This is a genomic window from Streptomyces sp. NPDC057137 (assembly GCF_042670825.1).
In the GTDB taxonomy this organism is placed as follows: Bacteria; Actinomycetota; Actinomycetes; order Streptomycetales; family Streptomycetaceae; genus Streptomyces.
This window is the reverse complement of record NZ_JBHUUW010000002.1, coordinates 171283-282215: the sequence shown is the minus strand read 5'-3', so window position 1 is coordinate 282215 and position 110933 is coordinate 171283. Positions and strand designations below refer to the sequence as shown.

The 110933-nt window shown below is 71.1% G+C and carries 109 protein-coding genes, 1 tRNA gene, 1 other RNA gene and 1 riboswitch (2 of these 112 only partly in view); of the genes, 50 read left to right on the top strand and 61 right to left on the bottom strand.

Translation table 11 applies throughout. The features are described from left to right. The 4 genes from ACFT9I_RS03870 to ACFT9I_RS03855 form a co-directional block, all read right to left on the bottom strand. Positions 1-95 carry the 5' end (the start) of an acyl carrier protein gene (locus ACFT9I_RS03870; protein WP_078077492.1) on the bottom strand. 154 nt of this gene lie to the left of the window's left edge, so only the first 95 of its 249 coding nucleotides appear in the window; it begins with the start codon at positions 93-95; its stop codon lies off the left edge, out of view. A gap of 72 nt (positions 96-167) precedes the next feature. Further along, on the bottom strand, positions 168-1169 hold the full coding sequence (locus ACFT9I_RS03865) for a ketoacyl-ACP synthase III (protein ID WP_382560225.1): 1002 nt from the start codon (positions 1167-1169) through the stop codon (positions 168-170). Between the two features lie 15 nt (positions 1170-1184). Beyond that, positions 1185-2111 (bottom strand): ACP S-malonyltransferase, encoded by a 927-nt coding sequence (locus ACFT9I_RS03860; RefSeq protein WP_382560224.1) that lies wholly within the window; start codon positions 2109-2111, stop codon positions 1185-1187. A gap of 89 nt (positions 2112-2200) precedes the next feature. Beyond that, the gene (locus ACFT9I_RS03855) at positions 2201-3382 is read right to left on the bottom strand and encodes a PucR family transcriptional regulator (protein WP_382560221.1); all 1182 of its coding nucleotides are present in this window, start codon (positions 3380-3382) and stop codon (positions 2201-2203) included. 61 nt (positions 3383-3443) lie between these two features. Between ACFT9I_RS03855 and ACFT9I_RS03850 the strand changes: the two genes are divergently transcribed. Continuing rightward, positions 3444-4115 carry a pirin family protein gene (locus tag ACFT9I_RS03850; RefSeq protein ID WP_382560275.1) on the top strand — a complete coding sequence of 224 codons (672 nt, stop codon included), beginning with the start codon at positions 3444-3446 and terminating at the stop codon, positions 4113-4115. On the opposite strand, the gene ACFT9I_RS03845 is transcribed toward ACFT9I_RS03850, so the two are convergent. After that, the gene (locus ACFT9I_RS03845; protein WP_382560218.1) at positions 4112-4927 is read right to left on the bottom strand and encodes a serine hydrolase domain-containing protein; all 816 of its coding nucleotides are present in this window, start codon (positions 4925-4927) and stop codon (positions 4112-4114) included. The genes ACFT9I_RS03850 and ACFT9I_RS03845 overlap by 4 nt on opposite strands. A gap of 112 nt (positions 4928-5039) precedes the next feature. Here ACFT9I_RS03845 and ACFT9I_RS03840 point away from each other — a divergent pair, with 112 nt between their 5' ends. Together ACFT9I_RS03840 and ACFT9I_RS03835 are read left to right on the top strand one after the other, a co-directional pair. Beyond that, positions 5040-5516: a MerR family transcriptional regulator gene (locus ACFT9I_RS03840; RefSeq protein ID WP_382560215.1), complete on the top strand. Its 477-nt coding sequence runs from the start codon at positions 5040-5042 to the stop codon at positions 5514-5516. Continuing rightward, the gene (locus ACFT9I_RS03835; RefSeq protein WP_382560212.1) at positions 5516-6532 is read left to right on the top strand and encodes an aldo/keto reductase; all 1017 of its coding nucleotides are present in this window, start codon (positions 5516-5518) and stop codon (positions 6530-6532) included. Before ACFT9I_RS03840 ends, ACFT9I_RS03835 begins: the two co-directional genes overlap by 1 nt. A 17-nt stretch (positions 6533-6549) precedes the next feature. On the opposite strand, the gene ACFT9I_RS03830 is transcribed toward ACFT9I_RS03835, so the two are convergent. The 8 genes from ACFT9I_RS03830 to ACFT9I_RS03795 form a co-directional block, all read right to left on the bottom strand. Continuing rightward, the gene (locus ACFT9I_RS03830) at positions 6550-6690 is read right to left on the bottom strand and encodes a hypothetical protein (RefSeq protein WP_382560210.1); all 141 of its coding nucleotides are present in this window, start codon (positions 6688-6690) and stop codon (positions 6550-6552) included. 79 nt (positions 6691-6769) lie between these two features. Beyond that, entirely contained in the window at positions 6770-7927 is a 1158-nt protein-coding gene (locus tag ACFT9I_RS03825; RefSeq protein WP_382560207.1) for an acyltransferase, read from the bottom strand. Then, on the bottom strand, positions 7924-8961 hold the full coding sequence (locus tag ACFT9I_RS03820; RefSeq protein WP_382560206.1) for an alpha/beta hydrolase: 1038 nt from the start codon (positions 8959-8961) through the stop codon (positions 7924-7926). The genes ACFT9I_RS03825 and ACFT9I_RS03820 overlap by 4 nt, the downstream gene beginning before the upstream one ends. Positions 8962-9586: 625 nt before the next feature. After that, positions 9587-10261 carry a response regulator gene (locus ACFT9I_RS03815; RefSeq protein WP_382560204.1) on the bottom strand — a complete coding sequence of 225 codons (675 nt, stop codon included), beginning with the start codon at positions 10259-10261 and terminating at the stop codon, positions 9587-9589. Continuing rightward, positions 10258-11580 carry a sensor histidine kinase gene (locus ACFT9I_RS03810; RefSeq protein ID WP_382560201.1) on the bottom strand — a complete coding sequence of 441 codons (1323 nt, stop codon included), beginning with the start codon at positions 11578-11580 and terminating at the stop codon, positions 10258-10260. The genes ACFT9I_RS03815 and ACFT9I_RS03810 overlap by 4 nt, the downstream gene beginning before the upstream one ends. A gap of 85 nt (positions 11581-11665) precedes the next feature. Then, complete coding sequence (locus tag ACFT9I_RS03805) at positions 11666-12562, bottom strand: DUF4429 domain-containing protein (RefSeq protein WP_382560199.1); 897 nt, start codon at positions 12560-12562, stop codon at positions 11666-11668. Between the two features lie 64 nt (positions 12563-12626). Continuing rightward, positions 12627-13838: an alpha/beta hydrolase gene (locus ACFT9I_RS03800; RefSeq protein WP_382560198.1), complete on the bottom strand. Its 1212-nt coding sequence runs from the start codon at positions 13836-13838 to the stop codon at positions 12627-12629. 232 nt (positions 13839-14070) lie between these two features. Further along, on the bottom strand, positions 14071-14763 hold the full coding sequence (locus ACFT9I_RS03795; protein WP_382560196.1) for a TetR family transcriptional regulator: 693 nt from the start codon (positions 14761-14763) through the stop codon (positions 14071-14073). 257 nt (positions 14764-15020) lie between these two features. Here ACFT9I_RS03795 and ACFT9I_RS03790 point away from each other — a divergent pair, with 257 nt between their 5' ends. From ACFT9I_RS03790 to ACFT9I_RS03780, 3 genes are all read left to right on the top strand, one after another. Continuing rightward, a complete protein-coding gene (locus ACFT9I_RS03790) occupies positions 15021-16514 on the top strand; it encodes an MFS transporter (protein ID WP_382560272.1) in 1494 nt (497 codons plus the stop codon). A gap of 223 nt (positions 16515-16737) precedes the next feature. Then, positions 16738-17124: a peptidase inhibitor family I36 protein gene (locus tag ACFT9I_RS03785; RefSeq protein ID WP_382560193.1), complete on the top strand. Its 387-nt coding sequence runs from the start codon at positions 16738-16740 to the stop codon at positions 17122-17124. Between the two features lie 135 nt (positions 17125-17259). Then, the gene (locus tag ACFT9I_RS03780) at positions 17260-17454 is read left to right on the top strand and encodes a hypothetical protein (RefSeq protein WP_382560190.1); all 195 of its coding nucleotides are present in this window, start codon (positions 17260-17262) and stop codon (positions 17452-17454) included. Between the two features lie 40 nt (positions 17455-17494). On the opposite strand, the gene ACFT9I_RS03775 is transcribed toward ACFT9I_RS03780, so the two are convergent. Together ACFT9I_RS03775 and aceE are read right to left on the bottom strand one after the other, a co-directional pair. After that, on the bottom strand, positions 17495-18277 hold the full coding sequence (locus ACFT9I_RS03775; protein ID WP_382560189.1) for a potassium channel family protein: 783 nt from the start codon (positions 18275-18277) through the stop codon (positions 17495-17497). Positions 18278-18399: 122 nt separating this feature from the next. Further along, a complete protein-coding gene (gene aceE / locus ACFT9I_RS03770) occupies positions 18400-21144 on the bottom strand; it encodes a pyruvate dehydrogenase (acetyl-transferring), homodimeric type (RefSeq protein ID WP_382560186.1) in 2745 nt (914 codons plus the stop codon). A 618-nt stretch (positions 21145-21762) separates the two neighbouring features. Here aceE and ACFT9I_RS03765 point away from each other — a divergent pair. From ACFT9I_RS03765 to ACFT9I_RS03740, 6 genes are all read left to right on the top strand, one after another. Next, positions 21763-22200: a DUF3052 domain-containing protein gene (locus ACFT9I_RS03765; RefSeq protein WP_382560183.1), complete on the top strand. Its 438-nt coding sequence runs from the start codon at positions 21763-21765 to the stop codon at positions 22198-22200. Positions 22201-22356: 156 nt separating this feature from the next. Further along, the gene (locus ACFT9I_RS03760; protein ID WP_382560181.1) at positions 22357-22911 is read left to right on the top strand and encodes a peroxiredoxin; all 555 of its coding nucleotides are present in this window, start codon (positions 22357-22359) and stop codon (positions 22909-22911) included. 219 nt (positions 22912-23130) lie between these two features. Further along, positions 23131-23706 carry a TerD family protein gene (locus ACFT9I_RS03755; protein ID WP_023542053.1) on the top strand — a complete coding sequence of 192 codons (576 nt, stop codon included), beginning with the start codon at positions 23131-23133 and terminating at the stop codon, positions 23704-23706. 188 nt (positions 23707-23894) lie between these two features. Beyond that, positions 23895-24470 (top strand): TerD family protein, encoded by a 576-nt coding sequence (locus tag ACFT9I_RS03750; RefSeq protein WP_382560178.1) that lies wholly within the window; start codon positions 23895-23897, stop codon positions 24468-24470. Positions 24471-24521: 51 nt separating this feature from the next. Then, the gene (locus ACFT9I_RS03745; RefSeq protein WP_382560176.1) at positions 24522-25655 is read left to right on the top strand and encodes a DUF475 domain-containing protein; all 1134 of its coding nucleotides are present in this window, start codon (positions 24522-24524) and stop codon (positions 25653-25655) included. A gap of 185 nt (positions 25656-25840) precedes the next feature. Then, entirely contained in the window at positions 25841-26578 is a 738-nt protein-coding gene (locus tag ACFT9I_RS03740) for a Tellurium resistance (protein WP_382560174.1), read from the top strand. A 135-nt stretch (positions 26579-26713) separates the two neighbouring features. On the opposite strand, the gene ACFT9I_RS03735 is transcribed toward ACFT9I_RS03740, so the two are convergent. Next, complete coding sequence (locus ACFT9I_RS03735; protein WP_382560172.1) at positions 26714-27670, bottom strand: TerD family protein; 957 nt, start codon at positions 27668-27670, stop codon at positions 26714-26716. 190 nt (positions 27671-27860) lie between these two features. On the opposite strand from ACFT9I_RS03735, the gene ACFT9I_RS03730 reads away from it, so the two are divergent. From ACFT9I_RS03730 to ACFT9I_RS03720, 3 genes are all read left to right on the top strand, one after another. After that, on the top strand, positions 27861-29024 hold the full coding sequence (locus ACFT9I_RS03730; RefSeq protein WP_382560169.1) for an HpcH/HpaI aldolase/citrate lyase family protein: 1164 nt from the start codon (positions 27861-27863) through the stop codon (positions 29022-29024). Between the two features lie 83 nt (positions 29025-29107). After that, positions 29108-31672: a phosphoribosyltransferase gene (locus tag ACFT9I_RS03725; protein WP_382560269.1), complete on the top strand. Its 2565-nt coding sequence runs from the start codon at positions 29108-29110 to the stop codon at positions 31670-31672. Beyond that, positions 31669-32502 (top strand): HAD family hydrolase, encoded by an 834-nt coding sequence (locus ACFT9I_RS03720; RefSeq protein WP_382560167.1) that lies wholly within the window; start codon positions 31669-31671, stop codon positions 32500-32502. Before ACFT9I_RS03725 ends, ACFT9I_RS03720 begins: the two co-directional genes overlap by 4 nt. On the opposite strand, the gene ACFT9I_RS03715 is transcribed toward ACFT9I_RS03720, so the two are convergent. After that, positions 32471-33100 carry a DedA family protein gene (locus tag ACFT9I_RS03715; protein WP_382560165.1) on the bottom strand — a complete coding sequence of 210 codons (630 nt, stop codon included), beginning with the start codon at positions 33098-33100 and terminating at the stop codon, positions 32471-32473. The two genes, ACFT9I_RS03720 and ACFT9I_RS03715, sit on opposite strands and share 32 nt — an antisense overlap. A gap of 109 nt (positions 33101-33209) precedes the next feature. Between ACFT9I_RS03715 and ACFT9I_RS03710 the strand changes: the two genes are divergently transcribed. Together ACFT9I_RS03710 and ACFT9I_RS03705 are read left to right on the top strand one after the other, a co-directional pair. Beyond that, positions 33210-34349: a histidine kinase gene (locus ACFT9I_RS03710; RefSeq protein WP_382560162.1), complete on the top strand. Its 1140-nt coding sequence runs from the start codon at positions 33210-33212 to the stop codon at positions 34347-34349. Beyond that, entirely contained in the window at positions 34340-34984 is a 645-nt protein-coding gene (locus ACFT9I_RS03705) for a response regulator (protein ID WP_382560159.1), read from the top strand. The genes ACFT9I_RS03710 and ACFT9I_RS03705 overlap by 10 nt, the downstream gene beginning before the upstream one ends. Positions 34985-35006: 22 nt before the next feature. On the opposite strand, the gene ACFT9I_RS03700 is transcribed toward ACFT9I_RS03705, so the two are convergent. The 4 genes from ACFT9I_RS03700 to ACFT9I_RS03685 all read right to left on the bottom strand — a co-directional run bounded on the left by ACFT9I_RS03700 (position 35007) and on the right by ACFT9I_RS03685 (position 38260). Next, positions 35007-35231, bottom strand: a complete 225-nt coding sequence (locus ACFT9I_RS03700) for a zinc ribbon domain-containing protein (protein WP_382560158.1) — start codon at positions 35229-35231, stop codon at positions 35007-35009. A 9-nt stretch (positions 35232-35240) separates the two neighbouring features. Next, complete coding sequence (locus ACFT9I_RS03695) at positions 35241-35864, bottom strand: DUF4383 domain-containing protein (RefSeq protein ID WP_382560155.1); 624 nt, start codon at positions 35862-35864, stop codon at positions 35241-35243. Between the two features lie 169 nt (positions 35865-36033). Beyond that, positions 36034-37398, bottom strand: coding sequence for a hypothetical protein (locus tag ACFT9I_RS03690; RefSeq protein WP_382560152.1), 1365 nt, complete (start codon positions 37396-37398; stop codon positions 36034-36036). A 73-nt stretch (positions 37399-37471) separates the two neighbouring features. Continuing rightward, on the bottom strand, positions 37472-38260 hold the full coding sequence (locus ACFT9I_RS03685; RefSeq protein ID WP_382560267.1) for a DUF4097 family beta strand repeat-containing protein: 789 nt from the start codon (positions 38258-38260) through the stop codon (positions 37472-37474). Between the two features lie 208 nt (positions 38261-38468). Here ACFT9I_RS03685 and ACFT9I_RS03680 point away from each other — a divergent pair. The 3 genes from ACFT9I_RS03680 to ACFT9I_RS03670 all read left to right on the top strand — a co-directional run bounded on the left by ACFT9I_RS03680 (position 38469) and on the right by ACFT9I_RS03670 (position 40952). Next, positions 38469-38543: transfer RNA gene (locus tag ACFT9I_RS03680), tRNA-Val, on the top strand. A 537-nt stretch (positions 38544-39080) separates the two neighbouring features. Further along, positions 39081-40415: a hypothetical protein gene (locus ACFT9I_RS03675; protein ID WP_382560149.1), complete on the top strand. Its 1335-nt coding sequence runs from the start codon at positions 39081-39083 to the stop codon at positions 40413-40415. A gap of 63 nt (positions 40416-40478) precedes the next feature. Further along, positions 40479-40952, top strand: coding sequence for a winged helix-turn-helix transcriptional regulator (locus ACFT9I_RS03670; RefSeq protein ID WP_382560147.1), 474 nt, complete (start codon positions 40479-40481; stop codon positions 40950-40952). Here ACFT9I_RS03670 and ACFT9I_RS03665 read toward each other — a convergent pair. Continuing rightward, positions 40949-41416 carry a PaaI family thioesterase gene (locus tag ACFT9I_RS03665; protein ID WP_382560144.1) on the bottom strand — a complete coding sequence of 156 codons (468 nt, stop codon included), beginning with the start codon at positions 41414-41416 and terminating at the stop codon, positions 40949-40951. The two genes, ACFT9I_RS03670 and ACFT9I_RS03665, sit on opposite strands and share 4 nt — an antisense overlap. Positions 41417-41480: 64 nt before the next feature. On the opposite strand from ACFT9I_RS03665, the gene ACFT9I_RS03660 reads away from it, so the two are divergent. Beyond that, on the top strand, positions 41481-41702 hold the full coding sequence (locus tag ACFT9I_RS03660) for a DUF2277 domain-containing protein (RefSeq protein ID WP_382560141.1): 222 nt from the start codon (positions 41481-41483) through the stop codon (positions 41700-41702). A gap of 56 nt (positions 41703-41758) precedes the next feature. Here the strand turns inward: ACFT9I_RS03660 and ACFT9I_RS03655 are convergent, their stop codons facing one another. From ACFT9I_RS03655 to ACFT9I_RS03640, 4 genes are all read right to left on the bottom strand, one after another. Beyond that, on the bottom strand, positions 41759-42442 hold the full coding sequence (locus tag ACFT9I_RS03655; RefSeq protein ID WP_382560139.1) for a DedA family protein: 684 nt from the start codon (positions 42440-42442) through the stop codon (positions 41759-41761). 351 nt (positions 42443-42793) lie between these two features. Then, positions 42794-43231, bottom strand: coding sequence for a DoxX family protein (locus ACFT9I_RS03650; protein WP_382560136.1), 438 nt, complete (start codon positions 43229-43231; stop codon positions 42794-42796). 325 nt (positions 43232-43556) lie between these two features. Beyond that, entirely contained in the window at positions 43557-45251 is a 1695-nt protein-coding gene (locus ACFT9I_RS03645) for an alkaline phosphatase D family protein (protein WP_382560133.1), read from the bottom strand. Between the two features lie 120 nt (positions 45252-45371). Next, a complete protein-coding gene (locus ACFT9I_RS03640) occupies positions 45372-46037 on the bottom strand; it encodes an HNH endonuclease family protein (protein WP_382560130.1) in 666 nt (221 codons plus the stop codon). 249 nt (positions 46038-46286) lie between these two features. Between ACFT9I_RS03640 and ACFT9I_RS03635 the strand changes: the two genes are divergently transcribed. Then, complete coding sequence (locus tag ACFT9I_RS03635; RefSeq protein ID WP_382560127.1) at positions 46287-47021, top strand: ABC transporter permease; 735 nt, start codon at positions 46287-46289, stop codon at positions 47019-47021. A gap of 693 nt (positions 47022-47714) precedes the next feature. On the opposite strand, the gene ACFT9I_RS03630 is transcribed toward ACFT9I_RS03635, so the two are convergent. From ACFT9I_RS03630 to ACFT9I_RS03620, 3 genes are all read right to left on the bottom strand, one after another. Further along, the gene (locus ACFT9I_RS03630) at positions 47715-48194 is read right to left on the bottom strand and encodes a nuclear transport factor 2 family protein (RefSeq protein WP_382560125.1); all 480 of its coding nucleotides are present in this window, start codon (positions 48192-48194) and stop codon (positions 47715-47717) included. 90 nt (positions 48195-48284) lie between these two features. Continuing rightward, entirely contained in the window at positions 48285-48965 is a 681-nt protein-coding gene (locus tag ACFT9I_RS03625) for an HAD-IA family hydrolase (protein ID WP_382560122.1), read from the bottom strand. A 140-nt stretch (positions 48966-49105) separates the two neighbouring features. Then, positions 49106-50080 (bottom strand): peptidoglycan-binding protein, encoded by a 975-nt coding sequence (locus ACFT9I_RS03620; RefSeq protein ID WP_382560120.1) that lies wholly within the window; start codon positions 50078-50080, stop codon positions 49106-49108. 161 nt (positions 50081-50241) lie between these two features. Between ACFT9I_RS03620 and ACFT9I_RS03615 the strand changes: the two genes are divergently transcribed. Continuing rightward, positions 50242-52308, top strand: a complete 2067-nt coding sequence (locus tag ACFT9I_RS03615) for a DHA2 family efflux MFS transporter permease subunit (protein ID WP_382560118.1) — start codon at positions 50242-50244, stop codon at positions 52306-52308. A gap of 13 nt (positions 52309-52321) precedes the next feature. Here the strand turns inward: ACFT9I_RS03615 and ACFT9I_RS03610 are convergent, their stop codons facing one another. Then, a complete protein-coding gene (locus tag ACFT9I_RS03610; RefSeq protein WP_382560115.1) occupies positions 52322-52837 on the bottom strand; it encodes a GNAT family N-acetyltransferase in 516 nt (171 codons plus the stop codon). A gap of 116 nt (positions 52838-52953) precedes the next feature. On the opposite strand from ACFT9I_RS03610, the gene ACFT9I_RS03605 reads away from it, so the two are divergent. The 3 genes from ACFT9I_RS03605 to ACFT9I_RS03595 all read left to right on the top strand — a co-directional run bounded on the left by ACFT9I_RS03605 (position 52954) and on the right by ACFT9I_RS03595 (position 55588). Then, positions 52954-53568, top strand: coding sequence for a hypothetical protein (locus tag ACFT9I_RS03605; RefSeq protein ID WP_382560114.1), 615 nt, complete (start codon positions 52954-52956; stop codon positions 53566-53568). After that, on the top strand, positions 53568-54377 hold the full coding sequence (locus tag ACFT9I_RS03600) for a hypothetical protein (RefSeq protein WP_382560112.1): 810 nt from the start codon (positions 53568-53570) through the stop codon (positions 54375-54377). Before ACFT9I_RS03605 ends, ACFT9I_RS03600 begins: the two co-directional genes overlap by 1 nt. Positions 54378-54472: 95 nt before the next feature. Further along, positions 54473-55588, top strand: coding sequence for a serpin family protein (locus ACFT9I_RS03595; protein ID WP_382560110.1), 1116 nt, complete (start codon positions 54473-54475; stop codon positions 55586-55588). 59 nt (positions 55589-55647) lie between these two features. On the opposite strand, the gene ACFT9I_RS03590 is transcribed toward ACFT9I_RS03595, so the two are convergent. Beyond that, positions 55648-56382, bottom strand: a complete 735-nt coding sequence (locus tag ACFT9I_RS03590) for an SDR family NAD(P)-dependent oxidoreductase (RefSeq protein WP_382560107.1) — start codon at positions 56380-56382, stop codon at positions 55648-55650. A gap of 109 nt (positions 56383-56491) precedes the next feature. Between ACFT9I_RS03590 and ACFT9I_RS03585 the strand changes: the two genes are divergently transcribed. The 4 genes from ACFT9I_RS03585 to ACFT9I_RS03570 all read left to right on the top strand — a co-directional run bounded on the left by ACFT9I_RS03585 (position 56492) and on the right by ACFT9I_RS03570 (position 58964). Continuing rightward, positions 56492-57121, top strand: a complete 630-nt coding sequence (locus tag ACFT9I_RS03585; RefSeq protein WP_382560104.1) for a TetR/AcrR family transcriptional regulator — start codon at positions 56492-56494, stop codon at positions 57119-57121. 654 nt (positions 57122-57775) lie between these two features. Continuing rightward, positions 57776-58579: a Scr1 family TA system antitoxin-like transcriptional regulator gene (locus ACFT9I_RS03580; protein WP_382560101.1), complete on the top strand. Its 804-nt coding sequence runs from the start codon at positions 57776-57778 to the stop codon at positions 58577-58579. Then, entirely contained in the window at positions 58576-58773 is a 198-nt protein-coding gene (locus ACFT9I_RS03575) for a DUF397 domain-containing protein (RefSeq protein ID WP_382560099.1), read from the top strand. Before ACFT9I_RS03580 ends, ACFT9I_RS03575 begins: the two co-directional genes overlap by 4 nt. Next, a complete protein-coding gene (locus ACFT9I_RS03570; RefSeq protein ID WP_382560096.1) occupies positions 58770-58964 on the top strand; it encodes a DUF397 domain-containing protein in 195 nt (64 codons plus the stop codon). Before ACFT9I_RS03575 ends, ACFT9I_RS03570 begins: the two co-directional genes overlap by 4 nt. Positions 58965-59009: 45 nt before the next feature. On the opposite strand, the gene ACFT9I_RS03565 is transcribed toward ACFT9I_RS03570, so the two are convergent. Continuing rightward, positions 59010-59600, bottom strand: a complete 591-nt coding sequence (locus ACFT9I_RS03565) for a dihydrofolate reductase family protein (RefSeq protein WP_382560094.1) — start codon at positions 59598-59600, stop codon at positions 59010-59012. Positions 59601-59727: 127 nt separating this feature from the next. Between ACFT9I_RS03565 and ACFT9I_RS03560 the strand changes: the two genes are divergently transcribed. Beyond that, a complete protein-coding gene (locus tag ACFT9I_RS03560) occupies positions 59728-60189 on the top strand; it encodes a pyridoxamine 5'-phosphate oxidase family protein (protein ID WP_382560092.1) in 462 nt (153 codons plus the stop codon). Positions 60190-60264: 75 nt separating this feature from the next. On the opposite strand, the gene ACFT9I_RS03555 is transcribed toward ACFT9I_RS03560, so the two are convergent. After that, a complete protein-coding gene (locus tag ACFT9I_RS03555) occupies positions 60265-61299 on the bottom strand; it encodes a GlxA family transcriptional regulator (RefSeq protein WP_382560089.1) in 1035 nt (344 codons plus the stop codon). 71 nt (positions 61300-61370) lie between these two features. On the opposite strand from ACFT9I_RS03555, the gene ACFT9I_RS03550 reads away from it, so the two are divergent. Together ACFT9I_RS03550 and ACFT9I_RS03545 are read left to right on the top strand one after the other, a co-directional pair. After that, positions 61371-62699, top strand: a complete 1329-nt coding sequence (locus tag ACFT9I_RS03550; RefSeq protein ID WP_382560087.1) for an MFS transporter — start codon at positions 61371-61373, stop codon at positions 62697-62699. A gap of 99 nt (positions 62700-62798) precedes the next feature. Beyond that, complete coding sequence (locus ACFT9I_RS03545) at positions 62799-63254, top strand: hypothetical protein (protein ID WP_382560085.1); 456 nt, start codon at positions 62799-62801, stop codon at positions 63252-63254. 55 nt (positions 63255-63309) lie between these two features. Here the strand turns inward: ACFT9I_RS03545 and cpt are convergent, their stop codons facing one another. Beyond that, on the bottom strand, positions 63310-63831 hold the full coding sequence (gene cpt / locus ACFT9I_RS03540) for a chloramphenicol phosphotransferase CPT (protein WP_382560265.1): 522 nt from the start codon (positions 63829-63831) through the stop codon (positions 63310-63312). A 64-nt stretch (positions 63832-63895) separates the two neighbouring features. Beyond that, entirely contained in the window at positions 63896-65002 is a 1107-nt protein-coding gene (locus ACFT9I_RS03535) for a DUF2330 domain-containing protein (RefSeq protein WP_382560083.1), read from the bottom strand. A 259-nt stretch (positions 65003-65261) separates the two neighbouring features. Between ACFT9I_RS03535 and ACFT9I_RS03530 the strand changes: the two genes are divergently transcribed. Then, on the top strand, positions 65262-67397 hold the full coding sequence (locus tag ACFT9I_RS03530; protein ID WP_382560080.1) for a bifunctional glycosyltransferase 87/phosphatase PAP2 family protein: 2136 nt from the start codon (positions 65262-65264) through the stop codon (positions 67395-67397). A gap of 36 nt (positions 67398-67433) precedes the next feature. Then, positions 67434-67916 (top strand): GNAT family N-acetyltransferase, encoded by a 483-nt coding sequence (locus ACFT9I_RS03525; protein WP_382560078.1) that lies wholly within the window; start codon positions 67434-67436, stop codon positions 67914-67916. A 65-nt stretch (positions 67917-67981) separates the two neighbouring features. Here the strand turns inward: ACFT9I_RS03525 and ACFT9I_RS03520 are convergent, their stop codons facing one another. The 5 genes from ACFT9I_RS03520 to ACFT9I_RS03500 form a co-directional block, all read right to left on the bottom strand. Then, on the bottom strand, positions 67982-68917 hold the full coding sequence (locus tag ACFT9I_RS03520; RefSeq protein WP_382560075.1) for an ECF transporter S component: 936 nt from the start codon (positions 68915-68917) through the stop codon (positions 67982-67984). Next, positions 68914-70623: an ABC transporter ATP-binding protein gene (locus ACFT9I_RS03515; RefSeq protein ID WP_382560072.1), complete on the bottom strand. Its 1710-nt coding sequence runs from the start codon at positions 70621-70623 to the stop codon at positions 68914-68916. The genes ACFT9I_RS03520 and ACFT9I_RS03515 overlap by 4 nt, the downstream gene beginning before the upstream one ends. Then, the gene (locus ACFT9I_RS03510; protein ID WP_382560069.1) at positions 70620-71951 is read right to left on the bottom strand and encodes an energy-coupling factor transporter transmembrane protein EcfT; all 1332 of its coding nucleotides are present in this window, start codon (positions 71949-71951) and stop codon (positions 70620-70622) included. Before ACFT9I_RS03510 ends, ACFT9I_RS03515 begins: the two co-directional genes overlap by 4 nt. A gap of 172 nt (positions 71952-72123) precedes the next feature. Beyond that, positions 72124-72798, bottom strand: a complete 675-nt coding sequence (locus tag ACFT9I_RS03505) for an SCO2322 family protein (RefSeq protein WP_382560067.1) — start codon at positions 72796-72798, stop codon at positions 72124-72126. Continuing rightward, positions 72795-74126: a prenyltransferase/squalene oxidase repeat-containing protein gene (locus ACFT9I_RS03500; RefSeq protein ID WP_382560262.1), complete on the bottom strand. Its 1332-nt coding sequence runs from the start codon at positions 74124-74126 to the stop codon at positions 72795-72797. Before ACFT9I_RS03500 ends, ACFT9I_RS03505 begins: the two co-directional genes overlap by 4 nt. Positions 74127-74277: 151 nt before the next feature. Then, positions 74278-74350, bottom strand: a riboswitch (cobalamin riboswitch). A 388-nt stretch (positions 74351-74738) separates the two neighbouring features. On the opposite strand from ACFT9I_RS03500, the gene ACFT9I_RS03495 reads away from it, so the two are divergent. The 3 genes from ACFT9I_RS03495 to ACFT9I_RS03485 all read left to right on the top strand — a co-directional run bounded on the left by ACFT9I_RS03495 (position 74739) and on the right by ACFT9I_RS03485 (position 78010). Beyond that, complete coding sequence (locus ACFT9I_RS03495) at positions 74739-76055, top strand: glycosyltransferase family 4 protein (RefSeq protein WP_382560065.1); 1317 nt, start codon at positions 74739-74741, stop codon at positions 76053-76055. A 129-nt stretch (positions 76056-76184) separates the two neighbouring features. Next, positions 76185-76919, top strand: coding sequence for a methyltransferase domain-containing protein (locus tag ACFT9I_RS03490; RefSeq protein WP_382560063.1), 735 nt, complete (start codon positions 76185-76187; stop codon positions 76917-76919). Between the two features lie 2 nt (positions 76920-76921). Next, positions 76922-78010, top strand: a complete 1089-nt coding sequence (locus tag ACFT9I_RS03485) for a prenyltransferase (RefSeq protein WP_382560259.1) — start codon at positions 76922-76924, stop codon at positions 78008-78010. A 43-nt stretch (positions 78011-78053) separates the two neighbouring features. Here the strand turns inward: ACFT9I_RS03485 and ACFT9I_RS03480 are convergent, their stop codons facing one another. The 5 genes from ACFT9I_RS03480 to ACFT9I_RS03460 form a co-directional block, all read right to left on the bottom strand. Further along, the gene (locus tag ACFT9I_RS03480; RefSeq protein WP_382560060.1) at positions 78054-78347 is read right to left on the bottom strand and encodes a hypothetical protein; all 294 of its coding nucleotides are present in this window, start codon (positions 78345-78347) and stop codon (positions 78054-78056) included. A gap of 125 nt (positions 78348-78472) precedes the next feature. Further along, entirely contained in the window at positions 78473-79312 is an 840-nt protein-coding gene (locus ACFT9I_RS03475) for a hypothetical protein (protein WP_382560057.1), read from the bottom strand. 350 nt (positions 79313-79662) lie between these two features. After that, complete coding sequence (locus ACFT9I_RS03470) at positions 79663-80640, bottom strand: N-acetylmuramoyl-L-alanine amidase (protein ID WP_382560054.1); 978 nt, start codon at positions 80638-80640, stop codon at positions 79663-79665. A 31-nt stretch (positions 80641-80671) separates the two neighbouring features. Then, positions 80672-81364 carry a class I SAM-dependent methyltransferase gene (locus tag ACFT9I_RS03465; protein ID WP_382560052.1) on the bottom strand — a complete coding sequence of 231 codons (693 nt, stop codon included), beginning with the start codon at positions 81362-81364 and terminating at the stop codon, positions 80672-80674. 72 nt (positions 81365-81436) lie between these two features. Then, positions 81437-83209, bottom strand: a complete 1773-nt coding sequence (locus ACFT9I_RS03460) for an MFS transporter (protein ID WP_382560049.1) — start codon at positions 83207-83209, stop codon at positions 81437-81439. A 221-nt stretch (positions 83210-83430) separates the two neighbouring features. Here ACFT9I_RS03460 and ACFT9I_RS03455 point away from each other — a divergent pair, with 221 nt between their 5' ends. Beyond that, positions 83431-84987 carry a DHA2 family efflux MFS transporter permease subunit gene (locus tag ACFT9I_RS03455; RefSeq protein ID WP_382560047.1) on the top strand — a complete coding sequence of 519 codons (1557 nt, stop codon included), beginning with the start codon at positions 83431-83433 and terminating at the stop codon, positions 84985-84987. A gap of 22 nt (positions 84988-85009) precedes the next feature. Here ACFT9I_RS03455 and ACFT9I_RS03450 read toward each other — a convergent pair whose 3' ends face one another. From ACFT9I_RS03450 to ACFT9I_RS03425, 6 genes are all read right to left on the bottom strand, one after another. Next, a complete protein-coding gene (locus ACFT9I_RS03450) occupies positions 85010-85615 on the bottom strand; it encodes a response regulator (protein ID WP_382560044.1) in 606 nt (201 codons plus the stop codon). Next, positions 85612-86832: a sensor histidine kinase gene (locus ACFT9I_RS03445; protein WP_382560041.1), complete on the bottom strand. Its 1221-nt coding sequence runs from the start codon at positions 86830-86832 to the stop codon at positions 85612-85614. Before ACFT9I_RS03445 ends, ACFT9I_RS03450 begins: the two co-directional genes overlap by 4 nt. Beyond that, complete coding sequence (locus ACFT9I_RS03440) at positions 86829-87554, bottom strand: ABC transporter permease (RefSeq protein ID WP_382560039.1); 726 nt, start codon at positions 87552-87554, stop codon at positions 86829-86831. Before ACFT9I_RS03440 ends, ACFT9I_RS03445 begins: the two co-directional genes overlap by 4 nt. After that, positions 87554-88531, bottom strand: coding sequence for an ABC transporter ATP-binding protein (locus tag ACFT9I_RS03435; protein WP_382560036.1), 978 nt, complete (start codon positions 88529-88531; stop codon positions 87554-87556). The genes ACFT9I_RS03440 and ACFT9I_RS03435 overlap by 1 nt, the downstream gene beginning before the upstream one ends. Before the next feature lie 139 nt (positions 88532-88670). Next, positions 88671-88841 carry a hypothetical protein gene (locus ACFT9I_RS03430; protein ID WP_382560034.1) on the bottom strand — a complete coding sequence of 57 codons (171 nt, stop codon included), beginning with the start codon at positions 88839-88841 and terminating at the stop codon, positions 88671-88673. A gap of 115 nt (positions 88842-88956) precedes the next feature. Continuing rightward, positions 88957-90168, bottom strand: a complete 1212-nt coding sequence (locus ACFT9I_RS03425) for a hypothetical protein (protein ID WP_382560032.1) — start codon at positions 90166-90168, stop codon at positions 88957-88959. 293 nt (positions 90169-90461) lie between these two features. Here ACFT9I_RS03425 and ACFT9I_RS03420 point away from each other — a divergent pair, with 293 nt between their 5' ends. The 5 genes from ACFT9I_RS03420 (at position 90462) to ACFT9I_RS03400 (ending at position 95287) form a co-directional block, all read left to right on the top strand. Continuing rightward, complete coding sequence (locus ACFT9I_RS03420; RefSeq protein ID WP_382560030.1) at positions 90462-91496, top strand: ABC transporter substrate-binding protein; 1035 nt, start codon at positions 90462-90464, stop codon at positions 91494-91496. Positions 91497-91571: 75 nt separating this feature from the next. After that, complete coding sequence (locus ACFT9I_RS03415) at positions 91572-92408, top strand: Nif3-like dinuclear metal center hexameric protein (RefSeq protein ID WP_382560027.1); 837 nt, start codon at positions 91572-91574, stop codon at positions 92406-92408. Continuing rightward, positions 92405-93148, top strand: a complete 744-nt coding sequence (locus ACFT9I_RS03410; RefSeq protein ID WP_382560256.1) for a zinc ribbon domain-containing protein — start codon at positions 92405-92407, stop codon at positions 93146-93148. The genes ACFT9I_RS03415 and ACFT9I_RS03410 overlap by 4 nt, the downstream gene beginning before the upstream one ends. Further along, positions 93149-94405: a bifunctional RNase H/acid phosphatase gene (locus ACFT9I_RS03405; RefSeq protein WP_382560026.1), complete on the top strand. Its 1257-nt coding sequence runs from the start codon at positions 93149-93151 to the stop codon at positions 94403-94405. A gap of 48 nt (positions 94406-94453) precedes the next feature. Next, the gene (locus tag ACFT9I_RS03400) at positions 94454-95287 is read left to right on the top strand and encodes a GNAT family N-acetyltransferase (RefSeq protein WP_382560023.1); all 834 of its coding nucleotides are present in this window, start codon (positions 94454-94456) and stop codon (positions 95285-95287) included. A gap of 297 nt (positions 95288-95584) precedes the next feature. Here the strand turns inward: ACFT9I_RS03400 and eda are convergent, their stop codons facing one another. From eda to ACFT9I_RS03380, 4 genes are all read right to left on the bottom strand, one after another. After that, complete coding sequence (gene eda, locus ACFT9I_RS03395) at positions 95585-96199, bottom strand: bifunctional 4-hydroxy-2-oxoglutarate aldolase/2-dehydro-3-deoxy-phosphogluconate aldolase (protein ID WP_382560021.1); 615 nt, start codon at positions 96197-96199, stop codon at positions 95585-95587. Between the two features lie 77 nt (positions 96200-96276). Further along, positions 96277-97077, bottom strand: a complete 801-nt coding sequence (yaaA, locus tag ACFT9I_RS03390; RefSeq protein ID WP_382560018.1) for a peroxide stress protein YaaA — start codon at positions 97075-97077, stop codon at positions 96277-96279. Positions 97078-97131: 54 nt separating this feature from the next. After that, positions 97132-97992, bottom strand: a complete 861-nt coding sequence (locus ACFT9I_RS03385) for a hypothetical protein (protein ID WP_382560015.1) — start codon at positions 97990-97992, stop codon at positions 97132-97134. Beyond that, a complete protein-coding gene (locus tag ACFT9I_RS03380; protein ID WP_382560012.1) occupies positions 97989-98738 on the bottom strand; it encodes a MerR family transcriptional regulator in 750 nt (249 codons plus the stop codon). Before ACFT9I_RS03380 ends, ACFT9I_RS03385 begins: the two co-directional genes overlap by 4 nt. A gap of 95 nt (positions 98739-98833) precedes the next feature. Here ACFT9I_RS03380 and rnpB point away from each other — a divergent pair. Continuing rightward, an RNA gene (rnpB, locus tag ACFT9I_RS03375) (RNase P RNA component class A) lies at positions 98834-99235 on the top strand. A 110-nt stretch (positions 99236-99345) separates the two neighbouring features. Continuing rightward, positions 99346-99570: a hypothetical protein gene (locus ACFT9I_RS03370; protein ID WP_382560009.1), complete on the top strand. Its 225-nt coding sequence runs from the start codon at positions 99346-99348 to the stop codon at positions 99568-99570. A gap of 12 nt (positions 99571-99582) precedes the next feature. On the opposite strand, the gene ACFT9I_RS03365 is transcribed toward ACFT9I_RS03370, so the two are convergent. Continuing rightward, a complete protein-coding gene (locus ACFT9I_RS03365) occupies positions 99583-99933 on the bottom strand; it encodes a hypothetical protein (RefSeq protein WP_382560007.1) in 351 nt (116 codons plus the stop codon). A gap of 616 nt (positions 99934-100549) precedes the next feature. Here ACFT9I_RS03365 and ACFT9I_RS03360 point away from each other — a divergent pair. Next, positions 100550-101569, top strand: a complete 1020-nt coding sequence (locus ACFT9I_RS03360) for a hypothetical protein (RefSeq protein ID WP_382560005.1) — start codon at positions 100550-100552, stop codon at positions 101567-101569. Positions 101570-101607: 38 nt separating this feature from the next. Here ACFT9I_RS03360 and ACFT9I_RS03355 read toward each other — a convergent pair whose 3' ends face one another. Then, entirely contained in the window at positions 101608-102501 is an 894-nt protein-coding gene (locus tag ACFT9I_RS03355) for a PhzF family phenazine biosynthesis protein (RefSeq protein ID WP_382560002.1), read from the bottom strand. A 66-nt stretch (positions 102502-102567) separates the two neighbouring features. Then, on the bottom strand, positions 102568-103347 hold the full coding sequence (locus tag ACFT9I_RS03350; protein WP_382559999.1) for an SDR family oxidoreductase: 780 nt from the start codon (positions 103345-103347) through the stop codon (positions 102568-102570). A gap of 224 nt (positions 103348-103571) precedes the next feature. Between ACFT9I_RS03350 and ACFT9I_RS03345 the strand changes: the two genes are divergently transcribed. After that, positions 103572-105218 carry an alkaline phosphatase D family protein gene (locus ACFT9I_RS03345; protein WP_382559997.1) on the top strand — a complete coding sequence of 549 codons (1647 nt, stop codon included), beginning with the start codon at positions 103572-103574 and terminating at the stop codon, positions 105216-105218. Between the two features lie 37 nt (positions 105219-105255). On the opposite strand, the gene ACFT9I_RS03340 is transcribed toward ACFT9I_RS03345, so the two are convergent. Then, positions 105256-106287: a Gfo/Idh/MocA family protein gene (locus ACFT9I_RS03340; protein WP_382559994.1), complete on the bottom strand. Its 1032-nt coding sequence runs from the start codon at positions 106285-106287 to the stop codon at positions 105256-105258. An 83-nt stretch (positions 106288-106370) separates the two neighbouring features. Between ACFT9I_RS03340 and ACFT9I_RS03335 the strand changes: the two genes are divergently transcribed. Beyond that, positions 106371-107690 carry a Bcr/CflA family multidrug efflux MFS transporter gene (locus ACFT9I_RS03335; RefSeq protein WP_382560253.1) on the top strand — a complete coding sequence of 440 codons (1320 nt, stop codon included), beginning with the start codon at positions 106371-106373 and terminating at the stop codon, positions 107688-107690. 82 nt (positions 107691-107772) lie between these two features. On the opposite strand, the gene ACFT9I_RS03330 is transcribed toward ACFT9I_RS03335, so the two are convergent. Continuing rightward, the gene (locus ACFT9I_RS03330) at positions 107773-109086 is read right to left on the bottom strand and encodes a hypothetical protein (RefSeq protein WP_382559992.1); all 1314 of its coding nucleotides are present in this window, start codon (positions 109084-109086) and stop codon (positions 107773-107775) included. A gap of 214 nt (positions 109087-109300) precedes the next feature. Between ACFT9I_RS03330 and ACFT9I_RS03325 the strand changes: the two genes are divergently transcribed. Further along, positions 109301-110377 (top strand): small ribosomal subunit Rsm22 family protein, encoded by a 1077-nt coding sequence (locus ACFT9I_RS03325; RefSeq protein WP_382559990.1) that lies wholly within the window; start codon positions 109301-109303, stop codon positions 110375-110377. Here the strand turns inward: ACFT9I_RS03325 and ddaH are convergent. Then, positions 110369-110933, bottom strand: the 3' portion of a protein-coding gene (ddaH, locus tag ACFT9I_RS03320; protein ID WP_382559987.1) for a dimethylargininase. 293 nt of this gene lie beyond the right edge of the window; the window shows 565 of its 858 coding nt (coding positions 294-858); its start codon lies beyond the right edge, outside the window; it ends in the stop codon at positions 110369-110371. The two genes, ACFT9I_RS03325 and ddaH, sit on opposite strands and share 9 nt — an antisense overlap.

Below are 110933 nucleotides of genomic sequence, written 5' to 3'. Positions count from 1 at the left end.
GACTTGTCCAGCTGGACGTCCTCGACCGGGATACCGGCGATCTCGTTCACGATCTCGGCGAGACCGGTGACGATCTCTTCCTGAGTGGCGGCCATGTGGGCGCTCCTTCGATATTCCGCGTGAGCAGAGGGATTTGTACGAGCACGGTCCGGAAAGCTCCGGTGTGCCTAGGGGAGGGTAACGACCGTAGCGGCGTACACGAGACCCGCCCCGAAGCCGATGACGAGCGCGGTGTCGCCGCTCTTCGCCTGACCGGTCGCCAGAAGCCGCTCCATCGCGAGCGGGATCGAGGCGGCCGAGGTGTTTCCGGTGGTCTCCACGTCACGGGCGACCGTGACGTGTTCGGGCAGCTTCAGAGTCTTCACCATCGAGTCGATGATCCGCATGTTGGCCTGGTGCGGAATGAAGACGTCCAGGTCCGCCGAGGTGATCCCGGCCGCGTCGAGAGCCTGTTGGGCGATCTTCGCCATCTCGAAGACGGCCCAGCGGAACACCGCCTGGCCCTCCTGTGTGAGGGCGGGGAACTTCTCGACCTTCTTGTCGCGGTAGTCGTCCCACGGCACGGTCTGCATGATCGTGTTGGACTTGTCACCCTCGGAACCCCAGACCGTGGGGCCGATCTGCGGCTCGTCCGACGGGCCGACGACGACCGCGCCCGCTCCGTCGCCGAACAGGAAGGCCGTGGCACGGTCTTCGAGGTCGGTGAGGTCCGACAGCCGCTCCACCCCGATGACCAGGACGTACTCCGCCGAGCCTTCGACGACCATGCCCTTGGCGAGCGTCAGCCCGTAACCGAAGCCGGCGCAGCCCGCCGAGATGTCGAACGCGGCGGGCCTGCCCGCGCCGATCTTGTCGGCGATCTCCGTCGCGATGGCCGGCGTCTGCTTGAAGTGCGAGACGGTCGACACGATCACGCCGCCGATCTGCTCGGGCGTGATCCCGGCGTCGGCGATGGCCTTGCCGGACGCCTCGATCGACATCATCGCCACGGTCTCCTCGTCCGAGGCCCAGTGACGGGTCGCGATACCGGAGCGCGAGCGGATCCACTCGTCGGACGAGTCGATCGTCTCCAGGATCACCTCGTTGGGCACCACGCGCGTCGGACGGTAGCCGCCGACACCCATGATGCGGGCGTACGGCGCGCCCTGGCTGGGCCTGATCTTCGCCATGCTCTCTCGGGCTCCTTAGGAAGCGTGCTCTGCGACGATCTCGCGAGCCGCGTCGAGGTCGGCGGGGGTCTTGAGTGCCAGGGTCCGTACTCCGGGCAGGGCGCGCTTGGCGATGCCGGTCAGTGTGCCACCGGGGCACAGTTCGATCAGCGCCGTCACACCCTGCGCCGTGAATGTCTCCATGCACAGGTCCCAGCGGACCGGGTTGGCGACCTGGCCGACCAGACGCGCGACGACCTCGGCCCCCGTGGCCACAGTCTGCCCGTCCTTGTTGGACACGTACGGCAGGGCCGGGTCGGACACGTCGAGCTTTCCGGCCGCGTCCGCCAGCACCGCCACCGCCGGAGCCATGTGCTCGGTGTGGAAGGCGCCGGCGACCTTGAGCGGCACCACGCGGCGTACGCCCTCGGGCTTGTCCTCCGTCAGCGCGGTGATCTGCTCCAGCGTGCCCGCGGCCACGATCTGGCCGGCCCCGTTCACGTTCGCCGGGGTCAGACCGAGCTTCTCCAGATGCGGCAGGGTCACCTCGGGGTCGCCCCCGAGCAGCGCCGCCATGCCGGTCGGTGTGAGGGCCGCCGCCTCGGCCATGGCCAGACCGCGCGTACGGACGAAGCCCAGCGCGGCCTCCTCGCTCAGCACACCCGCGTACACGGCGGCGGTGATCTCGCCGACGCTGTGCCCCGCGACCGCGCCCACACCGCTGTCACTCAGCAGCCCGCGCAGCGCGTCGGCGGACAGCAGCCCGGCTGCGACGAGCAGCGGCTGGGCCACCGCGGTGTCACGGATCTCGTCCGCGTCGGCCTTCGTGCCGTAGTGGACCAGATCGAGGTCGATGGCGGCCGACCACGCCCGCAGCCGGTCTTCGGCACCGGGAAGGTCGAGCCAGGGAGTCAGGAAGCCGGGCGTCTGAGCGCCTTGGCCGGGAGCGACGAGTACGAGCACCCTCTTACTCTCTCGTGCGGACGGCCTCCGCCGCCCGTGGGGACAAGGACGAAGAACCGTCGGGGGAATTGTTGAAGTCCCACAAAAGGTTACGAAGGCGATTCCCCGTCTGCCAGCCTTCCCAAGATCAAAGCGATCCGCAGAGTGAAAGCGGAACGGACGTCCGAAGGTGACCATCCGGTGACGTCGGTCACACGTCGAAGCCGGTAGCGCACGGTGTTGGGGTGCACGAACAGCATCCGGGCGGCACCTTCGAGACTGCTCGCCTGCTCCAGATACACACTCAGAGTTTCCAGCAGCGCCGAGCCCGCTTCTTCAAGCGGTCTGTAGATCTCCTCCACCAGTTGCTCACGCGCGGCCGGATCCGACGCGATCGCCCGCTCCGGCAGCAGATCGTCGGAGAGTACGGGACGCGGCGCGTCCTGCCACGCCGAACACGCCTTCAGACCGGCCGCCGCCGCCTGTGCCGACCGCGTGGCCGCCAGCAGGTCGGGCACCACCGGCCCCGCCACCACCGGCCCCGCCGCGTACGGTCCGATCAGCGCCTTCGCGACCTGGAGCGGATTGTCGCTGCCGCCCGCGATGACGACCAGCCGGTTGCCGAGCACCCCCGTCAGGACCTGGAGCTTGGCGTGCCGCGCGGCCCGGCGGATCGCCTCCACCGTCAGCTCGCTGTCCCCGTCCGGCGCGGTGCCCAGCAGCACACACACATGCTCGGGCGAGTTCCAGCCCAGCGCCGACGCGCGCGACACCGCGCCCTCGTCGGCCTCGCCGGAGAGCACCGCGTTCACCACCAGCGACTCCAGCCGCGCGTCCCAGGCACCCCGGGCCTCGGCGGCCTGCGCGTACACCTGGGCCGTCGCGAAGGCGATCTCCCGCGCGTACACGAGCAGCGCCTCACGCAGCACCGACACATCACCGGGCGCCGCGACCTCCTCGATCGCCGACTCCATGACCTCGATGGTGGTCCGCACCATCTCGACGGTCTGGCGCAGCGTGATGGCCCGCGTCAACTCGCGCGGAGCCGTGCCGAACACGTCGGTGGAGATGGCCTGCGGGGTCTCGGGGTGCCGGAACCACTCGGTGAAGGCCGCGATCCCGGCCTGGGCCACCAGACCGATCCACGAACGGTTCTCCGGCGGCATCGCGCGGTACCACGGCAGCTTCTCGTCCATGCGGGCGATCGCGTTCGCGGCCAGCCGGCCGGCGGACTTCTCCAGTCGGCGCAGGGTCGCGGGATGCGGGTGGGCTTCGTTCGCGGGTTCAGGCACGGGACAAGACTGCCTTATCGGGACGGGCGAGTGCCGGGCCGGGTCTACCGTGGGGACCGTGATTTCCGTTCGGTACGCCGACGACCGCTATCCCGGCGGTGACCCGTCCGCCGGGATCGAGTCCTTCCACGCCTTCTCCTTCGGGCAGTTCTACGAACCCGACAACCTCCGGTTCGGCGCGGTGATCGCCTGCAACGAGGAACGGCTGGCGCCCGGCGCCGGCTTCGACGAACACCCGCACAGCCACACCGAGATCGTCACCTGGGTCGTCGAGGGGGAACTCACCCACCGCGACTCCGCCGGGAACGCCACGCTGGTACGCCCCGGCGACGTCCAGCGGCTCGGCGCGGGCGGCGGCGTACGGCACGTGGAGCGCAACGACGGGCCGGGGCCGCTGGTCTTCGTCCAGATGTGGCTGGCGCCGCTCACGCCCGGCGGCGACCCCCGCTACGAGATCGTGCACGGCATCGCCGACTCCACGCCGTACGCCCTCCCCGAGGCGGGCGCGATGCTGCACGTACGCCGGCTCCAGGAGGGGGAGCGGGCCGCGATCCCCGACGCCGTGTACGCGTATCTGCACGTCGTGCGGGGCCTGGTGGTCCTGGCGGGCGTGGAGCTGGGCCCCGGCGACTCGGCGCGCATCACGGACTCCGACGGCCTCGAACTGACCGCGGAGGCCCCGTCCGAGGCCCTGATCTGGCAGCTGGGCCCCGATCCCCGGGACCGGGCCTAGCCGCGCAGCTCCGCCAGCACAGCGTCCGTGAACGGCGGCCACGCCTCGACCGCCCACGGGCCGAAGTCCCGGTCGGTGAGCGCGACACACGCGGCGCCCGCGTCCGGGTCGACCCACAGGAACGTACCGGACTGGCCGAAGTGGCCGAACGTCCGCGGCGACGACGAACCGCCCGTCCAGTGCGGTGACTTGGAGTCGCGGATCTCGAAGCCCAGACCCCAGTCGTTGGGCTTCTGATGCCCGTAGCCCGGCAGGATCCCCGACAGCCCCGGGTGGACCACCGTCATCGCGTCGAGCACCGTACGGGGGTCGAGCAGCCGCGGCGCCTGAAGTTCCGCCGCGAAACGGACGAGGTCGTCCACCGTCGAGACACCGTCCCTGGCGGGCGAGCCGTCCAGGGTGGTCGACACCATGCCCAGCGGTTCGAGGACCGCCTGGCGCAGATACTCCGGGAACGGGATGTCCGTGGCCTTCGCGATGTGCTCCCCGAGCGCCTCGAACCCCGCGTTCGAGTACAGCCGCCGGGTGCCGGGCGGGGCCGTCACCCGGTGCTCGTCGTAGGCCAGACCGCTGGTGTGCGAGAGGAGATGGCGGACCGTCGAGCCCTCGGGCCCGGCCGGTTCGTCCAGCTCGACCGCCCCCTCCTCGTACGCCACGAGCGCCGCGTACGCGGCGAGCGGCTTGGTCACGGACGCCAGCGGGAAACGGTGCGACGTCGGGCCGTGCGACCCTGCCACCGTGCCGTCCGCCCGTACGACGGCTGCGGCGGCCGTCGGAACCGGCCAGTTCTCGATCATCGCCAGGCTCTGCATGGCCCCGAGCGTAGACGGACCCGCCCCGGCCCCTCACCCCGGGACGCCCCGAGCAAAATCGCCCCCCGTTTCGCTTGCTTCGAGTGCACTCCAAGGTTCTACGTTTGAAGGCATGACGCTGATCGAGAGCACCCCCGTCCGGACGGCGACCGAGGACATCTGCGTAACGGCCCCACCGACGCATCCCCGCCCCGAGGGCGAGGACCACTACACGATCAGCGAAGTGGTCACCTTCACCGGCCTCACCGCGCACACCCTGCGCTGGTACGAGCGCATCGGACTCATGCCGCACGTCGACCGGTCCCACACCGGGCAGCGACGCTTCACCAACCGCGACCTCGACTGGCTCACCTTCGTCGGCAAACTGCGTCTCACCGGCATGCCGGTCGCCGACATGGTCCGCTACGCCGAGCTGGTGCGGGAGGGTGAGCACACCTTCGAACAGCGGCAGGAGCTGCTGGAGCAGACCCGGCGCGACGTACGCAGCCGGATCGCCGAGCTGCAGGACACCCTCGCCGTACTCGACTTCAAGATCGACTTCTACGCCGGCGCGCACGGTGCGCACCGTGCGTCGGAAAGGGCCTCATGATGAGCACCACCCAGCAGATCACCACAGTGACGCTCGGCGCCACCGGACCCACGGTCGGCGTCCAGGGCTTCGGCGCCATGGGCATCAGCGAGTTCTACGGCGACACCGACGAGACGGCCGCCCGCGACACCCTCGAAGCGACCCTCGAAGCCGGCGTCACCCTCATCGACACCGCCGACTCCTACGGTCACGGGGCCAACGAGACGTTCCTCGCGCCGTTCGTCGCCGCACACCGCGACGAGATCACCCTCGCCACCAAGTTCGGCATCGAACGCAGCGACGACCCGGCGTACCGGGGCATCCGCAACGACCCCGCGTACATCAGGAAGGCCGTCGAGGGCTCCCTGCGGCGCCTGGACGTCGACGTCATCGACCTCTACTACATGCACCGCCACGACCCCGCTGTGCCGTTCGCCGAGTCCATCGGGGTGATGGCCGAACTCGTCGCCGAGGGCAAGGTCAAACACCTCGGCCTCAGCGAGGTCACCGGCGCGGAACTGCGCGAGGCGCACTCCCTGCACCCCATCACCGCGCTCCAGTCCGAATGGTCGCTGTTCTCCCGCGACGTCGAGACGAGCGCCGTGGGCGCCGCCGCCGAACTGGGCGTCGCCCTCGTGCCGTACTCCCCGCTCGGACGCGGCTTCCTGACCGGCTCGTTCACCCAGGCGGACAAGGAACTGGGGGGCGCCGACATCCGGCTCACCCAGCCCCGCTTCAACGGCGACAACGCGGCCAGGAACGCCGCGCTCCTCGAACCCGTCCGCGCCGTCGCCGCCGCACACGGCGCGACCGCCGGGCAGATCGCGCTGGCCTGGGTGCAGCAGCGGGCCCAGGTGCACGGCCTGACCGTCGTACCGATCCCCGGCACCCGCAAGCGCACACGCCTCATGGAGAACTCCGCCGCCACCCGCATCACCCTCACCCCCGAGGAACTGGCGCTCCTGGAGCCGATCGCCGGGCAGGTCTCGGGCGACCGCTACCCGGACATGTCGTTCACGGCCGCCGGGCGCGAATAGCCCCACGCCGTGGTGTCTCACGACGCCAGCGCGTACACCGCGAAGCCCGCCGCGAGCAGCCCCGCCGCTGCCCGGCGGGCCTTAGGGCCTGTCGTGTGGATCTTGCCGGGCTCGCGGTCCCTGGCACGCACGCCCGCCGCGTTGTCGTCGGTCGGCATGGCTCCGCCATGCCTCCCTCCTCCGCCTTGCGATCGCACGCACCAACGAGACATCAGCCGCTGCGCGGCGGGCGCTCCCTCATCCGGCCTGATCCACACGACAGGCCCTCGCCGTCCGCGTGCCCGACTGCCACGGCGCCTCGAAAACCCGCGCGTACCGGGCGATCACCACCAGCAGCACCGCGAACAACGGCATCCACAGCACCCGGCCGAGAATCCAGCCGACCGAGTCCGGCGCCGTCGTCAGCCCCGGCACCGCCCCCAGATACGACCCCGGCACCGCCGCCGCCAGCATTGCCGTCTGGTGCCAGCACAGGATCGTCATCGCCGACAGATTGATCACCACGACCGGCGCCCACAGCGCGGGCCTGCGCAGCACCCGCGCGATCCGGTCCCGCAACAGGATCGCCGCACCGCTCTGCACGGCGGCGAGCGCCAGCACCAGCAGCGACGGCGGATGCGAATTGGTCCGCGCCTCACCGGGCACCCCCACCATCGACGCCGGGTAGTGGAAGACCACCAGCAGTACGGCGAACAGCACCCCGCCGCCCACCAGCAGCACCCGCGCGCCCCGCCGGCCGATCCTGCCCTCGCCCCACGACACACCGAGCTGATACGCGAACAGCCAGCCCGGCAGGATGTTCACCACGCTCAGCCACCCGGGCATCGCCTCGCCCCACGGGCCGTACCGCAGCACGTCCACGACGGCCACCACCCCCAGCAACGGCGCGGCGGCCCACGCGCCGAGGCGCCGCGCCGCCCGCACGCAGTACGGCGTCAACGCCGTCACCAGGACGTACACCCCCACGAACCACAGCGGCTGCACCACCAGCGTCGAGCCCGTACGCAACGTCGTCCCCGGCACACCGGCCGCGTACAGCACCGGAATCAGCACCGCCCACACCGCCGTCACACCCAGCACGGGCCGCCCCAGCCGGGCGACGCGCTGCCGGAGCCACGCCCCCGTGGAACCCTGCCTCCGCCGGTACGACAGCACCGACGCGTACCCGCCGACCAGGAAGAAGATGCCCAGCATCTGCAGCACCCAGCTCACCGGCGCGAGGAATCCGAACGTGCCCAGCGGGCTCGCGTTGCGCAACGCCCCCTCGTCCAGGGTGAATCCACCCAGCAGCCAGTGCCCCGTCGGCACCGCGAGCAGGGCCAGCGCGCGCAGACCGTCGATCGCGCGGTCCCGGGACGCGGGCGTCCGCGCCTCGATCTTCTCGACGAGCCTCATCGCACGTCACCATCCGTACCACCCGTGGCGATCGCGGCGAAGGCGCGCAGCGAGTCCGTGCCGGGGGCGAAGTAGCCGGTGTGCCCGTGCGCGGTCCGCGCGGGGACCCGGCGCGCCCCGAAGTCCTTCCCCGCCGGGTCCGCGCCATGGCCCAGGCCCAGGAACTCGACGTTCGGCACCTTGGAGATCCAGTCCGACGGGTCCTTCGCGGCCCACACTCTCGCGTCCGTGCGCAGGGCGCCCACGCTGTCGGCGCGCATGCCGGGGGAGCCGAGGACCACGATGTCGCGCGCCGCCACCTCGCTCGCGGCGAGCCCGCAGACGACGGAGCCGTAGCTGTGGCAGAACAGCGCCGGCGCCGCGACGCCGACGGCGGTCAGCCCCCCGGTGAACCGGGCCAGCCGCGCCGCCCCCGCCTCGGCCAGCTCCCCGGTCGCGGCGTCCAGCCCCACACCGACGGGCGTCGTGTAACCGGCCCACGCCACCACGGCGGTACGGCCGTGCGTCGCGGTCCGCAACGACGTGGCCATCCCGGCGGGGGTGCCGTAGGGGTCCTTCGACCGGTCGTACGTCCTCGCGTCGATGTCCGAACCCGGTACCACGACGGACACATGACGGGCCGTCAGCAGATCCCCGTACACCTCGGCGACGGTGCCGCGGCCCCTCGGGTCGAAGGCGATGATCTGCCGATCGCCCGTCGCGAGGCGTTGATAGCGGGGGTCCTTGGCGATGGCCAACCTGTTGGCCCGGTAACGGAGTTGCACGGGGGCGCCGTCGAGGTTGCCCACGACGCCGGAGTGCCGTTCGGCCAGCTCCCGCTGCCGCTCGGCGCTCAACGTACGGAAGAACGCGGCGACTTGGGTGGGTGTCGCGCTCTCCGGGTCGGGCAGTGACCCGTCGTGCCGCCAGGCCGCGGTGCCGGGCGGCGGTCCGCCGACCGGCCGCTGCCCACTGCCTGCGGCCCATCCGGCGGTGCCGGACACCAGGGTGGCCATCAGCGCGGCGGCGACCAAGGTCCTTCTGTAGCGGCGCATTTCGCGTCTCCCTCGTCGTGGCCACGGGGTGTGGCGGGAGGAAGGTAGGAAGACGACGGGTGGCGTGGCGTCACACCGGGGGGCCGGGTCGCGCGTGCTACTTGGGTAGGGGGTGGGTCGGTTCTTGGCCGCCGTTGCCGCGCGTGCGGGCCGGTGGTGGGGTTGTCCTCAAGCGCCGGACGGGCTGGGTGGTTGCGGCCGGTGTCCGGGTGCCGCTCCGGGGTCATGCCCGGACGGCATGACTTACGCCGCGTGCAACGCTCATTGGACCCGACGACCCAACCTGTCCACGCGGCACAAGTCAGCCTGAGTGTCCGACCACGACCCCTGCGCGTCCCCCTTCCAACCCGCGGCGGAAGTGGGGCTTGAACAGCCCGCGGTGCCGGCGTGAGGGGGGCGGGGCCGCAGGAGGGGTGTGTCCGGACACTCAGGCTGATTTGTGGCGCGTGAGCAACCCGGCTCCCTCGGGTCCAACGAGCCCTGCACGCGCCGTAAATCATGCCGTCCGGACATATCCCTCCGGAGGCACCGAACCCCGACCACGACCGACCACCGCAACTCACCCAGCCCGTCCGGCGCTTGAGGACAACGACCACCGCCCCGCACGCGCGAACCCCGCAACCGCTCAACCGCCAGGGGCAACCAGCCCGGACTCGTACGCGAAAATCACCGCCTGCGCCCTGTCCCGCAGCCCCAACTTCGCCAGCACCCGCCCGATATGCGTCTTCACCGTCTGTTCCGCGAGGATCAGGTGATCCGCGATCTCCCGGTTCGACAGTCCCCGCGCGATCAGCTCCAGGACCTCCGTCTCGCGCGGCGTCAGCCCCTTCAGCCGCAGCGAGGGGTCCTTGCGCGGGGCCGGCCGCTGCTGGGCGAAGTCCGCGATCAGGCGGCGCGTCACGGACGGCGCCAGCAGCGCCTCGCCCGCAGCGACCACGCGGACCGCCGAGATCAGGTCCGCCGGCGGCGCGTCCTTGAGGAGGAACCCGGAGGCGCCCGCGCGCAGCGCCTCGTACACGTAGTCGTCCACGTCGAACGTCGTCAGCATCAGCACCTTCGGCCGGTGCACCACCCCCACCGGCGGATCCAGCAGCGCCCGCGCCGCCGCCAGGCCGTCCATCTCCGGCATCCGGACGTCCATCAGGACGACGTCGGGGTGGGTGCTACGGCTCACCTCGATGCCCTGGCGCCCGTCCGGCGCCTCGCCGACCACGTCGATGTCGGCCTGCGCCGACAGCAGCGCGGCGAACCCCGCCCGCACCATGGCCTGGTCGTCGACGATGATCACGCGGATGGTCAAGACGGGTCCTTCGCGGTCGGGTCGAGGAGGGTGGCCGCCAGCGGCAGCCTCGCGGCGACCCGGAACCCGCCGTCCGGCAGTGGTCCGGTGTCCAGCGTGCCGCCGGTCAACCGTACGCGTTCGCGCATACCGATCAGCCCGTGACCGGTGCCGGAGCTCTCCAGCGGTGAGGTGCGGGCGGTCGCGGGGCCGTTGACGACCAGGACGGTCAGCCAGTCCGCGGTCCCGGTCACCGAGACGCGGGTCGGTGCGTCGGGCGCGTGCCGTACGACGTTGGACAGGGCCTCCTGGATGATGCGGTACGCGGAGAGGTCCACGGACGGCGGGACGGGGCCGAGGTCCGCCGCGAGGGACAGCTCCGCGGGGACCCCGGCCCGTACGGTCGCCTCGACGAGTTGCTGGACCCGGTCGAGCCCCGGCTGCGGTGTCCGCTCGCTCGTCGAGCCGTCGCTGCGCAGCACCGCCAGCAGCCGCCGCATCTCGGTCAGCGACTCCCGCGCGCCGGCGGCGATCGTGGAGAATTCCTCGCGCGCCGCGTCGGGCAGCCCGTCGATCCGGTACGGCGCCGAGTCGGCCTGCACCGTGATCACGGACATGTGGTGGGCGACGACGTCGTGCAACTCGCGTGCGATACGGGCCCGTTCCTCCAGCAGCGTGCGCTGCGCGCGTTCGACCTCGCTGATCGTCTCCTGCTCCACCAGCCTGCGCTGGGCGTCACCGCGCTCGCGCAGGGAGCCCGTGACGAGCAGGACGATGCCGGCGAGCACGAAGAGCAGGAGATGGACGCCGTCGCTGTGTTCCTGGGAGACCAGCTCGAAGACCAGCCCCGCCGCCCCGGTCGTGAGCCAGACGGCGAGGAGGGTGCGGCGCGGCTCGCGCAGCCCCAGGCAGACCATCAGCAGCAGGTAGCCGACGACGACCGTGGGCGTCCACGGCCAGGACCGGCCGTCGAGGTCGTTCGCCGTGGTCAGGAGCAGTACCGCGCCGGCGATGTCGGCGGTGAGGACGATCCACCACGCCTGGAGCGGCCGGGTCACGGCGAGCAGCAGCGGCGCGGCCTGCGCGGTGGCGAGCGCGCCCGCCCAGCCGCCTTCCAGTCCGTAGTCCTGGACGAGCACGGTCACCGTGCTGGGCAGCAGCGCGACGGCGAAGCCGAAGGCGATGACGTACGGGGCGAAGCGCTGCCACCGCTTGGACGCGTGGGCCAGGAGCGGTTCGGTGGACACGGCCGGGGTGCGCAGGGCGCTGCCGAGCGAGCGCAGCGACTCGCGGGCACGGCCGGCGCGCGGCGCGGGGGGAGGTGGTTCTTCGGTACTCATGGCCGGTCCAGCGTATGCAGCGCGCGTACCGGCGGCGTCATACCCAGGAGCCACCACCGGCCTCATACCCCAGTAGGGGATCAGGTCACAGCTCGGCGAGCAGCTCCGCCTTCTTCGCGCTGAACTCGTCGTCCGTCACCAGCCCCGCCTCGTGCAGGTCCCCGAGATGCCGGATCCGTTCGGCGATGTCGGCGGGGTCGGGGCGGGCCGCCGCCAGTACCGGCACCGGGACGGAACCGGGCCCGGCGGACGCGGCGGGGCCGGCGCCCGAGGTCCGTACGGCGGCCAGCACCGCCGCCGCGAACGGCAGCGATTCGTGGACCGGCCCGTAGCCGAGGCCGAAGACGACCGCCGCCGGGTCGTGGTCGGCCTGGGTGGGCTGCTGCCGGCCGCCGCGGCGCAGCAGCCGCAGGTAGCCGTCGAAGACCTCGGGGGAGCGCCACTCGACCCCGCACAGCTCCGAGACGTCGAGCCGCTGGTCGCCCGCCTTCCACTTCGCGGACGACGCGCCGGTCCAGAACCAGCGGAAGGCCACCTTGGACCCGTCGAAGGACGCCTTGCCGTCGTACGCCTTGAAGTTCAGGGGCGCCGGGGGAGCGGCCACCAGGAAGCGGTCGGCGGGTTCCTTCTCGTCCTGCGGCGCGGTCGCGGCGAGGGCGGCGCGCAACTCGTCCGCGTAGTACTCCGCGAGCGTCTCGCGCTCCGCGGGCAGTACCAGCCGGTACGGATCGCCGGATTCCTTGAGCTGGCCCGCCGCCGCTTCCATCAACGGGTCGGCGCCCGGTCTGGGTACGGCGTGCAGCACCACTGTCCCGCGCTTGCCCGGCGAGAGCGTCACCGCCGCCAACGCCTCGTGCGGTACGCGCCGTTCGCGCAGTGCCTGGAAGAGCTTTGGCGTGCGTATCCCCCGTTCGAAGCGGATGAGCACGGAGTCGCTTTCGAACTCCCAGGTGGCATGAATTCCGGCCAGCACATCACCCATGTGCCTCATCGTATGCGGCGAATGCCCACACGTCGCCACCTCGGCCCGCCAAGTTCTACGCGCGTCAGATCACTTCGTCGCCGGAGATTCCGCTCCGGCAGGCGTCACCGGTGTCCGCACAACTGGTGTTCCGGTACGAACCGACCCCGATGTCCGCGAAGTTCTCCAGGCTCTCCGTGCCCGGCTCGAAATAGCCGCCGTGGCCGACCGCGCCCCGCGCGGACAGCACCCGCGCGCCGAAGTCCGGCGTCACGGGATCGGCGCCGTGGCCGAGTCCGCCGACCTCCAGATAGGGCAGGATCTGGATCCAGTCGTCCTGGTCCCGCATCGCCCAGACGCGGGCGTGGGTGTCCAGCTGTCCCGCCGACTCGACCCGCATGCCGGGGCTGCCCGCGACCGCCACGTCCGTGACACGGGCGGGCAGTCGGCGCGCGGCGATGCCGCACACCACGGAGCCGTAGCTGTGACAGATCAGCGAGACCCGGGAGTCGCCGGGCAGCGCGGCGGTGAGCGCGTTGAGCCGTACGGCGCCGTCCGAGGCCAACTTGCCGATCGCCGCGTCCATGCCGATACCGGAGGGCGCGGTGTAGTCGGCCCACGCGATGACGGCGGTACGGGTACCGGGCGCGGCGGCCCGCTCCGCGTCGTACAGCGACTCGGCCATGCCGGCCGGCGCGGTGTAGTGGCGTTCGGTCCGCTCGAACGTCAGCAGGTTCGTGTCGACGCCCGGGACGACCACCGATACGCGCTCGGCGCCGCCGAGATCGCCGAAGACCTCGGCGGCGCGGCCGTTGCCGGTCGGGTCGAAGGCGAGGAGGTGGCGTCCGGCGCCGGCCAGCGACTGGAAGCGGTGCATCCGCCGGGTCGCCTGGTGCCGGCCCTCGGCGGACAGCCTGTCGTCGTCCATCCGTTCGCGCTCGGCGTCACGTGCCTGGAGCACGGCCAGCCGGTTGGCCCGGTAGCGAAGCGTCAGGGGCGCGCCGTTGAGATTGCCCACCACGAGGGGGTAGCTGTCGGCGAGCCGGACCCGCTGCGCGGCGCTGAGTGAGGCGAAGAACGCGGCCAGCCGTCCCGGTGACGCCCCGGGGTCCGGCAGGTGGCGGACGCCGACGCGGCCCTTCTCCCAGGCCGAGAGCGCTCTTTCGCGCGCCGTGCCCTGCTCGCCGTGCTGCTGGAGCGCGGTCCAGCCGCCACTCGCCAGCATCACGAAGACCACAGCGAGTGCCAGCAGGGTGCGCCACGCGGTGAGGGACGGGGAGGAGTCGAGGGAAGTCACTGCCCGACACACTAGGAGACGTGACCAGGCGCTCGACACGAGCGTGAGCCAGATCACCCCCTGTCGAGGGGCGAACTGGCGTTTGTTCACGCTCTGTCGGGGTAGCGCGCACGGATCGGAGCGCCCATGTGGCGTGCGTAACAGGGCGTTAGGGGTGAATCGCCTCGCGGGGAGGGGCGCCGAGTGCCTTTGGCAGCCCTCGGTGAATGGTGCAACTGACGGTCATAACAGGTCAAATCGCCCGTCCGGTCTCGGTTGCCGGCGGCTGTTCCCGGGCGCTCCAGTCGCCCGCGAGCGTGGGCACCAGCTCGCCCAGATACGACGCCGTCAGTTCGAGCAGCCCGTCCACACCGGTCTCCTGCCCCTGCCCCCACAGCCGTCCCGTCACCCGCATCACCCCGGAGAACGCGGCGACGGCCACCCGCGGCCGCGGATCCGCCTCCACGTCGAGCCCCTCGCGCTCCGCGATCACCCGCGCGACCTCCTCCTCCATCTCGGTGGCGCGCCGCAGATGCGCGGCCAGCAACGAGGGGGTGGATTCGATCATCCGGTAGGTGCGCAGATGCAGTTCGACCGGGATCAGGGCCTCGATCGCCTCGTTGATACGGCCCCAGGAACCCAGCACCGCGTGATGCATCGCCTCGAACGGGGTCTCGTGGGACGGGCGTTGACGCAGCTCCGCCAGGAAGCGCGACTCCACCATGTGCTGGACGGTGAAGGCCGCCTCCTCCTTGCTGGCGAAGTAGCGGAAGAAGGTGCGCTGGGAGACCTCGACGGCGTCGGCGATCTCGTCGACGGTCGTCTCCTCGTACCCCCGCGTCGTGAACAGATCGAGAGCCGCCCGCAACAGGGCGTCCCGCGTACGCCGCTTCTTCAGCTCGCGCAGTCCGGCCGGATGCCGTGCCGCCCGCTGCCCGTCCACCACTCGCCGGTCCTCTTTCCTGTCACTTCCGGTCCACTTCGTACGTCCACGTCGGCCCGAAATGAGATGTGAGCCACATGACAGTTACAGACAGGTGAAATGGTTTGTCAACTGTCAGAGGCTGTCATTAGCCTCGGTTCATGACTAGTCAGACCACCGTGAAATCGGCGCCGAGAGACCCGCAGGACGCGGATCCGGGAGCCACCAAGGGCCTGCGCGGCCACCCCTGGCTGACCCTCTTCTCCGTCGCCATCGGCGTGATGATGGTCGCACTCGACGGCACGATCGTCGCGATCGCCAACCCGGTGATCAAGGAAGACCTCGGCGCGACCTTCGCCCAGGTCCAGTGGATAACCAACGGCTACCTTCTCGCCCTCGCCGTGGCACTCATCACCGCGGGCAAGCTCGGAGACCGTTTCGGCCACCGCCAGACCTTCCTGATCGGCATCGCGGGCTTCGCCGCGGCCTCCGCCATCATCGGCTTCTCCGACAGCGTGGCGTTCGTCGTCGCCTTCCGCGTACTCCAGGGCGTCTTCGGCGCCCTGCTGATGCCCGCCGCCCTCGGTCTGCTGCGCGCCACCTTCCCCGCCGAGAAGCTGAACATGGCCATCGGTATCTGGGGCATGGTCATCGGCGCCTCCACCGCGGGCGGCCCGATCGTCGGTGGTCTGCTCGTCGAACACGTCAGCTGGCAGTCGGTGTTCTTCATCAACGTGCCCGTCGGCATCGTCGCCCTGATCCTCGGCCTGGTGATCCTCAAGGACCACCGCGCGGCGAACGCGCCCAAGTCCTTCGACATCGTCGGGATCCTGCTGCTCTCGGCCGCGATGTTCTCCCTGATCTGGGCGATCATCAAGGCGGGCGAGTCCTGGGGCTGGACCTCGGGCGGCACCTGGGGATTCCTCGGCGCCGCCGTCCTGTGCTTCGTCCTGTTCGCCGTCTGGGAGACGAAGGTCAAGGAACCCCTCGTACCGCTGAGCATGTTCCGGTCCGTCCCGCTCAGCGCCGGCGCCATCCTGATGGTGCTGATGGCCTTCGCCTTCATGGGCGGCCTCTTCTTCGTGACGTTCTACCTCCAGGGCGTCCATGGCATGAGCCCCGTCGACAGCGGTCTGCACCTGCTGCCGCTGACCGCCATGATGATCGTCGCCTCGCCCGTCGCGGGCATGCTGATCACCAGGTTCGGACCACGGGTCCCGCTGGTCGGCGGCATGGTCGCCACGGCCGTCGCCATGTTCGGCATGTCCACCCTGTCGTCCGGGTCCGGCACGTTCGTGATGTCGGTCTGGTTCGCGCTGCTCGGCATGGGCCTGGCGCCGGTCATGGTCGGCGCCACCGAGGTCATCGTCGGCAACGCGCCGCTGGAACTCTCCGGCGTCGCGGGCGGTCTCCAGCAGGCCGCGATGCAGGTCGGTGGCGCGCTCGGTACGGCGGTGCTCGGCGCCGTCATGTCCGCCAAGGTCAGCTCCGACCTCGCGGGCAACTGGGAGGACGCCGGCATCCCGATGCCGCTGGACCCGTCCCTGGAACAGGCGGCGGAGATCGGTGTCGCCCCGCCCGAACTGGCGAAGGCGCCCGGCGTGACGCCGGACATCTTCGACAAAATTGCCGGGGTCATGCAGGACACCTTCGTGTCCGGGATGAGCCTGGCGTTCCTGGTCGCGGGTGCGGTCGCCGTGGTCGCGGCCTTCGTCGCCACCCGCACCAAGCGCGGCGACAACGCGGACGCGGCCGGGGGCGGCGTCCACATCTGACGCGACCGGTGACCGGCGCCCGGCGCCCGGCGTCAACACGGTGCGATTATGCGCGACGGCCCCGCCCGGACATCCCGGCGGGGCCGTCGCCTGTTCGGGTGGAGTCAGGCAAGATCCTCTTCCCGTGGAGCGGGCCGCCGGGTCAGAGTGCGGACAACTGATCAGCACCACACGGGGGTTCACCATCATGCGTACAAGCACGCCTACAACCACGCGCACAGCCATGCGTACGACCACACCTGTCACCCTGCTCACCGCGGCCACCCTCGCCGCCGCCACGGCCCTGCTGCCGGCCGCGACCCCGACCGCCGCGGCCGTCGCCGTCCCGCGCGACGCGTGCGGGCCCGGCGAACTCTGTCTGTGGGGGAAACCGGATTTCCGGGGAGCCCGGCAGACACACGAACTGTTCCGCACCGAGATCCAGAACTGCGTCCCCCTGCCGCCCGGCACCGACGCCCAGTCCCTGGTCAACCGCATCGGACGGCCCGTGACCACGTACCAGTCGCACGAGTGCGAGGAGACGGGCGAGTTCGAGACGTACCCCGGCGACGGCACCTGGGTGCCCCAGTCGCCCTACCGCGTCCGCGCCTTCAAGGTCTGGGAGCGCTGAGCGGGGGTACCCGAGGTTTCAGACAGCCCACATCCACCGACACAGGGAGTGATGATGACGGGCTTCGGAAACACCCGGACACGCAAGCACCCTCGTTCACGCGGCCGGATGGGGTCGCGGAACGGGACGGACCGCGTGACCATCGGAATAGTCGGTCTGGTCTTCGCCGTCGCGGGACTGTTCGTACTGTCGATCGTCCTCGGCCCACTGGCCATCGTGCTCGGCTGGCTGGGCATGGGCCGGCGGTGGAGCACCGCGTACGTTCCGGCGGTGATCGCCTTCGCGCTCGGTATCGTCGACACCGTACTGGCGCTCATGTGGCTGCTCTGACGGGCCACTTCGGTACCCACCACAGGAACGGACAGCGCGATCAGACCGGTGTGCGGCCGGCTGTCGTACCGTCGCTCTCCCGCGCTTGACCGGGCAGGGCGGCCCCCGACAGCCGGCCCACCTCTGTGCGCAGCGCCCGCACCTCCTCCGTCAGCAGCTCGATCGCGGCCGTCTGACGCTTCTCGCCCGCGCTCTCCTGCTCGAAGCGCGAGATGAACCAGGTCGCGATGTTCGCCGTGATCAGCCCGAGCAGCGCGATCCCGCTCAGCATCAGACCGATGGCGAGCAGCCGCCCGAGCCCGGTCGTCGGCGAAAGATCCCCGTACCCCACCGTGGTCATCGTCGTGAACGACCACCACACCGCGTCACCCAGCGTCTTGATGTTCCCCTCGGGGGAGTCGCGTTCGACCTCCAGGACGGCCAGCGAACCGAACATCATCAGACCGGCGACCGACCCCACCACATACGTCGTGAGCCTGATCTGGCTCGCGATCCTCGCCCGCTGCCCGACCAGCAGCAGCGTCGCGACGACCCGCAGCAGCCGCAGCGGCGCCACCATCGGCAGCAGTACGGCGAGCAGATCCAGCGGATGACGGCGTACGAACTGCCAACGGGCGCGCGCCAGCACGAGCCGCACCGTGTAGTCCGTCGCGAACAGACCCCACACCACCCACTCGACGACCGCGCAGGCGCGGGTGACGGTGCCGTGCGCGCCGGGCATGACGATGGGCAGGGCGTACGCGACGCCGAAGAGCAGCGCGAACGCCAGCAACGGCCGCTGCGTGCGGCGCTCCCAGCGGACGCGCGCGGGTATTTCCTTCATGGCCGGAAAGAGTAGGGAACGCGACGACGGGCCGGAACCGCGACACCCCCACCGCCGCTACGAGCGGTGGCCGGCCCCGTACCCACGGGACCGGCCACCAGCCGCGTACTGCTCACCACTTGTTACGCGTCGCCGCCCTCAGGGCCCGGGTCCGCCGCCGTCACGTCCAGCAGCTGGTAGCGGTCCACCGCCTGCTTCAGCACCGAGCGGTCCACCTTGCCCTCCCGGGCCAGCTCCGTGAGCACCCCGAGAGCGATCGACTCCGCGTCGATGTGGAAGAACCGGCGGGCCGCGCCACGCGTGTCCGCGAAGCCGAAACCGTCCGCGCCCAGCGACTGGTACGTCCCCGGCACCCAGCGCGAGATCTGGTCGGGCACGGCCCGCATCCAGTCCGAGACCGCGACGAACGGGCCCTCGGCGTCGGAGAGTTTGCTCGTCACGTACGGCACGCGCTGCTCCTCCTCCGGGTGGAGCAGATTGTGCCGCTCCACGTCGACCGCCTCACGGCGCAGCTCGTTCCACGACGTCGCCGACCAGACGTCCGCGCGCACGTCCCACTGCTCGGCGAGGAGCCGCTGCGCCTCGACGGCCCACGGCACGGCCACGCCGGACGCCAGGATCTGCGCCGGGATCGAGCCGCTCTCGCCCCGCTTGAAGCGGTGGATGCCCTTGAGGATGCCCTCGACGTCCACGTTCTCGGGCTCGGCCGGGTGCTGGATCGGCTCGTTGTAGACCGTCAGGTAGTAGAAGACGTTCGGGTCCTCACCCGGGTGCGGCTGCCCGTACATCCGGCGCAGCCCGTCCTCCATGATGTGCGCGATCTCGAAGCCGAACGCCGGGTCGTAAGAGACACAGCCCGGGTTCGTCGAGGCGAGCAACTGCGAGTGCCCGTCCGCGTGCTGAAGACCCTCACCGGTCAGAGTCGTACGACCCGCGGTCGCGCCCAGAACGAAACCGCGCGCCAACTGGTCGGCCATCTGCCAGAACTGGTCGCCGGTCCGCTGGAAACCGAACATCGAGTAGAAGACGTACACCGGGATCAGCGGCTCGCCGTGCGTCGCGTACGCGGAGCCCGCGGCGATCAGCGACGCCGTACAGCCCGCCTCCGAGATGCCGTCGTGCAGCATCTGGCCGGTCGGCGACTCCTTGTAGGCCAGGAGCAGTTCCCGGTCGACCGACTCGTACTGCTGGCCCAGCGGGTTGTAGATCTTCGCGCTCGGGAAGAACGCGTCCATGCCGAACGTGCGGTACTCGTCCGGCGCGATCAGCACGAAACGCTTGCCGATCTCCTTGTCCCGCATGAGGTCCTTCAGCACCCGCACGAACGCCATGGTCGTGGCGATCGACTGCTGACCCGACCCCTTCTTCGCCGCCGCGTACGTCTTGTCGCCGGGCAGCGTCAGCGCCTTCGACCGCACCACACGGGTCGGCACATAACCGTCCAGGCTCTTGCGGCGGTCGTGCATGTACTGGATCTCTTCCGAGTCCTTGCCCGGGTGGTAGTACGGCGGCTGCCCGTCCTCCAGCTGCTTGTCCGTGATCGGCAGATGCAGCCGGTCACGGAAGCCCTTCAGGTCGGCGACCGTCAGCTTCTTCATCTGGTGGGTCGCGTTGCGGCCCTCGAAGTTCGGACCCAGCGTCCAGCCCTTCACGGTCTGCGCGAGGATCACCGTCGGCTGACCCTTGTGCGCCTTCGCCGCCGCGTACGCCGCGTACACCTTCTTGTGGTCGTGGCCGCCGCGCCCCAGATGCAGGATCTGCTCGTCCGACATGCCCTCGACCATGGCGCGCAGCCGCTGGTCGTCACCGAAGAAGTGCTCACGGATGTACGCGCCGGTCTCCGTCGCGTACGTCTGGAACTGACCGTCCGGCGTGGTGTTCAGCCGGTTCACCAGCACACCGTCGCGGTCCTGCGCCAGCAGCGGGTCCCAGGAACGGTCCCAGACCAGCTTGATGACATTCCAGCCGGCCCCGCGGAACTGCGACTCCAGCTCCTGGATGATCTTGCCGTTGCCGCGCACCGGGCCGTCGAGCCGCTGCAGATTGCAGTTGACGACGAAGGTGAGATTGTCCAGATTCTCACGGGCCGCGATCGACAGCTGACCCAGCGACTCCGGCTCGTCCATCTCGCCGTCGCCCAGATACGCCCACACATGCGACCGGGAGGTGTCGGCGATGCCACGCGCCTCCATGTAGCGGTTCATCCGCGCCTGGTAGATCGCACCGAGCGGACCGAGGCCCATCGAGACGGTCGGGAACTCCCAGAAGTCCGGCATCAGCCGCGGATGCGGATAGCTGGACAGCCCGTCCGGGGCCTTCGACTTCTCCTGGCGGAACGCGTCGAGCTGCGCCTCGCTGAGCCGGTCCAGCAGGAAGGCGCGGGCGTAGATGCCCGGGGACGCGTGCCCCTGGAAGAAGATCTGGTCGCCGCCGTCACCGCCGTCCTTGCCCCGGAAGAAGTGGTTGAAGCCCACGTCGTACAGGGAGGCGGAGGACGCGAAGGTGGCGATATGACCGCCGACGCCGATCCCGGGGCGCTGCGCGCGGGAGACCATCACCGCGGCGTTCCAGCGGGTCGCGTTGAGGACCTTCCGCTCGATCTCCTCGTTGCCGGGGAAGAACGGCTCGTCCTTGGTGGCGATCGTGTTGACGTAGTCGGTGCTGCGCATCTCGGGCACCGCCACGCGCTTCTCGCGTGCGCGCTCGATCAGCCGGAGCATGAGGTAGCGGGCGCGCTCACGCCCCCGTTCGTCGACGGCGGCATCGAGCGAGTCGAGCCACTCCTGGGTCTCCTCGGGATCAAAGTCCGGGACCTGGCTGGGAAGGCCGCCAATGATGATCGGGTTGCGATCGGATCCGGAAGCCACACTTTTCCTTCGCTGTTCGGGTCGTGTCGCGCCTCGCGTCCGGGCCGGGCCGGCCGTCCGACCGGTCACGTCATCACGCTGGGCACGCCTGTGGGTCCTGCGAGTACATCTGCTGTCGGGTGGAGCTTGCCTCTTCTGCCGCCAAGGAACAGTTCTGCCGCCAGGGAACAGGCACGGGGAGCGGGCCGTACGGCGTATCCATCGTGTACCGCGGCGACGGAAACGTCACCTCTACCGAGGGGTAACCCTCACACTGCGACGAATTCCGCGCGATCACTTCGCCCGCTTGGTCGTCCGCTTGGTCGTCCGCCGTGTTCCGGGTCCGGCCAAATCGCAATCTTACGCCCAAGGCGACTATGCGTTTCGTTCGGCCGTTCGGACCCGATTGGCGTACCGAAGCCGCGTAGGATGACAAACGGGGCGGAAACTCTCCACAGGCATCACGACCGGTGTTATCGGGGTGTCAGGAGATGCGACGAAGCGGCCGGAACGTACCCGTTTCGGCGGTCTCGGCCGTCGGGTACTTGCGCGATCCGCCCGGCCCGTGTGGACTACGGCCAGCGCCCCGCGTACGCGCGTGGCTGAAGCATTTTCCGAAACATGATCAGGAGGCAATCCGTGAGCGCGACCGCGGACCACGCGGAGGAACGAACCAACATTGCCGCGAGGCTTGGGTTCGAACCCGGACAGGTGGTCCAGGAGATCGGCTACGACGACGACGTCGAGCAGGAGCTCCGTGAGTCCATCGAGGCCGTCATCGGCCAGGAGCTCGTCGACGAGGACTACGAGGACGTGGCCGACGCCGTCGTGCTGTGGTTCCGCGACGACGACGGCGACCTGACGGACGCGCTGGTGGACGCCATCGGCCTCATCGAGGAGGGCGGAGCGGTCTGGCTGCTGACGCCCAAGACAGGCCGTGACAACTACGTCGAGCCCAGCGACATCAACGAGGCCGCCCAGACCGCCGGCCTGGCGCAGACCAAGAGCATCAACGCCGGCAAGGACTGGACGGGCAGCCGGCTGGTCACGCCCAAGGCGGCGAAGTCCAAGCGCTGAGAACGGGCGCCGCATCCGAGCGCGAAAGCCGAAGCGGCAGCCTGGCGGACACGCCTCGCAAGCCTCGCACGCATTGACGGCCCCCGTCGGCATCCGCCGCCGGGGGCCCTTGCGTAGGGTGGTGCGGACCGGAGAGAACGAGGGGGCGTGCGGCATATGACGGGAACGGGACGGACGGGGACCGGGGACGGCGAGGGCATCGGAGCCCCTGGGGCCATCGGGGCCGGTGCGTCCGGTGGGGGCCTTGGGGTCGGCACCGAGGCGCCGGACTTCACCCTGAAGGACAACCACGGGCGGACCGTACGGCTCTCCGACTTCCGGGACGGCCCCGACGGCGACGGCAAGAACGTGGTGCTGCTCTTCTACCCGTTCGCCTTCACCGGTGTCTGCACCGGCGAGCTGTGCGCGCTCCGCGACGAACTGCCCACCTTCGTCAACGACGACACCCAGCTGCTCGCCGTCTCCACCGACTCCATCCACACCCTGCGGATCTTCGCCGAGCAGGAGGGCCTGGAGTACCCGCTGCTCTCGGACTTCTGGCCGCACGGCCGGACCTCACGGGAGTACGGGATCTTCGACGAGGACAAGGGCTGCGCGCTGCGCGGCACCTTCATCATCGACAAGGCGGGCGTCGTGCGCTGGTCGGTCGTCAACGCCCTGCCGGACGCGCGTGACCTTGACGACTACGTCAAGGCCCTCGCCACTCTGTGACGACAACTCGCCACTCGTAGGCGCGGTCTCGCACGAAAACCCTTGTGGGAGCGGGGTTGTCCCCCGTAAACCGCACAAGGGGCGGGAACCGGTCACTAGGATCCACTCGTTGATCCGATGCCAATTGCACCAGGGGGCGCGCGACGCACGGCGACGGCCGCCGAATGCGGCCGGAGGCCGAGGCCGCCCGCCCCTGTGAAACTCATCAAGGGAGGACTCGTGGGAGTCAGCCTCAGCAAGGGCGGCAACGTCTCGCTGACCAAGGCCGCGCCCAACCTGACCGCGGTCACCGTGGGTCTGGGCTGGGACGTCCGCACGACCACCGGTAACGACTTCGACCTCGACGCCAGCGCCCTGCTGACGAACGCCGAGGGCAAGGTCACGGGCGACGGAAACTTCGTCTTCTTCAACAACCTCAAGAGCCCCGACGGCTCGGTCGAGCACACCGGCGACAACACCACCGGTGAGGGCGAGGGCGACGACGAGGCGATCAAGGTCAACCTCGCCGGCGTCCCCGCGGACGTCGACAAGATCGTGTTCCCGGTCTCGATCTACGAGGCAGAGAGCCGCCAGCAGTCCTTCGGCCAGGTGCGCAACGCGTTCATCCGCGTCGTCAACCAGGCGGACAACAACGAACTGGCGCGGTACGACCTGACGGAGGACGCGTCGACCGAGACCGCGATGGTCTTCGGAGAGCTTTACCGAAATGGCGCCGAGTGGAAGTTCCGCGCCATCGGACAGGGGTATGCCTCTGGCCTGCGTGGCATCGCGCAGGACTTCGGCGTCAACGTCTGAGCCGCTTGTCCGTCCGTCCGGCGCCGCACTCCGTGTGCGGCGCCGGACGCGCCTCACCGTGCGGGTCCCGACCCGCACACGCACCGCGAGCACCACGTACACGCACCACACGCGCAACCCGCACCACGAGCACGGCGTCAGGCGCGCCGTGCCCGGCATCACGTCACCTCTGGGGAGGACTCACCATCATGGGCGTCACACTCGCCAAGGGAGGCAACGTCTCCCTCTCCAAGGCCGCACCGAACCTCACCCAGGTGTTGATCGGTCTCGGCTGGGACGCGCGCTCCACCACCGGAGCGCCGTTCGACCTCGACGCCAGCGCACTGCTCTGCCAGTCAGGGCGCGTGCTCGGCGACGAGTGGTTCATCTTCTACAACAACCTCACCAGCCCCGACGGCTCCGTCGAGCACACGGGCGACAACCTGACCGGTGAGGGCGACGGCGACGACGAGTCCCTGCTGGTCAACCTCCCCTCCGTCCCCGCGAATGTCGACAAGATCATCTTCTCGGTGTCGATCCATGACGCCGACGCCCGCGGCCAGACCTTCGGCCAGGTCAGCAACGCGTTCATCCGTGTCGTCAACCAGGCGGACGGCCAGGAGCTCGCCCGCTACGACCTGACGGAGGACGCCTCGACGGAGACCGCGATGATCTTCGGCGAGCTCTACCGGTACGGCGGCGAGTGGAAGTTCCGAGCCGTGGGACAGGGGTACGCGTCGGGTCTGCGCGGCATCGCTCTAGACTTCGGGGTCAACGTTTCGTAAAGCAGTGCTCTGCGCGGGGGAAAACCCGTTAAACACCAGATGGGGTAGCCAGTGATCCTGAAAACCTTCGGCTGGTCGTTCGCCATCACGGCGGCCGGCCTTGCCTTCGCGGCCTGGCAGTGGGGGTGGGAGGCGTTCGGGATCGTACTGATCCTGTCGATCCTTGAGATCTCCCTGTCGTTCGACAACGCCGTTGTCAATGCCGGGATCTTGAAGAAGATGAATGCCTTCTGGCAGAAGATCTTCCTCACCATCGGCATCCTGATCGCCGTGTTCGGAATGCGGCTGGTGTTTCCCGTCGCCATCGTGGCCATCAGCGCCAAGGTCGGCCCCATCGACGCCGTCCAGTTGGCGTTGGACAAGCCCGAACAGTACGAGGCACTCGTCACCGACGCGCACCCGGCCATCGCCGCCTTCGGTGGCATGTTCCTGTTGATGATCTTCCTGGACTTCATCCTCGAAGACCGTGACATCAAGTGGCTCGCCTGGCTGGAGCGCCCGCTGGCCAAGCTCGGCAAGGTCGACATGCTGTCGGTCTGCGTCGCGCTCGTCATCCTGCTCATCACGGCCATGACGTTCGCCACCAACGCGCACACCAGCACCGGTTACTCGGACAAGTCGGCCACCGTACTGCTCTCCGGTGTCGCGGGTCTGATCACCTACCTCGTCGTCAACGGGCTCTCCAGCTTCTTCGAGAACAAACTCGAAGAGGAAGAGGAGCGCGAACACGAGGAGGAGGAGAAAGCCAAGGCCGAAGGCAAGCAGGTCTCGGCCGTCGGCCTCGCCGGCAAGGCCGCGTTCTTCCTCTTCCTCTACCTCGAAGTCCTCGACGCCTCCTTCTCCTTCGACGGAGTCATCGGCGCCTTCGCCATCACGAACCACATCTTCTGGATGGCGCTCGGCCTCGGTATCGGCGCGATGTACGTCAGGTCGCTCACCGTCTACCTCGTCCGCCAGGGCACCCTCGACGACTACGTCTACCTTGAGCACGGCGCGCACTACGCGATCGGCGCGCTCGCCGCGATCCTGCTCATCACCATCGAGCACGAGATCCACGAGATCATCACCGGTCTCGTCGGCATCGTGCTGATCGCCGCGTCCTTCTGGTCATCCGTGGTCCGCAACAAGCGAGTTGAGGCTGAAGGTGGCGAGGATTCGGAGGACAAAACAACAGTCCATGTCTGAGTCCGCCTCCTGGGTGTGACCAGGCGGGGATAGCGGGAACGCTCTGAGCGGGGCGGCCTGAGGCGGAAGCCTTCCGGCCGCCCCGCTGTTCACGTTCTGTACGGCTTCGACATGGCGCTCGTGCGGCGCCGTACGGCGTCCCGTTGGGCGTCCGACGAGTAGGAAACAGTGGGGGTGGGGTGGGGATGGCCTTCTGGGACAATCTATGGCGAAGCAAAGCCTCGCAATTCGATTCGGGAAGCTCCTCGACGAACTCGATCGAGCTGACCAAGCGCAATCCGTCCGTCTCGCTCACCAAGCAGGGCGCGGCCACGGGGAACCTACGGGTCAACCTGTCGTGGCGGATGCGCACTTCGGACATCGAGGGACGGTCGAAGCAGGGGAGCGGACTGCTGCGGCACCCGTTCAAACTCTTCAAGCCCGACGTGGTGCAGGCGCACACGCTGGGTGTGGTCAACGTCGACCTCGACATCGGGTGCATGTACGAACTGGCCGACGGCAGCAAGGGTGTTGTGCAGCCGCTGGGCGGATTCTTCGGCAGTCTGAATGAACCGCCGTATGTGAAACTCAGCGGCGACGACCGCTTCGGCGCCCCGTCCGGCGAGACGATATTCATCAACCTCGACCACCGGGAAGAGATCAAACGGCTGCTCGTCTTCGTCTACATCTACGACCGCACGCCGGCCTTCGACCGCACCCACGCCAACGTCACGCTCTACCCGAGCAACGGCCCGCGCGTCGAGATCGAACTGGACGAGCGGGCACCGCAGGCCCGGTCCTGCGCGGTGTTCTCGCTGGAGACCGTCAAGGGCGATCTTGTGGTGCGGCGCGAGGTGAAATTCGTGTACGGCTTCCAGGCGGAGCTGGACCGGCTGTACGGGTGGGGCCTGCAGTGGGGGCGGGGCTACAAGACGAAGACGTGAGCGGTTGCCGTGTGACGGTGGCGTTGAGCGGCTGCCGTGTGGACGGTGGTGCTGTCCGCGGTGCGGACAGTGGTGCCGTTCGCGGTGCCGCCTGTGGTGCGGGCCGCCGCGGCGGCCACCGGCCGGACGGACCGGCTACGGCCGTACGAACTGCGGTCCCATCGGCGGCAGCCGGAAATTCGGGTCCGGCGCGGGAGCCGCCGCCGCGGCCGGCTGCGGATAGCCGTACGCCGGAGCCCCCTGCGGCACCGGCGGCGCCGACGGCGGCTGAGGACCCGGCCCCGGGGCGGGCGCGTGCGGATAGCCGTAAGCGGGCTGCGCCGACGCGGGCTGCGGATACCCGTAGGCCGGCTGGGCGGCCGCGGGCTGCGGATAGCCGTAGCCGGACTGCCCCTGCGGCTGGCCCGGGAAATGCGGCTGCGGCACGGGCGCCACGGGCGGTGCCTGCGGCCCGCCACGTACCGGAACGGGCTGTCCGGGCCCGCCGGGAATCTGAGTGGTCACGCCTTCCGAGCCCGGCGTCGCCCCGTCGACCCCTTCTGTTTCGTCGACCGAGATGCCGAAAGCCGTCGCCAGCCCGATCAGACCGGTCGGATAGCCCTGGCCGACGGCCCGGAACTTCCAGTGGTTCCCGCGCCGGTACAGCTCGCCGCAGATGATCGCGGTCTCCTCGCCGGTCTCCGGGCGCACGTCGAAGACGGCCAGCGGGTCGCCGTCGGCCTGGCCCGCGTCGTACAGCAGGACCCGCAGGTCGTGCACGTGCTGGAAACTCGCCCCGTCCGACGACGCCGCGAGCACCACCTGGTCGACGCTCGGGTCGAGTGCGGCCAGATCGGCCTCGACGGTGTCGGTGAGCCCTTCGGGCACCTGCTTCTTCGGCAGCCGCCTGACCAGGCCCGACGGGTGACGAGGCTGGTTGTAGAAGACAAAGTCCTCATCTGAGCGCACACGTCCCTCAGGCCCCAGCAGAAGCGCCGACGCGTCCACGTCGGGGACCCCCGCCCCCGGGGTCCAGCGCAACACAGCCCTTACGGCCATGGCGTCGAGGGGGACGTTCGAGCCCTTCACCATCGCGTGCGTCATACCGGTCATCCTGCCTTCCCGCAGGCCGCGCGGACAACGTGGGGGCATGGTGGAAGGAGGTCGGGCGGGGGTGAGAGAGGGGCGAGAAGTGGACGAGTTACCTGAAATTCATGCGGGTGTGGAACTCTTGACTCCCGTCCATACGTACTATTACCGGCCACATGTCAACGCGACCACCGTGGCAGTACGGGGGATGTAAATGCGTCACTTCGGGCATATTCCGTCCACTGCTCGGCAAGTGTTGTTCCACCGGGAGCCGGGTGAGTTCACCTCGGCCTCCCCGGCCCGCATGCTGTCGGCAGCCCTCGGGGCCACCCTCTACAGCCCCGCGACCAGGCCACGGCTGGCGGACGACGTGGTCAAGCTGGCCGGTCGGGGCGTCGTGTCGATGGTGCTGTGCCTGGAGGACTCCATCGACGACTCCGAAGTCGAGTGGGCCGAGGAGAACCTGGTCCGGCAGTTCGCCGACCTCGACCGGCGTGGCGTGGAGCTGCCGCTGCTGTTCGTCCGGGTCCGTGAACCGGACCAGATACCCGACCTCGTACGCCGGCTCGGCACCGCCGCCCACATCTTGTCCGGATTCGTACTGCCGAAGTTCACCGAGGAGCGTGGAGTCCCCTTCCTTGAGGCACTAATTTCGGCCGAACATGAGAGCGGACAGCGGCTCTTCGCCATGCCCGTACTCGAATCGCCCGAGCTGCTGCATCTGGAGACGCGGACCGAGACCCTCACCGGCATCGCCCGCACCGTCGACAAATACCGGGAGCGGGTACTGGCGCTGCGGCTCGGCGTCACCGACTTCTGCTCCGCGTACGGGCTCCGCCGCTCGCCCGATATGACCGCGTACGACGTACGCATCGTCTCCGCCGTCATCGCCGACGTCGTGAACGTCCTCGGCCGCGCCGACGGCACCGGCTTCACCATCACCGGCCCCGTGTGGGAGTACTTCCGACTCCACGAGCGGATGTTCAAACCGCAGCTGCGCCGCAGCCCCTTCCTCGAAGGACGGGCCGAGGAACTGCGCACCGCCCTCATCGAGCACGACCTCGACGGACTGCTGCGCGAGATCCAGCTCGACCAGACCAACGGACTGGTCGGCAAGACCTGCATCCACCCCTCGCACGTCATGCCCGTGCACGCGCTGTCGGTGGTCAGCCACGAGGAGTTCAGCGACGCCCAGGACATCCTGCGGCCGGAGCGGGGCGGAGGAGGCGTGCTGCGCTCGTCGTACACGAACAAGATGAACGAGGTGAAGCCCCACCGCGCCTGGGCCGAACGCACCATGCAGCGCGCCGAGGTCTTCGGTGTCGCCAAGGAAGACATCGGCTTCGTGGAGCTGCTGGCCGCCGGGCTGGTGGAGTGAGCGGGACGGGCGCGAAGGGCGGCGGCCCGGACAACGCCGACAGAAACTACGAGTACAGCGAGACGGCAGAGGAGAACGGCAACGTGGTGTGGTCGGGGTCATGGGTCGCCGAACGGCTGGGCATAGAGCTCGTCGGCGGGGACGAACTGCGCGAGCTGCTGGGCCTGGCCCTGCGCCGCAACCCCAAGCGCGCCCACCTCCTGGTCTCGAACGTTCTCGGCAAACACGTCCCGCAGCGGCCCTCCGTTGTGCACGGCGCGGGCGTGGCCCTCGGCGAGCGCGTACGGGATCTGCTGGGCGACGCCGTCGAGCAGACCGTGATCCTCGGTTACGCGGAGACCGCGACCGGCCTCGGCCACTCGGTGGCCGACGGCGTGGTGCGCGCCCCGTACCTGCACTCCACCCGCCGTCCGGTGGCCGGTGTCGCCACCGCGGGCGGTTTCGAGGAGTCCCACTCGCACGCCACCTCGCATCTGCTGCTCCCGGAGGACCCGGACCTGCTGGCGGGCGACGGTCCGCTGGTCCTCGTGGACGACGAGTTCTCGACGGGGAACACGGTTCTCAACACGATTCGCGCTCTGCACGCCCGCTACCCGCGCCGGTGGTACGTGATCGTGGCTCTCGTCGACATGCGCTCGGCCGCCGACCGGGGTCGGCTCGCGGAATTCGCCCAGGAGATCGGCGCGCGCGTCGACCTGGTGGCCATGGCCTCGGGCACGGTCGCCCTCCCGGAGGACGTACTGGCACGAGGCCAGGCACTGGTCGCGGAGTACGAGGACGGTTCGGATACGGGACTCGGGCCGGGGGTGGGGGCCCCCTCCCCCTCCCCCCACCCCCTCCCCACCACCCCCGCACCCACCTCCACCTCCACCTCCACCTCCACCTCCAGCCCGGACTCGACCGGTGGCGACATCGTGCGTGTGTCGGTCGGCTGGCCCGACGGGCTGCCCGACGGGGGGCGGCACGGCTTCACGCCGGCCCACCGCGCCCGCCTGGAGGCCGCCGCGCCCGCCATGGCCGCCGCGCTCGCCCAGGAGCTCGGCGACGCCCGACGCGTCCTTGTCCTCGGCTTCGAGGAGCTGATGTACGCGCCTCTGCGCCTCGCAATCGAACTGGAGCGCTCCGTCACCGGCATCGAGGTCCGCTACTCGACCACGACCCGCTCGCCCGTTCTGGCCGTGGACGACCCCGGCTATGCGATACGCAGCCGTCTCGTCTTCCCGGCCCACGACACCGCGGCCTTCCCCGAAGGCGACGGCATCGGCGACCGGTACGCCTACAACGTCGCCGGCGGCGGCTTCGACGCCGTCGTCGCGGTCGTCGACTCCCTGGCGGACTCCCCGGACCTGCACGCCCCGGGCGGCCTGCTCGCCCAGCTCGCCGCTCATGTCCCGCGTGTCGTGCTCGCTGTCGTCCCCTCGTACCTCCCTGTTCCCTCGCACGTCCCCGACCGGCAGGAACCCCCCATGCTGCCCGCCCCTCTCCGTGGCCCCGCATTCTCCTCGTACGCCGCCGACGACGTCGGCTGGCTCCTCCAGGACCTGTCAGCCGTGGAACTGGAAGCCCCGACGGAGGAGCGCGAAGAGGCGATACAGAGCGGCGGTGCCCACTACGCGGAGTCACTGCCCGTCGAGTACCAGCCGAGCGTCGAATACCAGGAACTCTTCCGATCCGCCCTCGCCACCTCCGCCGCCCGCATCGCCCGTGCCGTCGGCACCGTCACGGATACCGTGCTGGCCGAGCACCCGCAGCGCTACGACGACCCCGCCTCCCCGGAAGCCACGCAGGCGCGGCCCGTCCTCGTCTCACTCGCCCGAGCCGGCACACCCGTGGGTGTCCTGATGCGCCGCTGGGCCCAACACCGGCACGGCCTGGATCTGCCGCACTACGCCATCTCCATCGTGCGCGGCCGCGGCATCGACACCAACGCCATCCGCTGGCTCGCGGCCCACCACAACCCCGCCGACATCGTCTTCGTCGACGGCTGGACCGGCAAGGGCGCCATCACCCGCGAACTGGCCGACGCACTGGCCGAGTTCGCCGACTTCCACCCCGAGATCGCGGTACTCGCCGACCCCGGTGGCTGCGTACGGACCTACGGCACCCGAGAGGACTTCCTCATCCCTTCCGCCTGCCTCAACTCCACCGTCTCCGGGCTCATCTCCCGTACCGTCCTGCGCGCCGACCTCGTCGGCCCCGACGACTTCCACGGAGCGAAGTACTACCGCGAACTCGCCGACGCCGATGTGTCCGGCTACTTCCTGGACACCGTCGCCGCCCGCTTCGACGACGTCACGGACGCGGTGGACACCGAGGTCAAGGAACTTCTCTCCACCGACCGCGCACCCACCTGGGAAGGCTGGGCCGCCGTCGAGCGGATCAGCGAGGAGTACGGAATCCACGACGTGAACCTCGTCAAGCCCGGTGTCGGCGAGACCACCCGTGTCCTGCTGCGCCGCGTCCCCTGGAAGATCCTGGCCAAGCGCGGCGCGGGAACCGACCTCGATCACGTCCGGCTGCTCGCCGAGCAGCGCGGCGTACCTGTGGAGGAAGTCGACGGACTTCCCTACACCTGCGTCGGGTTGATCCACCCCCGCTACACCCGTGGCGCCACGGGTGCGGACGGCACGGCGGTGGCCACCTCGTGAACGCGTCCACCTCCTCGGCGGCGCTGGTCGCCAGCGACCTCGACCGCACCCTCATCTATTCGGCCGCCGCGCTCCAGCTCGCCATGCCGGACGCCGAGGCCCCCCGCCTGCTCTGCGTCGAGATCTACGAGAGCCGGCCCCTGTCGTACATGACGGAGACGGCCGCCGGGCTGCTCGAAGACCTCGCCGGCGGCACGGTGTTCGTGCCCACCACGACCCGCACCCGTGAGCAGTACTTCCGTATCCATCTGCCGGGCCCCGCCCCTCGGTTCGCGATCTGTGCCAACGGTGGTCATCTCCTCGTCGACGGCGAGTCCGACCCCGCCTGGCAGACCCGGGTGAGGGACCGCCTCGCCGAGAGCTGCGCCCCGCTCAAGGAAGTCAGGGAGCACCTTCTCGCCGCGGCCGACTCCGCGTGGCTGCTCAAGGAGCGGATCGCCGAGGACCTGTTCGCGTATCTCGTGGTCGACCGCGCGCTGCTGCCCGAGGGCTGGGTGAAGGAACTTGCCGAGTGGGCCGACGGCCGCGGCTGGACGGTCTCCCTCCAGGGCCGGAAGATCTACGCCGTACCGCGGCCGCTGACCAAGAGCGCCGCGATGCGTGAGGTCGCCCGGCGGACCGGCGCCGAACTGACCCTCGCCGCCGGGGACTCCCTCCTCGACGCCGACCTGCTGCTGGCCGCCGACCGCGGCTGGCGGCCCGGTCACGGCGAGCTGGCCGACACCGGCTGGAGCGCCCCGCACGTGGAGACACTGACCGAGACCGGCGTGGCCGCGGGGGAGGAGATCCTGCGGCGGCTCAGCCGCGCTGCTTCTCCCGACGGGCCCTGACCACCCGCCTGACCACCAGGGCCAGGAGCACGAGCAGCACGATGCCCAGGACCAGCTTCGAATACGTCGAGACATAGCCGCTCACCTCCTTCCAGTTCTCGCCGAGTGTGTAGCCGGCCATGATGAACGCGGTGTTCCAGATCGCGCTGCCGAGTGTCGTCAGACCGATGAAGACGGGCAGCCGCATCCTCTCGACGCCCGCGGGCACGGAGATCAGACTGCGGAAGAGGGGGATCATCCGGCCGAAGAAGACCGCCTTCGCGCCATGCCGGCTGAACCAGTCCTCGGTCCTCTCTATGTCGCTCGCCTTCACCAGCGGCACCTTGGACGCGAGAGCGATGGTCCTCTCCCGGCCGAGCCACGCGCCCAGCCCGTACAGGGCGAGCGCGCCCACGACCGAGCCCGCGGTCGTCCACAGCACCGCCGCCAGCAGACCCATCTCGCCGGTGCTGGCCGCGAAGCCCGCGAGCGGCAGGATCACCTCGCTGGGCAGGGGAGGAAAGAGATTCTCCAGGGCAATGGCTATGCCCGCGCCCGGTGCTCCGAGCGTGTCCATCAAGCTGTTGACCCATTGCTGCGGGCTGCTGCTTGCGATCATGACTCCCACGCTAGGTGCCTGCTCAGGCAAGCACATTGAGGCGGACCGTACGGATTACTGAGGTTTCCCGCAGTGTGCGGGCACATGCGTCCCGCTAGCGTTATTGATCGTGAACACAGTGGTGCGTCGCGGGGCGCGACTCGGGGTCGGACTCGGTATCGGAAGCGGCACGGCGGTGATAGAGCTGGTCTTCTCACTGCTCGCGGGCATAGCTCTGCTCCTCGTGCGGGCATGGCCGCGGGGGCGCCGCGCGGTCATGCGGCCGGTGGACGCCTGCGCGCGAAGCCTGGTCGACCTGGAGCGCCACCGGCTCCGCACCATGCTCGACGAGCGGGTCTCCGCGAGTTACGAGCAGGCCGGAGCCCTGCGCTATCTCGCGACCCGCTGGGCGCTCGGACTCTTCGGGGCCGCCCTGGTGTTGACCGCGCTGATCGGCGCCGCGTACGGCACCTTCTTCGTCTACGCCTGGGCGATCATCGAGATCGAGAATCCGGGCACGCTCGCGGTCGCCACCCTCGGCGGTCTGTTCCTGCTTTTCCTCTCTGTACTGGCGTTCTTCGAAATCGCCGCGGCCGAAGGGAAGTTGGCCAGGCGTTTCCTGGGCCCCAGCCGTCAGGAGGCGTTGGAACGGCGGATAGAGCAGCTCGCCGTCAGCCGGGCGGGAGTCGTGGACGTGGTGCATGACGAGCGCCGTCGAATCGAGCGGGATCTGCACGACGGAGTGCAGCAGCAGCTGGTGGCCCTCGGGATGCTGCTGGGCCGTGCCCGGCGCACCCGCGACCCCCAGCACGCGGACGAATTGCTGCGGCAGGCGCACGAACAGACCAGCCAGGCTCTCGACGAACTGCGGGAGGTGGCCTGGCGTGTCTATCCGACGGTGCTGGACGAGGCGGGTCTCCGAGCGGCGCTGGAGACGGTCGCCGAGCGGTGCCCGCTGCCGGTGCGGCTGCGTTGCCGGCTCGGCGGTGAACCGCCGAAGGCCGCGGCGACCGTTGCCTACTTCGTCGTGTCCGAAAGCGTCACCAACGCGGTCAAGCACTCAGGGGCGACGAGTATCGATGTGAGAGTCGTCGAAGACACCCGTACGTTGCGAATAGAGGTGACGGACGACGGCAAGGGTGGCGCCGATCTGTCGGGCAGCGGTCTGTTCGGCTTGGCCCGTCGCGTCGACGCCCTCGACGGGCTCCTGTGGATCGACAGTCCGCCCGGCGGCCCCACCACCATCACCGCGGAGATTCCATGCGAGTAGTCCTGGCCGAGGATTCGACCCTGCTGAGGGAGGGTCTGGTGCGGCTGCTCGCCGAGGAGGGGCACGAGGTGGTGGACGCGGTCGCCGACGCGGAGGCGCTGCTGGCCGTTGTCGCCCGTGACCAGCCGGATGTGGTGGTGGCGGACGTACGGATGCCGCCCTCGCACACCGACGAGGGGCTACGGGCCGCGCTGGAGATCCGCAGGCGATGGCCCGCGGTGGGGGTGCTGGTCCTCTCCCAGTACGTGGAGAAGCGCTACGCGACGGAGTTGCTGACCGCCGACTCGGGGGGAGTCGGCTATCTCCTCAAGGACCGGGTGGTCCAAGTGGACGAGTTCCTCGACGCGTTGGAGCGGGTGGCGGAGGGCCGGGCGGCCTTCGACCCGGAGGTCGTACGGCAGTTGCTGGCCCGCTCCAACCGTACGGATCCGCTGTCCCGGCTCACCGAGCGTGAGCGGGGAGTGCTCGCCGAGATGGCCCAGGGGCACACCAACACGGCGATCGCGCGGCGGCTGCACATCTCGGTCAGCGCCGTAGAGAAACACTGCAACGCGATCTTCGACAAGCTGGCGCTCAGTGGAGAGGGCGGCTACAGCCGCCGGGTCCTCGCCATCCTGCGCTATCTGAACACCTAAGGCGTGTCTGTTCGATCGCGCCCTAGGAGCAGCAGCCCCCGCCGCAGCAGCCTCCTCCGCCCCCGCCGCCCGAGGGGGCGGAGGCCGGGGAGCCCTTCGCCGAGCCGCCCACGGCGACGGTGGACAGCAGTTTGACGGTGTCCTGGTGGCCGGCGGGGCAGGTGGCCGACGCCGACGACTCCGCCATGGGACGGCTGAGTTCGAAAGTCGTGTCGCAGGGGCGGCAGCGGTACTCGTAGCGAGGCATGGGGCCAGGCTATCCGGCCGTCCGGTGCGCGCCCTGCCGGTGGGAGGTCTCGGCACGGTGGGCGTGGACCGCGCGCTGCCCGGCGGCGGCGCGGCCGCGCCGCTCGTCCTCCACCTGGCTGGGATGGCGGGCCCGCCAGTAGGGATTGTCGTGCGGCAGGCTGCCGCTGACTCTCCCGTACATGCCGAAGAACATGAGCAGTACGCCCACCACAAAGCTGAACAGCACGTTCTGGATGCGGAAGGCGAGGGGGTTGAATCCGGTGTCGATCAGCGCGAGGTTGACGAAGCCGCTGAGGATGAAGAGAAGCCCGAGGATCATGTTCAGCGTCGAGGCGAAGTTCTTGCCGATCAGCATGCCGACGAAGAGCAGGACGCCGACGCAGATGGACAGGACGCTCAGCGCGCCGTTGGTGTTCAGGCCGACGGTGGTGTGGCTGCCGGTGCCGAAGACACCGATCTGGTTGACCAGCCCGAGGATGCCGAACACGAGCAGCACCAGACCGATCAGTCCCGCACCGACCCGGTACACCCGGCTCAGGTTGTGGTCGACGGGCAGATGTTCGTCGAGCCTGACCCGCTTCTGGGGCCGTCGTTGCCGTGCGGGGCGGGAAAAGGTCCCTTGACCGGACATGAGCGGCCCCCTTCAGCCGTACGTGCCAGTGGCCTGTGTTCGCACTTTCGCACTTTTGTGCGTACCTCAAGGATCCGTCCGGCACGGCAAGGGGACAAATCGGACGGCGGGGAGGTGGCGGGCGGGGTCGACGAGCGGACCGGTGCGGACCGGTGGGGGCCGGGGCCGGTCAGGCCCCCGCGCCCCGCTCGTCCCGGATCTCACCGACGACGCGGGCCGCTGTGTTGCGCACCGCCTCCGTCTCCGTCAGGAAGTGCCACCAGTCGGGATGCCGCCCCTCCAGCCCCGCCACGGCCCGGTCCAGCCGCGCCACGGCGTCGTCCAGCGGGCGCGCGTGCCGGGGGTCGGGCGTGTTGCGGCCCGCCATCGCCAGCCGCTGCGCGTCCCGCACGGCGAACCGCGTCCGGTCGATCTCCTGCTGCGGGTCCTTCGATACGGCATTGAGCCGCTGCAGACGGTCACCGGCGGCCGACACGGCCTCGTCGGTGGAGTTCAGCAGCGCCCGGACGGTGCTGAGCAGGGCCGTCGCGTCGGGCCAGCGCTGCTCCTCGCGTGCCTTGGCGGCCTCCTTCAGCTTCTCCTCCGCCTGGTGCACGGAAGTCCCCGCCTGCTCGGGCACGGGCTGGAGGTCCTGCCAGCAGGCGGCGCTGAAGCGGCGCCTCAGTTCGCTCAGGACCGGCTCCACGGAGCCCGCGCGCGTCGTCAGGGCCTGTGCGCGGGTACGCAGCGACACCAGCCGCCGGTCGATCTCGGCGGCGCGCTCGGGCAGCCGCTCGGCCTCGGCCCGTACGGCCTCGGCGTCCCGCAGCACCCGGTCGGCGCGCTGAATCGTCTCGGCCACGCCGTGCTGGCCCGCGCCCTGGTTGAGCTTGGTCAGCTCCGGGCCGAGCGTCGCGAGCCGTGCCGCGAGGTCGTCGGCCCGCAGCCCGGAGCCACGCACCGCGTCCAGGGCGTTGCTCGCGGCGAGCAGCGTCTGCCGCGCCCGCTCCACGGCGGGTGCCAGCCGGGCCAACTGCGTCTCCGCCTTGTCGAGCAGTGGGCCGAGCCCGCGCTCGAAGCGGTCCAGCTCGCCCTTGACGCGGACAAGCTCGTCCTTGGCCCTGGTCAGTTCCGTACGGGCCGTCGAGGCGACGGACGGTTCCAGATCGTGCCGGTCGAGGTCGTGGGCGTCGACGGCGTTGATGTAGCCGCTGCTGGCCTCGTCGATCCGCTCTCCCAGCCTGGCGAACTCGTCCACGACCCGCCGCGCGCCCGGCGAACTGTCCACCGCGGTGATCGTCTCTATCGAGATGCGCAGGTCACGCTGGGCCGTGTCCAGCTCGTAGAAAGCCGCTGCGGCGGCGTCCTTGGCGGCCTGTGCGTCGGCGCGCTGATTCTCGCCACGCCCGCCGAACCAACGCCGCGTACCCCCGCCGGCGAAGGCTCCCGGCAGGGTCGCGATGATCACCGGCACCGGCAGCAGCATCAGGGTGAGGACATCACGGACGCCACCCGCCCTCGCTCGTGCGTGCGGCTGCGCGTGTGTCGCCGTCACATCCCTCTCCCGTGCCGATTACGCCCCTGCCGAGTACATTCTCCCACCAGGAAGGGACGAACACACGGGTCGGTTAGTTCGCGCTTCGGACTGTGACTTTGCCGTTGTCGCTACGGGCCTTCACCACATGGCCGCTGTCGTCATCGGTGGGCACGTCCACATCGACGCTCCCGTTGTCGCTCTTGGCGGTCACCGCGTAGCTGGTGTCGGACTTCGGCAGGTCGATCGTGACGGACCCGTTGTCGCTGAACGTGTCCACCTTGTCCGGTACGGAGGTGAGCCTCAGCCGCACCGCTCCGTTGTCCGACCGGGCGCGCACCGATGTGGACGAGACGCCGTCGGTCGTCACCTTGCCGTTGTCGCTGAACAGATCGAGCTTGCCGCTGGAGTTCCGTACGTCGACGGAGCCGTTGTCGGAGCGGAGGTTCAGATCGGTGTCGAAGCCGTCGGCGCGCACGCTGCCGTTGTCGTTCCGCACCTTCACGGCCATATCGCGCGGCACCTTCACCTGGTGCCGGGACTCGCAGTTGTTCACCAGCGCCTTGCACTTCACGTCGAGCGTGAGGGTGCTCTCCTTCAGCTTCCAGACGGGGTCGGGCCCCGAACCGAACATCACCCAGCCGTCGACCTGACGCGTCACCTCGACGTCCTTCACGTCCGCCGGCACCAGGTCGATCGAGGTGTTCCCCGACGCGATGGTCAGCGTCTTCCCGCTGAAGGCGAACGACCGCTTCTCGACCGGCGCCTCGTCGGCGTCGGCGCTCCCGCACCCACTGACGGCGACCACGGCGAGCACGGCGCCTCCGGCGGCGACGAGAGTGCGAGCGCGACGGGTACGGCGGGTGTCGTGCGTTCGGAGCATGTCCACGGTGATCGGTCCCCCAAGATGGTCCTGCGGATGTGCCTCCACGGTACGAATCCCACCGCCCCCGAACGATCCGGTCGGCCACCGTCTCCGTGGTGGGGATATCCCCCCGCCACCGACGCGCCCGGAGCGTAACCGGGCGCCCGGCCTGCGAAGGCGTTTGTCAGAGGGGGCCGTGCGCCATGTAACCTGTTGCCTCGTCCACGGGTGCGTAGCTCAGGGGTAGAGCGTTGCTCTTACAAAGCAAATGTCGGCGGTTCGAAACCGTCCGCGCCCACCACCACCGAAGGCCCCCGACCGATCATGGTCGGGGGCCTTCGGTACGTTCTGTTCGTGGCCTCCGACTCCCCGCCCCTGTGCCCAGCCTGTGACCGGCCGATGGTGTTCGGTGGGATGGCCCTCTGTCTCCGTGAGGAGGACGGCAAGCAGGTGTGCCGGGGCATCTGGGGGTGCCCGCAGCGGCATGTCTGGTGGCACTGGGCCGATCGGCCCGAGTCGGCTCCCGAGCCTTGCCCGTACCCGGAGTTGTTCGGCGGTTGAGCGGCTTCTTTCGGCAGTGCCGGATGGCAGGATGGCGTGGAATTGGGTTGAGTTGGGCTGAAGTGCCGTGTTGTGTGGAGTGATCCGCAGGGGTGGTTGACCACCGGCCCCGGTATGCGGCGGGACAGTCGCGGCGCCGGGCGTCGTTGTGCGACACGGGGGAGTGCCACGCGTGCAGACAGATGTCATGCCGTCCGCCGGCCAGGTCGTTCCGCACGGCGGCGGCGGGGGTGATGGTGGGGCGGTTCGGGCGTGGTGGGGGCTTGTTGGGGTGTGCGTGGGGTTTGTCGTTGTCGCCGGGGTGCTCGTGCCGGTCGGGTTGCCGCTGGGGTGGGACGAGATCGTCTATGCCAGCAGGTTCGGGCCGTACGGGCCCGGCGTGCCGTTCAGTGCGCCGCGTACGCGCGGGGTGCCCCTGTTGCTCGCGCCTGTCGCCTCGTGGAGCGATTCGGTGGTGCTCCTGCGGCTCTGGATGACCGCGCTGGCGGGCGGTGCGCTCTATCTGGGGTTTCGGCCGTGGCTGGGGGCGCTGCGGCGGCCGGCGGCGGTCTGGGTGGCCGCGGGGCTGTACGGGAGCCTGTGGTTCGCGCTGTTCTACGCCAACTCCGCCATGCCCAACCACTACACGGCGATGGGCGCCGCCGCCGCGACCGGCTGTTTTCTGCTGCGCCGTCCCGGACGTGCCGCGTACGCCGGGATCGTCGCCGGGCTGGCCGTCGTCACGCTGATGCGGCCCAACGACGGTGCCGCCGTGGCCCTTCCGCTGTTCGTCGCCGCGTCGCTGGTGCCCGCGTGGCGCGGACGGGGGCGGCTCGTCGCCGTGGTGGCGGGTGTCGCGGCCGGGGCGCTGCCCTGGGTGGTGGAGGCCCGGCTGCGGTTCGGCGGTGTGTCGGGGCGGCTCGCCGAGGCGAGCGACACTCAGGGCGGCCTGCGGCCCGTCCTCTCACTGAAGGCTCATCTCACCGCCCTGGACGGCCCGTTGCTCTGCCGCCCCTGCACGGGCGACACCGTCGCCTCGGGCGTCGTCGAATGGTGGCTGCTCCTTCCGCTGCTGGTCGGCCTCGGGCTGTGGACCGTACGTCGCACCGGGCGCGCCAAGGCCCCGCTGTGGCTCGCGGTCGCCGTCGCGGTGGCCGGGGCGCTGCCGTACCTCTTCCTCGTCCCCTACGCGGCGCCCCGTTTCCTCCTGCCCGGCTACGCCCTGCTGGTGCTGCCCGCCGCCGTCGGTCTGCTCGCCGTCGCCGACCGGGCGCGCGGCTCGCGTCCGGTCGCGGTGGCGCTGACCCTCGTGCTGCTGGGGCATACCGGTGTGCAGATCGCTCAGGTACGGACGCATGTGAGCGTCCAGGAACGGGCGCGCGGCGACTGGCAGCGGATCAGCGCCGTACTGCGCGAGAACGGGGTACGGCCGCCGTGCCTGATCAAGGGGAACGGCTCGGCGATCCCCGTCGCGTACACCGCGGGCTGCGCGTCGGCGGACATGGACGACCCGGCTCCCGCCACGGCGGTGATCCTGCGTCGCACGGACCCGCCGAGCTGGGCGCGGGACTGGCCGCGCCGCCCGGTACCCGACACGTACAACCCGGGCTGGTCCGTCGCCGTACGGGACTGAGGCGTCCCGTACGCCCTCCGGTGCCCTCGTGGACCGCCCGGCCGGGCTCCTACACTCGGGCGCATGCGATGGAACGAGATCGGTGAGGTCGACTGTTCGGTCGCGCGAGCCCTGTCGGTGGTGGGGGACCGCTGGACGCTGCTCGTGCTGCGCGACGCGTTCCTCGGCGTACGGCGGTTCGAGGACTTCCGGGCGAACACGGGCGCGTCGCGGCCCCTGCTGACCGAGCGGCTGGCCACGCTCGTGGAGCACGGGGTGCTGCGGCGGGTGCGGTACCAGGAGCGGCCCGAGCGGCACGAGTACCGGCTCACGGAGAAGGGCGTCGGCCTGTACCCCGTGATCGTCTCGCTCCTCGCCTGGGGCGACCGATGGATGGCGGGCGACGACGGTCCGCCCGTACGGCTCCGCCACGAGACGTGCGGGCACACGATGACGCCCGAACTCGCCTGCCCCGACTGCGGCGAGCCGATCGACCCGCGGGACGTACGGCCGACGCTCCGCGCCGGGACGGGCGAGGCGAGTTACGTCAACTCCTAGGGGGCGGGGCGTCCTTCGGGGGGCGGCAGGATCATGCATGTCGTCGTCGCGTGGGCGATCAGCTTGCCGCGCTCGTCCGTGACCCGGCCCTCCGCCGTGGCCGTACGCCGGCCTACGTGAATCGTCGTGCCCACCGCCGTGAGCCGCCCCGCGTCCACGGTCACCGTGCGGATGTAGTTCACCTTCAGCTCCAGCGTCGTGAAACCGACGCCCGCCGGAAGCGTCGTGTGCACCGCGCAGCCCAGGGCCGAGTCGAGCAGCGTCGCCGCGATGCCGCCGTGCACGATGCCCAGCGGGTTGGCGAAGTCCGGCTTCGTGCTGAGGGACACGACGACGCGGCCCTCCTCCAGCTCGTCGAAGGCCATGCCGAGGAGCCGTCCGATGGTGGGCCGGTCGGTGGGCTGCTTGGCCGCCCAGCGCAGCAGTTCGAGTCCGGACATCGTGGTGAAGTCGACAGTCGTCATGCGGCAGAAGCTATCAGTTCTGTTTCTGAACCCACCATGGGCGGAGATCGGTCACACTGGAGGTATGTGCCGCAGTATCAAGACTCTCCGTCCGCCCGTCATCCCCGAAGAGGCCACCGAGGAGGAGATCAGGGCCGCCGCCCTGCAGTACGTGCGCAAGATCTCCGGTTTCCGCGCGCCCGCGGCCCACAACCGTGAGGTGTTCGACCGGGCCGTCGAGGAGATCGCCGCCGCCACGACGCGGCTGCTCGACGGCATCGAGGTACGAGGCGCTGCCCGGACCTGAGACGTGGCACGCACCTGAGGCGTGGCTGGGACCTGTGGGCTGTCGCGCCGGGTGTCTCAGACGACCGGCGCCGGCGCCGGTACCTGCGCGGGCGCGCCGTCCCGTCGCCGCGCCGGGCGGCGCACGATGGCCGCGGCCACCAGGCCCGCCGCGAACAGCGCCAGCACGGACACCGCCGCGCCGAACCAGCTCGACCCCAGCCACTGGCCGCCGAAGTAGCCGAGCCCGACGCTGTAACCCGTCCAGGCCACGGCCGACAGGGCGGACCAGGGCAGGAACTCCTTCATCTTGCGGTGCGCCGCGCCCGCGCTCAGCGAGACCACCGAGCGGCCTGCCGGGACGAAGCGCGCGATCACCACGAGGATCCCGCCGCCGGTGAGGGCCGCGCCGAGGCGTTCCTGCGCGGTGGTCAGCCGGCGGGAGCGCGCGATGGCGCGGGCCAGCCGGTCCCCGCCGCGCCAGGCGAGGCGGTACGCGACGAAGTCACCGATCACGGAGGCGACGGCCGCGCACACCATCAGCACGAGCAGCGAAGGCACTTCCTGCGGCACATGCGCCACGTGCGACACCTTGCCGGCCGCGTCGGCGACCGCCGAGGACCCCGCTGCCGCCGCCGTGGCCGTCGTGATCACCAGCACGCCGCTGGGCAGCACGGGCAGGAACACGTCCAGAAGCACGGAGAGCGCCACAACGGCGTAGATCCATGGGCTGCCGGTCAGCGCGCCCAGACTCTCCAGCACTTTTATCTTCCCCGTTTCCGTAACGAAGCCGAAATCCCCCGGCCTCGTATCCCCCTGACCGCCGAGCCCCCTCGCGCGAAGCGAAGTGACGGTGGCTGTCAGCCATACAGCGTACGCCTGTGTGGTGGACCACCTTCCCACGGGGCGGGTGTTGTCCACCTCCTGTTTGTTGAATGGCCGAGATCGGGGAATGGCCGAATGTGGGTGTCCGGCCGAGTCTGCTGCACAGGACGGCGCCCGGACCCCGTCGAAACGGGAGCCGGGCGCCTGTGCTGCTGTTCGAGCTGTCCGACCGTCGGACGATCGGTCTGACGGTCGGTTTGACGGTCGGACGGCCGGTCTGACTGTCGGTCAGGCCGTCACCGCCGTGGGCTGATCCCGGCGCTCCGGCTCGCGTGTGCCGCGCGCGCCGATGAACCGGTCCAGCGAGAATGCGCCGGGGCCGACGAAGACGATCAGCAGGAAGGCCCAGCAGAAGATCGCCGAGGCTTCGCCGCCGTTCTCCATGGGGAACAGCCCGTCGGGCTGGTGGACGTTGAAGTACGCGTACGCCATGGAACCCGAGGCCACGAACGCGGCGATCCGGGTACCCAGGCCGAGGAGGACCAGGCTGCCTCCGACGAGCTGGATGACTGCGGCGTACCAGCCGGGCCAGGTGCCGGCTTCGAGGGTGTCCTTGCCGAGGACGCCGAAGAGTGTCGCGGCGCCGTGGCAGGCGAAGAGCAGTCCGATCACCATTCGGAAGAGTCCGAGGGCGTACGGCTGCGCATGGTTGAGACGTGTGGACATGGGGGGTTGGGCTCCTTCGGTTCGGGACGTAACCGACGAGAACCCCTTCACGTTAGGCAGCCCTAAGGAATGCTTGCAAGTTCAACATCCCGCCAACGGTTGTTTCTCGGCCGAACGCCCGTTCTCCGGAGCGAAGCTGGGCCATGGCGCCTGACCTGCTTCTTTCGGTCGACTTGTCGCGACTGCGACGGAGATCCCATTCGGCAGGGCATGGGCAGACCAATGCCCGGTACGGAGGAACCGGGCATTGGTCGATGAATAGGGATGATGGGGTGTCAAAAGGGGCGTACGGACGGCTCCGAGGCCACCCCGACGTTCCCCGGCGTCACTTCGGGGCCAACTCCCGCTCGTCGACGGTCACCAGCCGCGCCCCGGCATTCTGCTCCCCGGCCTGTGCCCGCGCCTGGGCCAGGCTCAGCCGCGCGGCGCGTCCCCGCAACGTGAGCGTCATCAGCTGATTACCGAACCAGGGACCGCCGGTCTTCCCCCACGTGACGGACGGGGCGGCCACCCGTCCGTGCCGCGCGAAGGCGCGGCCCAGGCGCCGGCCCACCCTGCTCCAGCCGAACCGGAAGCCGAGGCGTATCGAGAGCGGGATGGAGTTGTGCACGGGGGAGCAGGTGAGCTGGACGACGCGCGACCCCGGCTGCTCCGTGCGCCAGACCGGCTCGGCGACGTACGCGTGGTGCACATCGCCCGACAGCACGCAGACCGTGGCCGGCGCGTCGGGGCCGCTGCCCACCTCGGCGATCAGCCCCGCCAGCTTCTCGAACGACGTCGGGAACGCCGCCCAGTGCTCCAAGTCCGCCGCCCGGCGCAGCTTCTCGCCGAAGCGCGCCCATCGCTGCCCGCGCTCGCCCCCGGCCAGCGCGGCGTTCCAGCTCTCCGCGTCGTGCACCAGCGGCGGCAGCAGCCAGGGCAGGGAGGTGCCGATGAGGAGGTGGTCGCGCTCGCCCGGATCGGTCAGCGCCTGGTCACGTAGCCACCGCGCCTCCTCCGGGTCCAGCATCTCCCGGTGCCCCTCCGCCAGGACGCGGGCCGCCCGCGAGTCGACCATCAGCAGTCGCGTCCGGCCGAAGTCGCGGCGGTAACTCCAGCGCACACAGGCCGGATCGGCGTCGGCCTCGGCGGCGAACTCCCGCAGCCGTTCGGTGCCGTCAGGCTCCGCGCGTACGGCGGCGTACAGCTTGTCCGCGGCCAGTTCGGCGGGGGAGAGATTGCCGAGGTGCTGATACACCCAGTACGACATCAGGCCGCTGAGAATGCGCTCCCGCCACCACGGCTTCGTACGCATCTCCGCCACCCAGGACGCGCTGGTGTTCCAGTCGTCTATCACGTCGTGGTCGTCGAAGATCATGCAGCTCGGGACGGTGGAGAGCAGCCAGCGGACCTGGGGGTCGCTCCACGACTCGTCGTAGAGGTGGGTGTACTCCTCGTAGTCGGCGACCTCCGCGCCGGGCGGCTCGGCCAGATCGCGGCGCCCGGCCAGCCAGCGGCGCGTCGTCTTCGACGTCTCGTCGGCGTACACCTGGTCGCCGAGGAGGAGCAGCACATCGGGGCGTACGGCTCCGGGGTCGGCCGTGAGGGTCGCGGCGAGGGTGTGGAGGGCGTCGGGGCCGACCGGGTCGGGCTCACCGACCGGCGCGGAGGCCCAGCGGCAGGAGCCGAAGGAGACGTGGAGTTCGGGGGCGTTCGCAGTGGTGTCTGCGGGGTGCTCCGTCGCGGACGTGGCCGGTGTACGGATCACGCTCGGCGGGAACGGGGAGTCCTCGGGCGGCCAGACCCGTACCTCGTCCAGCAGCACCTCGTACGCGACCGCGGTGCCGGGGGTGAGCCCGGTCACCGGGATCAGGGCGTAGTGGTGCCCGGCGATCAGGAACGTGTGCGACGAGCCGTACGCGCCGCCCTCGCAGCGGACCTCGGCCGTGCACGGCCGGTCCGTCTCGACCCAGATCGTGGCCGTGCCGGCGGATTCCCCGTCGACATAGCGCAGCAGTGGTCCCAGGCGCAGCCCGGTCATGGTGCCTCCTCCGTCGCCCCGTACGGTACGGAACGACGGAGGGGGCCGACCAGGTTCCGGGCTGTGACAGGCAGCACGACCTGTGGTCGGGGCTGCTGCCGGAGTTGTCGTAGCCGGTTGTCAGCAGCCGTTGAGGACGCTCTGGAGCTTGCTCTTCTCCGCCGAGTCGACGGTCAGGCTGTAGGCGTGCTTCACGTCCACCCACATACGGGCGTACATGCAGTGGTACGAGGCGCTCGGCGGCATCCACTCCGCCGGGTCGCGGTCGCTCTTGGACTGGTTGACGTTGTCGGTGACGGCGATCAGCTGCGGATTGCCGAGGTCGTTGGCGAAGGACTGACGCTGGGCGGTCGACCAGCCGCTGGCGCCGGAGGTCCACGCCTCGGCGAGCGGAACCATGTGGTCGATGTCCACGTCACTGGCGGCGGTCCAGGTGGCGCCGTCGTACTCGGAGTACCAACTGCCGCTGGTCGCCGCGCAGCTGGAGTTCGTCACGACGTTCGAACCGTCGCGCTTGAGCACGGTCTCCCGGGTGTCGCAGGCGCCCGACTGGGTGATCCAGTGCGGGAACAGGTCGCGGCTGTAGCCGCTGGTGGAGCCTTCGGCGCGCACGGTCAGCTGACCGAGGTACGTACGCGCCGTGGAGGCGGCGATGGGCGTGGGCGGGGATGCCTGGGCAGGGGTCGGGGCGACGAGCAGCGCGGTGGCCGAGAACAGCGCGGCGGACGCGGCGATGACGGCTATTCGCCCGGCGGGACGGCCTTGACGCGCGTAGATACCTGACATGCGAACTCCCTTGTCGTGGGGGGAAGCTGACCGTTCGGAGCCGTGTGGGGCCGGACCCGAGCGCCCATCGTTGCGGTGCCGGATTGCTGTGAGGTGGGCACCAGGTAACAGGGTGACGACATGGGCACGTCACATCAAGAGTTTCGGGACTTCTGTCGTCAGGGTTTGGGCGGCGTCAACGCCTCATATGTGGGCGTTATCTGACGTACGGGCAGAATGTCCGCCACGGACTGGGGTTGGGTGGGGAACATGCTGCTGAAGGTTGATGTCACGTTCGGATTCGTCCTGGCGGTGCTGCTGGTCGCGGCGGCCGGGACCGCGGCGGTCGCGCACCTCGGGCGGGCGCGCGAGATCGCGACCGCGGGGGTACGGGCGGCGGTTCAGCTCGGCGTGGTCGCCCTGGTGATCGGGTGGGTCGTCGGGTCCGTACCGGCGCTGCTGGCCTTCATCGCGCTCATGTACACGGTGGCGGTACGGACGGCAGGGCGCCGCATCACGGGGAACGGGACGTGGTGGTGGGCCGCGGTGCCCATCGGGGCGGGGGTGGCGCCGGTGGTCGCGGTGCTGCTCCTCACCGGACTCGTACCGGTCAAGGGCATCGCCCTGATCCCCATCACCGGCATCCTCATCGGCGGCGCGCTGACGGCGACGGTGCTCGGCGGGCGGCGCGCGCTGGACGAACTCGGCGCGCGCCGGGGCGAGGTGGAGGCCGGGTTCGCGATCGGCCTGCCCGACCGGGACGCCCGCCTGGAGGTGGCACGCCCGGCGGCGGCGGACGCGCTGCTGCCGGGGCTGGACCAGACGCGGACGGTGGGGCTGGTGACGCTGCCGGGCGCGTTCGTCGGGATGCTGCTGGGGGGTGCGTCGCCGCTGTTCGCGGGGGCGGTGCAGCTGTTCGTACTGGTGGCGTTGATGGCGGTGCAGGCGGTGGCGGTGAGTGTGGTGCTGGAGCTGGTGGCGCGGGGGGTGGTGCATCGGGGGTAGGGCGCTGTTTTCTCCCCGTGCCCGCCCCTTCCCGAAACCGGGGCGGGCCCCGGGCCCCCGGGGGTGGCGGGTAGTGCGACGGGGGTGCGGTCCGTGCCGGGGTGCGGCGTGGGGCGTTGTTCTTTCCCCGTTCCCGCCCCTTCCCGAAACTGGGGTGGGCCCCAGGCCCCCGGGGCCTCCGGGGGTGGCGGGCGGTGCGACGGGCCTGCGGCCCGTGCCCGCCCTACGGGCGGTTCCGCCGGGTCGGCGGTTCGCCCTGCGAGCCGAAGGCCGGACTTCCGTCGCGCGTACCCGCGCCGTCAGCCCCCGGGGGCTGACGGGCGGTGGCGCCGGGTCGGGCGGTGGGCTTGCGTCCGTGGCCGGGTGTGGGTGGTCTGCGGTGGCCCCTGTGGGCGTATCAGCGCTCCGGTGGGGCGCTGGCGGGCTTGCGGTCCGTGTCCGCTTGTGGGCGGTGGGCGCCGGGTCGGGCGGTGGGCTTGCGCTCGTGGCCGGGTGTGGGTGGTCTGCGGTGCGCCCTGCGGGCGTGTCGGCGCCCAGGCAGGACGCTGGCGGGCCGCAGCTCGCGTCCGCTTGCGGGCGGTTCCGGAGGGCGTGCGTCCGTGGTCGGGGTGCGGTGTGGACGGGGCGTACCTGCGCCGCGGCGGTACGACGGGCCTGCGGCCCGTGTGTCCGCGCCGTGGCGGGTGGTGCGCGTCAGTGGCCGTCCTTGAGTACCACCGCCGGCGGGTCTCCGAGCGACCAGACCTCCCGCAGTGTGAACCTGGCGATGCGCCACCCCCGCGGTGTGCGAACGCATGCCAGGTCGCACACTCCACCCAGCACGAAGTTCGTGACCTCCGGGCGCGGGTCGTCGTCGAAGTGAATGTGGGTCACGGACAGGTTCGCGTGCAGAGAGGCCGTGTCTCCGTCGGTCTCCACGAGGTGGTCGGTCGTCAGATGCAGCGTCGCCTTCCACCAGCTCGCGATCTGCCGGGTCAGCTCCAGGACCGCGGCACGCCCCTCCGCCACCCGGTCCGGTGGGAAGTTCAGCTCGGCGTCGGCCGTGAACGTGGCCTCGGCCCAGGCCGTGTCGAGGCGCTTGCTGTCCAGAGCGCGGAAGTAGCCGCTGAGCAGTCGGCCGATCGCCGACCGATCCGCGATGAGTGTGACCTCGTGGGCATCCGTGAGCGACATGAGGGTCCTCCGCACCGAGGGGTCGTATGAGCGAAATGTCGCAGACAAACGCTCGCGGCGCGCGGTCGGGCATCGGGAAGGGCGGGAGAGCTACCCGCCCACGTGGACCTGGAACGTGCCGTCCGGCAGCGTCGTCACCCGTACGTCCGTCAGGTCGTGCGTGTGGGCCGTCGGGGACAGTGACGCCGCACGCGGGCCCACCCCCAGCACCCGCATCCCCGCCGAGCGCGCCGCCGTGATGCCCGCGTCGGAGTCCTCCAGGGCCAGGCAGTCCGCCGGGTCGACGCCCAGTCGCGCGGCGCCCTTCAGGAAGCCCTCCGGGTCCGGCTTGCTCGCCGAGACGTGTTCCGCCGTGACGCGGGTGAGGGGGATCGGGAGGCCGGACGCCGTCATGCGGGCCGTCGCGAGCGCTTCGTCCGCCGAGGTCACCAGCGCGTGCGGCAGCTCGGCGATCGCCGCCATGAACGCGGGCGCGCCCGCGATCGGGACCACCCCGTCCAGGTCCGCCGTCTCCTGTGCCAGCATCACGCGGTTGTCCGCGAGGTTCAGCTCCATCGGCCGGTCCGGCAGCAGTACCGCCATCGTCAGATAGCCCTGGCGGCCGTGGACGACCTTCAGGGCCTCCTCCGGGTCCAGGCCGTGCTCGATCGCCCACTGGCGCCAGCAGCGTTCCACGACGGCGTCGGAGTTGACGAGGGTCCCGTCCATGTCGAGCAGTAGCGCGCGGGCGGTCAGGACGGTTGTCGTCGTGGTCGGGGCGTTGGCCGGCATCGGCGGACTCCAAGCAGGGGATGAGCACAGGCAAGAGCGGCTCCCGCCCGCCGGTCAGGGATACGGACGGGAACCGCTTTGTTCAACGACTATACAAAGTGGGTACGGGATCACGCCAGCCCGGTTCGATCGAGAGCCGCTCAGTCCCGGCCCCAGTCTTCTCCCCCGCCCGGCCTGCCGGCACCTCCGCCACCCCCACCACCCTGCGTCCTGCCGTTCCCGCTGGTCTCCGCCTCCAGCGCGCGCCGGGTGTTCGGGCCGTACACGCCGCTCGGGTCACCCTCGATGCTCTTGTACGACTGGTAGACGCGGACCGCCGCCTCCACGCGTTCGCCGAACCGGCCGTCGTACCCGTCGTTGTACAGCCAGACCTCCGACAGCCTGCGCTGAAGCTCCTCGACCTCCGCCCCGCTGTCCCCGCGCCGCAGGTCCGCCCCGGCCCCCGCCCCCTGCGTCGTCTTCGCGCCGTCCGGCCGCGGTGTCTCCGCCGCGGGCTTGCCCGCCGCGCCGGGCTTCGCCGTCGATGACGGCGGCCCGCTCGTGGCCGGCTTCGACCCGGACGCGACTGCCGAAGTCGAAGCCGAAGCCGAACCTGACGCCGGCTTCGACGCGGACGCGTTCGCCGAAGCCGACGCCGAAGCCGACGGATCCGGCCGCGCACTCGCCGTCGGCAGCCCCGAGTTCAGATCGGACGTCGCCTCGTCACCCCCGTCGTCCCCGGTGAACAGCCCCCCGGCGAACGACGCCGTACCGATCACCGCCACGGCCGCCGCCGCCAGCGCCACCATCGCGAACGTCCTGCGCCCACCCGTCCGTTCCGGATCCGCCGCCGCGCCCGGCGCGGTCGTCCGCAGCCCCGGCAGCGTCAACCGCATCGTCTCGGTCGGGTCGGTGCCCTCCGACCGGTCGCCCCCCTCGTTCAGCGGCGGCAATGGTTGCGCGACGGTCGGTGCGGCCCCGTCCGGTTCCTCCAGCGCCACGTACGGCCGTATCCGCAGCGGGTCGAAGTCCTCGGCCGCCGCTATCGCCGCCCGCTCCGAGCAGTCGCAGCCGGCGCCCGATCGGCCGTACGCGTCCCGCGGCGTACCGCATTCGGGACAGAGCTGTCCGGTCAATGTGGGTCCCCTCCCTTGGGCTGTCAGCGATTATGCAGCCCGGCCCCGCGCCGGTTGACGGGGGTCCGTCCCGCCCGCCGACCGCGTTCGGCAGGACATAACAGGCCATAAATGAGCAGAACAACCAGGATGGGGGCAGACGCAGACCCGAGGAGATGCCGATGGCTCAGGAAGTGAGCACCCCGCCCACGAGTCCGGTCCCCGGCGAAGGCCAGAACCGGCGGACCATTTTCGTCTCGATCGGCGCCCTGCTGCTCGGCATGCTGCTCGCCGCGCTCGACCAGACCATCGTCTCCACCGCGCTGCCCACCATCGCCAGCGACCTCGGCGGCCTCGACCATCTGTCCTGGGTCGTCACCGCGTATCTGCTGGCCTCGACCGCCGCCACCCCGCTGTGGGGCAAGCTCGGCGACCAGTACGGCCGCAAGAAGCTCTTCCAGGCGGCCATCGTCATCTTCCTGATCGGGTCGGCCCTCTGCGGCGTCTCCCAGAGCATGGCCGAGCTCATCATCTTCCGCGCCCTCCAGGGCCTCGGCGGCGGCGGGCTCATCGTGCTGTCGATGGCGATCGTCGGCGACATCGTCTCGCCGCGCGAACGGGGCAAGTACCAGGGCCTGTTCGGCGCCGTCTTCGGTGCCACCAGTGTCCTGGGCCCGCTGCTCGGCGGACTGTTCACCCAGCACCTGAGCTGGCGCTGGGTCTTCTACATCAACCTCCCCATCGGCGTCGTCGCCCTGGCCGTCATCGCCGCCGTCCTGCACATCCCGGTGCGCTCGACCAAGCACACCATCGACTACCTCGGCACCTTCCTCATCGCCGCCGTCGCCACCTGCCTCGTCCTCGTGGCCTCGCTCGGCGGCACCACCTGGGCCTGGGGCTCGGCCCAGATCATCGGCCTCGCCGTCCTCGCCGTGATCCTGCTGGTCCTCTTCATCCGGGTGGAGCGGCGGGCCGCGGAGCCCGTACTGCCCCTCGGACTCTTCCGTATCAGAACCTTCGCGCTCGTCTGCGTCATCAGCTTCATCGTCGGCTTCGCCATGTTCGGCGCCATGACCTATCTGCCGACGTTCCTCCAGATCGTGCAGGGCGTGTCCCCCACCCTGTCGGGTGTGCACATGCTGCCGATGGTGTTCGGGCTGCTGCTCACCTCCACCGGGTCCGGGCAGATCGTCAGCCGTACGGGCCGCTGGAAGGTCTTCCCGATCGCCGGCACGGGCATCATCGCGATCGGACTGCTGCTGCTCCACCAGCTGAAGGTGAACAGCGGCACCTGGGAGATGAGCGCGTACTTCTTCGTCTTCGGCGCGGGTCTCGGACTTGTCATGCAGGTGCTCGTGCTGGTCGCGCAGAACTCCGTACGTTACGAGGACCTGGGCGTCGCCACCTCCGGCGCGACCTTCTTCCGCTCCATCGGCGCCTCGTTCGGCGTCGCCATCTTCGGCACGATCTTCACCAATCTGCTGCGGAACAAGCTCACCGACTCCCTCGCCGGGCAGCGGCTCCCGCCGGGCGTGAGCCCGGGACAGCTCGCGTCCGACCCGCGTTCCGTGGGCGACCTGCCGCCCGCGATGCGGGCCGGGGTGCTCAACGCGTACTCGACGTCCATCACCGACGTCTTCCTGTTCGCCGTGCCCGTCGTCCTCGTGGCCTTCGTCGTCGCCTGGTTCCTCAAGGAGGACAAGCTGCGCGGCTCGGTGACCGCCCCCGAGGTCACCGAGACCCTGGCCAGCAACCCGGTCGAACGCTCCTCGCGCGACGAGTGCGCCCGCATGCTGTCCGTACTGGGCACCCGCGAGGGGCGTCGGCACATCTACGAGAAGATCACCGAGAGGTCGGGGTACGACCTGCTCCCGGCGGCCAGTTGGATGCTGCTGCGCATCAGACGCCACGGCGTGGTCGAACCCGCCCGCCTCGCCGAAACCGTCCCCGTACCGCTGTCGGTCATCAACGACGCGTCCCGGCAGATCGAGGAGCGCGGCCTGGCCCGCCGCGACGGGGTGGAGCTGGTCCTCACCGAGCACGGCCTGGACGTGGCGACGGTGCTGGCACGGGCGCGGGAGGAGTCGCTGGCCGAGATGCTGGGCGACTGGTGGGGGCCGGACCGGCCGACCGATCTGGTGGAGCTGGTGGAGGAGTTGAGCGGCGAGCTGTGCGGGTCGGACGCGGAACGGCCCGACGGCGCGGAGCCGCGTGGTGATCACTCGCCGCGCGGCGACCACTCGGTGTGAGTCCCCGGCCCGGTTACGGCGCGTCCGTGAGGTCCTTGCCGAACCAGATCTCGGAGTAGGGGCCTTCGTTGTACGCCGGGATCTCCGCGTAGCCGCACGCGGCGTACAGACCCCGCGCCTCGACGAGGTCGAGCCGGGTGTCGAGCACGATCCGCGTCGCGCCGAGCCGGCGGGCCGCCGCCTCCAGGGCCGCGAGCAGCGCGCGACCGCCGCCGGTGCCGCGTACGGCGGGGCGGACGTACACCCGCGTCAGCTCGGCCACCCGGGTCGGCTCGGCCGTACGTGAGGTGGGGCCGTTCAGCAGCAGTACGCCGCCGCACGCCTGGGGCACGTCCTCGTACCGCCCGACGACGAACTCGCCGGTGGGCGGGGTGAGTCGGTCGGGCGGGTCGTCCGCGAGGCCCTCGTCGATCTCCGCCTCCGTCGCCGGGCGCCGCCAGTAGCGGCTCGCGACCTCGGCGTAGTAGTCGCGGCGCAGCCGGGTGGCGTCGGAGGTGCCGAAGAACTCGGGGCGGACGTTCCAGTTCATGGTCATCTCTCTATCGCGGTGCCGCGCTGTTTGGCCGGCCGATTCCGGGCAACCCGACTCTCCGAGGCGCCCTTTCACCAGACACGAGTCGAATCGTCGAATCCAGGAAGGCAATCATGTCCACTGTCCTGATCGTCGTCGCGCTGATCGTGGTGATCGCCATCGCTGTCGCCGCCGTCCTGTACGGGACCGGCAAAGGTGGCGGACGCGGCGGGCTGAAGCGGCGGTTCGGCCCCGAGTACGAGCGCGCCGTCAACCGGCACCACGGTGATGTCAAGGCCGCCGAGACCGAGTTGACCGAGCGGGTCAAGCGCCACGGCGACCTGCGTCCGCGCCCGCTGCCCGCCGAGGCACGCGACCAGTACGTCGCCCACTGGGCCGGTCTTCAGGAGCGTTTCGTCGACTCCCCGCGACAGGCCGTCGTCGAGGCGGACAAGTTGATCTCCCGGCTGGCCTCGGACCGGGGTTTCCCGGACGCCGAGCAGCACACCGAACACGTCGACGCCCTCTCCGTGCACCACGCGCACCAGGTGGACGGCTACCGCCGGGTGCACCACGCGGCCTCGGAAGCGGGCCAGGGCGCGAGTACCGAGGAACTGCGCGAGGCGATGGTCGAGGCGCGTCAGCTCTTCGAGCGGCTGGTCCTGGACTCCAAGGAGGACAGCCCCCGGCACCGTCCGGGCATCCCCGGCCGGAATCCCGCACTGAGGCCCAAAGGAAGTGGCGTGTGATGACGTACGACCCGTACGACCCCGAGCAGAAGCAGGAGCAGCAGGCGAAGTCCGGTAAGGGGGAGCCCGCGCTCCGGAGTGAGCGTGGCAGCAAGCCCGCGACGCCCGTCGTGCCGCTGTCCGAGTCGGAGACCGCCGCCGCTGCCGGCGGCGACGCCGGCCACCGGCCCGCGCGGCCCACGGCACCGCCGATGACGCCGCCCGCCACACCGCCGGCCACGCCGGCTTCGGCGCCGCTCGCGTCCGCCCCCGCCACGCCGCCCGGGACAGCCCGTGCGACGGAGAAGGAGCCGCACAAGGACCCGCTCGCGGGGCCGGTCCAGGACCCCGTGCACCCGGTGCACGCGCCTGTCACGACGCCCAAGAGCACACCCGGCAGGTCGAGCACACCCGGCAAGTCGAGCGCGCCGACGTCCTCCACGTCCACGTCCACGTCCACGACCGCGACCGCGTCGGCGCGTGAGACTGCACCGGTGCGTGAGACCGCGCCCGGCCGGACGCCCGAGGACACACCCGCGCAGACGCCCCGGCTGATCCCCCAGGACGAGTGCGACAAGCTGAACCTGCGCCTCCAGGAAGCCCTGTCCACCTTCATCGACGGGCCCAGGCGCTCGGTCGAGGAAGCGGCGGGCGTACTGGAGGAGGCGGCCAAGCGCCTCACGACGGCCCTCGCCGAACAGCCCCGCACCCTGCGCGACAGCTGGGACGCGCACGGGGACAGGAACGGCAAGTCGACGGCCGACACGGAGGATCTGCGGCTCGCGCTGCGGAGCTACCGCGAGGTCACGGAGCGGCTGCTCCGGATCTGAGGCAGGGAGCATCCAAGAACCCGGGGACGGCCGCGTTGGGACCGCGGCCGTCCCCGTCTCGGCGCGTGTCGCGGCATCCGTCGTACGCTCACCGCATGGGACAGGCGACAGGACTGACGACATATGCCGGGGCGATGCAGACACTCGCCGAGCGGTGGCTGCGGGTACGCGGTGAGGGTGAACGCGGCGGTGTGGACGGCGACTTCGTCTGTTCGCCCGCCGGGCTGTGGCTGGCGCTCGGCGCGGTGACCGCCGGGGCGCGCGGCGAGACGGCCGGTGAGCTGGAGGCGCTGCTGGGGCTCGGTGACGGGGCGGGCGTCGCCGAGGCCGTGACCGACAGCGCCCGCGCGCTCGCCCGGACCGAGCAACTGGGCGTGGCCACACGGGTATGGAGCCGCGTCCCGGTCTACCGGGCGTACCGGGAAGCGCTTCCGGACATCGGCTTCGGGCACATGGATCCGGCCGAGATCGACGCCTGGGTACGGGATGCGACCGGCGGGCTGATCGAGAAGCTGCCCGTGGACATCGACGAGAGCACGCTGCTCGCGCTCGTCAACGTCCTTGCGCTGAAGGCGCGTTGGTACACCCCCTTCGAGGCGCGGGCCACCGCTGCCCGGCCCTTCACGGACGCGGCCGGATCGGTACATGACGTACCGACCATGCACCAGCACCTCGGCGCGGGCTCCGGATGGACGGTGGACGGCGCGCACGTGGTCGAACTGCGCTGCGAGGGCGGGAAGTCCGCCGTGCGGGTGCGGTTCGTGCTGGGGGAGGAAGGGGCGAGGGCGGCGGACGTCCTGCCCGCCGCGTGGGCGCCCGAGTCGCGCCGCGCGCCGCTCGACACCGAGATGATCGCCCTCGCGCTGCCGCGGCTCGAACTCCGTACGACGATGGAGATCGCGCCCCAACTGGCGGCGCTCGGAGTGACGTGCGCGACGAGTGACGCCGCGGACTTCTCGGGGCTGTCACCGGAACGGCTCAAGATCGAGAGGGTCGTGCAGGAGGCGGTGGTGAAGGTCGCCGAACTGGGCGTCGAGGCGGCGGCGGTGACGGTGATCGCGATGCGCGCGGGGTCAGCCCGGCCGCCGCGCGTGGTGCCGGTCGCCTTCGACCGGCCGTTCGGCGTGGTGGTCCTGGACGGCACGGGCGAGGTGCCCCTGTTCACGGCCTGGCAGGCGAGTGCGCCGCGTGGGCCGGTGGCCGGGGGGTAGCGCGTGCGGCCGGGGCGGAGTCCGGTACGCGGCGTCCGGCCTGCCCGGCCGCCGTTCGACTACACCGCCGTACGGCCGGCGTCCGTGGCGATCGTGGCGCCGGTGACGTAGGCGGCGCGCTCGGTGGCGAGGAAGTGGATGACCTCGGCGATCTCGCGGGGGGTCGCGAGGCGGCCGAGCAGCGTCGTCTTCGCGACCTGCTGGGCGCCTTCCTCGCCCATCGAACCGATCACCATGTCGGTACGGGTGGGGCCCGGCGCCACGGTGTTGACACGCACGCCGGCCGGGCTGAACTCGGCCGCCCACGTGCGGGTGAGGGATTCCAGCGCCGCCTTTGTCGCGGCGTAGACGGACAGCCCGGCCATCCCCACCTGCACGGCCATCGTGCTGATGTTGATGATGCTGCCGGACCCACGGGCGACCATGCCCGGTGCGAGGGCGGCGGTCAGGAAGTACGGGGCCCGGATGTTGGCAGCGAGGGCTGTGTCGAAGGTCTCCACGTCCTGCGACGTGGTCGGCCCGCCGGGGAAGATCGCGGCGTTGTTGACCAGGATGTCGACGTCACCGGCCTCCCCGGCGAGACGGCGCAGCGAGGCCAGGTCGGTGAGGTCGGCAGGGACGAACCGTGCGCTGCCCCCGGCTTCGGAGATCGACTTCACGGTGGCCGCGCCGCGCTCCGGGTTGCGGCCGGTGATGACGACGTGGGCGCCCGACGCGGCGATCATGCGGGCCGTCTCGGAGCCGATACCGCCGGTGGAGCCGGTGATCAGGGCGACTTTGCCGGTGAGTTCCATGGTGCACCTTCCGGAGTTCCGGCTCGGGGAGGGGCCGGAGTGGGTTGTGTGTTCCAGATTGCTCGGCAAAAAATGGGTTGTCCACTCCAAAATCTTCTATGCTGGAACCATGACGACCGAGACCCGGCAGAAGGACCCCGCCAAGCCGCTGACCCCGAAGGGCCGCGCCACCCGCCGACGGATCGTCGCGGCGGCGGCCCAGCTGATGTACGAGCGCGGCCTCACCGAGGCGACGCTGGAGGACCTACGGGCCGCGGCCGGCGTGAGCGGCTCGCAGATCTACCACTACTTCGCGGACAAGCAGGCGCTGCTCCTGGCGGTGATCGAGTTCCAGACGGAGGCGGTGCTGGAGATGCAGGAGCCGCACTTCACCCGTCTGGACACGATGGCGGGCCTACGGGGCTGGCGGGACGCCCTGGTGGAGTACCAGCGGCGTCTGCAATGCCGGGGCGGCTGCCCCATCGGCACGCTGGGGACCGAGGTCGCGGAGAACAACCCGGAGGCGCGGCTGGCGGTCGCCTCGGGGTTCCTGCGCTGGGAGTCCGCGATCCGCGAAGGCCTCACGGCGATGCACGCCCGGGGCGAACTCGACGCCGACCCGGACGACTTGGCGCTGGCCACGCTCGCCGCGCTCCAGGGCGGGCTGCTGCTCACCCAGATCCAGCGGGAGGTCCGCCCGCTGGAGGTCGCGCTCGACGCGATGCTGGACCACATCGCACGTGTCCGGGTGAGCCCGTAGGGGCCGGTGACGGTTACCCGTCGTCGCGTCGGCTGAGCCGGTTCCTTTCCGCGACCCGCGCTCTGAGCCCTTCGGCGGCTGAACCGGGTTGGTAGTCGGGGCACTTGGGGTGCCCGCATTCGCACGGCGGCCAACTGAGCACGGAACCGGGGCTCAAGTCGGCCCCCTCCGGCCCCGGTTCGACTTTCCGGACCACGACGACGCCGTCCACGCCGATGGCTTCGGAGAGCTGGGAAAGGAATTGACGCGATTCGCTGCGGGTCATTCCGGCAGGCCTTTCAGTCCGTGGAGAACGTGTCGGAGGAGGTCGTCCGTCACCGGCGCGTATTCGCTTGCGGCGGCGGGCGGGGTGTGGGGGCGGAGCCGGTAGAAGGCGCCTTCCTCTACGAGGGTGGTGAGTTGGTCATCTGGGGCGGGGGGATCGGGGTCCACGTCGCACCCTTCTACGGGGAGTAATCGAGGGTGTTCAGAGTGCGACGGATGGCTGTACCTTTGGAAGGCAATCGCGGTTCAACCTGCGGTCTGGTTGTAACGGCATATGCAGGCTGCTCTGACCTGCGCTGATGTCATGGCCCGCACGATTTACCGGGGCGGTGGTTGCGGCGGAATTCTTCACGGCGTCAGCGGGAAGTTGACGGAAGGTGGGCGAATGCCATGACCAGTCCCCGACGGCAGTTCGGCGAGGCCCTGCGCGACGCGCGCGAGTTACGCCCGGCGGGCAGATGGACGCAGAAGCAACTCGCAAGAGAGGTGCGCACTTCCGCGTCCACGATTTCGCGCCTGGAGCGCGGGGAGGGGCCGATTCCCAGCAACCTGCCGCCGTTGTTCGACCAGGTATTCGAGACCGACGGGCTGTTCAAGGCGTTGTACGAGAAGTCGCGGGCGGACGACTTTCCCGCGCATTCGCGACGCCGGATGGAGGTGGAGTTGCGCGCCACTACGATCACTGAGTGGTCACCGACCGTTGTTCCAGGGCTACTTCAGACGCCGGCATACGCACGAGCGCTCTTCAGGAAGGGGGACCTTCGGGCCGGCGAACGTGAGATCGCCGCAATGGTCGGATCTCGGATGGCTCGGCAACAGGTACTGCGGAAGGGCAGCCCGCCCTACTTCTCCGTCGTCGTGTGCGAGTCGGTGCTCAGGCGGAATGTTGGCGGCAAGGAAGTGATGCGTGAACAACTTACGTCGCTGCTGGCCCAGAGGGCCCGGCGCACCAACGTCCTCCAAGTGCTGCCGCTCAACGCCGCCACTCACGGCCTCATGGATGGCGCGATGTCGATCCTGACCACTCCGGATGGGGCGTCGATCGTCTACACCGAGGGAATCCGGTCAGGCTTGGTCATCGACGAACCGTCCTCTGTACGGGACTTGGCCAGGGCCTACGATGTGCTTACCGCATCAGCCCTGTCGCCGGATGCGTCCGCAGACCTGATTCTTGAGCTTACGGAGGCATCATGACCGCCCTTGCCATCCCGCAGCACGACTGGGCCAAGTCGAGTTACAGCAGCCAGGACGGCGGCAACTGCGTCGAGTGGTCGCCCGCCTTCGCCCAGGCACACGGCGTCGTCCCGGTCCGGGACAGCAAGTTGGCCGACGGGCCTGTGCTTACGGTTTCGCCCGCAGGCTGGCGTGCTTTCGTGGCGGCGCTGTGAACGCTACGCCGGCGCCGGAGAGTTGGGTGAAGTCCTCGCACAGCGGCCAGGACGGCGGTAACTGCGTCGAGTGGTCGCCCACCTTCGCCGGAATGCAGGGCGTCGTCCCCGTCCGGGACAGCAAGTTGGCCGACGGGCCCGTGCTCACGGTCTCGCCCGCGAGTTGGCGGGCTTTCGTCGCCGCGCTGTGAACGTCAGTGGGTCAACCGCTCGGTGACGACGCCGCAGCAGCAAGCTCATGCAATGGCCCGGCGGCGGTAGGTGTTGATCAGGACGCCGGACGGTGTCGGTCGCGTGGTGGTGAGGGTCAGGCGGCGAGGGCTCCTGCCATCGGTGAAGAGTCGCTTTCCACTCCCCAGGACGAGAGGAAGGACAAGCAGCCGGTACTCGTCGACGAGGTCGTACTCGATCAGGGATCCGAGCAGCCCTCCGCTGCCCAGCACCACCGTCTCGGTCTCGGACGCGGCCTTGACCCGGCTGACCTCCTCCGCCAGATCGGCGCCGAGCAGGGTGGAGTTCGCCCACGTCAGATCCCTGAGGGTGTGCGAAGCCACGTACTTGGGCATCGCGTTCATCGCGGCCACTGCAGGGTCGTTCATGTCGGCATACGGCCACGTGGCGACGAAGATCTCGTACGTCCTGCGGCCCAGGAGCAGGGCTCCGGCGCCGGCCGTGGCCTCGCTCATGAACCGTTCCACCACCTCGTCGACATAAGGCAGCACCCAGCCGCCTCGATCGAACCCACCGTCCCGGTCCTCGTCCGCCGAGAGGACCGATTGCATGACACCGTCCAGCGATACGAAGTTGACCACGGCCAGTTGTCCCATGTGCTGCTCCCATCCAGGTGCTTGTCTCGACGACGTTGACCACACGCGGGAGCCGAACTCATCGGTCGCTGGGAGTAGGTCCTGCGCCTCAGGCGCGCTGCGAGCCCGCTGACTAGCGTCGGTTCTCATGGAGACTTCGGGAATTGTCGGTCGCCGGACGGCGGAGCGTGTGCGTGATGCTCTGGAGCGGCTCGTTGCCGAGCGGGATGTGTGGGTGTCGACGGCTCACCCTGAACACGGGCCGCACCAGGTGGCGCTGTGGTTCTTGTGGGACGGGCGAGCGGTGTGGATGTGTACCGGCGCCGCTTCCGTGATCGCGCGGAACCTCCGTGCGGAGCCGCGCGTGCGTCTGGCGCTGCCGGACACCTTCGACGTGGTGCTTCTTCAGGGTGAGGCGGAGTGCTTTCCCGACCAGGAGGTGCCTGGAGGCGCGGCGGAGGCGTTCGCCGCGAAGTTCGGGTGGGATCCGCGCGCGGAGGAGGGGGCCTTTCTGTACGTACGTGTGGTCCCGAGGACCGTGCGCGCTTGGCGCGGCGAGCCGGAACTGCGCGGGAGAGTCGTCATGCGCGACGGGATCTGGCTGGAGTAGCGGACACCCTGCGCGCGCGTCGCCTTCGGGGCGGGACAGCCGTGCCGTACGCGCCGTGCCGTACGCGCCGCGCCGCTACACCGCCTTGTCCACGCGGAAGGCGCGCCGGTAGGCGGCCGGCGTGGTGCGTAGCGCCTCGTGGAAGCGGCGGCGGAGGTTGACGGCCGAGGAGAGGCCGACTCGGTGCGCGATGGTTTCCACCGGCAGGTCGGTCTCCTCCAGCAGCGCCCGGGTGGCGGCGATCCGCCGGTCCAGCAGCCAGCGTCCGGGGCTGATGCCCAGTTGCTCGGTGAAGCGGCGGGTCAGCGTGCGGGCCGAGACCTGGGAGTGGACCGCCATCTCGGCGACGCTGACCGGCTGGTCCAGCCGCCCGGTCAGCCAGTCCAGCAGCGGGGCCAGCGAGTCGGCGACCGGGCCGGAGGTGGGCAGTTCGGCGTACTGCAGCTGGCAGCCCTCGCGGTGCGGCGGCATCACCATCTGCCGGGCGATCCGCATCGCGTACGCGGCGCCCTGGTCGGCGCTCACCAGGTGCAGGCAGAGGTCCACGCCGGCCGCCGCACCGGCGCTGGTGGCGACGTCGCCGTGGTCCACGTAGAGCACCGCGGGGTCGACCCGGACCTGCGGGAAGCGGGCGGCCAGTTCGGCGGCCCGCGCCCAGTGGGTGGCGGCCCGCCGGCCGTCCAGCAGTCCGGCGGCGGCCAGTACGAAGGCGCCCGAGCAGAGGCTGACGATCCGCGCGCCGCGCTCGTGTGCCCGGCGGACCGACGCGACGACCGCCGGCGGCACCCCGGTACCGGGCGCCTGGTGCCAGCCGGGGACCAGCACGGTGTCCGCGCGCTCCAGCGCGTCCAGGCCCGCCGTGACCAGCAGGTCGTAGCCGGCCTGGGTGGGGACCGGGCCGGGGTGCTCGGTGCAGACCTCGAACGCGTAGTGGGTGGGGATCGCCGGGCCGTGGTCGCCGAACACCTCGGTCGCGCAGGCGAGCGCGAAGGTCGACTGCGGGGGCTGGAGCAGGGCCACGACCCGGTGCGGCGCGAGGGTCTTCGGCGGCGGGGTCTTCGGCGGCGAGGTCTTCGGTAGCGGGGTCTTCGGCGGCGGACGACGGGGCATGGCGCGAAAGTACCCCATCATGTCGTTCGAGACACTGGGGTGGCCGATTGGTCCAAACCAGTATCGGTGCGGTGACCACCACGCAGGCACGACCCCAGACCGCCCGGCCCCCCTTGTGGGACCGGCGTTTCACGCTCTTCTTCGCCGCACGCACGGTCTCGCAGATCGGCGACGCGATGATGCCGGTGGCCGCCGCGCTCGCGGTCGGCGCGCTGTACGGGATCTCCGGGGTCGGCTTCGTCCTGGGCACCTGGACCGGGACGTTCGTGCTCCTCGTCCTGTTCGGCGGGGTCTTCGCCGACCGGTTCGGCGCGCGCCGGATGATGGTCGGCGCGGACCTCGTCCGGGTGCTCACCCAGGGGGTGCTGGCTGTCGCGTTCTTCGCCGGGCCGCCGCCGTTCTGGCTGCTGGTGACGATGACGGCGCTGGCCGGTGCGGCCGTCGCGATGTTCCTGCCGGGGATGAACGGGATGGTCCCGCTCGTCGCCCGCGAGCCGCAGCGCGCCAACGCCACGCTGAAGGTGGCCGACGCGCTCGCCCACCTGATCGGCCCCGCCCTGGCGGGGCTGCTGATCGCGTTGACCGGGGCCGGGACCGTGTACGCGATCGACGCCGGCACCTTCCTGCTCAGCGCCCTGTGCCTGGCGCTCATCCGGCTCGCTCCGGCCGACGCGCCCACGGGCACCCCGGCCGCCGCCGACTCCGCCGTCCGGTCCGGCGGTTCACTCCGTCGCGACCTGCGCCAGGGCTGGCAGGAGTTCCGCGCACGCACCTGGATGTGGGCGGTGATCCTCATCTGGATGGGCTACGGCGTGCTGGTCTTCGGCCCGCTCGTACCGCTCAGCTCGGCGCTCATCGGCTCCCGGCTCGGCCCGGACGCCTACGGCCTGGCGGTCTCCTTCCTCGGCGTCGGAACGGTGCTCGGCGGCCTGCTGGCGCTACGGCTGCGCCCGGCCCGGCCGCTGGCCGCCGGTGCGGCGGCGATGGCGGTGTACACCGTGCTGCCGCTGTGCGTGGCGCTGGACGCCGGCCTGCCGGTGCTGCTGGCGGGGCACGCCCTCGGCGGCGGGGCCCTGGCGTTCTGGTCGGTGATGTGGGCGACCAGCGTGCAGACCCACACCCCGTCGGCGGTGCTCAACCGGGTCTCCGCGTACGAGTTGGCCGGCTCGGTGTCCGGGATCGCGCTCGGCCAGATGCTGGCGGGCCCGGCCCTCGCACTGGCCTCCCCGGGGCGGCTGCTGCTGGTGTCGGCGGGTACCTGCCTGGCGGGCTGCGTGGCACTGTTCGCGATCCCGGCGATCCGCACGCTGCGACGGGCCCCTGCGGCGGACGGCGGGAAGCCGGGGGCGCCGGACCGTCCGGACCGTTCGGACGGTTCGGACGGTTCGGACGGGGAATGAGCGGATCCGGGGCCGCTCGGCCACCACCCGGCGGAGCCCCGCGTCCTGGACACCGGGCGGGCCGCAGCCGGGCCGTCAGGCCGTGCGAGGCTGTGCGCCATGGCGCACTCGACTGTCCGTGGACTTGTCCTGCCCGGCCAACTGACGGCCCTCATCGAACGCGACCTGTGGCAGCACCCCGGTGACGCCGTGCTGGAGAAGGTCGTCCCGTGGTTCGAGGACCCGCTCGTCTTCGTATCGAACCCGGAGCAGATGGAGTTCGCGTCCCGATCGATGGACATGTTCGCCGACGACCCTCACGCCGCCTTCTTTCGCCAGGCCCGTGGAAGCAGGGCCGCCACCCCGCTCGAACTGCCGTGGCTCGACGTTGAACAGGCGGTGCTGATCGCCATCACTCGCAACCCCGGTGACGACGGCGGCCTGGCGCTCGACTACCGGACCGACCCCTCGGACCCCCGCGTTGTCGGCAGCGACTTCTGGACGGACCCTGTTCTGTGCCGATGGCGGGTGGTCGCACCTTCCTTCTCGGCCTTCGTCACCAACCTGGGTCTGTAGAACGTCGGGGGAGCCCGGCCCGCTGCTGTCGATCCGGCCCCGTACGCCCAACCCGTCAGCCGACACGCGCCGCGATCGTGCGTGCGCACGTCAGAGATTCCGTGCGCGTCGTGTTCACCTCCAGGTCGTAGAGCACGCCCTCGTGGACCACCTGCGCCTGCAATGCCGCCATCCCACGGCCCCGGTCTCCCCGGGCAAGCTCGCGGGCCGTCGCGACCGTGCCGTCGCACCTCACGCCGACCCACAGCACGTCCAGTGCGCCGATCGCCTTCTGCCATCGCTGCTGGGACGCCGGCCCGCCGAGGAAGACGTCGTCGACGACGACCCTGGCGCCCGCGCGGGCCATCTCCGCCACGCCCTCCATCCAGGCCGCCTCCAGCGCCCGGAAATCCGCCCCGACCTCTACTCCGCCGTCCGCGGTGAACTCGATCCCCTCACCTGATCCCCGCATCTTCGCGGGCAGGGCGTCGACGAACGAGTCGACCCCGAACGCCAGCCACGGGTCCGGCAGCAGGTCCTGCAAGCACCGCACGATCCCGGACTTCCCCGAGCTTGAACCACCGTTGAGAATGATCATCCGAGTCGTCACCGCGCCACAGTAGGGCGCTTCCCGCGCCGCCCGGAAGCGCCTTTCGACAGCCTCACCGCGGCGGCAGCGAGACGCCGCCCGCCCGGCGGCGTACCCGTAGCACCGCCCCGCCCACCACCAGCAGCATCAGCACCACGAACACCGCGCCCACCGTCGCCAGCCACGCCGGGACGCCCGCGAACATGCGCAGTTCGTCGTCGTAGTACACCTTCCGGTACGGCGTGTCCGATGGTGTCGCGCGTAGTTCGTGGTCCGCGTCGATGCGTTCGGGGCGGGGGAAGTACTGGTCGATCGCCGTGAGGAACGTCCGCCCCTCGCCCGCCAGTTCGCCCAGTGCCGGTGAGTCCCCGGCCGAGACCCGGCCCGCGAAACGGACCTCCGGCTTGTCCCCGCCGATCCACGCGCGCGGTTCCATCCGGTGGTCGGCCAGCACGTACAGGCCCAGCGACTGCGGCTGGTCCGCCAGGCGGGAGAGGCGCATCGGGTAGATCAGGCGGTCGCTGGCGAAGCTCAGGCGCAGGGGGTCGAGCGTGCCGGCCAGGGTCGCGTCCGCGTTCTCCGGGGCCAGCCGGACCGCGACGTACTCCCACTTCTGGTCCACGTACGGCTGGAGCCCGGCGGCCAGGTCCGACGGGAGTTCGAAGCCGTTCGATTCGAGCCAGTCGCGCAGCGCGTCGGGGTCCGTCGCCGTCAGGCGGGCCACGTCGAAGTCGCCGAGGCGTTCGCGGCCGACGACTCCGACCGGGGGCGCCCCGGCGCCCGGCGGCGGCGCGCCGGCCGACGCGCCGTCGTCGTCCGAGGCGAACGGCCAGTCGTCGTCGCGCGGCCAGAAGTAGTGGCGGGTGCGGTATTCCGGCTCCGTGAGGTCGTCGAGTTCGCCGAAGAGATCCGGATCGCCCAGTTCCACATCCGCGCGGCTCGGCACCGGCATGATCCACGCGGCCTCCGGCGCGTTCCCGTTCACCGTGAAACGCATCACGATCTGCTCGGTGGCGCCGTCCCAACGGACCACCGACGTCTCCCGGTCGACCCCCATCGTGGCCTGCCGCCCCGGCACCATCGCGCCGCAGCCGCACGCGTACGCCGGTGCGATCAGCGACCCCAACTGCGTCAGCAGCAGCGCGCACACCACCAGAATTGCCCGTTGAGCCTTTCGCATCCCCCGTACCCCCCGAAACCCGTGCCGCGTCGCGCCGTCCCCCGGCGCGTCAACCCAACGCCTCAGACGGCCTGTCCCACCGGTGCGGTTCCTGGTGCCGACTGTGGTTCCGACTGTGGTGTCATCGGTGCTTTCATCGGCATTTGGACAAAACAGGGATGACACTCAGGCGAAGAGGGGGTTGCCTGAGTCTCCACAGTGGGGGAATGCGAGGCTCATGACCCAGGGTCGAGGGTTGGAAGCGGAGGGTCGGCGCGGCGTGGCGAATGCGGAGCAGGGTGTGCGGGGCAACACGGCGGCAGGGAGCGGATTCGGGGCGGCGGCGAACGGGTACGGCGTCGCGCGCGCCGTGCTCTGGGCACTGGCGGCCGGTCTCGCCGTACGGCAGGCGGTGGCCGTCCTACGGCTGCCCCCCGGCGAGCGGCTGCTCGATCTGGAGACCTGGATCGGGGACAACGGCGTACTGCATGTGTCGGGCTCGCTGTACGAGAGCGGGAAGTTCACCGGCACACCCTTCGCCGGCCTGGTGCTCAAACCACTGGGACGGGCCGCCGAACAGGCCCTCGGCGTCGCCTGGACCCTCGGCACACTGCTGCTCGTCGTCGCCCTCGGCGTCGTCGCGGCACGCGCCCTGCCGGGCACGGTGTCCCGCCGTACGCGACTGCTCGCCGCGCCGGTCGCGATCAGCCTGCTCATGCTGTCCCTGCCGGTCCGCAACAGCTTCCATCTGGGCCAGACGAGCATAATCCCGGTGCTGCTGGTCCTGCTCGGATTCTTCGTCGCGCGCGGCGACCGGGGCCAACTCGGTCCCGGCATCCTCATCGGTCTCGGCGCCGCCCTCCAGCCCGCCGTACTGCTCTTCGCCCCGCTGCTCTGGCTGACCGGCCGCAGACGCCAGGCCCTCACCACGGTCGGCACCTTCGCGGCCTGCACGGCCGTCGCCTGGGTGGCGATGCCGAGCGACACCTGGACGTACATCACGCGCCACCTCGCGGGCGCGGGCCTCGGCGAGAGCCCCGACAGCCTCGCCAACCAGTCCCTGCACGGCGCGCTCCTGCGGGCCGGCCTCGAAGGGCCGCTGGAGATCGCGCTGTTCGTCCTGCTGGCCGCCGCCGTCTGCTTCCTCGGGCTGCGCCGCGCGGCGCGCTACGCCCTGGACGGACAACTGCTGCTGGCCGTCGCGATCACCGGCTGTGTGGCCGTCGCGGTCTCGCCCACCGCCTGGCAGCACCAACTGGTGTGGATACTGCTCGCGCTCGTCGGCCGGGTCGGCAAGCGCGCCTCCGACCGGCCCGTGTGGCCCGTGGTCGTGGTGATAGTCATGACGCTGCCGGGCACGATGATGCTGCCCAACATGAGGCTCCTGCACCCGGTGCGGGACAACGTGCTGCTGATCACGGCCCTGGCCGCCGCCTGCGCCGTACCGTTCCTGATGCGTACGTCGCCGTTCTTCGCGCGGCCGATCCCGACCACGTACGCGAAGCCCGTCGCCGCGCGCTGGAGACACGTCCCGCTCGCGCCGTTCTGGCGGCGCCTCGTCAGCCGGCCGAACCTGCTGCTCGAACTCCTCGCCATCCGCGTCGGCTACTCCGTCTACTCGCACATCCGGGCCGCCGCCACCGGCGGGCGCGAGGCCGCCGAGTCGCACGCGCACCAGGTCATCGCCATCGAGGAAGCCCTCGGCATCGACATCGAGCGGTGGGTCAACCACGCCGTGGTGAAGGCGAAGTGGGCGGAAGGATTCTTCGACTTCTACTACACGTCGTTCCACTTCGTGGTGCCGCTCGTCATCCTCGCCGTCCTGTACGTACGCCGGCCCGCCGACTACCGCTGGGCACGCGCCTCGCTCGCCTTCGCGACGCTGCTCGCGCTGCTCGGCTTCTGGCTCTACCCGCTCGCGCCGCCGCGCCTGATGCCGGGCCTCGACTACATCGACACCGTGCACGGCCCGCAGGACCTCGCGAACCCCGACTACGGCCCGATGACCACCATCACCAACCAGTACGCGGCGATGCCGTCGCTGCACTTCGGCTGGTCGCTGTGGTGCGGGATCGTGATCGTGCTGCTCGCGCCCAAGTTGTGGATGAAGCTGCTGGGGCTGCTGCACCCGCTGTTCACGGTCTGCGCGATCGTCGCCACCGCCAACCACTGGGTGCTGGACGCGGCGGGCGGAGCGGTCGTCGTGGGCGTGGGCTTCACCCTCACGTACGTCCTGTCGGGGCCGCGTCGGCTGCAGGGGGTGGCGCCGGCGGCGATGTCGATGCCATGGCCTTGGCGGAAGGCCGCGGAGCCGGAGCCGGAGGCGGAGAGTCCGGACGGGAAGGGGTCGGGCGACATGACCGCGCCGGGGGTGCGGGACGGGAGTACGAAGCCGGCCGCGCGCCAAATCACTTGAGACAAATCATTTGATCCGGAGTTCTATCGTTTCCGTATGACGACGACCACGCTCCGACTGGAGAAGATCACCCCCGACAACTTCGAGGCCGCGATCGGCGTGAAGGTCCGTCCCGACCAGCAGCATCTCGTCGCCCCGGTCACGAAGTCCCTCGCCGAGGCGTACGTCCACCAGGACACCGCCTGGCCCCGGCTCATCCTCGACGGCGACCGGGTCGTCGGCTTCCTGATGGCCTTCCTCGACATCGACTTCGCGGGTGACGGCACGGGCAAGGACATCCGCTCGGGACTGTGGCGCCTCAACATCGCGGCCGGTGAACAGGGGCGTGGCTACGGCCGCTTCGCGGTCGAGTCCGTGGCCGCCGAGATCCGCCGCCGCGGCGGCACCAGGCTGACCGCCACCTGGGAGCCCGGTGAGGACGGGCCCGAACGCTTCTACCTGGGGCTCGGGTTCCGGCTGACGGGGGAGACGAGCGGCGGCGAGACGGTGGGGGAACTGGAGCTGGAGGCGGGCTCCTGACGTTCGGTCCTCACCTGGTCCTCACCTGGTCCTCGACTGGTCCTCACCGCGCCGACGCGGGGGGCTCAGGGCGTACGAGCCCTCGTCGGTTGCTCGAAGGTGACCTCCGCGTCGAACGCGGCCCGTCGCGTCGCCCGGCGCAGTGCCTTGAGGACGGTGGCGCCGATGGTCAGTGTCAGTACGACGGTGAGCACCGCACGCCCCAGGTCCCAGCCGAACGACGTCGCCGCGCAGTACGCGAGGAAGCGCACCAGGTTCTCGTGGACGGGGTCGCCCGGCCGGAACGAGATCCCGGAGGAGAGCCCGCCGATGTAGGTCCAGCCCTGCAGATTCATGATCGTGCCGTACGCGAAGGCGGCGACGGCCCCGTACACCGCGAGCATCAGCAACTCACCACGCCCGCGCAGCCGGTCAGGGCCCGGCAGCAGGCCCGCGCCCATCGTGAACCAGCCCATCGACAGCATCTGGAACGGCATCCACGGCCCGACGCCGCCCGTCAGCAGCGCGGACGCGAACATGGTGACGGAGCCTAGGACGAAGCCGAAGCCGGGGCCCAGTACCCGGCCGCTGAGCACCATCAGGAAGAACATCGGCTCCAGACCCGCCGTCCCCGCGCCGAGCGGACGCAGCGCGGCGCCGACGGCGGCCAGCACGCCGAGCATGGCGACCGCCTTGGCGTCCAGACCGGAGTCGGCGATCGTCGCGACGACGACGGCCACCAGGAGCGGGAGTAGTACGGCGAACAGCCAGGGCGCGTCCTGGGAGTGGGCGAGCCCGGAGGCGGAGTCGGCGAGCAGCGGCCAGCCGAAGGCGATGACGCCGATCACGCTGACGAGGGTGAGCGCGGCGACGGAGCGGGGACCGAGGCGTACGGCGCGGGCCTGGGGATCGGGCGGGGATGGCTGAGGGGCGGCGGCGGGGGCCTCGGGATCGGCGTAGGCCTCGGGATCGGGTCGGGGCTGAGGGCCGGCGTAGGCCTCGGGATCCGGTCGGGCGCTCATGTCGGTTCCTCCGCGACGGTGGCGAGCGCTCGTCGGACCTGAGAGACCGTCAGCCACTCCTGCGGCGACAGGATTTTCGCGACCTGCGGCGCGAACGCCGGTGAGGAGACGACCACTTGGGGCGTCGGCCCGTCGGCGACTATCTCGCCGTCGGCCAGGATCACCACGCGGCGCGCGAGTTCGGCGGCCAGCTCCACATCGTGGGTGGCCAGCACGATCGCGTGCCCCTCGGCCGCGAGCGCGCGCAGTACGTCCACCAGGCGGGCCTTCGCCGCGTAGTCGAGACCGCGCGTGGGCTCGTCCAGGAGCAGCAGCGGGGGCCGGCCCGTCAGTACGATCGCCAGCGCGAGGGTCAGCCGCTGGCCCTCCGACAGGTCACGCGGGTGTGTCCCGTCGGGCACGTTCGGCAGCAGCTCGTCGACCAGTACGCGGCAACTGCCCGGCACGGCGCCCGCGTCGGTGTCCGCCGCCGCGCACTCGGCGGCGACCGTGTCCGCGTACAGCAGGTCGCGCGGCTCCTGCGGGACCAGCCCGACCTGGCGGATCAGCTCGCGCGGACGCGTACGGTGCGGGGTGTGCCCGCCGACGGTGACGGAGCCGGACGAGGGCTCGACCATGCCGACGAGCGTGGCGAGCAGGGTGGACTTGCCCGCGCCGTTACGCCCCATGAGCGCGACGGTCTCGCCGGGGGTGACGGTGAGGTCGATCCCGCGCAGCGCCTCGATCCGTCCGCGAAGGACGGACAGGTGGGTGACGGCCGTGACGTCGGTGGCCGGCGTGGGTTGCGGGCGGCGGTGCAGCAGGCGGCCGAGGGCGGTACGGGGAGTGCCGGGCCGGGCCGGCGGTGTGGCGGTTCCTGAGGCCGGTTCGCCCGCCAACGGGGGCACCTTTGTCGCGAGTCGGTCGCGCAGGTCGCCCGCCCGGCGGCGGGCGTCCCGTACGGACAGCGGCAGCGGGTCCCAGCCGGCCAGCCTGCCGAGCGCCACCACGGGCGGGTACACGGGGGAGACGGCCATGATCCGTCCGGGCTCGCCGACAATCGGTGCCTCGCCCGGCCCGGGGAGGAGGATGACCTGGTCCGCGTACTGCACGACCCGCTCCAGCCGGTGCTCGGCCATCAGCACGGTCGTGCCCAGGTCGTGCACGAGGCGTTGCAGCACGGCCAGCACCTCCTCGGCGGCCGCCGGGTCGAGCGCGGACGTCGGCTCGTCCAGGACCAGCACCTTGGGGTGCGGTGTGAGTACCGAGCCGATCGCGACGCGCTGTTGCTGGCCGCCGGAGAGGGTGGCGATCGGGCGGTCGCGCAGCTCGGCCAGGCCGAGGAGGTCCAGGGTCTCCTCGACGCGGCGCCGCATCACGTCGGGGGCCAGGCCCAACGACTCCATGCCGTAGGCCAGTTCGTCCTCGACCGTGTCGGTGACGAAGTGGGCGAGCGGGTCCTGGCCCACGGTGCCGACGAGATCGGCGAGTTCGCGCGGCTTGTGGGTGCGGGTGTCGCGGCCGTCGACCGTGACCCGGCCGCGCAGCCTGCCGCCGGTGAAGTGCGGGACGAGCCCGGACACCGCGCCCAGCAGGGTGGACTTGCCGACGCCGGAGGGGCCGACGAGCAGCACCAACTCGCCCTCGGGGACGGTGAGATCCACCCCCTGAAGGGCGGGGGCCGGTGCGTCGGCGTAGGTCACCGACACCTGCTCGAACCGGATCACCGGGTCTTCTCCTTGTTCGTGAGGGCGGGCGGCTGGGGTGCGACGAAGGCCGGGAGCAGGCCGAGCAGGATGGCCGCGGCGGGCCAGAGCGGCAGACCGGGCGTCACGAGCGGTACGACGCCGGGGTGCAGCCCCTCCGGGTCGTACGCGCTCGCCCGGATCATCAGCACGGCGACGGCCGCGCCGGATCCCGCGACGAGCCAGGCCCGGACGCCCCACAGGTCGGGGCGGTAGCGCGTACGGACCGAACGGCGCCCGCCGAGCCGCAGACCGGCGAGCGCGGCGACGAGACCGAGGCCGAGGAGGGGCAGACCGTAGGCGGCGCCTTCGGCGGCGAGGAGCCCGTACGTGCCCGCGCAGACGCCGAGGAGACCGCCGAGGGTGAGCACGGTGGTGGTGTGGCGAACTGCGGGCGGTACGGCGGCCGTCCGGCCGTAGCCCCGCGCGTCCATCGACGCGGCGACGGCGACGGACCGCTCCAACGCGCCCTCCAGGACCGGCAGTCCGATCTGGAGGACGGCCTTCACCCCGCCGGTCGTACGGCCGCGCAGCCGGCGGGCGGTGCGCAGGCGCAGGACGTCGGCGACCATGTTCGGCGCGAAGGTCATGGCGACGACGACGGCGACACCGGCCTCGTACAGCGCGCCCGGGAGGGACTTGAGCAGTCTGGCCGGGTTGGCGAGGGCGTTCGCCGCGCCCACGCAGATGAGGAGTGTGGCGAGCTTGGCGCCGTCGTACAGCGCGAACACCAACTGCTCGGCCGTCACCCGGCCCCCGATCCGGATGCCCTTCGCCCAGTCGGGCAGGGGCAGTTCGGGCAACGTCACGACCAGATGGGTGCCAGGGATCGGCGAGCCGAGGAAGGCGGAGAAGACGAGCCGGACGACGATCACGGCGAGCCCGAGCTTGACGAAGGCCCCGTACGACCGGGCCCACGGCGCGTCGGTCCGCCGGGCGGCGACGACGTAACCGGCCACGCCGACGAGAAGCCCGAGGAGCAGCGGATTGGTGGTCCGCGAAGCGGCCACGGCCAACCCCAGCGCCCAGAGCCACCAGGCCCCGGCGTGCAGGGCGTTGCTCCGAGTGGCCCGGGGCGCCCGGAGGGAGCCACCACGGAGCCCCGGCCGACTGCCCCGGCCCGCGCCGGCCTGGGCGGGGTGCCGCGGGGTGGGGCCGGTGCCGGTGGCGCGTTCGGGGGCCGGGTTCGGGGCTGTGCCCGTGCCGGGCGGCGCGTGCGGGGCCGGGCTGGTGGGGTCGTTCGTGCTCGCGCCCGCGCCTGCCTCGGCGGCGTGGTCGTCCGCTTCGGTCGGGCGTCTCGGGGTGGGCATCGCTCCGGTGGGTCGGTCCGTGTCCGGTCCCGTGCGGGGGCCGACGGTGCGGTTCGTGGCGGGGCCAGCCGCCGTCCCGCCCCCGTCGTCCGTGACCCCGTCCACGCCCGAGGCCTCTTCCGGCGCCGGCGGTGATCCCGTCCCGTGAGCCCGGTGTCGTCCGGCGGGCCGGTCAGCCGCGGCGACGGCGGGCCTGCCAGATGGCGGCCGTGGCGAGGGTGAGTACCGCCGCGGCTCCGGCGAGGATGCCGACCGACGGGGTGCTTCCGCCGTCCTCGTCGGCCTTCTGGAGGCCGCCCGTGGCGCGGGAAGCCGTCGGGGTCGGGGTCGCGCCGTCGCCCGAGATCTGGTCGCCGCAGCCCGACTTCGGGTAGCCCGTGATCCCGCACAGCAGCGCGTCGCTGTTGTAGCGCAGCGGCTTCGCCACCGCCGCCAGCGCGTCCGCGCTCGTCGCCTCCGTGTCCACCCGCGCGCACCCGGCGAGCGGCGCCGGTGGCTTCTCGCCGTCCGGGGCGTCCGCCTCCGTGCCCGGGTCGACGACCACCGCGACCCGCTTGCTGCCGGACTTCGCGGGTGTGGACCCGCAGACGGCCGCGAAGTCCGGTGTCTCACGGGGCTTCGCCGCGTCCTGGCTGTCCGCGCTGACCGCGAAGCGGAATCCGTTGACCGCGCCGTCGGCGGGGCGGGCGAGGGCCGGTCCCTGCGTGGCGTACGTCCAGGTCGCGCCGTCGCTCTCCCAGAACGACCAGTAGCGATAGCCGGCCGCGTGGGCCGTCCCCGCACCCGGCACGGTCAGCGCGCCGGTGAACGCGAACAGGGCGGCGACGAGCAGGACGACTCGTCTCATGACCGGCGCCGCTTCGCCCGCATGACGAACAGCGTCCGGATCGCCGCCGCGGCGACGAGCCCGATGGCGATCGTCCACAGGTTCCCGGACATGCTGTTCTTCTCTTCCTTCTGCTCCGCCAGCACCTTCTGCTGCTCCTCGGTCGTCAGCGGCTTGGGCCCGATCCACTTGGGCGCGGGCCCCGTCGCGTTGAGCGCCTTGACCAGATCGGTGCCGCCGAACGTACGCGGATCGGTGCTCGTCGTATGCGCGGCGAAGATCAACTGGGCGTACGCGGCGGGCCCGTTCTCCTTCGCCCAGGCGGCCGAGTTCTTCTCCAGCCACTTCATCGAGGCCGCCGCCTGGTCGCCGTACCCCGCCGTCGTCAGCGCGACGACCGCGTCCGCCGTGTTGCCGTAGTCCGGCAGCGGCGCCGAGTCCTCGGCGCCGGGCATGGGCGGCTGGTCGAGATGGCCGGTCCTGGCGAGCGCCTTCACCAGATACGACGCGCCGTTGCGCGCCGCGCGCTCCGGCGTGAGCGGGTGCAGGTCCTGGCAGACGGGCGCCGGGCCGGGCTCGACGCCCGTCGTGACCATCCGCTTCCCGACGCCGCCGAGCAGCCCGGCGGCCGTGGCATCGGCGTTGGGGAGCAGTTTGCCGGACTTGTCCGGCTGGTAGCCGAACGCGCCGCCGCCCTCCTTCGCGTCGCAGGGAATCGCGAAGCCGATCAGCGCCTGGTACGGGGACCGGCCGTCCGTCGACAGCCTCTTGACCACCGGGGCACCGCCCGCGGCCAGTGCCCCTATCACCAGCGCCGTGGAGTTGGCGTCGCTGGGAGCACCCGCGCTGTAACCCCAGCCGCCGTCCTCGTTCTGGGCGGAGGCGAGCCAGCTCATGCCGTTGTTCATGGCGTCGGGGTACTTCACGAGGGCGGCCAGTGACTGTACGGCGGCGGCGGTCGAGTTGGTGTCGACGACCGTCGTCGCGTCGCACGGCTTCGTGGGGTCGGGGCGGTACGCCGGGAAGGCGCCGCTGTCGCACTGCTGGCCGAGCAGCCACTTGACGGCGGACTTGGCGGGCATGACGTTCACGGCGCGCTGCGCCAGCATCGCGAGGGACTGCCGCCAGACGCCGTCGTAGGTCGGGTCCGTGGTGCCGTACATCCCGGCGGGGAGCTTGACCGGCGGCGCGGCGGGAGCGGCGGGCGCCTGCTCGTCGGCGGAGGCGTCGGCCGGGGCGGCGGGTGCGGCCGGGGCGGCGGAGGCCACGGAGGGGACGGCGGCCACGCACAGGACGGCGAATGCGGCGCACGCGGCTGCGCTGCGCGCCGCGCGGCGGCGAACGGTGATCATGGCGGGTGGAGCCTCTCCTGCGGAATGCGATTGCGGGAACGCGGGAACCGGGCAGGCACGCTGAGGCACCAGGCTCCGGCTCCGTATGCCTCGACGGTGCCGGCCACCGGCGGTTTCCGGTGGCGCGAGCCGGTCACGTCCGCGTCCGGGGTGGTCCGACTCGCCGCCTGCGAGGGCGGCTCACGGTTGCGGGTCAGTGCCGGATTCGCACCGGCTTCCCCCCGTACGGGCATGATGACGACGCGCTCACTCTACCGGCCGCTTTTCGGCCGCCCCGGACACCGCCCCGACGCCGTCGCCGGCTCCACCGGTCCCGCCCGGATGTCGGTTTCGTCCCCGATCGCCGGTCGAGGTGACCGGTCCCGCACGGAGACCGGCGACGAGCAGTATCTGACACACCGTCAGAAACCAGGTCGCGTTACCGTGTCCGGCCCGCACCGCACGGGCCTGTCGTGGCGCGAATCACCACGGGCCGCCCCTCTGCACATCCTTACCTGCCGGTAGATTCGAGGTTCGCTGTGTCCTCCCGTCCACCCGACGGGAACTTGTTCCGGATTGACGCGAGCGGTTACGCTCCGGCGAAAGTGAAGTGAGAAGTGAGGGCCGAGAGTGACCGCTGAGGCCATAGAGGCGGGTACCCCCGCGGGGCCCGCAGCCACCTCCGGCGCGCCGGACCGGCCGCTGCGCATCGCGCTCCTCAGCTACAAGGGCAACCCCTTCTGCGGCGGCCAAGGCGTCTACGTACGACACCTCTCGCGCGAGCTGGCCCGCCTCGGGCACAGCGTCGAGGTCATCGGCGCCCAGCCCTACCCCGTACTCGACGAAGGCGTCCCGCTCACCGAACTCGGCAGTCTCGACCTCTACCGGCAGCCCGACCCGTTCCGGACACCGAAGCGCGGCGAGTACCGCGACTGGATCGACGCCCTCGAAGTCGCCACCATGTGGACCGGCGGCTTTCCCGAGCCGCTGACCTTCTCACTGCGGGCCCGCCGTCATCTGGCCGCCCGCCGGGGCGAGTTCGACGTCGTCCACGACAACCAGACGCTCGGCTACGGGCTCCTCGGCGACCTCGGCGCCCCCCTCGTCACCACCATCCATCACCCCATCACCGTCGACCGGCAGTTGGAGATCGACGCCGCCGACGGGCGGCGCGCCCGTGCCTCCGTACGCCGCTGGTACGCCTTCACCCGCATGCAGAAGCGCGTCGCGCGCCGGCTGCCCGCCGTGGTCACCGTCTCCGGGACCTCGAAGCAGGAGATCACCGACCACCTCGGAGTACGGCCCGACCGCATCCAGGTCGTCCATATCGGCGCCGATACGGGCCTGTTCTCGCCGGACCCCGCCGTACGGGAGATACCGGGCCGGATCGTCACCACCTCCAGCGCCGACGTGCCGCTCAAGGGCCTGATCCATCTCGTCGAGGCGCTGGCCAAGCTGCGTACGTCGAATCCGCTGGCGCATCTCGTCGTGGTCGGCAAGCGCGCCGAGGACGGGCCGGTCTACCGGGCCATCGAGAAGTACGGGCTCGGCGACGCCGTCCAGTTCGTCAAGGGCATCTCCGACGCCGAACTGGTCGACCTCGTGCGCGGCGCGCAGATCGCCTGTGTGCCGTCCCTGTACGAGGGGTTCTCGCTGCCCGCCGCCGAGGCCATGGCCACCGGCACCCCGCTGGTCGCCACCACCGGCGGCGCGATCCCCGAGGTCGCGGGGGCCGACGGCGAGACCTGTCTGGCCGTGCCGCCCGGCGACGCGGACGCGCTGGCCGGCGCGCTCAACAGGCTGCTCGACGACCGGGAGTTGCGCGAGCGGCTGGGTGCCGCGGGGCGTGAGCGGGTACTGAGCCGGTTCACCTGGGCGCGCGCCGCCGAGGGCACCGTCGAGTTGTACCGCGCGGCCGTCGCCGCCCGCGCGGAGGCGGCGCGCTGATGGGGGCCTCGGCCCGGCCGCGGTTCTTTCCCCGTCCCTCGACCTTCTGACCGACTCCGTATCTTCCACTCTTCGACCACCCCGAACTTCCACCCCCAACTTCCACCCCGACCGCGAAAGCAGGAACTCGTGCTGACCGTGGACTTCTCCCGTTTCCCGCTCGCCGCCGGCGACCGGGTGCTCGATCTGGGGTGCGGCGCGGGCCGGCACGCCTTCGAGTGCTACCGGCGCGGTGCCCAGGTCGTGGCCCTCGACCGGAACGCTGCGGAGATCCGCGAGGTCGCCACGTGGTTCGCCGCGATGAAGGAGGAGGGCGAGGCGCCGCCCGGCGCCACCGCCACCGCGATGGAGGGGGACGCGCTGAACCTCCCCTTCCCCGACGAGTCCTTCGACGTCGTGATCATCTCCGAGGTCATGGAGCACATCCCCGACGACAAGGGCGTCCTCGCCGAGATGGTCCGCGTCCTGCGGCCCGGCGGCCGGATCGCCGTGACCGTGCCCCGTTACGGCCCCGAGAAGGTCTGCTGGACGCTCTCCGACGCGTACCACGAGGTCGAGGGAGGCCATATCCGCATCTACAAGGCCGACGAACTCCTCGGCCGGATGCGGGAAGCCGGGCTCAGGCCGTACGGCACCCATCACGCGCACGCCCTGCACTCGCCGTACTGGTGGCTCAAGTGCGCCTTCGGCGTGGACAACGACCAGGCGCTGCCCGTCCGCGCGTACCACAAGCTGCTCGTCTGGGACATCATGAAGAAGCCCTTCGCGACCCGCTTCGCCGAGCAACTGCTCAACCCGGTCGTCGGCAAGAGCTTCGTCGCCTACGCCACCAAGCCGCACCTGCCGACGGCGGAGGGCAAGTGACGTTGCCCGGTCGCGGCCCCGACCGCACCGAACACCTCGTCCTGCCCGGCGTTCTGACGGCGGATCAGGCCGACGAGACCGTCGCGGGCATCCTCGCCGTACAGCGCCCCGACGGTGCCATCCCCTGGTTTCGCGGCCACCACCTCGACCCGTGGGACCACACCGAGGCCGCCATGGCGCTCGACGCGTCCGGCGAACACGAGGCGGCGGCGCGCGCGTACGAGTGGCTGGCGCGGCATCAGAACGAGGACGGGTCCTGGTACGCCGCCTACGACGACGGCGAGGCCGCCCGGCCCACCGACCTGAGTCGCGAGACCAACTTCTGCGCCTATCCCGCCGTCGGGGTCTGGCACCACTATCTGGCCACCGGCGACGAGGCGTTCCTCGACCGGATGTGGCCCGTCGTGCACTCCGCCGTCGAGTTCGTCCTGGCGCTCCAGCGGTCCGGCGGGCAGATCGGCTGGAAGCGCGAGGCCGACGGCACCGCCGTCAACGAGGCGCTGCTGACCGGAAGTTCGTCCGTGCACCAGGCGCTGCGCTGCGCGCTCGCCATCGCCGAGGAGCGTGAAGAGGCCCAGCCCGACTGGGAGTTGGCGGCCGGATCGCTGGCGCACGCGATCCGCGAGCACCCCGAACGGTTCCTCGACAAGAGCCGCTACTCGATGGACTGGTACTACCCGGTCCTCGGCGGCGCGATGACCGGGCCCCAGGCGAAGGCCCGGATCGAGGAGGGCTGGGACCGCTTCGTCGTGGCCGGACTCGGGGTGCGCTGCGTGCTGCCCAACCCGTGGGTCACCGGCGGCGAGAGCTGTGAACTCGCCATGGCGCTCTGGGTGGTGGGCGAGTCCGACCGGGCGCTGGACGTACTCCAGTCCATCAGGCATCTGCGCGCGGACGGCGGCATGTACTGGACGGGCTACGTCTTCGAGGGCGAGAAGGCCGTCTGGCCCGAGGAGTTGACGAGCTGGACGGCGGCGTCACTGCTGCTGGCCGTGGCCGCGCTCGGGGGGGACGAGGCGACCACGGCGGTTTTCAGCGGTGAGAGGCTGCCGTCCGGACTTGAGCCGGACTGCTGCGAACGGGTCGGCTGAGGCCCGGTACTGACGGCGCACCCGATCGGATGCTGACGGCGCGTCAGACCCGACGGATCCGGCCGGCCAGCGCGTGGCCGATGAACAGGTAGACCACGGCCGCGAGACCGTAACCGCACACCACCCGTGCCCATGCCTCGTCGAAGGTGAACAGGTCGTAGGACCAGCCGGCGAGCCAGCGCGCCGCGTCCTGGACGAAGTTCACCAGGTCGTTGGCGCGGTTGGCGTCCAGCAGGTACATCAAAATCCACAGGCCCAAGATGAAGGCCATGACATCCGCGATCACTATGAGGATCGTGGCTGCTGCGCTGCTTCCACTGCGTTGACGTGAGGCCATGACGTCCGTGTTGCCGCTTCGGGGCGGGTGAAACCCTTACCCGGCCCACATGCTGTGTCTGGTACGCCGACGGCCCCCCGCCCAGGAGGGGCGAGGGGCCGCGGTGGTGCGGTTGTGCGCGTGGCTCAGCCGCGCTGGATGCCGGTTGTGTCCTGGAGCAGACCGCGACGGCCGTCCTGCGTCTGGGCGACCAGCCCCGGACCGCGCTGCTCGACGGCCAAGTACCAGGTACCGGGAGCGAGTTCGGCGATCGGGGACGGCGAGCCGTCCTCGCCGTACAGGGGACGGGCCACCGGCACGGCGAACCAGAACGGCTCGAAGTTACCGGCGGGCGCGCCGTCCTGCTTCTGACCCGGGGCCCCCGGCTGTCCGCCCTGCGAGGGCTGGCCGGGACCGGGCTGACCCGGCTGGGGGCCGCCGTACGCGGGCTGCGGCTGACCCGGCTGGCCGCCGTACGGCTGCTGCTGGGCGCCCGGGTAGCCGTAACCCTGGCCGGGGTGCCCCGGCTGGCCGTACGGCGAGGCGACCTGCGGCTTCGGGGCGCCGACGAGGGGCGCCTTGAGGGCGGGAACGAGCGGGGTGGCGACCGCGCCCGCGGCGAGAACGATCGTGGAGAGCAGGCCGAGGATCATGCCGGCGCCCGCGTTGTCCGCGTCGATGATGTTCCAGAACGCCGTCCACAGGGCGAAGACGGTCAGGGCGACACCGAACTGACCGAGGTCCAGACCGGCCACCTTGCGTCCCGGCATGGCGCGTCCGACGACGATGAGCGCAGCACCGATGATTCCGGCGATGAACATGCTCATCAGAAGACCGAGTGCGTCCCAGGCGTTCTGGCTGAAGTTCGAGCAGTCGACGCCCTGCGGGCAGTCGATACCCACCAGGTCGAGGAACGAGGCGATGAACAGCACCACCGCTGCTCCGATCACCACGCCATCGCCTCGTGTGAGGGAGCGGATGTTCACGTGAAAAGTCCTTCGTAGATCGTCTCGTCGGGGCGGTCGCCACCGGCGCGAGGGCGACGGTGCGAAGTGCGAAGCTCGGGGGCGGCTCCCTATCGTACGGATGAATCTACCGTCTGCCCGAGCGGGTCGTCTTCTCGGTTCCGGGCCACCTCGTGAGAGGACAACGGCAAGCCCTCCAACGGTTGCGGGAGTGCGCGCCGAAGAATCGATCGCGGTCTTTTCGTTGTGAATCCGTTGCCGTTTCCCGGCTGTTCGGACGGTGTTCCCGAGGCGTTACCGCCGGTTGTCTCTGTCGGGCGTGCCACCGGTTGTGCCCGTCCGCGTTCCCGTCCGCCGTTCCCGCCGTGCCGCTATCGCTTGAGGAAACTGCTGATTCCGTCGGCCATTCCCCGCGCCGCCTTCTGGCGCCAGTCGGCGCTCGACAGCAGGGCGATGTCCTTGGAGTCCCGCATGTTGCCGCACTCGATGAAGACCTTGGGCACGGTCGACAGATTCAGTCCGCCGAGGTCGTCGCGGACATCAAGTCCCGTGCCGTCGCCGACGTAATTGGAAGGAGCGCTTCCGGTCGCGCGTACGAAATTGCCCGCGACGCGTTCGCCGAGATCGCGCGAGGGCGCGACGATCTTTGTGGTGTCCGCCCCGCCCGACTTCACCAGTGCGGGGAGGATGACATGGAAGCCGCGGTTGCCGACGCCCGAGCCGTCCGCGTGGATGGAGATGACGGCGTCGGCCCCGGCCTTGTTGCCGATTTCCGCGCGCTCGTCCACACAGGGGCCCCACGGACGGTCGTTCTCGTGTGTGAGTTTCACCGTCGCGCCCTCTTTACGGAGGAGAGTGCGGAGGCGCTGTGAAACATCGGCGGTGAATTCGGCCTCGGTGTAGCCGGCGTTGCCCGAGGTGCCCGTGGTGTCGCATTCCTTGCGGTTGGTTCCGATGTCCACGAGCTTGTTGATCTCGGTGGTGTGCTTGAAGTTGCCCGGGTTGTGCCCGGGGTCGATGACGACGATCCGTCCCGCGAGCGGCCCCTCGCCGGGAGCGGGGCGCGCGTCCCCCGGCGCGCCGTCGTCGCCCGGAGCGGACTTCGACGGGGACGGCGACGGCGACTTCGAAGGGGCCGGCCTCGGCTCGGGGCCGGGGGAGCCGGGCCGCTCGGCGGGCGCGGACGTGCTCGCGGCCTGGGCGGGGGCCCCGTCGTCGGATCCGCCGGTGGCCTGCCAGATCATCCACCCGGCGAACGCGCCGGGCACCAGGGCCCCGATCGCGAGGACGAGGGTGCTCCGCGGGATCCGGCGGCGGGGGGCGGGGAAGTGGCTTTCGTCGTACGACACCCGGCGATGCTAGTCCGTGCGGGACGGAGCGTCAGGTTCCGGCGCCGGTACGTCGCAGGACTCGTAGGGACTCGTACGTCGAGACCTCGGCGAACGCACCGGACGCCAGCGCCCGCAGCCACACGCGGTACGGGGCCTGCCCGCCGTCCGCCGGGTCGGGGAACACGTCGTGAACGACCAGCAGCCCGCCCTCCGCGAGATGCGGTGCCCAGCCCTCGTAATCACGGTTCGCGTGCTCGTCGGTGTGACCGCCGTCGATGAACACCAGACCCAGCCGGCCGCCCCAGACGGCGGCGACCTGTGGGGAGCGGCCGACCAGCGCCACCACATGGTCTTCGAGACCGGCCGCGTGCAGCGTGCGGCGGAAGGACGGCAGGGTGTCCATCCGGCCGACCTCGGGATCGACGACCGCCGGGTCGTGGTACTCCCAGCCGGGCTGCTGCTCCTCGCTGCCGCGGTGGTGGTCGACGGTGAGCGCGGTGACACCGGCGGCGCGAGCGGCGTCGGCGAGCAGGATCGTGGAACGGCCGCAGTACGTGCCGACTTCGAGCAGCGGCAGCCCGAGGGCGGCGGCGTCGGTGGCGGCGGCGTACAGCGCGAGGCCTTCATCGGTCGGCATGAAGCCCTTGGCGGACTCGAAGGCAGCGAGGACGTCGGGGGAGGGGGTGGGGGCTGGCGCGGTGGCTGCCGGGGTCGGTTCGTACGGGGCGGTCCCGGCGGTCATGTGTTCCTCCTGCGTGGTGCGCGTGTGCGGTGCGCTCATGCTGCCGTACGCCCTCCCGTGCGCGGACACGCCCTACGACCGCACCGCCGCCCGGGGCGCCAGGACCAGGTCGACATCCACGGCGAGGGCCCCGCCGAGATACGTCACCGGGTGGGCGTACGGGGCGTGGCCCGTGGCAGAGCCGGCGAGGACGTACCGGCCGGCCGCCGGGGCCGCGAGCGCGTACCTGCCGTCGTCGTCCGCCGTGGTGAGGCCCGCCTGACGGCCGCGAGGGTCGATCAGCGTGACGTTCGCCCGTGCGACGGGCGCGCCGTCGGCGTCGAGCACCCGGCCACGGAAACCTCTGACGGCGGGAAGGGCGGGCAGGGCGACGTCGTCCTCGCTGCTGGCCAGCAACTCGGTCCGGGTCGACGCCTTGTGGGACGGCAGGAACGCCGCCAGTGCCAGACCGCCGAGCACGGCGGCGGTGGCGATCACGAACGAGATGCGGAAGCCGTGCAGGCTGGGCACCGCCGTGGGACCCGTACCGATCGCCGTACGCGCCAGCACCATCCCGATGACGGCGCTGGAGACCGACGTACCGATCGAACGGGCCAGCGTGTTCAGCCCGTTGGCCGCGCCGGTCTCCTTCGGGTCGACAGCCCCGACGATCAGGGCGGGCAGCGAGGAGTACGCGAGACCGATGCCCGCGCCGAGGATCACCGAGATCACGATGGTCTGCCAGGCGGCGCTCATCATGACCAGCCCCGCGCCGTAACCGACCGCTATGACGGCCATGCCGATCATCAGCGAGACCTTGGGGCCGCGCCGCGCCGAGATCCGGGCGTAGACCGGGGCGACGAACATCATCGTCAGACCGAGCGGGGCGACGCACAGGCCCGCGACCACCATCGACTGGCCGAGGCCGTAACCGGTGGAGGTGGGGAGCTGGAGCAGCTGCGGGAGGATCAGCGACACCGCGTAGAACGCGACGCCGACCATCACCGAGACGAGGTTGGTGAGCAGCACCTCGCGGCGCGCGCTGGTACGGAGGTCGACGAGCGGGGCCTTGAGCCGCAGCTCCATCCAGCCCCACAGACCGAGGATCACGACGGCCACACCGAACAGCCCGAGCGTCGTGGACGAGGTCCAGCCCCAGGTGCTGCCCTTGGTGACCGGCAGCAGCAGGGCGACGAGGCCCGCGGAGAGCCCGAGCGCGCCGAACCAGTCGAACCGGCCGCCGGCCCGTACCGAACTCTCCGGTACGACGAGAACGGTCAGCACCATCGACAGCACGCCGAGCCCGGCGGCGCCGAAGAACAGCGTGTGCCAGTCGGCGTGCTGGGCGACGAACGCGGCGGCGGGCAGGGCGAGTCCGCCGCCCACGCCGATCGACGAACTCATCAGCGCCATCGCCGAGCCGAGCTTCTCGCGGGGCAGCTCGTCGCGCATGATGCCGATGCCCAGGGGGATCGCGCCCATCGCGAAGCCCTGGAGCGCGCGGCCGGCGATCATGACCGTCAGGTCGTCGGTGAACGCGCAGATCAGCGAGCCGACGACCATGACGGCGAGACTCGCGAGCAGCATCCGGCGCTTGCCGTACAGATCGCCGAGCCGCCCCATGATCGGGGTGGACACCGCACCGGCGAGGAGGGTCGCGGTGATGACCCACGTCGCGTTGTCGGGCGAGGTGCGGAGCAGCGCGGGCAGGTCCTTGATGATCGGGACGAGCAGGGTCTGCATGACGGCGACGGTGATGCCGGCGAACGCGAGTACGGGTACGACACCGCCGGGCCCCCGCTTACGCGGAACGGCCCCGGGGACGGGGCCGGATCCGGCGTACTGGTCGGGTGTCGCTTGTGGCATAGGTGAAGCCTCCGGGCAGGCGAAGAGTGAGCAGGGCCATCAAAAAGGATGCTTGAGGCCACTAAGTAGATGGAAGCTGAACGCTTCCCGATGGCTCTTGTATTCCTGACCCGGGGTTCGTCGAACGCGAGCCACCGGACAGGGCCTAGGTCCGGCGTCCCCTTCCCGTACGACGATATCCCCATGTACGGGGTAAGGGTGGGGGTGCGACTATTACCGCCATGTCCCACGTCCCGGCAGGCAGCGCACCCGAAACCGACCCCCGGTCGACAATCGAACCCGAAGTCGACCCTGAGACCGGGTCCGAGACCGGGTCCGAGATCGGGACCGAAACCGAAACCGGTCCCGGGTCCGAGCCGGGGTCCGAGCCCGGGGCCGGGACCGGCGCCGTCGGTACGCGGTCGACCCGCACCTGGGCCGTCATCCTCGCCGCGTGCGCCGGGCAGTTCCTCGTCGTCCTCGACGTCTCGGTCGTGAATGTCGCCCTGCCGTCGATGCGCACCGACCTCGGCCTGAGCACCATCGGCCTCCAGTGGGTGCTCAACGCCTACTCCATCGCCTTCGCCGGGTTCATGCTCCTCGGTGGCCGGGCCGCCGACATCTTCGGGCGCAAGCGGATGTTCCTCGCCGGGCTCGTAGTCTTCACCGCCGCGTCCCTGGCCGGCGGTCTCGCGCAGGAGGGCTGGCAGCTGCTCGCCGCCCGTGGTGTGCAGGGGCTGGGCGCCGCCGTACTGGCTCCCGCGACCCTCACCATCCTGACCGCCGCCGTCCCCGCCGGACCGGCGCGGACGCGGGCCATAGCGACCTGGGCGGCCGTCGGCGCCGGTGGCGGCGCGGCGGGCGGGCTCGTCGGCGGCGTCCTCACCGACGTGCTGTCCTGGCGCTGGGTGCTGCTGATCAACGTGCCCGCCGGCGCGCTGGTCCTGGTCGCCGCCGTGCTCTGGCTGACGGAGAGCCGGGCCAAGGAGGCGCGGCGCCGGCTGGACCTGCCGGGCGCCGTACTCGTCACCGGCGGTCTCGCCGTCGTCGCCTACGGCATCGTGCAGACCGAGCAGGCGGGCTGGGGCGCCGCCGCGACACTCGTGCCGCTGCTCGGCGGACTGCTGCTGCTCGCGGCCTTCCTGCTGGTGGAGGCGCGTACGAAGCAGCCGCTGATGCCGTTGAGACTCTTCCGGGTACGGGCGGTGTCGGCGGCCAACGCGGGGATGGTGATGACCGGTTCGGCGTCGTTCGCGATGTGGTTCTTCATGACGGTCTACGCCCAGAACGTCCTTGGCTACACACCCCTCGAAGCGGGTCTCGCGCTCATACCCAGTTCGCTGAGCGTCGTGCTCGGCTCGAAGCTGGCACCCCTGGTGATGCGGCGCATCGGCGCCCGGCATGTCGCGGTCCTCGGCGCGCTCGTGGGCGCCGTCGGATTCGGCTGGCAGTCGATGATGACCGCCGACGGCACCTTCCTCAGGACGATCCTGGGACCCGGCATCCTGATGATGGCCGGCGCCGGGCTGGCCATGACACCGCTCGCCGCCCTCGCGACGGGGAGCGCCGCACCCGGCGAGGCCGGGCTCGTCTCCGGCCTGGTGAACACCTCGCGGACCATGGGCGGGGCCATCGGCCTCGCGGTCCTCTCGACGGTCGCGGCGGCGCGTACGTCGCACGGGACCGGTCCGGGCGCGCTCACCGAGGGGTACGCGCTGGCCTTCAGGGCCGGCTCGGGGCTGCTGCTCGCGGCGGCCGTGCTGATGTTCGTCTGGCTGCCGCGGCACTCGGACACGTAACACCGTTCCCCGGAAGGGCTGTTCAGAGCCAGCCCTGCTGACGGGCGGCCCGTACGGCCTCCATGCGGTTACGGGTGTGGGTCTTGCCGATCGCCGACGAGAGGTAGTTCCGTACGGTCGACTCGGACAGATGCAGCCTCGCCGCGATGTCGGCGACGGTCGCCCCGTCCACGGAGGCGTTCAGCGCGTCCCGTTCCCGCGCGGTCAGCGGGCTCGGCCCCGCGCTCAGCGCGGCGGCGGCCAGCGCCGGATCGACGACCGTCTCGCCCGCGAGCACCCGCCGGATCGACTCGGCCAGCTCCTCCACCGGCCCGTCCTTGACCAGGAACCCGGCGGCCCCCGCCTCCATGGCCCGGCGCAGATAGCCCGGCCTGCCGAAGGTGGTGAGGATCAGCACCCGGCAGTCGGGGAGGGCGTCGCGCAGGTCGGCGGCGGCGTCGAGCCCGCTGCGGCCGGGGAGTTCGATGTCGAGCAGCGCCACGTCTGGGCGTGCGGTGAGCGCCGCGGCGACGATGGCGTCCCCGGTGGACACCTGGGCGACCACCTCGATGTCCCTCTCCATGCCGAGCAGGAGCGCGAGGGCGCCGCGCATCATGCCCTGGTCCTCCGCGAGAAGGACTCTGATCATGCCGGTCGCTCCGATTCCGTCGGTGAAGGTGAAGGCGAAGGTGACGCGGTGGCCATGGCCGTCGGCGCGTCCGTCGTGGGATCCACCGGGAGGACGGCCGTGACCTGAAAGCCGCCCCGTCCCGCCGGTCCCGCTTCGAGCGAGCCGCCTGCCACCGCCAGCCGCTCGGTGAGGCCCTTGAGGCCCGTACCCCTGCTGCCCGTACCGCCGCTCGCACCGCCGACCGTCCCGGAGCCTACGCCGCGGCCGTCGTCCGTGATCACCAGCCGGACCTGTTCCGGTGCGCCGTTCACCGTGATCTCGCACCTGGTCGCCCCGCTGTGCCGTACGGCGTTGGTGACGGCCTCCCGTACGACCCAGCCGAGCAGCGCCTCCGTACGCGGCCCCAGCGGCGGCCCCGACTGCCGTACGACGGGCTCGATCCCGGCGGCGGTCAGCGCGGAGCGCGCACGGTCCAGCTCGGTGGACAGACTGCCGTCGCGGTAGCCGGTGACGGCCTCGCGGATCTCCGTCAGCGCCTGCCGGCCGACGGACTCGATGTCGGTGATCTGTTCCAGCGCCGCGTCCATGTCGCGCGGCGCGAGCCGGCGCGCGGCCTCCGACTTCACCACGATCACGGACAGCGTGTGGCCGAGCAGGTCGTGCAGATCGCGCGAGAAGCGCAGCCGCTCCTCCTCGACCGCCGAGCGCGCCAGCTCCTGCCGGGTGGCGCGCAGCTCCACGACCGTCTCGGACAGGGCCAGGATCGCCGCGGTGACCAGCATCGACATGACCGTGCCGTACGCGATGGCGACCGCGCCCCAGCCGTCGTGGAGCGCCGCGACGACCGCGACCACCACCGTCAGCGGCGCGCCGACCAGGGCGAGGTACCGGCCGCGCAGCACCGTGCCGCAGGCGAGTCCGAACAGCGGGAAGAACAGCAGCCAGCTGCCGCCGTAGGCGCCGCCGAGGCCGAACGTCATCACGGCCATCCCGGCGAGCGACCACCAGGTGCCCCGGCTGTTGCGCGTCACCGGGTGGAAGGCACGGAACACCACGTTGATGTAGAGGGAGTTGAAGACGAACAGACCGACGCCGCCGAGCCACGGATTGGGGGTCTGGCCCTGGACGAGGTTGGAGAGGGAGCCGAGGCCGAGCAGCAGCCACGGCAGCATGGCGAAACCGGAGGCCGGGCCCGGCCGTTGCCTGCGTCGTGCCTTGGTCGCGTCGTCGGTCATGCCGTCCTCGCAGACTTGCGGTAAGACATCACAGCGTACGAACCGAACACCGCGAGCCAGCCGAGGAGCACCACGACCGCCGCGATTCCCGGGGCGTGGCCGTCGGTCGTGGCCCAGCCGAGTTCGGCGAAGCCGTGGGCGGGGGTGTACTCGGCCACCGTCCGCAGCCAGCCCGGGAACGCCTCGATCGGGAACCAGAGCCCGCCGATCACCGCCAGACCCATCAGAGCGGCCACGTTGAGCACTCCGGCGGTCTGCGCGGAGAGCCGATAGCCGTTGCCGATCCCGAAGAGCGTGAACGGCAGCGTGCCCACCCACAGCAGCAGGACCAGCACCACCCACTGCCACGCGTCGAGCCGTACGCCGTTGGACACGGCGCCGGACGTGAGGACCGCCAGGATCGCGGGCAGGACTGTCACCGAGCTGGTGACCGCGCGGCCGAGTACGACCTGACGGGGCCGCATGGGGGTGATGCGCAGCTGGCGCAGCCAGCCGAGCGAACGGTCCTCTGCGATGCCCGTGCCGACGCTGACGGCGGCGCCGAGCGCGCCGTAGGCGGCCATGCCGACCATGGCGGTCGTCTTCCAGGCGTCGTCGCCGTCGTCGGCGGCGCCGAGGTTGGTGAACAGCATGTACATCAGCACGGGCATCCCGGCGCTGAAGATCACGAATCCCGGGTCGCGCAGTGTGCGCCGTACTTCGAGCCTGACGTAGTCGAGCATCACACCGTCTCCTTCGCGTTCTGTACGGCGGCGGGCTTCGTGTCCTGTGGGGCAACGGGCTTCGCGTCCTGTGCGGCGGTGAGCGTGAGGAACGCGTCCTCCAGCGTGGCGTGGGCGACCTCCAGGCCCCTGACCTTGCCGAGGCCGACCAGCGCCATCACGGTCGCGTCGGAGTTGTCCGTACGCAGCCGGGCCCGGTCGCCCCGTACCTCCACCGACACGACGCCCGGCAGTGTGCCGAGCCCTTCGGTGCCGTGCCCCGCCAGGTCGAAGGCGACGAGATGGCCGCCGACCGCGCGCTTGATGCGCTCGCCGCTGCCGTCGGCGACGATCCGGCCGTGGTCCATGACGACGATCCGGTCGGCGTTGTCGTCGGCCTCCTCCATGTAGTGCGTGGAGAACAGGACGGTGTTGCCCCGGCGGGCGTAGGCCCGCATCGACGCCCAGAACGCGCGCCTGGCCTCCACGTCGAGGGCCGCCGTCGGCTCGTCCAGGACGATCAGCTCGGGGCTGCCCGCCAGGGCGACGGCGAAGCGGACGCGCTGCCACTGGCCGCCGGAGAGCTTGTCGACGCGGCGGGCGGCGAGTTCGGTGAGCCCGGCGAGGTGCAGGGCCTCGGGGACGGGCAGCGGACGCGGGTAGGTGCTCGCCACGAACGACACGAGTTCGCGCACCGTCGCCCGGCGGATCGGCCCGCCGTCCTGGAGCATCGCGCCGACCCGCCCCGACCGCACCGCGCGCTCGGGGGTGTCGCCGAAGAGGCGGACGCGTCCGCTGTCGGGCTCGTCGAGGCCGAGCAGCAGGTTGATGGTGGTCGACTTGCCCGCGCCGTTGCGGCCGAGGAGGGCGACGGTCTCGCCGCGTGCGATGTCCAGGTCGACGCCGGCCACCGCGCGTACGGCGCCGAAGGACTTGACGGCGCCTTCGACGCGCACCGCCGTGGTCGTTGCCCTGGTCGTTGCCGTGGTCTGTCTCATGCCGACGACGCTACGGAGAGCGCGGGGGGCTCCGGCAGATGCGCATGTACGGACTCGGCCGGGACAAATGTCCTACGGACAGTCGTCGGGCGGGCCTTGCACCCGGCCCGCCCGGCGACTGTCCGGCAGAACCCGCGCCTCAGGCCGCCTCGGAGTTGTCGCCGGGACGGCGGTGGCGTCCGTGGGCCGACAACTGCGAGTCGTCCGTCGGGGCGGCGCCGCCCCGGTGTTTTCCGTGGCCGTTGTCGTCCCGGTCGCCGGCCGCCTGGTGCGGACGGTCCTGGGCCGTGTCTGTTCGGCTTTCAGACATGTGGGAAGTCACCCCGTTGAATCGCTGATATTCGCTGCTGCCACTGGTTGTGGCACACGGGGGCCGACCGTCCCCGTACCGACCGACCGGACCCGCGCCAAAATTCTAACCAGCCCTATCCGACGGCCGTACGCCCGGTGAGGGGTGCCTGCTGCAACGGAACCGGCTTGCAGGCGTGGCGAGTTGGCGTGCGTACGGCCCCGTTCCCCGCGGCGACTTCCGGTTGTGCGGGTTCTGTGGTCAATTCGGTTCGTACGTCCTGCGGTACGTCCTGCGGCAGCTCCAGCCGAGCCACGCCGCACGGCATCGTCCCCGTGGCGTACGGCAGTTGGAGCACACCCTCCCGCGACCACAGACCCGCCCCGGCCAACCAGCCGTCCGGCGCCGCCTGCTGATGGAGCTGTCGGCCCGACGGCCGCCAGGTCCCCACCCAGGTCCCGCCCGGCCCGTCGATCCGCAGCGCGACCGCGCAGCTCTCGGGCATCAGCACCTGCCCCGGCTGGACGGCGAACGGTGTGACCGTACGGTCCGCCGGCCGCAGGCACTCCGGGAAGCGCACCGGCCGCGCGCTGCCCAACACGCCCCAGCCGAGGCGGTCGTGGCCCGGCGCGTCCGAACGGATCAGCAGCAGACCGCTGTCGGCGTCGGCCAGCAGCAGCCGGTCGTTGCTGCCGTCGGCGATCTGGAGCAACGGGCTGACCTCGCCGCCCCGTTCCAGATCGACGGCGACCGCCTTGACCACACCGCCCAGTTCACGGTCGAGGGCGAGTAGCCGCCCCGTACGGTCGAGCCAGACGCCGCCCGTACAGCGCCCGCGTACGGTCGCGACCGGCTCCGGGCCGAAGGCGCCGCCCGCCACCAGCCAGACGGTGGTGCCGTGTTCGCCGGGCGCCAGCGCGTAGGCGCTCGTGCCGTCGGGTGACGGCGGCAGCAGGGTCAGCTCCGCGCACTCGACCGCGCCGAGCGGCAGCTCGCCCGTCACCGGCCCCGTCGGATAGAGCAGCGAGAACGCCTGCCGCTCCGCCACCCGCCGGTGGATCAGCACCCGCCCGTCGGCCAGCGGCAGCACCTCGGCGTCGGGCTCCTCGGGCTGGTCGAGGGGAAGCGGTACGGCGTACGGCTCCGGCCCGTCGAGCGTCCACCGCTCGGGGAACCAAGCCGCGCTCTCCGCCGCCTCGCCCTCCTGGGAAGGCTCGTTGGCACCGAGGGTCAGCCGCGCCGCGTACGAACCGTCCGCCGCGATCGCGATCCCCGCCGCCCGCCGCCCGGGCTTGTCCGCCGGGGCGCGCCCGGTGCTCTCCACGCTGCCAATGACACAGGCTGTCATCGCTCCGTCACCTCCGGCGACGACGCTAGGTTCGCACTCGCTGCCGAACAACACGTGACCACCCGCTTCACACGTAAGGGTGGCCGGTCCGGGGTTCGGCTGAGGGGGAGGGGGCGGTTGTGCAGGGAGGAGCCTCCTTGGCCTTCGGTGTTCGACCCGGTCCGGGCCACCGTGGCTCCGCATGCCGGATTCCGGGAGAGCTGACCAGGGATCAGTTTCCGCAAAGTGGAACCCGGCCTGTACGTTCCTGTGGAGTTGGTAAGGCACCCCTTAGTAAGACCTTTGGAGCACAGATGTCCGTCAGACGCCGCGGCACGGCCGCACTGGTCGCCCTCGCCGCCGCCCTCTCCCTCGCGGCCTGTGGAAGCGACGGAGGGTCGGACGGGAAGTCGTCCCCCGGCGCAGGCGCGGACAAGAAGGCCGTCGCGCAGGGCGGCGAGGACTTCGCGGAAGCGGCGGCGAAGACCGCGGGTTACGGCACCGACGCCAAGCCGGGGGAGTTTCCCCGTACCGTCACCCATGCCATGGGCAAGACCGTCCTCAAGGCGCGTCCCGAGCGCGTCGTCGTGCTCGACGTCGGCGAGTTCGACAACGTCGTCTCCCTCGGTCTCGCACCGGTCGGCTACGCGCCCACCGAGGGCGACGAGGGCATCCCCGCCTACCTGAAGAAGGGCGCGGGCAGCCCCAAGAACGTCGGCACCATCAACGGGCTCAACCTGGAGGCCATCGCGGCTCTCAAGCCCGACCTGATCCTCGGCAGCCAGCTCCGCGCCGCCGACAAGTACGACGAGCTGTCGACGATCGCCCCCACCGTGTTCGCGATCCGCCCCGGCTTCACCTGGAAGGAGAACTTCCGGCTCAACGCGGCGGCGCTCGACCGGAGCGCGGCGGCCGAGAAGGCCCTCGGGGCGTACGACATCAAGGTCAAGGCCCTGTCCGCCGACATCGGCGCCGACAAGCCGACCGTCTCGATGGTGCGGTACATGCCGGGCAAGATCCGTCTGTACGCCAAGGCGTCCTTCATCGGCACGATCCTTGAGGACGTCGGGCTGCCCAGGCCCGCGAACCAGCAGATCAACGATCTCGCCGTCGAGGTCAGCCCCGAGAAGATCGACGAGGCGGACGCCGACTGGATCTTCACCGGGGTGTACGGCGACCCGAAGGCCACCAAGCGGGACACCGCGCGCTCGAACCCGCTCTGGAAGAACCTCAAGGCCGTCAAGTCGGGCCAGGCGGAAGACGTACCGGACGAGACCTGGTACCTGGGCCTCGGCGTCACCGCGGCCGGGCTGGTGCTGGACGATCTGCGCGGTTACCTGGCGAAGTGACGCGGGCGGGGTCACGGGATCCGGGGTCGACCGGCCATGGTGGGTGCACCATGGGCGGCAGGTAGCCTTTGACCCGTGCCCCGCCTGTCCGAAGTCCTCGCCCAGTTCGACGCCCTCTGGCCGCCCGAGCGGGCCGAACAGTGGGACGCCGTCGGCACCGTCTGCGGCGATCCCGACGCCCCGGTGACCCGCGTCCTCATCGCCGTCGACCCGGTCCAGCCTGTCGTGGACGAGGCCCTGGAACTGGGCGCCGACCTGATCCTCACCCACCACCCGCTCTATCTGCGGGGGACGACGACGGTCGCCGCAGGCACCTTCAAGGGCCGCGTCGTACACACGCTCATCAAGCACGACATCGCGCTGCACGTCGCGCACACCAACGCCGACAGCGCCGACCCGGGAGTCTCCGACGCCCTCGCCGGCGCGCTCGACCTGCGCGTCGTCGGCCCCCTCGTACCCGACCCGACCGACCCGGCGGGCCGCCGCGGTCTCGGCCGGATCTGCGAACTCGACCGGCCCGCCACCCTCCGCGACTTCGCGGCGCGCGCCGCGCACCGGCTGCCCGCCACCGCGCAGGGCATCCGCGTGGCCGGCGACCCCGACGCCCTCGTCCGTACCGTCGCCGTGAGCGGCGGATCCGGCGACAGCCTCTTCGACCAGGTACGGGCGGCGGGCGTGGACGTCTTCCTCACCGCCGACCTGCGCCACCACCCGGCCTCCGAGGCCACGCAGCACACACCGCTGGCACTGGTCGACGCCGCGCACTGGGCCACCGAGTGGCCCTGGTGCGAACTGGCGGCCACCCAGCTCGACGAGATTTCCGACCGCCACGGCTGGGACCTGCGGGTCCACGTCTCGAAGACGGTCACCGACCCCTGGTCCTCCCACCATTCCTCAGGAGCCCCCAACTGAACGCCGACCCCGCCGACCAGATCCGACTCCTCGACGTCCAGGCCCTCGACACGCGACTCCAGCAGATCGCCCACCGGCGCGAGTCGCTGCCCGAGCACGCCGAGATCGAGTCGCTGACCAAGGACCTCACGCAGCTGCGCGACCTGCTGGTCGCCTCGCAGACCGAGGAGAGCGACACCGCGCGCGAGCAGACGAAGGCGGAGCAGGACGTCGACCAGGTCCGCCAGCGCTCCGTACGCGACCAGCAGCGCCTCGACTCGGGTGCCGTCACCTCGCCCAAGGACCTCGAAAGCCTGCAGCGTGAGATCGTCTCGCTCGCCAAGCGCCAGGGTGACCTGGAGGACGTCGTCCTTGAGGTCATGGAGCGCCGCGAGGCCGCGCAGGAGCGGGCCGCCGAGCTGACGGAGCGGGTCTCCTCGGTCCAGGCCAAGGCGGACGACGCGGTCGCGCGCCGCGACACCGCCGCCGAGAAGCTCGCGGGCGAGGAGTCGACGGCGGCCAAGGAGCGCGGATCCGTCTCGGCGACCATCCCCGCCGACCTCCTCAAGCTGTACGAGAAGCTGCGCGTGCAGCAGGGCGGCGTGGGCGCGGCCCGCCTCTACCAGCGCCGCTGCGAAGGCTGCCGGCTGGAGCTCAACATCACCGAGGTCAACGAGGTCAAGGCGGCGAGCCCCAGCACCGTCCTGCGGTGCGAGAACTGCCGCCGCATCCTCATCCGTACCTCCGAATCGGGTCTGTAGATGCCGAAATTCGTCGTCGAGGCGGACGGCGGGTCGCGGGGCAACCCGGGCCCGGCGGGTTACGGCGCCGTCGTCATCGACGCGGTGACCGGGGAGACGCTCGCCGAGGCCGCCGAGTACATCGGCGTCGCGACGAACAACGTCGCCGAGTACAAGGGCCTGATCGCCGGGCTGAAGGCGGCGAAGACGCTCGACCCGGCCGCCGACGTGCACGTGCGGATGGACTCCAAGCTCGTCGTGGAGCAGATGTCGGGCCGCTGGAAGATCAAGCACCCGGACATGAAGCCGCTGGCCGCCGAGGCCGCGCGGGTCCTTCCCGGTGGGCAGGTCCGCTACGAGTGGATCCCGCGCGAGAAGAACAAGCACGCCGACCGGCTCGCCAACGAGGCGATGGACGCGGGCAAGAAGGGCAAGCAGTGGGAGCCGTCGCGGTCGACGGCTGAGCTGGGCGCGAAGTCGGGGCGTACGGGTTCCACTTCCCGTAAGGCCGCCGCTCCCGCTCCCGAGGGGCCGCCGGGGGACGCGGCGGCCGGCGCGGCCAAGGCACGCGCGGCGCTGGCCGCCTCGTACGAGCTGTCCGCCGCCGTCCCCGAACAGGCCGCGCCGTCCGTCGGATGGGGCTCCGCCGACCTCGGTACGCCCGCCACGTTCGTCCTGCTGCGGCACGGCGAGACCCTCCTCACCCCCGAGAAACGCTTCTCGGGCAGCGGCGGCAGCGACCCGGAGCTGTCGGCGGTCGGCCGCAGGCAGGCCGACGCCGTCGCGACGGCGCTCGCCGCGCGCGGCACGATCCAGGCCGTCGTCTCCTCGCCGCTGCTGCGCTGCCGCGAGACGGCCGGCGCCGTCGCCACCCGGCTCGGCCTGGAGGTGAGCGTCGAGGAAGGGCTGCGCGAGACGGACTTCGGCGCCTGGGAGGGGATGACGTTCACCGAGGTCAGGGAGCGGTACGCGGACGATCTCAGCGCCTGGCTGGCCTCGCCCGACGTGGCGCCGACAGGTGGCGGCGAGAGCTTCACCTCGGTCGCGACGAGGGTCGCCGCCACGCGTGACGCGCTGCTGGCGCGGTACGCGGGACGTACGGTGCTGGTCGTCACGCATGTGACACCCGTGAAGACGCTGGTCAGACTGGCACTGGGCGCGCCGCCGGAGTCCCTGTTCCGGATGGAGCTGTCGGCGGCCTCGCTGTCGGCGGTCGCCTACTACGCGGACGGCAACGCGTCGTTGCGTCTGCTCAACGACACGTCGCATCTGCGCTGAGCGATCGGGGCGGTCGGAGCGGTCGGGGCGGTCGGGGGAGAGGGTGCTGTGGGCTGGCAACTGACTGAGGACGTCGAGGAGTTCCGTACGGCGGCCGATCCGTGCCTCGCACGGGACCCCGCCCGGTCGACGCTGCTGCTCACGATCAGCGAGTCGCTGCGCACCGACGGGGCGGCCCCCGCCCGGTTCGGCTACTGGCGGGAGAGCGGGGACGCCCCGGTCTCCGCCTGCTTCGTCCAGACGCCGCCGCTGCGCCCGCTGCTCGGTCCGATGCCGGACCGGGCGGCGCGCGAACTCGTTCCCGTACTCCGCGCCGCCGACCCGTCGTTGACCTCCGTGCAGGGCGAGAACGCGTGCGCGGAGGCGTTCGCCGCCGAGTGGACCGGGCGGTCCGGCGGCTGGCGGGTCTCGGATCGCGTACGACTCTTCCGGCTGGGCGAACTGACCCCGCCGGACCCGGCTCCCGCCGGCCGTTCCCGGCTCGCCGTCGACGGGGACCTGCCGCTGCTCGCGGAGTGGATGAGCGCCTTCGCCGCCGACACCGGCCAGCCGGGCGGGGACCACACCCGGGCCACGGCGGAGCGGATAGCGGCTGGCCGGCTGTGGCTGTGGGACGTCGCGGGCGCACCCGTGGCGATGGCCTCGGTCTCCCCGGTCATCGCGGGCCAGGCACGGGTGGCACCCGTCTACACACCGCTCCGGCTGCGCGGCCGCGGTTACGGGGGCGCGGTCACGGTGGCGGTCAGCCGCGCGACGCTGGACGCGGGCGTCGAACAGGTGCTGCTCTACACGGACTTGGCGAACCCGACGAGCAACGCGCTCTACCAGCGGCTGGGATACCGGCCTTTGACGGACAGTCAGGTTCTCAGCTTCGAGGGCTGACTCACATGAGCCGGTCGCAGAGCCGGTCGCAGAGCCGGTCGCAGAGCCGGCCGACGGCCGCGCGTATCCGCTTGTCGCGGCCGAAGGCCTCGTCCGCGAGCAGGGCGGGGCCCGCGCTCCGCTGTGGAGCGGCTGGTGGCTCGTCGTTGCGTGTGATCGCAGGGCGGAGGCCCGGTGTCGCGCGTCAGGTGGGATCTGTGGGATCTGTCGGACACGGCCCAGGGCCGGTGTCGGCTGAGGACAAGACACCCGGCCCGTCCGGCGATTGAGGACGAAGCCGCTCGACGGCGGGCGGCGTCAGCGCAGGGACGCCGCCTCGCGGGCCAGTTTCTCCACCCGGCCCCAGTCCTTCGTCGCGATCGCGTCCGCCGGCAGCATCCACGAGCCGCCCACGCAGCCCACGTTCCCCAGCGCCAGATACGACCCGGCCGACGCCAGGGAGATCCCGCCCGTCGGGCAGAACCGCGCCTGGGGCAAGGGCCCCGACAGGGCCTTGAGATACGCCGTACCGCCCGCCGCCTCCGCCGGGAAGAACTTCATCTCCGTCACGCCGCGCTCCAGCAGCGCCACGACCTCCGACGTCGTCGAGACGCCCGGCAGGAACGGCACCCCCGACGTCCGCATCGCCTCCAGCAGCGTGTCCGTCCAGCCGGGGCTGACCAGGAAGCGCGCCCCGGCTGTCACCGAGTCCGTGACCGACCGCGGCGAGATGACCGTCCCGGCGCCCACCACCGCGTCCGGCACCGCCGCGGCGATCGCCCGGATCGCGTCCAGCGCGACCGGGGTGCGCAGCGTCACCTCGATCGCGGGCAGCCCGCCGGCCACGAGGGCGCGGGCCAGCGGCACGGCGTCGGCGACGTCGTCCACGACGACGACAGGGACAACGGGGGCGAGGTCGAGCACGGAGGTCATGCCGCCATCCTGCCGCGCCGTCCACGCTCCCCGCAACGGCCGTTGCACCCTGCGCAACGGCCGCCCGGCGGGACCCTTCAGTGGATCTCCGTCACCACCACGTCCAGCGACCACGACTGCCCGGCCCTGCCCGGCGCCGCGACCTCCACCACGTACCCCAACTCGCGCAGCGTCTCCACGAGTTGCTCGGGCTTCTTCGGCCGGGCACCGGCCATGAGCAGGTCCCGGACGAGCCGCCCCTTCGTGGCCTTGTTGAAGTGGCTGACCACCGACCGCTTCTCGACACCGTCCACCATCTGCGCGTGCAGGACGCGCACCGTCGCCGTACGGGCCGCGACATCGCCCGCCGGCTTCCAGGCGGGCGCGTACGACGACGAGCGCAGATCCAGTACGAGCCCGTCCCCCGCCACCTCGGGCAGGACCGGGGCCATCGCCTTCCGCCAGTGGGTGCTCAGCGCCCCGACGCCCGGCAGCTTCACGCCCATCGAGCAGCGGTACGACGGAATCCGGTCGCCGATCCGTACCGCGCCCCAGAGCCCGGAGAAGACCAGCAGCGACTTCCCGGCGCGCCGCCGGGCGGCGGTGTCCAGCGTGGCGAGGCCGAGCGCGTCGTACAGGACGCCGGTGTAGATGTCCCCGGCCGGGCGCGTCCCCGCGGTCCGCAGCTCCACGTTCTTGGCGATCTCGCCGCGCAGGCCCTCGCTCAGCCCCAGGACCTCCGCGGCCTTCTCCTCGTCGGCGGCGCACAGCTCGACCAGCTCGTCCAGCACGGCGGCCCGCGCCTCGGCCAGTCCGGGCAGCGACAGTGATTCCGGCTTCAGCGGAGCCCCGCGGCCGGAAGCGGCCTTGCCTTCCGACGGCGGCAACAGCACGAGCACGGTGGTTCTCCTCAAGGACGTGACGACGGGGGGTGCGGCCCCCGGTCCGCCAGGTTAAGCGACGCGGGGAGCGATCCCGTCCGGTGCCTCGTCCTCCCGGTCGGCGAGGGACGCCTTGAGCCGGCCCACCAGCGCCTCCGGGTCGTCCGCGTGGAAGCGGACCACCGTCGCCGTACCGCGCCCGCCCATCGGCCGTACGAACTCGACCGGCTCCGTCAGCTCCACCCGTACGGTCGTCTGGCCGCCCACGATCAGGTCGAGCGTCCCGCCGGGCTCGTCGATCTTGACCAACGAGCCGTCCGGGTAACGGCGTTCGACACGGGCCGAGACGATCTGGGCGCTCCCGATCGGCATGTCGAACAGCGCGCCCCAGCGCACCCGGAGCGACCCGTCGGCGCCCACGACGTGCGGGCGGGTGACACAGCTCGCGTGCAGCGCGAGCAGCATCAGCACGCCGTACACGTCCAGCACCAGCATGATCATGTGCACCAGCGGCCAGGGGATGAGGATCGCCAGCGCCACGGTCTCGACGACGGACACGAACAGGAAGCCGTACATCATCGCCGTCTGCGGGCCGGTGTACGGGGCGGCGAGATCGCCCTCGCGTACACCGTGCGTACGCCGGGCCACCCACCGTACGAGGCTGGTCAGTCCCCGCGCCTCGTTGACGAGCAGTCGGCGCGCGGTGGCCGGTACGGCGGCCTCCACCGCCCGCGCGAGGGCGGCCCGCCGTTCGGCCCCGGCCAGGCGCGAGGCCTTGTAGTGCCGACGTACGAGCACGGCTTCCGTCACCAGCAGGGTGAGGACGACGGCCTCGGCGGCCCGGATCACCGGCGCCGGGACGTCCACGCCCGCCGCCAGACACACGACCAGCGTCAGCTCGGCCGGCACGAACACCCACAGGGCTCTGCTCATCTAGGTCCCTCCCCGTCCGTCCTCTTCGCGAGTTCTTCCATCACCTGTCGTGCCACCTCGGCCTGGGCGGGGGCGAAGTCGGCGAGAAACGCGGCGCCGAACCCCTCCAGCGCGGGGCTGTCCGTCCTCGACAGCTTGGCCAGCACCTCGTCCGGGATGACGGCCGCCAGCGCGGCGGCGAGCGGCCCGATCCGGGGGTCGTCCGTCGCCGCACCCGCCAGTTCGTCGAGGCGGTCGTAGAGCCCGAGGAGATCCGGGTCGTGGGTCAAGGGGTGCAGGGCGTCGTAGATGATCTCGTCGCCACCGACGGTGTCGAGCAGCGTGAGGAGTTCGCGGTCCTTGGCCGCCATCACCGAAGTCGTCTCCGGCATGTCCCGCAGCAACCGCGCCAGCGTGGGCGACACCGGCCCCTCGGGAGGCAGCGTCCCCTCCTCCATCAGCTCGGCGAGCCTGCGCCGTCTGACCCGGATCTCCTCCTCCTGCCGCGCCAGATCCGCGTCCAGCTCGCCGAGCACCTCGGCCAGCTCCCGCCCGGCGTCGTCGGCGAGCACGTCCCGTACCTCGTCCAGGCTGAGCCCCAGCTCCGAGAGCCGCCGGATCCGGGCGAGGAGGACGGCATCGCGTACGGAGTAGACGCGGTACCCGTTGGCCAGCCGCTCGGGCTCGGGCAGCAGCCCCATGTGGTGGTAGTGCCGCACCGCCCGCGAGGTGACCCCCACGAGTGCGGCGATCTCGCCGATTCGCATGAGCCCAGTAGAAACCCTGACGCTGCGGCAAGGTCAAGGACGACCGGCGGGGCGGCCAGGCCGGCTCGGGCGGGTACCATGACGATCACGGCAGACGAGCCGGGCGGACGGCCGCGTGAGGATCCCTGGATCTTCCCGAGGAACGTCCGGACTCCACAGGGCAAGGTGGTGGGTAACGCCCACCCGGGGTGACCCGCGGGACAGTGCCACAGAAAACAGACCGCCGGGGATTTCGGTCCCCGGTAAGGGTGAAACGGTGGTGTAAGAGACCACCAGCGCCTGAGGTGACTCAGGCGGCTAGGTAAACCCCACTTGGAGCAAGGTCAAGAGGGGCCGTCGCGAGACGGCCCTGCGCGAACGTTCGAGGGCTGCCCGCCCGAGTTCGCGGGTAGACCGCAGGAGGCCGACGGCAACGTCGGTCCTAGATGGATGGCCGTCTCCCCGGCCGCCGCGAGGCGACCGGGCGACAGAATCCGGCGTAGAGCCCGACTCGTCTGCCGCCCCCCCGTTCCGGCGCCTCCCACACTCTGCCGCGCGCGTGACGCGCGGCGCGTGGAGGCGGGAAATGGTGTGGCCGGGGTGCGGGGCGCCGGTGAGGATAGGGGGTATGCCCCCACCCGCAGGCTTCAGTTACGAGCGGCACGCCGACGGCAGTGTCGTCATCACGCATCAGGGGCGGGTGGCGAGCACCTTGCGTGGGGGGCGGGCCGACAAGTTTCTGGCTCAGGTCGAGGGCGGGGACGCGCAGTTGGTGATGGCGCGGTGGACCGGGGCGTACAAGTTCGGGAACGAGCGGACGGCCCGTGACCACCCCAGGAACCGGGGGCGGTGACGGGCCGTCCGGTCACAGTTCCTCGGCGCGCAGTGCCAGGTCCTGGAGGATGTCCGCCGACGAGACGTCGGGGCTGCCCGCGTCGTGGACGCGGGCCAGGGTGACGAAGGCGAGCGTGAAGGCGCCCACGAGCTGTTCCACGGCGCCGCCGACCTCCCGGCCGAGCAGGGCGCTGAGTTCCTCCGGAGTCGCGTCGGCCGGTACCTCGACGCGCGGCATCGTCTCGTTGAGCAGTTCGGTCACGACGCCCATCTCGGCGTCCATGTCCTGTTCCTGGCTGGTGTCCTCCTCAAGTCGGCGCTGCCAGTCACCGGCCTGCGTCAGGATGCCGATCACGCGTTTCAGGACCTCGCTCTGCTCCATGCCGTGAGCATAGGCGGGCAGGATGGGACGCGTCGGTAGCAGCGCGAGCCGGAGGAGTGAGACGTGAACCAGCGCGATGCCGAACCCGTCCGGATCCCGGCCCCGACGTCGACCGGGCGTGGGTCGTCGCCTTCCGGATGAGCCGGCACGGGCTGACCGGGCCCGTCGCGCCCCCGACGGCCGCCGCCGGTGCCTGCGGTGTGCGGAACACTCCGCCCGGCACGGCCGCCCTCGCCCTGCGCGCCCGCGTGCCGGGACTCACCGCCGGCGCCACGCTCGACACAGGCGCAGACCAGCACGGCGGTCCCCGGCTTCGTAGCGGTGCCGGACAAGCTCGGGCGTACGGCCGTCGAGGTGACCGGCATGATCGCCGACGTGCTGCCCGACGTCCTCGACGGCGTGGGTGCTCACCAAGCGGGAACCGGGCGTGGCACTGCGGGCCGAAGCGGCCCGTCCCCGTACGGGCGTTGAACAGCCGGTGGCTGTCCGGCGCCGATCGGAGGGCCGTGGAGGCAGAGGCCCACGCCGTGGCCGTGTTCCGGGGCTGCGCCTCGGCGGCCGTGGCCTTCGGCACACCGTCCTGATACGCCCGAGACGGGTCGAATAGGGTACGCGGATGACCTCGGGACCACACACATTGACGGCAGCTCTCGGTGAGTTCGAGTCCGCCGTGCGCGATCAGGACGGCGAGCGTTGCGATCGCGCCTTCCCCCTTCTCCACCAGGCTTTCCAGGAGGCGGGTCCGGACGAACTCCACCTGACCGCGCCCCGGTTGGCCGCTCTGCTGGACCAGCTCCCGCCGGGGCCCCGCGCGGTGACCGCCGTGCTGGTCGGCGCCTGTGTCGAGCGCGGCGCCGACCCGGAGCCGTGTGCGCCGGGCGTATTCGCGGGAGTACGTGAGGCATTGACCGCCGCCCTCCGGTTCACCGAGCGGTGGACGGCCACCGGCGGCGGCGAACTGCCCGACCCCGGCCGGACCGAGCTGGACGACCAGGTGGTCGAGCGGGTCGGGGCCGAGGCCGCGTTCGGCTGGTGGACGCTGCCCGAGTGGCAGATGGCATCGGTCGCGCTGCTCAACAGCAAGGCCGTACGCCAGCGGGTCGGGGCGGACGGGGGCGAGTTGAGGTCGCTCGTGGAGCGGGTCCAGGCGGCGGGTGGCGCGGGTGAGGAGTTCAAGTGTCTCGCGTACGCGCTCCGCGTGCTCGACGACGAGCCGCTGGTCGTCCTGCACCGCGAGACGCGTACCGCCTATCTGATGCGGATGACCGGCATCGGCGACAACTTCCAGCTCCACACGCTGGTGGCCGGGGCGCTCGTCGGCGGGCTGCACGTGCCGGGCGAGAGCCCGAGCGCCGAGGCGATAGCCGTGTGCCGGGAGACGGAAGGGCAGGTCCTCACCACCGGCACGTACAACCTGCTTGCCCCCGACGGCAGTTGGATCTGGAACGAGGGGACTCCGTCCGACATCCCGGTCGTCGACGGCGCGCGGCTGCTGGTCCTCGACCCGCCGCCGTACGAACGGAGCTGGCCGGCGGGGCGGTTCTTCCCCGGCATGAGTGGCGATCTGGTGCTTGAGCGCGTCCTCGGACAGGACGAGGCGGACAGCTGGTACGCGCGGGTCGCCGACCCGAAGTAGCCCCGAACGCGACGGGCGACCCACGCGTACGGGACCCCCTACTCCGCGGGGATCAGGGCCGCCGCGCCCGACACCCGTACGCGCGCGTCGCCCGACCGCAGTTCCACCGTCAGCACCCCCGGCCGGCCCATGTCCACGCCCTGGTGGAGCGTGAGCACCGACTCCTGCGGGACGAGGGCGAGTTCACGCGCGTACGCCCCGAACGCCGCCGCGGCCGCGCCCGTCGCCGGGTCCTCCACCACACCGCCCACCGGGAACGGGTCGCGTACGTGGAAGACGTCCGCCGACTCCCGCCACACCAGTTGGACCGTGGTCAGGTCCAGCCGGTGCATCAGCGCTTCGAGGCGGGCGAAGTCGTAACTCAGGTCCGCCAGCCGGGCCCGGGTCGCCGCGCCGATGACGAGGTGGCGGGCTCCGCCGTAGGCGATACGGGACGGCAGCGCCGGGTCGAGATCACCGGCCGGCCAGCCGAGCGCGGCCAGCGCCTCGGCGAGGTCGGCGTCGGCGACGTCCGCCACGTGCGGCTCGACGCTGGTGAGGGTGGCGCGCGGCGCACCGCCGTCCCCGGCGGCCGTGACCGTCACCGGTACGGTCCCGGCGCGCGTCTCGAAGACCAGGTCGCCCGCGCCGATCCGCTCGGCCAGCGCGACCGCGGTGGCGACCGTGGCGTGGCCGCAGAACGGGACCTCGGCCTTCGGGCTGAAGTACCTGATGGTGAAGGCCCGCCCCGGCTCGCCCACGCCGTCCGGTGCCGGCGTCAGGAACGCGGACTCGCTGTAGCCGAGGCCGGCGGCGATCGCGAGCATCGTGTCGTCCGTCAGCCCGGACGCGTCGAGCACGACGCCGGCGGGGTTGCCGCCGGAGGGATCGGTCGAGAAGGCCGTGTAACGGAGGACTTCGCCGGTCAGGGTGGCGTCAGCAGGTGCGCTCATGCGGGTGCCAACGACCGTGGGCGGGGAGTCATTCCCACCGCCCACGGACCCCGAGCCCTCAGCCTTTCAGCCCCGCCCGATGAACGGCATCGCCGTCGCCAGCACCGTCGCGAACTGGATGTTCGCCTCCAGCGGCAGCTCCGCCATGTGCAGCACCGTCGTCGCCACGTCCGCCGCGTCCATCACCGGCTCCACCGCCAGTTCGCCGTTCGCCTGCGGGACGCCCCGCTGCATGCGCTGCGTCATGTCCGTCGCCGCGTTGCCGATGTCGATCTGGCCGCACGCGATGCGGTACGGACGGCCGTCCAGGGACAGTGACTTGGTGAGTCCGGTGAGGGCGTGCTTCGTCGCCGTGTACGCCACCGAGTCCGGGCGCGGCGCGTGCGCGGAGATCGAACCGTTGTTGATGATCCGGCCGCCCTGCGGGTCCTGGTCCTTCATCAGCCGGTACGCCGCCTGCGCGCACAGGAACGAGCCCGTCAGGTTGGTGTCGACGACCTTGCGCCACGCCGAGTAGGGCAGATCCTCCAGCGGTACGCCGCCGGGGCCGAACGTGCCCGCGTTGTTGAAGAGGAAGTCGATCCGGCCGTACCGCTCCCGCACCGTCTCGAAGAGCGCGTCCACGTCCTCCGGCCGCGCCACGTCCGTCGGCACGCACACCAGGTCGGCGTCCGCCGGAGCCGCCGGAGCCGCCGGAGCCGCCAGCGCCGCCGTCTCCGCCAGGCGCTCCGCCTTCCGTCCCGCGAGCACCACCGACCAGCCCGCCCCGGCCAGGGCGAGCGTGACGCCCCGTCCGATGCCCGAACCCGCTCCCGTCACCACAGCGATCTTCCGCACAGCAGTCATGGGCCCGCAGCGTACGGCAGGAGGACCGGCGGGAGGACCTGAGGGAGTACGGGTGGAGTACGGGGCCCGGCGAGCCGTGACCGTACCGCCCGGACGGTGGCATATAACGAGCGCACGGGGAACTCATCAGGCGGCCATCCCGATGTTGTGTACCCGACAACGGTCCGACGTCGCGTCCGGCTGCACTTCCTATGACAACAGCCGTCAGGGGAGGGCACACCAACATGACACCCGTGCAGACGAGTTCACGCGCCACGCACTCACCCGAACTCAGGGCCGCCGCCGCGCACCTCGGCCGTCGCAGGTTCCTCACCGTCACCGGCGCCGCCGCCGCGCTCGCCTTCGCCGTCAACCTGCCCACGGCGGGCACCGCGAGCGCCGCCGAGCTGGACGCCGCGAAGATCAAGAGCGACCCCTTCACGCTCGGCGTCGGCTCGGGCGACCCGCAGCCCACCTCCGTACTGCTCTGGACCCGTCTCGCCCCCAGCCCGTACCAGGGCGACAGCGGCCTGCCCCGCGCCCGGGTCTCCGTACGCTGGGAGGTCTCCCACGACGAGCGGTTCACCCGGATCGTCAGACGGGGAACCACCACCGCCCACCCCGAGTTCGACCACAGCGTCCACGTCGACGTCCCCGGCCTCGACTGGGACCGGTTCTACTTCTACCGCTTCCGCGCCGGCAAGTGGATCAGCCCGGTCGGCCGCACCCGTACCGCCCCCGCGCGCTCCGCGAACATCGGGGAACTCAAGCTCGCCGCCGTCTCCTGCCAGGCGTACCACGACGGCTACTTCACCGCGTACAAGCACCTGGCCGCCGAGGACCTCGACGTCGTCATCCACCTCGGCGACTACCTCTACGAGTACGCCGTGACGGCGGTCGGCGGCGCGCGCAACTACACCGACCGGCGGTTGCCCGCGCACTACAACCGCGAGACGGTCACGCTGGAGGACTACCGGCTGCGTTACGGCCTCTACAAGTCCGACCCGGACCTGATGGCCGCGCACGCAGCGCACCCCTTCATCGTCACGTGGGACGACCACGAGACCGAGAACAACTACGCGGACGAGACGCCCGAGAACGACGTGCCGCCGGAGGAGTTCCTGCTCCGCAGGGCCGCCGCCTACCGCGCGTACTGGGAGAACCAGCCCCTGCGCACCCCGCAGCGGCCCGACGGCCCCGACATGCAGCTCTACCGCCGGCTGCACTTCGGGCGCCTCGCTCAGTTCGACATCCTCGACACCCGGCAGTACCGCTCCAACCAGGCGTACGGGGACGGCTGGCAGGTCCCCGGCCCGGAGTCCGAGGACCCGACGCGCACCATGACCGGCGAGACGCAGGAGCGGTGGCTGCTGAACGGCTGGAAGCAGTCCCGCGCCACCTGGAACCTGCTGCCGCAGCAGGTCACCTTCGCGCAGCGACGCGACGTGCCCCGGCCGGACTTCAAGCTGTCGATGGACGGCTGGGACGGCTACCCGGCGTCCCGCAAGCGGATCCTGGACGGCGCGGAGGCGGCCGGCCTGGACAACCTGATGGTGCTGACCGGAGACGTACACGTCGGTTACGGCTTCGACCTCAAGGCCGACTTCAACGACCCCGCGTCCCGCACCGTCGGAACCGAGATCGTCGCCACCTCCATCGCCAGCGGAAAGGACGGCGCGGACAAGCCGTCCAACTGGTCCAACCTCACCGCCGCCAACCCGCACATGAAGTTCTACAACGGGCGGCGCGGCTATGTGACCGTCACGCTCGGCAGGCAGGAGGCGCGCGCCGACTTCAAGACGGTGTCCGCCGTCACGACTCCCGGCGCGCCCCTGTCGACGGCCGGGTCCTTCGTGACCGAGGCGGGCGACCCGGGCCTCAAGCCCGCCTGACCGCCTGCCTCCTGACCGCCTGTTCCCTGACGGTCCGTCAGGAAGCCTCGTCCACCGGGTAGCGGACGCCGACGCGCTCACGTACCGCGTCGAGCGTCCGCATCACCGCCAGGCTGCCGTCCAGCGGCACCAGCGGCGACTCCGTCTCCCCGGCCCGCAGACAGCGCACCACCTCGGCCGCCTCGTGCTGCATACCCGTCAACGGGCTCTCCACCGTGTGCTGTTCGGGATCCCGCCCGTCCCGGTGCAGCACAAAGGAGTCCGGCGCGAAGAAGCCGCTCGGCAGCTCGATCCGGCCCGCCGTGCCGGTCACCGTCGCTGTCGACGGCGTCCCGGCGGTCACCGAGCAACTGAGCAGAGCGGTCGCCCCGGAGTCCCAGCCCAGCAGCATCCCGGTGTTGAGATCCACGCCCTCGGGCGAGAGCAGCGCGTCGGCCTGTACGCGGTCGGGCTCGCCCAGGATCAGCTGCGCGAACGACACCGGGTAGACGCCGAGGTCCAGCAGCGCCCCGCCGCCGAGCGCGGGATCACGCAGCCGGTGCTCGGGACCGAAGGGACCCTGGAGCCCGAAGTCCGCCTGCACCGTGCGGACTTCACCGATCGCCCCGTCCGTGATCAGCTCCGTCATCCGCCGGACGACCGGACTGCAGTACATCCACATGGCCTCCATCAGGAAGAGACCCCGCTCACGCGCCAGCGTCACCAACTCCCGCGCCTCGCGCGCGTTGAGCGTGAACGCCTTCTCGCACAGCACCGGCTTTCCCGCTTCGAGGGCGAGCCCCGCCGCGGCGCGGTGCGCGGAGTGCGGCGTCGCGACGTACACGACGTCCACGTCCGGATCGGCGAGCAGCCCGGCCCAGTCGCCGTACGCCCGTGGGATGTCGAACCGGTCGGCGAACGCCTTCGCCGACGCCTCACTCCGTGAGGCCACGGCGACGACCTCCGCGCCCGCCATGGCCTGTACGTCCCCGGTGAACGTCGCCGCGATACCGCCCGTGGCCAGAACGCCCCACCGCGTCGTGCCGGAGCCGGTGCCGCTCCCGCCGTCTCTGTCGTGTTCCGCCGTCATATATGCCCCTTACACAAAAAAGGTCTCGACCACATGGCCGGAGCTGAGAGCATAGGGAGGGTTTCAACTACATGGAGATGCGAATGCCGGACGGCGGCCAGACCACACGCTCACGCAAAGGACACATACCCACCGCTTCGACCCTGACAGAGGCCGACACCGCCGTCGGCATCCCCGCAGCACGGCGTGCCGGCATCGTCGTCACCCTCGTCCTCGGCGGGCTGACCGCCCTGCCGCCGCTGTCGATGGACATGTACCTCCCGGCACTGCCCGCCGTCACCCGCGCCCTCGGCTCGTCGGCCGCGACCGCGCAGCTCACCCTCACCGCGTGTCTGACCGGTATGGCCCTCGGCCAGCTCGTCGTAGGACCGATGAGCGACAGGTGGGGACGGCGAAAGCCCCTGCTGCTCGGCATGGTCGTGTACGTCTTCGCCACCGCGATCTGCGCCCTGGCCCCCACCGTCGAACTGCTCATCGGCTTCCGCCTCCTCCAGGGACTGGCCGGTGCGGCGGGCATCGTGATCGCCCGCGCCGTGGTGCGTGATCTCTACGACGGCGTCGAGATGGCCCGCTTCTTCTCCACCCTGATGCTGATCTCCGGCGTCGCGCCGGTCATCGCCCCGGTGATCGGCGGCCAGGTGCTCCAGGTCACCGACTGGCGCGGCATCTTCGTCGTCCTGACGGCCGTCGGCATCGCGCTGACCCTCGTCGTCGTGAAGTGGCTGCACGAGACACTGCCGAGTGAGAAGCGGCACAGCGGCGGTGTCGGCGAGGCGCTCGGCACGATGCGCGGGCTGCTCGCCGACCGTGTGTTCACCGGCTACATGCTGGCAGGCGGGCTCGCCTTCGCGGCCCTGTTCGCGTACATCGCGGCCTCGCCGTTCGTGGTGCAGGAGATCTACGGCGCCTCGCCGCAGATGTACAGCCTGCTCTTCGGCATCAACTCCATCGGCCTGATCACCGTCGGGCAGATCAACGGCCGGCTGCTCGTCGGCCGGGTCAGCATGGACAAGGTGCTGGCCTTCGGTCTGGTCGTCATCACACTCGCCGGTCTCGCGCTGCTGCTGCTGACGAGCGGGGTGTTCGGCGAGCCCGGCCTCTTCCCGGTCGCGGCCGGGCTGTTCGTCCTGATGTCGGCGATGGGGCTCGCGATGCCCAACACCAACGCGCAGGCCCTGATGCGCACCCCGCACGCCGCCGGATCGGCGTCGGCCCTCATCGGTACGGCGTCGTTCCTGATCGGTGCCATCGCCTCCCCGCTCGTCGGGATCGCGGGCGAGGCCACGGCGGTGCCGATGGCCGTCGTACAGGTGGTGTGCGGAGTCGGTTCGCTGGTCTGCTTCCTGGCGCTGTGCCGCCCCTGGCAGCCGCAGCACCGGGCGGCGCAGCCGGCCGGTACCTGAGCGGGTCCTGACCGCGCGAGGCGCCACGCGCCCGGACAGTGGCGCCTCGGGCGATCAGTCCTCGACGCGCCGCAGGTAGCGGTCAGTCCTCGACGCGCCGCAGGTAGGCGATGAGACGCTGCCGGTCCTGACCGTCCGTCCAGCGGAACAGCCCCACCCCGTTCGCGTCCCCGCTCGGCAGCCGCACGTTGAGCGCCAGCGGCTCGGGCTCCCCGGTCGCGAGATTCACCTGTACGGGATTGCCGCCGCCGGCCAGGGCGTCCGTCACGTTGCGGGCGCTCGTCGCCCCGTACGCCATACCCGTGTCCGACACCGACGTCAGCGTCAGCGGCTTCGTGCCGTCCGTCTCCTCGAAGCAGAACGCCGTCTTCTCGTCCAGGTCGAAGGCGAGCCTGCCCGCGATGAGATAGCGGCCGTCGGGGGAGGAGATGAGCTGCGGCTGGGCGGCGGGGTTGATCGCCGGCTTACGGCACCGCACCTGCGCCACGGCCTTGCCGGTGTCCAGGGCGTGCACCACCCACAGGTCGTGCGTGGCGGCGTCCTTCGCGCCCTTCTTCTTCTGCCACTTGGCGAGAACATGGCCGGCCGACATCGACGCCGGCACTCCGGAGGTGGGCTCGGTGCCCTTCGGCGCGACCTTCCGGCTGAACCAGCCGCCCCGTACCCAGAACTCCTTCGCCCCGCTCACCAGCAGACCGTTCACGGTCACCCCGCGCACCTCGGTCAGCTTCTTGCAGTTCGGGCAGTCCTTCGGATAGCCGAGCGAGCCGGGCGCCGTCCTGGACACCTCGCCGGTCGTCGGGTCGACGACCGCGCTGACGGCCTTGCCGTCGCTGATCAGAATGCCGGGGCCGGTGCTCGTCACGGTCGGCGCGTCCGCCCAGGGCACCTCCACCCGCCGCTGCTCGCCGGTGCTCGCGTCGTACACGTCGAGGGAGACGAGGGAGTCGGCCGACGCCAGCGCGTACTCGCCGAGCCGCCCGTACGACCACGTCACGAAGTACTGCTTGTCACCCTTGGTCACCGAGAGCAGCCGGGGGTACCGGTCCACCGGCGCCAGGGGCCGCCATGCCTCGCCCCACCAACCGGACTTGCCGGTCTCGGCGTTCAGGGTGCGCAGTTGGTACCGGCTGTCGTCGACCCGGGCCAGATACGCGACGAGACCCGTGGCGGACGCGACCGCGTACTGCGGTGACACGTCCTTGATCTCCCAGCCGCGCCGGGTGTTGTAGCCGTCGGGCACGTTCAGCTGTGTCTCGGGGCCGGTGCTGACCACCGGTTTCCGGGGCTTGGCGTCGTCCTTGGTCCCGCCGCAGCTGGCGAGTACGAGCAGCAGGACCAGGATGAACACCCCGGAGATGAGCGTGATGCGCACGATCTTCTGCCGCTTGGTCATCAAGGACATCGGCGTCAGACCGCGAGCACGGTAAAACGACAACTTGGTCCCCCCGCGAGCACGGTGTGGCGATGGAGCGGCAACGGCCGTCAGCGTAGCAACTGGGCCGGTGCCCGCCGCAGTCCGTTCAGCCCCGATTCCATGCCCGTCAGCTGCCCGCCGAGAGTTGGACAGGCGGATTCCGGCCACTCCCGGGGCGCCTACACTTTCGGCGGTGAACGCCTCCCTGCCCACCGCCGAAGTCCTGCGTGCCGCGCTGGCCGGACTGCTCGACGGACTGCCGCCGCGACAGGCGGCCCAGGCCGTCGAACGGCTGATCGCCAACTACCGGGGAGACACCCCGACCGGTACGCCGCTGCTGCGTGACCGTTCCGACGTGGCCGCGTACGCCGCGTACCGCATGCCGGCCACGTTCGAGGCCGTACGGTCCGCGCTCGACGCGCTCGCCGGGGCCGCGCCCGGGTGGGCGCCGGGCAGCCATGTGGATGTGGGCGGGGGCACCGGGGCGGCGGTCTGGGCGGCCGAGGCGACCTGGACCGAGGAGGGTGACAGGACCGGAGGCGTGCGTACCACCGCCGTGCTGGACTGGGCCGAGCCCGCGCTCGCCCTCGGCCGTGAGCTGGCCGCCGAGTCGCGGCTGCCCGCGCTGCGGGACGTCGATTGGCGCCGTACCAGGATCGGTACGGGCCTGAAGCTCCCCGAGTCCGACCTCGTCACCGTCAGTTACGTCCTCAACGAACTCACCGACGCCGATCGCGGCGCCCTCGTCGCCGAAGCGGCGCGCGCCGGACAGGCCGTCGTGATCGTCGAGCCGGGGACGCCCGACGGCTACCGGCGCGTCATCGAGGCCCGCGACCTGCTGATCGGAGCGGGCCTGCGCGTGGCCGCGCCCTGCCCGCACAGCGGCGCGTGCCCCATCGAACCCGGCACGGACTGGTGCCACTTCGCCGCCCGGGTGAGCCGGTCGTCGCTGCACCGGCAGGTGAAGGGGGGCTCGCTGGCGTACGAGGACGAGAAGTTCAGCTATGTGGCGGCCGTGCGCTTCGACGCGGAGCCGGTACGGGCGCGGGTGACCCGTAAGCCGCAGACCCGCAAGGGACAGATGCTGCTCGACCTCTGTACGGAGGCGGACGGGCTGCGCCGCGAGACGGTGAGCAAGCGGCACGGGCCGCTGTACCGGGCCGCGCGGGACGCGTCGTGGGGCGACGCCTGGCCGCCCCACGACGCGCCGGATTCCGCGACGGGTCCCGCGCCGGATTCCGCAGCGGGTTCCGCGCCCGAATCAGGCTGAGAGCAGCAACTCCCTCCGTACATCCAGCTCCTGCTCCTGCCGCAGCTCCTGCGTGCAGCACTTCACGCTGCCGCCGCCCTTGAGCAGCTCGCCCAGATCCATGGCGATCGGCTCGTAACCCCGCCTCCTGAGCGGGGCGAAGAGGCCGGCCGCCGCCTGCGGCAGCAGCACATGGCGGCCGTCGCTCACGGCGTTGAGCCCGAGGGCCGCCGCGTCCGCCTCCTCGGCGATGAGCGCGTCGGGGAAGAGCCGGGCGAGTACGGCCCGGCTGCCGGGCGAGAACGCGCCCGGGTAGTACATGACCTCGTCGGCCGCGTCGTCCAGGACACAGAGCGCCGTGTCCAGGTGGTAGTAGCGCGGATCGACCAGATCGAGGCCGATCACCGGCCGGCCGAAGAACTCCTGTGCCTCGTCGTGCGAGAGCGGACTGGACCGGAAGCCCCGCCCGGCCAGGATGTACGAGGCGGTGACGGCGAAGTCGCCCTCGCCCTCGTTGATGTGCGCCGGCTCATGGATGTCGGTGAAGCCGCGCGCGCGGAACCAGGCCAGATGCGCC

Coding starts and splice junctions, on each gene's coding strand:
- ACFT9I_RS03405 (WP_382560026.1), top strand. CDS start 93,149: ATGCCGAAATTCGTCGTCGAGGCGGACGGCGGGTCGCGGGGCAACCCG.
- ACFT9I_RS03420 (WP_382560030.1), top strand. CDS start 90,462: ATGTCCGTCAGACGCCGCGGCACGGCCGCACTGGTCGCCCTCGCCGCC.
- ACFT9I_RS03555 (WP_382560089.1), bottom strand. CDS start 61,299: ATGCCCCGTCGTCCGCCGCCGAAGACCCCGCTACCGAAGACCTCGCCG.
- ACFT9I_RS03460 (WP_382560049.1), bottom strand. CDS start 83,209: ATGCCACAAGCGACACCCGACCAGTACGCCGGATCCGGCCCCGTCCCC.
- ACFT9I_RS03365 (WP_382560007.1), bottom strand. CDS start 99,933: ATGGAGCAGAGCGAGGTCCTGAAACGCGTGATCGGCATCCTGACGCAG.
- ACFT9I_RS03740 (WP_382560174.1), top strand. CDS start 25,841: ATGGCCTTCTGGGACAATCTATGGCGAAGCAAAGCCTCGCAATTCGAT.
- ACFT9I_RS03440 (WP_382560039.1), bottom strand. CDS start 87,554: ATGCTCGACTACGTCAGGCTCGAAGTACGGCGCACACTGCGCGACCCG.
- ACFT9I_RS03525 (WP_382560078.1), top strand. CDS start 67,434: ATGACGACGACCACGCTCCGACTGGAGAAGATCACCCCCGACAACTTC.
- ACFT9I_RS03355 (WP_382560002.1), bottom strand. CDS start 102,501: ATGAGCGCACCTGCTGACGCCACCCTGACCGGCGAAGTCCTCCGTTAC.
- ACFT9I_RS03445 (WP_382560041.1), bottom strand. CDS start 86,832: ATGACCGACGACGCGACCAAGGCACGACGCAGGCAACGGCCGGGCCCG.
- ACFT9I_RS03790 (WP_382560272.1), top strand. CDS start 15,021: ATGATGGTCGCACTCGACGGCACGATCGTCGCGATCGCCAACCCGGTG.
- ACFT9I_RS03750 (WP_382560178.1), top strand. CDS start 23,895: ATGGGCGTCACACTCGCCAAGGGAGGCAACGTCTCCCTCTCCAAGGCC.
- ACFT9I_RS03625 (WP_382560122.1), bottom strand. CDS start 48,965: ATGCCGGCCAACGCCCCGACCACGACGACAACCGTCCTGACCGCCCGC.
- ACFT9I_RS03660 (WP_382560141.1), top strand. CDS start 41,481: ATGTGCCGCAGTATCAAGACTCTCCGTCCGCCCGTCATCCCCGAAGAG.
- ACFT9I_RS03640 (WP_382560130.1), bottom strand. CDS start 46,037: ATGTCAGGTATCTACGCGCGTCAAGGCCGTCCCGCCGGGCGAATAGCC.
- ACFT9I_RS03580 (WP_382560101.1), top strand. CDS start 57,776: ATGACCAGTCCCCGACGGCAGTTCGGCGAGGCCCTGCGCGACGCGCGC.
- ACFT9I_RS03760 (WP_382560181.1), top strand. CDS start 22,357: ATGACGGGAACGGGACGGACGGGGACCGGGGACGGCGAGGGCATCGGA.
- ACFT9I_RS03730 (WP_382560169.1), top strand. CDS start 27,861: ATGCGTCACTTCGGGCATATTCCGTCCACTGCTCGGCAAGTGTTGTTC.
- ACFT9I_RS03350 (WP_382559999.1), bottom strand. CDS start 103,347: ATGACTGCTGTGCGGAAGATCGCTGTGGTGACGGGAGCGGGTTCGGGC.
- ACFT9I_RS03435 (WP_382560036.1), bottom strand. CDS start 88,531: ATGAGACAGACCACGGCAACGACCAGGGCAACGACCACGGCGGTGCGC.
- ACFT9I_RS03455 (WP_382560047.1), top strand. CDS start 83,431: ATGTCCCACGTCCCGGCAGGCAGCGCACCCGAAACCGACCCCCGGTCG.
- ACFT9I_RS03385 (WP_382560015.1), bottom strand. CDS start 97,992: ATGAGCAGAGCCCTGTGGGTGTTCGTGCCGGCCGAGCTGACGCTGGTC.
- ACFT9I_RS03820 (WP_382560206.1), bottom strand. CDS start 8,961: ATGCGCCGCTACAGAAGGACCTTGGTCGCCGCCGCGCTGATGGCCACC.
- ACFT9I_RS03825 (WP_382560207.1), bottom strand. CDS start 7,927: ATGAGGCTCGTCGAGAAGATCGAGGCGCGGACGCCCGCGTCCCGGGAC.
- ACFT9I_RS03845 (WP_382560218.1), bottom strand. CDS start 4,927: ATGCAGAGCCTGGCGATGATCGAGAACTGGCCGGTTCCGACGGCCGCC.
- ACFT9I_RS03340 (WP_382559994.1), bottom strand. CDS start 106,287: ATGACGGCGGAACACGACAGAGACGGCGGGAGCGGCACCGGCTCCGGC.
- ACFT9I_RS03430 (WP_382560034.1), bottom strand. CDS start 88,841: ATGTCTGAAAGCCGAACAGACACGGCCCAGGACCGTCCGCACCAGGCG.
- ACFT9I_RS03685 (WP_382560267.1), bottom strand. CDS start 38,260: ATGCTCCGAACGCACGACACCCGCCGTACCCGTCGCGCTCGCACTCTC.
- ACFT9I_RS03735 (WP_382560172.1), bottom strand. CDS start 27,670: ATGACCGGTATGACGCACGCGATGGTGAAGGGCTCGAACGTCCCCCTC.
- ACFT9I_RS03865 (WP_382560225.1), bottom strand. CDS start 1,169: ATGGCGAAGATCAGGCCCAGCCAGGGCGCGCCGTACGCCCGCATCATG.
- ACFT9I_RS03840 (WP_382560215.1), top strand. CDS start 5,040: ATGACGCTGATCGAGAGCACCCCCGTCCGGACGGCGACCGAGGACATC.
- ACFT9I_RS03775 (WP_382560189.1), bottom strand. CDS start 18,277: ATGAAGGAAATACCCGCGCGCGTCCGCTGGGAGCGCCGCACGCAGCGG.
- ACFT9I_RS03335 (WP_382560253.1), top strand. CDS start 106,371: ATGCCGGACGGCGGCCAGACCACACGCTCACGCAAAGGACACATACCC.
- ACFT9I_RS03510 (WP_382560069.1), bottom strand. CDS start 71,951: ATGCCCACCCCGAGACGCCCGACCGAAGCGGACGACCACGCCGCCGAG.
- ACFT9I_RS03505 (WP_382560067.1), bottom strand. CDS start 72,798: ATGAGACGAGTCGTCCTGCTCGTCGCCGCCCTGTTCGCGTTCACCGGC.
- ACFT9I_RS03645 (WP_382560133.1), bottom strand. CDS start 45,251: ATGACCGGGCTGCGCCTGGGACCACTGCTGCGCTATGTCGACGGGGAA.
- ACFT9I_RS03650 (WP_382560136.1), bottom strand. CDS start 43,231: ATGTCCACACGTCTCAACCATGCGCAGCCGTACGCCCTCGGACTCTTC.
- ACFT9I_RS03520 (WP_382560075.1), bottom strand. CDS start 68,917: ATGAGCGCCCGACCGGATCCCGAGGCCTACGCCGGCCCTCAGCCCCGA.
- ACFT9I_RS03595 (WP_382560110.1), top strand. CDS start 54,473: ATGGGACAGGCGACAGGACTGACGACATATGCCGGGGCGATGCAGACA.
- ACFT9I_RS03370 (WP_382560009.1), top strand. CDS start 99,346: ATGCCCCCACCCGCAGGCTTCAGTTACGAGCGGCACGCCGACGGCAGT.
- ACFT9I_RS03565 (WP_382560094.1), bottom strand. CDS start 59,600: ATGGGACAACTGGCCGTGGTCAACTTCGTATCGCTGGACGGTGTCATG.
- ACFT9I_RS03635 (WP_382560127.1), top strand. CDS start 46,287: ATGCTGCTGAAGGTTGATGTCACGTTCGGATTCGTCCTGGCGGTGCTG.
- ACFT9I_RS03670 (WP_382560147.1), top strand. CDS start 40,479: ATGCGATGGAACGAGATCGGTGAGGTCGACTGTTCGGTCGCGCGAGCC.
- ACFT9I_RS03600 (WP_382560112.1), top strand. CDS start 53,568: ATGACGTACGACCCGTACGACCCCGAGCAGAAGCAGGAGCAGCAGGCG.
- ACFT9I_RS03700 (WP_382560158.1), bottom strand. CDS start 35,231: ATGCCTCGCTACGAGTACCGCTGCCGCCCCTGCGACACGACTTTCGAA.
- ACFT9I_RS03330 (WP_382559992.1), bottom strand. CDS start 109,086: ATGACCAAGCGGCAGAAGATCGTGCGCATCACGCTCATCTCCGGGGTG.
- ACFT9I_RS03560 (WP_382560092.1), top strand. CDS start 59,728: ATGGAGACTTCGGGAATTGTCGGTCGCCGGACGGCGGAGCGTGTGCGT.
- ACFT9I_RS03380 (WP_382560012.1), bottom strand. CDS start 98,738: ATGCGAATCGGCGAGATCGCCGCACTCGTGGGGGTCACCTCGCGGGCG.
- ACFT9I_RS03630 (WP_382560125.1), bottom strand. CDS start 48,194: ATGTCGCTCACGGATGCCCACGAGGTCACACTCATCGCGGATCGGTCG.
- ACFT9I_RS03665 (WP_382560144.1), bottom strand. CDS start 41,416: ATGACGACTGTCGACTTCACCACGATGTCCGGACTCGAACTGCTGCGC.
- ACFT9I_RS03705 (WP_382560159.1), top strand. CDS start 34,340: ATGCGAGTAGTCCTGGCCGAGGATTCGACCCTGCTGAGGGAGGGTCTG.
- ACFT9I_RS03610 (WP_382560115.1), bottom strand. CDS start 52,837: ATGAACTGGAACGTCCGCCCCGAGTTCTTCGGCACCTCCGACGCCACC.
- ACFT9I_RS03810 (WP_382560201.1), bottom strand. CDS start 11,580: ATGAGTACCGAAGAACCACCTCCCCCCGCGCCGCGCGCCGGCCGTGCC.
- ACFT9I_RS03575 (WP_382560099.1), top strand. CDS start 58,576: ATGACCGCCCTTGCCATCCCGCAGCACGACTGGGCCAAGTCGAGTTAC.
- eda (WP_382560021.1), bottom strand. CDS start 96,199: ATGACCTCCGTGCTCGACCTCGCCCCCGTTGTCCCTGTCGTCGTCGTG.
- ACFT9I_RS03715 (WP_382560165.1), bottom strand. CDS start 33,100: ATGATCGCAAGCAGCAGCCCGCAGCAATGGGTCAACAGCTTGATGGAC.
- ACFT9I_RS03605 (WP_382560114.1), top strand. CDS start 52,954: ATGTCCACTGTCCTGATCGTCGTCGCGCTGATCGTGGTGATCGCCATC.
- ACFT9I_RS03535 (WP_382560083.1), bottom strand. CDS start 65,002: ATGCGAAAGGCTCAACGGGCAATTCTGGTGGTGTGCGCGCTGCTGCTG.
- ACFT9I_RS03785 (WP_382560193.1), top strand. CDS start 16,738: ATGCGTACGACCACACCTGTCACCCTGCTCACCGCGGCCACCCTCGCC.
- ACFT9I_RS03695 (WP_382560155.1), bottom strand. CDS start 35,864: ATGTCCGGTCAAGGGACCTTTTCCCGCCCCGCACGGCAACGACGGCCC.
- ACFT9I_RS03835 (WP_382560212.1), top strand. CDS start 5,516: ATGAGCACCACCCAGCAGATCACCACAGTGACGCTCGGCGCCACCGGA.
- ACFT9I_RS03805 (WP_382560199.1), bottom strand. CDS start 12,562: ATGGGTGATGTGCTGGCCGGAATTCATGCCACCTGGGAGTTCGAAAGC.
- ACFT9I_RS03425 (WP_382560032.1), bottom strand. CDS start 90,168: ATGACAGCCTGTGTCATTGGCAGCGTGGAGAGCACCGGGCGCGCCCCG.
- ACFT9I_RS03360 (WP_382560005.1), top strand. CDS start 100,550: ATGACCTCGGGACCACACACATTGACGGCAGCTCTCGGTGAGTTCGAG.
- ACFT9I_RS03545 (WP_382560085.1), top strand. CDS start 62,799: ATGGCGCACTCGACTGTCCGTGGACTTGTCCTGCCCGGCCAACTGACG.
- ACFT9I_RS03830 (WP_382560210.1), bottom strand. CDS start 6,690: ATGCCGACCGACGACAACGCGGCGGGCGTGCGTGCCAGGGACCGCGAG.
- ACFT9I_RS03480 (WP_382560060.1), bottom strand. CDS start 78,347: ATGGCCTCACGTCAACGCAGTGGAAGCAGCGCAGCAGCCACGATCCTC.
- ACFT9I_RS03585 (WP_382560104.1), top strand. CDS start 56,492: ATGACGACCGAGACCCGGCAGAAGGACCCCGCCAAGCCGCTGACCCCG.
- ACFT9I_RS03465 (WP_382560052.1), bottom strand. CDS start 81,364: ATGACCGCCGGGACCGCCCCGTACGAACCGACCCCGGCAGCCACCGCG.
- ACFT9I_RS03615 (WP_382560118.1), top strand. CDS start 50,242: ATGGCTCAGGAAGTGAGCACCCCGCCCACGAGTCCGGTCCCCGGCGAA.
- ACFT9I_RS03450 (WP_382560044.1), bottom strand. CDS start 85,615: ATGATCAGAGTCCTTCTCGCGGAGGACCAGGGCATGATGCGCGGCGCC.
- ACFT9I_RS03345 (WP_382559997.1), top strand. CDS start 103,572: ATGACACCCGTGCAGACGAGTTCACGCGCCACGCACTCACCCGAACTC.
- ACFT9I_RS03590 (WP_382560107.1), bottom strand. CDS start 56,382: ATGGAACTCACCGGCAAAGTCGCCCTGATCACCGGCTCCACCGGCGGT.
- cpt (WP_382560265.1), bottom strand. CDS start 63,831: ATGATCATTCTCAACGGTGGTTCAAGCTCGGGGAAGTCCGGGATCGTG.